General features: G+C 39.8%; 108 protein-coding genes, 4 tRNA genes, 3 pseudogenes and 1 riboswitch (2 of these 116 cut by a window edge). Of the genes and pseudogenes, 54 read left to right on the top strand and 61 right to left on the bottom strand.

What is annotated here, in order from left to right; translation table 11 throughout:
- Together F927_RS03545 and F927_RS03540 are read left to right on the top strand one after the other, a co-directional pair.
- Positions 1-174, top strand: partial view of an outer membrane protein assembly factor BamD gene (locus tag F927_RS03545; protein WP_004638161.1) — the 3' end only. The gene continues 816 nt to the left of window position 1, outside the view; the window shows 174 of its 990 coding nt (coding positions 817-990); its start codon lies off the left edge, out of view; it ends in the stop codon at positions 172-174.
- A gap of 187 nt (positions 175-361) precedes the next feature.
- Positions 362-2,236 carry a DNA primase gene (locus F927_RS03540; RefSeq protein ID WP_005081514.1) on the top strand — a complete coding sequence of 625 codons (1,875 nt, stop codon included), beginning with the start codon at positions 362-364 and terminating at the stop codon, positions 2,234-2,236.
- An 8-nt stretch (positions 2,237-2,244) separates the two neighbouring features.
- Here F927_RS03540 and hemA read toward each other — a convergent pair whose 3' ends face one another.
- Complete coding sequence (gene hemA / locus F927_RS03535) at positions 2,245-3,528, bottom strand: glutamyl-tRNA reductase (RefSeq protein WP_005081513.1); 1,284 nt, start codon at positions 3,526-3,528, stop codon at positions 2,245-2,247.
- 79 nt (positions 3,529-3,607) lie between these two features.
- Between hemA and F927_RS03530 the strand changes: the two genes are divergently transcribed.
- From F927_RS03530 to F927_RS03475, 12 genes are all read left to right on the top strand, one after another.
- The gene (locus F927_RS03530; RefSeq protein WP_005081511.1) at positions 3,608-5,326 is read left to right on the top strand and encodes a tetratricopeptide repeat protein; all 1,719 of its coding nucleotides are present in this window, start codon (positions 3,608-3,610) and stop codon (positions 5,324-5,326) included.
- Between the two features lie 4 nt (positions 5,327-5,330).
- The gene (gene lolB, locus F927_RS03525; RefSeq protein ID WP_005081509.1) at positions 5,331-5,912 is read left to right on the top strand and encodes a lipoprotein insertase outer membrane protein LolB; all 582 of its coding nucleotides are present in this window, start codon (positions 5,331-5,333) and stop codon (positions 5,910-5,912) included.
- A gap of 13 nt (positions 5,913-5,925) precedes the next feature.
- A complete protein-coding gene (ispE, locus tag F927_RS03520; RefSeq protein WP_005081506.1) occupies positions 5,926-6,759 on the top strand; it encodes a 4-(cytidine 5'-diphospho)-2-C-methyl-D-erythritol kinase in 834 nt (277 codons plus the stop codon).
- Positions 6,758-6,832 (top strand) — tRNA-Gln (locus F927_RS03515). Before ispE ends, F927_RS03515 begins: the two co-directional genes overlap by 2 nt.
- Before the next feature lie 28 nt (positions 6,833-6,860).
- A tRNA-Gln gene (locus F927_RS03510) sits at positions 6,861-6,935 on the top strand.
- Between the two features lie 18 nt (positions 6,936-6,953).
- Positions 6,954-7,028, top strand: a tRNA-Gln gene (locus tag F927_RS03505).
- Positions 7,029-7,113: 85 nt separating this feature from the next.
- Positions 7,114-7,188 (top strand) — tRNA-Gln (locus tag F927_RS03500).
- 160 nt (positions 7,189-7,348) lie between these two features.
- The gene (locus F927_RS03495) at positions 7,349-8,302 is read left to right on the top strand and encodes a ribose-phosphate pyrophosphokinase (protein WP_004638154.1); all 954 of its coding nucleotides are present in this window, start codon (positions 7,349-7,351) and stop codon (positions 8,300-8,302) included.
- 96 nt (positions 8,303-8,398) lie between these two features.
- Positions 8,399-8,695, top strand: a complete 297-nt coding sequence (rplY, locus tag F927_RS03490) for a 50S ribosomal protein L25 (protein WP_005081504.1) — start codon at positions 8,399-8,401, stop codon at positions 8,693-8,695.
- A 19-nt stretch (positions 8,696-8,714) separates the two neighbouring features.
- Positions 8,715-9,296: an aminoacyl-tRNA hydrolase gene (pth, locus tag F927_RS03485; protein ID WP_005081501.1), complete on the top strand. Its 582-nt coding sequence runs from the start codon at positions 8,715-8,717 to the stop codon at positions 9,294-9,296.
- A 145-nt stretch (positions 9,297-9,441) separates the two neighbouring features.
- Positions 9,442-9,822 carry an aspartate 1-decarboxylase gene (gene panD / locus F927_RS03480; RefSeq protein ID WP_004638150.1) on the top strand — a complete coding sequence of 127 codons (381 nt, stop codon included), beginning with the start codon at positions 9,442-9,444 and terminating at the stop codon, positions 9,820-9,822.
- 179 nt (positions 9,823-10,001) lie between these two features.
- Positions 10,002-11,792 (top strand): patatin-like phospholipase family protein, encoded by a 1,791-nt coding sequence (locus F927_RS03475; protein ID WP_005081499.1) that lies wholly within the window; start codon positions 10,002-10,004, stop codon positions 11,790-11,792.
- On the opposite strand, the gene F927_RS03470 is transcribed toward F927_RS03475, so the two are convergent.
- Positions 11,789-12,976 (bottom strand): hypothetical protein, encoded by a 1,188-nt coding sequence (locus F927_RS03470; RefSeq protein WP_020846296.1) that lies wholly within the window; start codon positions 12,974-12,976, stop codon positions 11,789-11,791. The genes F927_RS03475 and F927_RS03470 overlap by 4 nt on opposite strands.
- Positions 12,977-12,981: 5 nt before the next feature.
- Positions 12,982-13,220: pseudogene (locus F927_RS17345) on the bottom strand (hypothetical protein).
- Positions 13,221-13,397: 177 nt separating this feature from the next.
- Positions 13,398-13,555, top strand: a riboswitch (FMN riboswitch).
- Between the two features lie 96 nt (positions 13,556-13,651).
- Between F927_RS17345 and ribB the strand changes: the two are divergent.
- On the top strand, positions 13,652-14,311 hold the full coding sequence (gene ribB, locus F927_RS03455; RefSeq protein WP_005081497.1) for a 3,4-dihydroxy-2-butanone-4-phosphate synthase: 660 nt from the start codon (positions 13,652-13,654) through the stop codon (positions 14,309-14,311).
- 43 nt (positions 14,312-14,354) lie between these two features.
- Here ribB and F927_RS03450 read toward each other — a convergent pair whose 3' ends face one another.
- Positions 14,355-15,029 (bottom strand): HAD-IA family hydrolase, encoded by a 675-nt coding sequence (locus F927_RS03450; RefSeq protein WP_005081494.1) that lies wholly within the window; start codon positions 15,027-15,029, stop codon positions 14,355-14,357.
- Positions 15,030-15,122: 93 nt separating this feature from the next.
- Between F927_RS03450 and F927_RS03445 the strand changes: the two genes are divergently transcribed.
- Together F927_RS03445 and F927_RS03440 are read left to right on the top strand one after the other, a co-directional pair.
- A complete protein-coding gene (locus tag F927_RS03445) occupies positions 15,123-15,890 on the top strand; it encodes a hydroxymethylpyrimidine/phosphomethylpyrimidine kinase (protein WP_005081491.1) in 768 nt (255 codons plus the stop codon).
- Between the two features lie 229 nt (positions 15,891-16,119).
- Positions 16,120-18,168: a TonB-dependent siderophore receptor gene (locus tag F927_RS03440; RefSeq protein ID WP_005081489.1), complete on the top strand. Its 2,049-nt coding sequence runs from the start codon at positions 16,120-16,122 to the stop codon at positions 18,166-18,168.
- A 74-nt stretch (positions 18,169-18,242) separates the two neighbouring features.
- Here F927_RS03440 and lysM read toward each other — a convergent pair whose 3' ends face one another.
- The 7 genes from lysM to F927_RS03405 form a co-directional block, all read right to left on the bottom strand.
- Entirely contained in the window at positions 18,243-18,716 is a 474-nt protein-coding gene (gene lysM, locus F927_RS03435; RefSeq protein WP_005081486.1) for a peptidoglycan-binding protein LysM, read from the bottom strand.
- Between the two features lie 215 nt (positions 18,717-18,931).
- Positions 18,932-19,174, bottom strand: a complete 243-nt coding sequence (acpP, locus tag F927_RS03430) for an acyl carrier protein (RefSeq protein WP_004638139.1) — start codon at positions 19,172-19,174, stop codon at positions 18,932-18,934.
- A 188-nt stretch (positions 19,175-19,362) separates the two neighbouring features.
- Positions 19,363-19,599 carry an acyl carrier protein gene (acpP, locus tag F927_RS03425; RefSeq protein WP_004655272.1) on the bottom strand — a complete coding sequence of 79 codons (237 nt, stop codon included), beginning with the start codon at positions 19,597-19,599 and terminating at the stop codon, positions 19,363-19,365.
- Between the two features lie 86 nt (positions 19,600-19,685).
- Positions 19,686-20,420, bottom strand: coding sequence for a 3-oxoacyl-ACP reductase FabG (gene fabG, locus F927_RS03420; protein ID WP_004638137.1), 735 nt, complete (start codon positions 20,418-20,420; stop codon positions 19,686-19,688).
- Positions 20,417-21,403: an ACP S-malonyltransferase gene (gene fabD / locus F927_RS03415; protein ID WP_005081482.1), complete on the bottom strand. Its 987-nt coding sequence runs from the start codon at positions 21,401-21,403 to the stop codon at positions 20,417-20,419. Before fabD ends, fabG begins: the two co-directional genes overlap by 4 nt.
- 197 nt (positions 21,404-21,600) lie before the next feature.
- Complete coding sequence (gene rpmF, locus F927_RS03410) at positions 21,601-21,786, bottom strand: 50S ribosomal protein L32 (protein ID WP_004638135.1); 186 nt, start codon at positions 21,784-21,786, stop codon at positions 21,601-21,603.
- A 74-nt stretch (positions 21,787-21,860) separates the two neighbouring features.
- On the bottom strand, positions 21,861-22,421 hold the full coding sequence (locus F927_RS03405; RefSeq protein WP_005081479.1) for a YceD family protein: 561 nt from the start codon (positions 22,419-22,421) through the stop codon (positions 21,861-21,863).
- A gap of 96 nt (positions 22,422-22,517) precedes the next feature.
- Here F927_RS03405 and F927_RS03400 point away from each other — a divergent pair, with 96 nt between their 5' ends.
- From F927_RS03400 to F927_RS03390, 3 genes are all read left to right on the top strand, one after another.
- A complete protein-coding gene (locus F927_RS03400) occupies positions 22,518-23,180 on the top strand; it encodes an elongation factor P hydroxylase (protein ID WP_005081477.1) in 663 nt (220 codons plus the stop codon).
- Between the two features lie 88 nt (positions 23,181-23,268).
- Positions 23,269-23,886: an L-threonylcarbamoyladenylate synthase gene (locus F927_RS03395; RefSeq protein ID WP_005081475.1), complete on the top strand. Its 618-nt coding sequence runs from the start codon at positions 23,269-23,271 to the stop codon at positions 23,884-23,886.
- Positions 23,887-23,897: 11 nt separating this feature from the next.
- On the top strand, positions 23,898-24,167 hold the full coding sequence (locus F927_RS03390) for a hypothetical protein (RefSeq protein WP_005081473.1): 270 nt from the start codon (positions 23,898-23,900) through the stop codon (positions 24,165-24,167).
- A 12-nt stretch (positions 24,168-24,179) separates the two neighbouring features.
- Here F927_RS03390 and F927_RS03385 read toward each other — a convergent pair whose 3' ends face one another.
- Complete coding sequence (locus F927_RS03385) at positions 24,180-24,893, bottom strand: GNAT family N-acetyltransferase (RefSeq protein ID WP_005081471.1); 714 nt, start codon at positions 24,891-24,893, stop codon at positions 24,180-24,182.
- A 245-nt stretch (positions 24,894-25,138) separates the two neighbouring features.
- Here F927_RS03385 and F927_RS03380 point away from each other — a divergent pair, with 245 nt between their 5' ends.
- The 3 genes from F927_RS03380 to rluB are packed head-to-tail and all read left to right on the top strand — an operon-like array spanning position 25,139 to position 27,515.
- Positions 25,139-25,933, top strand: coding sequence for a segregation and condensation protein A (locus tag F927_RS03380; protein ID WP_004638127.1), 795 nt, complete (start codon positions 25,139-25,141; stop codon positions 25,931-25,933).
- The gene (gene scpB / locus F927_RS03375; RefSeq protein WP_004638126.1) at positions 25,930-26,529 is read left to right on the top strand and encodes an SMC-Scp complex subunit ScpB; all 600 of its coding nucleotides are present in this window, start codon (positions 25,930-25,932) and stop codon (positions 26,527-26,529) included. The genes F927_RS03380 and scpB overlap by 4 nt, the downstream gene beginning before the upstream one ends.
- A gap of 41 nt (positions 26,530-26,570) precedes the next feature.
- Positions 26,571-27,515 carry a 23S rRNA pseudouridine(2605) synthase RluB gene (gene rluB, locus F927_RS03370; protein WP_005081469.1) on the top strand — a complete coding sequence of 315 codons (945 nt, stop codon included), beginning with the start codon at positions 26,571-26,573 and terminating at the stop codon, positions 27,513-27,515.
- A gap of 65 nt (positions 27,516-27,580) precedes the next feature.
- Here the strand turns inward: rluB and F927_RS03365 are convergent, their stop codons facing one another.
- Genes F927_RS03365 through F927_RS03340 form a run of 6 tightly spaced genes read right to left on the bottom strand, consistent with a single transcriptional unit; the run spans position 27,581 to position 35,983 of the window.
- Positions 27,581-29,305 (bottom strand): ABC transporter ATP-binding protein, encoded by a 1,725-nt coding sequence (locus F927_RS03365; protein WP_005081466.1) that lies wholly within the window; start codon positions 29,303-29,305, stop codon positions 27,581-27,583.
- 11 nt (positions 29,306-29,316) lie between these two features.
- Positions 29,317-30,459 carry an ABC transporter permease gene (locus F927_RS03360; protein WP_005081464.1) on the bottom strand — a complete coding sequence of 381 codons (1,143 nt, stop codon included), beginning with the start codon at positions 30,457-30,459 and terminating at the stop codon, positions 29,317-29,319.
- 8 nt (positions 30,460-30,467) lie between these two features.
- On the bottom strand, positions 30,468-31,406 hold the full coding sequence (locus tag F927_RS03355) for an ABC transporter permease (protein WP_005081462.1): 939 nt from the start codon (positions 31,404-31,406) through the stop codon (positions 30,468-30,470).
- A gap of 12 nt (positions 31,407-31,418) precedes the next feature.
- A complete protein-coding gene (locus F927_RS03350) occupies positions 31,419-33,434 on the bottom strand; it encodes a M3 family metallopeptidase (RefSeq protein WP_005081460.1) in 2,016 nt (671 codons plus the stop codon).
- A 21-nt stretch (positions 33,435-33,455) separates the two neighbouring features.
- Positions 33,456-35,267: an ABC transporter substrate-binding protein gene (locus F927_RS03345; protein ID WP_005081459.1), complete on the bottom strand. Its 1,812-nt coding sequence runs from the start codon at positions 35,265-35,267 to the stop codon at positions 33,456-33,458.
- Between the two features lie 14 nt (positions 35,268-35,281).
- Complete coding sequence (locus F927_RS03340; RefSeq protein ID WP_005081456.1) at positions 35,282-35,983, bottom strand: hypothetical protein; 702 nt, start codon at positions 35,981-35,983, stop codon at positions 35,282-35,284.
- Between the two features lie 650 nt (positions 35,984-36,633).
- Here F927_RS03340 and F927_RS03335 point away from each other — a divergent pair.
- The 5 genes from F927_RS03335 (at position 36,634) to F927_RS03315 (ending at position 41,962) form a co-directional block, all read left to right on the top strand.
- Positions 36,634-39,315 (top strand): TonB-dependent receptor, encoded by a 2,682-nt coding sequence (locus F927_RS03335; protein ID WP_017394465.1) that lies wholly within the window; start codon positions 36,634-36,636, stop codon positions 39,313-39,315.
- Positions 39,316-39,461: 146 nt separating this feature from the next.
- Entirely contained in the window at positions 39,462-40,169 is a 708-nt protein-coding gene (locus tag F927_RS03330; RefSeq protein ID WP_005081453.1) for an energy transducer TonB, read from the top strand.
- Between the two features lie 39 nt (positions 40,170-40,208).
- The gene (locus tag F927_RS03325; protein WP_005081452.1) at positions 40,209-41,084 is read left to right on the top strand and encodes a MotA/TolQ/ExbB proton channel family protein; all 876 of its coding nucleotides are present in this window, start codon (positions 40,209-40,211) and stop codon (positions 41,082-41,084) included.
- 11 nt (positions 41,085-41,095) lie between these two features.
- Positions 41,096-41,521, top strand: coding sequence for an ExbD/TolR family protein (locus F927_RS03320; protein WP_005081449.1), 426 nt, complete (start codon positions 41,096-41,098; stop codon positions 41,519-41,521).
- Positions 41,522-41,542: 21 nt separating this feature from the next.
- Positions 41,543-41,962, top strand: a complete 420-nt coding sequence (locus F927_RS03315; protein ID WP_005081447.1) for an ExbD/TolR family protein — start codon at positions 41,543-41,545, stop codon at positions 41,960-41,962.
- A 75-nt stretch (positions 41,963-42,037) separates the two neighbouring features.
- On the opposite strand, the gene F927_RS03310 is transcribed toward F927_RS03315, so the two are convergent.
- Positions 42,038-42,703, bottom strand: a complete 666-nt coding sequence (locus F927_RS03310; protein WP_005081445.1) for a hypothetical protein — start codon at positions 42,701-42,703, stop codon at positions 42,038-42,040.
- Between the two features lie 187 nt (positions 42,704-42,890).
- Here F927_RS03310 and F927_RS03305 point away from each other — a divergent pair, with 187 nt between their 5' ends.
- On the top strand, positions 42,891-43,253 hold the full coding sequence (locus F927_RS03305) for a hypothetical protein (RefSeq protein WP_004952589.1): 363 nt from the start codon (positions 42,891-42,893) through the stop codon (positions 43,251-43,253).
- Positions 43,254-43,289: 36 nt separating this feature from the next.
- Here F927_RS03305 and bioD read toward each other — a convergent pair whose 3' ends face one another.
- From bioD to F927_RS03280, 5 genes are all read right to left on the bottom strand, one after another.
- Positions 43,290-43,931: a dethiobiotin synthase gene (bioD, locus tag F927_RS03300; RefSeq protein WP_005081441.1), complete on the bottom strand. Its 642-nt coding sequence runs from the start codon at positions 43,929-43,931 to the stop codon at positions 43,290-43,292.
- Entirely contained in the window at positions 43,928-44,686 is a 759-nt protein-coding gene (gene bioC, locus F927_RS03295) for a malonyl-ACP O-methyltransferase BioC (protein ID WP_005081439.1), read from the bottom strand. The genes bioD and bioC overlap by 4 nt, the downstream gene beginning before the upstream one ends.
- Positions 44,677-45,831, bottom strand: a complete 1,155-nt coding sequence (locus F927_RS03290; RefSeq protein ID WP_005081437.1) for an 8-amino-7-oxononanoate synthase — start codon at positions 45,829-45,831, stop codon at positions 44,677-44,679. The genes bioC and F927_RS03290 overlap by 10 nt, the downstream gene beginning before the upstream one ends.
- Positions 45,818-47,113, bottom strand: coding sequence for an adenosylmethionine--8-amino-7-oxononanoate transaminase (gene bioA, locus F927_RS03285; protein WP_005081434.1), 1,296 nt, complete (start codon positions 47,111-47,113; stop codon positions 45,818-45,820). Before bioA ends, F927_RS03290 begins: the two co-directional genes overlap by 14 nt.
- A gap of 311 nt (positions 47,114-47,424) precedes the next feature.
- Positions 47,425-48,159, bottom strand: a complete 735-nt coding sequence (locus F927_RS03280; RefSeq protein WP_005081433.1) for an alpha/beta hydrolase family protein — start codon at positions 48,157-48,159, stop codon at positions 47,425-47,427.
- Between the two features lie 161 nt (positions 48,160-48,320).
- Here F927_RS03280 and F927_RS03275 point away from each other — a divergent pair, with 161 nt between their 5' ends.
- Positions 48,321-48,902 (top strand): peroxiredoxin, encoded by a 582-nt coding sequence (locus F927_RS03275; protein ID WP_005081431.1) that lies wholly within the window; start codon positions 48,321-48,323, stop codon positions 48,900-48,902.
- Between the two features lie 42 nt (positions 48,903-48,944).
- On the opposite strand, the gene ftn is transcribed toward F927_RS03275, so the two are convergent.
- On the bottom strand, positions 48,945-49,409 hold the full coding sequence (gene ftn / locus F927_RS03270; protein ID WP_004638102.1) for a heteropolymeric bacterioferritin subunit Ftn: 465 nt from the start codon (positions 49,407-49,409) through the stop codon (positions 48,945-48,947).
- A 353-nt stretch (positions 49,410-49,762) separates the two neighbouring features.
- Between ftn and F927_RS03265 the strand changes: the two genes are divergently transcribed.
- The gene (locus tag F927_RS03265) at positions 49,763-50,818 is read left to right on the top strand and encodes an SDR family oxidoreductase (RefSeq protein WP_005081429.1); all 1,056 of its coding nucleotides are present in this window, start codon (positions 49,763-49,765) and stop codon (positions 50,816-50,818) included.
- A gap of 55 nt (positions 50,819-50,873) precedes the next feature.
- Here F927_RS03265 and ligA read toward each other — a convergent pair whose 3' ends face one another.
- The 5 genes from ligA to F927_RS03240 form a co-directional block, all read right to left on the bottom strand.
- Complete coding sequence (gene ligA / locus F927_RS03260) at positions 50,874-52,901, bottom strand: NAD-dependent DNA ligase LigA (RefSeq protein ID WP_005081425.1); 2,028 nt, start codon at positions 52,899-52,901, stop codon at positions 50,874-50,876.
- Between the two features lie 72 nt (positions 52,902-52,973).
- Complete coding sequence (locus F927_RS03255; protein ID WP_005081423.1) at positions 52,974-54,011, bottom strand: cell division protein ZipA C-terminal FtsZ-binding domain-containing protein; 1,038 nt, start codon at positions 54,009-54,011, stop codon at positions 52,974-52,976.
- A 1-nt stretch (position 54,012) separates the two neighbouring features.
- Positions 54,013-57,462 carry a chromosome segregation protein SMC gene (gene smc / locus F927_RS03250; RefSeq protein WP_005081421.1) on the bottom strand — a complete coding sequence of 1,150 codons (3,450 nt, stop codon included), beginning with the start codon at positions 57,460-57,462 and terminating at the stop codon, positions 54,013-54,015.
- A gap of 10 nt (positions 57,463-57,472) precedes the next feature.
- Positions 57,473-58,168: a GntR family transcriptional regulator gene (locus tag F927_RS03245; RefSeq protein WP_005081419.1), complete on the bottom strand. Its 696-nt coding sequence runs from the start codon at positions 58,166-58,168 to the stop codon at positions 57,473-57,475.
- A gap of 368 nt (positions 58,169-58,536) precedes the next feature.
- The gene (locus tag F927_RS03240) at positions 58,537-59,337 is read right to left on the bottom strand and encodes a sulfite exporter TauE/SafE family protein (RefSeq protein WP_005081417.1); all 801 of its coding nucleotides are present in this window, start codon (positions 59,335-59,337) and stop codon (positions 58,537-58,539) included.
- A gap of 25 nt (positions 59,338-59,362) precedes the next feature.
- On the opposite strand from F927_RS03240, the gene F927_RS03235 reads away from it, so the two are divergent.
- Positions 59,363-60,118, top strand: a complete 756-nt coding sequence (locus tag F927_RS03235) for a biotin--[acetyl-CoA-carboxylase] ligase (RefSeq protein WP_004638093.1) — start codon at positions 59,363-59,365, stop codon at positions 60,116-60,118.
- Positions 60,119-60,133: 15 nt separating this feature from the next.
- Positions 60,134-60,877, top strand: a complete 744-nt coding sequence (locus F927_RS03230; RefSeq protein ID WP_005081414.1) for a pantothenate kinase — start codon at positions 60,134-60,136, stop codon at positions 60,875-60,877.
- Here the strand turns inward: F927_RS03230 and F927_RS03225 are convergent.
- On the bottom strand, positions 60,847-61,434 hold the full coding sequence (locus F927_RS03225) for an RBBP9/YdeN family alpha/beta hydrolase (RefSeq protein WP_004638091.1): 588 nt from the start codon (positions 61,432-61,434) through the stop codon (positions 60,847-60,849). The two genes, F927_RS03230 and F927_RS03225, sit on opposite strands and share 31 nt — an antisense overlap.
- Before the next feature lie 160 nt (positions 61,435-61,594).
- Entirely contained in the window at positions 61,595-63,004 is a 1,410-nt protein-coding gene (gene ffh, locus F927_RS03220; protein ID WP_004638090.1) for a signal recognition particle protein, read from the bottom strand.
- A 147-nt stretch (positions 63,005-63,151) separates the two neighbouring features.
- Between ffh and F927_RS03215 the strand changes: the two genes are divergently transcribed.
- Positions 63,152-63,961: a cytochrome C assembly family protein gene (locus tag F927_RS03215; protein WP_005081410.1), complete on the top strand. Its 810-nt coding sequence runs from the start codon at positions 63,152-63,154 to the stop codon at positions 63,959-63,961.
- 80 nt (positions 63,962-64,041) lie between these two features.
- Positions 64,042-64,974, top strand: coding sequence for a tRNA dihydrouridine synthase (locus tag F927_RS03210; RefSeq protein WP_005081408.1), 933 nt, complete (start codon positions 64,042-64,044; stop codon positions 64,972-64,974).
- A gap of 68 nt (positions 64,975-65,042) precedes the next feature.
- Here the strand turns inward: F927_RS03210 and F927_RS03205 are convergent, their stop codons facing one another.
- The 8 genes from F927_RS03205 to F927_RS03170 all read right to left on the bottom strand — a co-directional run bounded on the left by F927_RS03205 (position 65,043) and on the right by F927_RS03170 (position 76,379).
- Positions 65,043-66,035, bottom strand: a complete 993-nt coding sequence (locus tag F927_RS03205; RefSeq protein ID WP_005081405.1) for a DUF6160 family protein — start codon at positions 66,033-66,035, stop codon at positions 65,043-65,045.
- Positions 66,036-66,127: 92 nt separating this feature from the next.
- Entirely contained in the window at positions 66,128-68,587 is a 2,460-nt protein-coding gene (locus F927_RS03200; protein WP_005081404.1) for a DUF6160 family protein, read from the bottom strand.
- Positions 68,588-68,616: 29 nt separating this feature from the next.
- Positions 68,617-69,324, bottom strand: a complete 708-nt coding sequence (locus tag F927_RS03195; protein ID WP_005081399.1) for a DUF6160 family protein — start codon at positions 69,322-69,324, stop codon at positions 68,617-68,619.
- 14 nt (positions 69,325-69,338) lie between these two features.
- Positions 69,339-71,417 carry a hypothetical protein gene (locus F927_RS03190; protein ID WP_005081398.1) on the bottom strand — a complete coding sequence of 693 codons (2,079 nt, stop codon included), beginning with the start codon at positions 71,415-71,417 and terminating at the stop codon, positions 69,339-69,341.
- A 243-nt stretch (positions 71,418-71,660) separates the two neighbouring features.
- A complete protein-coding gene (locus tag F927_RS03185) occupies positions 71,661-73,049 on the bottom strand; it encodes a hypothetical protein (RefSeq protein ID WP_005081397.1) in 1,389 nt (462 codons plus the stop codon).
- Between the two features lie 410 nt (positions 73,050-73,459).
- On the bottom strand, positions 73,460-74,851 hold the full coding sequence (locus tag F927_RS03180) for a hypothetical protein (protein ID WP_005081396.1): 1,392 nt from the start codon (positions 74,849-74,851) through the stop codon (positions 73,460-73,462).
- A 264-nt stretch (positions 74,852-75,115) separates the two neighbouring features.
- Positions 75,116-75,685: a dCTP deaminase gene (gene dcd / locus F927_RS03175; RefSeq protein ID WP_003653416.1), complete on the bottom strand. Its 570-nt coding sequence runs from the start codon at positions 75,683-75,685 to the stop codon at positions 75,116-75,118.
- Between the two features lie 100 nt (positions 75,686-75,785).
- Positions 75,786-76,379 (bottom strand): LysE family translocator, encoded by a 594-nt coding sequence (locus F927_RS03170; protein WP_004638083.1) that lies wholly within the window; start codon positions 76,377-76,379, stop codon positions 75,786-75,788.
- Positions 76,380-76,681: 302 nt separating this feature from the next.
- Between F927_RS03170 and F927_RS03165 the strand changes: the two genes are divergently transcribed.
- The 4 genes from F927_RS03165 (at position 76,682) to F927_RS03150 (ending at position 80,862) form a co-directional block, all read left to right on the top strand.
- Entirely contained in the window at positions 76,682-77,224 is a 543-nt protein-coding gene (locus F927_RS03165) for a DUF2062 domain-containing protein (RefSeq protein ID WP_005081394.1), read from the top strand.
- A 151-nt stretch (positions 77,225-77,375) separates the two neighbouring features.
- The gene (locus tag F927_RS03160) at positions 77,376-78,380 is read left to right on the top strand and encodes a TAXI family TRAP transporter solute-binding subunit (protein WP_005081392.1); all 1,005 of its coding nucleotides are present in this window, start codon (positions 77,376-77,378) and stop codon (positions 78,378-78,380) included.
- Positions 78,377-78,853: a DUF1850 domain-containing protein gene (locus tag F927_RS03155; RefSeq protein ID WP_005081391.1), complete on the top strand. Its 477-nt coding sequence runs from the start codon at positions 78,377-78,379 to the stop codon at positions 78,851-78,853. The genes F927_RS03160 and F927_RS03155 overlap by 4 nt, the downstream gene beginning before the upstream one ends.
- On the top strand, positions 78,850-80,862 hold the full coding sequence (locus F927_RS03150) for a TRAP transporter permease (protein WP_005081389.1): 2,013 nt from the start codon (positions 78,850-78,852) through the stop codon (positions 80,860-80,862). The genes F927_RS03155 and F927_RS03150 overlap by 4 nt, the downstream gene beginning before the upstream one ends.
- Positions 80,863-80,936: 74 nt before the next feature.
- Here the strand turns inward: F927_RS03150 and F927_RS03145 are convergent, their stop codons facing one another.
- The 4 genes from F927_RS03145 to F927_RS03130 form a co-directional block, all read right to left on the bottom strand.
- Entirely contained in the window at positions 80,937-81,812 is an 876-nt protein-coding gene (locus F927_RS03145) for a 5'-methylthioadenosine/S-adenosylhomocysteine nucleosidase (RefSeq protein WP_005081388.1), read from the bottom strand.
- A 117-nt stretch (positions 81,813-81,929) separates the two neighbouring features.
- Positions 81,930-83,162, bottom strand: a complete 1,233-nt coding sequence (apbC, locus tag F927_RS03140) for an iron-sulfur cluster carrier protein ApbC (protein WP_004638077.1) — start codon at positions 83,160-83,162, stop codon at positions 81,930-81,932.
- A 227-nt stretch (positions 83,163-83,389) separates the two neighbouring features.
- The gene (locus F927_RS03135) at positions 83,390-83,839 is read right to left on the bottom strand and encodes a hypothetical protein (protein ID WP_004638076.1); all 450 of its coding nucleotides are present in this window, start codon (positions 83,837-83,839) and stop codon (positions 83,390-83,392) included.
- Positions 83,840-84,026: 187 nt separating this feature from the next.
- Positions 84,027-84,569 carry a GNAT family N-acetyltransferase gene (locus F927_RS03130; protein ID WP_005081385.1) on the bottom strand — a complete coding sequence of 181 codons (543 nt, stop codon included), beginning with the start codon at positions 84,567-84,569 and terminating at the stop codon, positions 84,027-84,029.
- A 101-nt stretch (positions 84,570-84,670) separates the two neighbouring features.
- Here F927_RS03130 and F927_RS03125 point away from each other — a divergent pair, with 101 nt between their 5' ends.
- Positions 84,671-85,168: a hypothetical protein gene (locus F927_RS03125; protein WP_005081383.1), complete on the top strand. Its 498-nt coding sequence runs from the start codon at positions 84,671-84,673 to the stop codon at positions 85,166-85,168.
- A gap of 92 nt (positions 85,169-85,260) precedes the next feature.
- On the top strand, positions 85,261-87,318 hold the full coding sequence (gene metG / locus F927_RS03120) for a methionine--tRNA ligase (protein WP_005081382.1): 2,058 nt from the start codon (positions 85,261-85,263) through the stop codon (positions 87,316-87,318).
- Between the two features lie 50 nt (positions 87,319-87,368).
- Here the strand turns inward: metG and F927_RS03115 are convergent, their stop codons facing one another.
- Positions 87,369-88,052, bottom strand: coding sequence for a hypothetical protein (locus F927_RS03115; protein ID WP_228127577.1), 684 nt, complete (start codon positions 88,050-88,052; stop codon positions 87,369-87,371).
- A gap of 179 nt (positions 88,053-88,231) precedes the next feature.
- On the opposite strand from F927_RS03115, the gene F927_RS03110 reads away from it, so the two are divergent.
- Positions 88,232-89,257, top strand: a complete 1,026-nt coding sequence (locus tag F927_RS03110) for an IS30-like element ISAba125 family transposase (RefSeq protein ID WP_080631714.1) — start codon at positions 88,232-88,234, stop codon at positions 89,255-89,257.
- Here F927_RS03110 and F927_RS03105 read toward each other — a convergent pair.
- Positions 89,248-89,493 (bottom strand): hypothetical protein, encoded by a 246-nt coding sequence (locus tag F927_RS03105; protein WP_005081374.1) that lies wholly within the window; start codon positions 89,491-89,493, stop codon positions 89,248-89,250. The genes F927_RS03110 and F927_RS03105 overlap by 10 nt on opposite strands.
- Positions 89,494-89,682: 189 nt before the next feature.
- On the opposite strand from F927_RS03105, the gene F927_RS03100 reads away from it, so the two are divergent.
- From F927_RS03100 to F927_RS03075, 6 genes are all read left to right on the top strand, one after another.
- Complete coding sequence (locus F927_RS03100; protein ID WP_005081373.1) at positions 89,683-90,660, top strand: MBL fold metallo-hydrolase; 978 nt, start codon at positions 89,683-89,685, stop codon at positions 90,658-90,660.
- A gap of 128 nt (positions 90,661-90,788) precedes the next feature.
- A complete protein-coding gene (locus tag F927_RS03095; protein ID WP_005081372.1) occupies positions 90,789-91,337 on the top strand; it encodes a TetR/AcrR family transcriptional regulator in 549 nt (182 codons plus the stop codon).
- A gap of 12 nt (positions 91,338-91,349) precedes the next feature.
- A complete protein-coding gene (locus F927_RS03090) occupies positions 91,350-93,005 on the top strand; it encodes an MFS transporter (RefSeq protein WP_005081371.1) in 1,656 nt (551 codons plus the stop codon).
- Positions 93,006-93,130: 125 nt separating this feature from the next.
- Positions 93,131-94,195 (top strand): HlyD family secretion protein, encoded by a 1,065-nt coding sequence (locus tag F927_RS03085; RefSeq protein WP_228127569.1) that lies wholly within the window; start codon positions 93,131-93,133, stop codon positions 94,193-94,195.
- A gap of 65 nt (positions 94,196-94,260) precedes the next feature.
- Positions 94,261-95,133 (top strand): 1-aminocyclopropane-1-carboxylate deaminase/D-cysteine desulfhydrase, encoded by an 873-nt coding sequence (locus tag F927_RS03080; protein ID WP_005081369.1) that lies wholly within the window; start codon positions 94,261-94,263, stop codon positions 95,131-95,133.
- A gap of 47 nt (positions 95,134-95,180) precedes the next feature.
- Positions 95,181-96,383 carry a BaiN/RdsA family NAD(P)/FAD-dependent oxidoreductase gene (locus F927_RS03075; RefSeq protein ID WP_026057255.1) on the top strand — a complete coding sequence of 401 codons (1,203 nt, stop codon included), beginning with the start codon at positions 95,181-95,183 and terminating at the stop codon, positions 96,381-96,383.
- A gap of 64 nt (positions 96,384-96,447) precedes the next feature.
- Here F927_RS03075 and F927_RS17165 read toward each other — a convergent pair whose 3' ends face one another.
- The 3 genes from F927_RS17165 to F927_RS03065 form a co-directional block, all read right to left on the bottom strand.
- Entirely contained in the window at positions 96,448-96,621 is a 174-nt protein-coding gene (locus F927_RS17165) for a hypothetical protein (protein WP_004638069.1), read from the bottom strand.
- Between the two features lie 285 nt (positions 96,622-96,906).
- The gene (locus F927_RS03070) at positions 96,907-98,469 is read right to left on the bottom strand and encodes a mechanosensitive ion channel (protein ID WP_005081355.1); all 1,563 of its coding nucleotides are present in this window, start codon (positions 98,467-98,469) and stop codon (positions 96,907-96,909) included.
- A 225-nt stretch (positions 98,470-98,694) separates the two neighbouring features.
- Positions 98,695-98,895, bottom strand: coding sequence for a hypothetical protein (locus F927_RS03065; RefSeq protein ID WP_005081354.1), 201 nt, complete (start codon positions 98,893-98,895; stop codon positions 98,695-98,697).
- A gap of 205 nt (positions 98,896-99,100) precedes the next feature.
- On the opposite strand from F927_RS03065, the pseudogene F927_RS17050 reads away from it, so the two are divergent.
- From F927_RS17050 to F927_RS03045, 5 genes and pseudogenes are all read left to right on the top strand, one after another.
- A pseudogene (locus F927_RS17050) lies at positions 99,101-99,265 on the top strand (hypothetical protein); the annotation flags it as partial.
- Between the two features lie 85 nt (positions 99,266-99,350).
- Complete coding sequence (locus F927_RS03060) at positions 99,351-99,734, top strand: transposase (protein WP_001055585.1); 384 nt, start codon at positions 99,351-99,353, stop codon at positions 99,732-99,734.
- Complete coding sequence (tnpB, locus tag F927_RS03055) at positions 99,731-100,066, top strand: IS66 family insertion sequence element accessory protein TnpB (RefSeq protein ID WP_000618091.1); 336 nt, start codon at positions 99,731-99,733, stop codon at positions 100,064-100,066. The genes F927_RS03060 and tnpB overlap by 4 nt, the downstream gene beginning before the upstream one ends.
- 74 nt (positions 100,067-100,140) lie before the next feature.
- Entirely contained in the window at positions 100,141-101,724 is a 1,584-nt protein-coding gene (locus tag F927_RS03050) for an IS66-like element ISAba25 family transposase (RefSeq protein WP_005080579.1), read from the top strand.
- A gap of 31 nt (positions 101,725-101,755) precedes the next feature.
- Positions 101,756-102,022: pseudogene (locus tag F927_RS03045) on the top strand (hypothetical protein); the annotation flags it as partial.
- A gap of 34 nt (positions 102,023-102,056) precedes the next feature.
- Here the strand turns inward: F927_RS03045 and F927_RS03040 are convergent.
- Positions 102,057-102,818 (bottom strand): ferredoxin--NADP reductase, encoded by a 762-nt coding sequence (locus F927_RS03040; protein ID WP_005081347.1) that lies wholly within the window; start codon positions 102,816-102,818, stop codon positions 102,057-102,059.
- A gap of 108 nt (positions 102,819-102,926) precedes the next feature.
- On the opposite strand from F927_RS03040, the gene gigC reads away from it, so the two are divergent.
- On the top strand, positions 102,927-103,811 hold the full coding sequence (gene gigC, locus F927_RS03035) for a LysR family transcriptional regulator GigC (RefSeq protein WP_005081346.1): 885 nt from the start codon (positions 102,927-102,929) through the stop codon (positions 103,809-103,811).
- 11 nt (positions 103,812-103,822) lie between these two features.
- Here the strand turns inward: gigC and F927_RS03030 are convergent, their stop codons facing one another.
- From F927_RS03030 to nuoG, 11 genes are all read right to left on the bottom strand, one after another.
- Positions 103,823-104,521, bottom strand: coding sequence for a cold shock domain-containing protein (locus F927_RS03030; RefSeq protein ID WP_005081345.1), 699 nt, complete (start codon positions 104,519-104,521; stop codon positions 103,823-103,825).
- An 81-nt stretch (positions 104,522-104,602) separates the two neighbouring features.
- Entirely contained in the window at positions 104,603-104,896 is a 294-nt protein-coding gene (locus tag F927_RS03025; protein ID WP_004638062.1) for a cold shock domain-containing protein, read from the bottom strand.
- Between the two features lie 119 nt (positions 104,897-105,015).
- Complete coding sequence (gene upp / locus F927_RS03020) at positions 105,016-105,651, bottom strand: uracil phosphoribosyltransferase (protein WP_005081344.1); 636 nt, start codon at positions 105,649-105,651, stop codon at positions 105,016-105,018.
- A gap of 106 nt (positions 105,652-105,757) precedes the next feature.
- Positions 105,758-107,254, bottom strand: a complete 1,497-nt coding sequence (nuoN, locus tag F927_RS03015) for an NADH-quinone oxidoreductase subunit NuoN (RefSeq protein ID WP_004638060.1) — start codon at positions 107,252-107,254, stop codon at positions 105,758-105,760.
- A 3-nt stretch (positions 107,255-107,257) separates the two neighbouring features.
- Positions 107,258-108,856 carry an NADH-quinone oxidoreductase subunit M gene (nuoM, locus tag F927_RS03010; RefSeq protein ID WP_004638059.1) on the bottom strand — a complete coding sequence of 533 codons (1,599 nt, stop codon included), beginning with the start codon at positions 108,854-108,856 and terminating at the stop codon, positions 107,258-107,260.
- 1 nt (position 108,857) lies between these two features.
- Positions 108,858-110,753 (bottom strand): NADH-quinone oxidoreductase subunit L, encoded by a 1,896-nt coding sequence (gene nuoL, locus F927_RS03005; RefSeq protein ID WP_005081342.1) that lies wholly within the window; start codon positions 110,751-110,753, stop codon positions 108,858-108,860.
- On the bottom strand, positions 110,750-111,058 hold the full coding sequence (gene nuoK / locus F927_RS03000) for an NADH-quinone oxidoreductase subunit NuoK (RefSeq protein ID WP_004638057.1): 309 nt from the start codon (positions 111,056-111,058) through the stop codon (positions 110,750-110,752). The genes nuoL and nuoK overlap by 4 nt, the downstream gene beginning before the upstream one ends.
- Positions 111,058-111,576, bottom strand: coding sequence for an NADH-quinone oxidoreductase subunit J (gene nuoJ / locus F927_RS02995; protein WP_171055772.1), 519 nt, complete (start codon positions 111,574-111,576; stop codon positions 111,058-111,060). The genes nuoK and nuoJ overlap by 1 nt, the downstream gene beginning before the upstream one ends.
- Positions 111,576-112,118 carry an NADH-quinone oxidoreductase subunit NuoI gene (nuoI, locus tag F927_RS02990; RefSeq protein ID WP_004638055.1) on the bottom strand — a complete coding sequence of 181 codons (543 nt, stop codon included), beginning with the start codon at positions 112,116-112,118 and terminating at the stop codon, positions 111,576-111,578. Before nuoI ends, nuoJ begins: the two co-directional genes overlap by 1 nt.
- 18 nt (positions 112,119-112,136) lie before the next feature.
- Positions 112,137-113,153, bottom strand: coding sequence for an NADH-quinone oxidoreductase subunit NuoH (gene nuoH / locus F927_RS02985; RefSeq protein ID WP_004638054.1), 1,017 nt, complete (start codon positions 113,151-113,153; stop codon positions 112,137-112,139).
- 3 nt (positions 113,154-113,156) lie between these two features.
- Positions 113,157-115,343, bottom strand: the 3' portion of a protein-coding gene (gene nuoG / locus F927_RS02980) for an NADH-quinone oxidoreductase subunit NuoG (protein WP_005081339.1). It continues 498 nt past the right edge of the window; the window shows 2,187 of its 2,685 coding nt (coding positions 499-2,685); the start codon falls outside the window, past its right edge; the stop codon is at positions 113,157-113,159.

Here is a 115,343-nt window from a genome sequence, read left to right as displayed (position 1 = left end):
TGGGTTAACCGTGCAACCTTAGGTTTATTGGGGCGTGAATCTCAACACATTGAAGTTGAAAATAACGAGACTCAAATCGAACCACCTCGTCGTAGCTTAACCAACCGTTTAAGTTTCGGATTATTTGATAAACCAGAAACTGAACAAAGCAGCGAAGAAGATGCAGCAAATTAATTTCTAAGTATTCGGGTGTGTGGTTTTAGTCTATAACGTAATGCATGGTTAAAATGTCAACGCCACCTGATCTCATTATGCGAACAGGCAAGTTAATCCTTGCCTGTTTTTCATTTTATGCAACAATGATAAAGAACATTTTTGCATTCTTCCAAATGCTCTACCCAGTTTTAAATGGTAACCTCTCATGGCAATTCCACAGCATACAATTGATCAAATCCTAGATCGAACCGACATCGTCGATTTGATTGGTCAACGTGTGAAATTGAAAAAAACTGGACGAACATATTCTGGCTGTTGCCCTTTTCACCAAGAAAAAACACCATCCTTCCATGTCTATCGTGATAAACAGTATTATCACTGCTTTGGCTGCCAAGCCAATGGAAATGCGATTCGTTTCTTGATGGACATTGACAGTCGTAACTTTATCGACGTGATGAAGGATCTGTCTAATCAGACTGGAATAGAATTACCCAAAGATAATCACGACAACAAAAAACTCTCTTATAAACGTAGCCCTCAGACGCCACCTTCTCCGCCTGAAAAGATATCTCCCCCATCAACAACAAATCACGCTATTCATGAACCCATGGATGAGCATTTTGTTGATATGGATCGGTTTATGGACGATCCCTTTGCACAATTCGATCCAGGCTTCGGCATGGATGAACAAGTAGAAGGCAACCTGTATGACCTCTTGGAAAATATGGCACAGTTCTATGAGCGTCAACTTCCCCATAGCCAAAAAGCGCAAAATTATTTCAAACACCGTGGCTTATCGGCTCAAACCATTCAATTCTGGCGTTTAGGTTATGCACCAGAGGATTGGCAACACTTAGAAAAAGCATTTCCTCAGGATATAGAAGGCTTAAAACAAATTGGATTGATTCGCTCTAGTGACAGTGGTCGAGATTTTGATTTATTACGGGATCGTGTAATTTTTCCGATTCGTGACCATAAAGGTCGTGTGGTCGGTTTTGGTGGACGTGCGTTGAATGATGACATTAAGCCTAAATACATTAACTCCCCTGATTCAGAAGTCTTCCATAAAAACCAACTGCTTTATGGTTTATATGAGGGGCGTAAACTCAAAGCCAATGATTGGTTGATGGTTGAAGGCTATATGGACGTAATTGCCCTACAGCAATACGGCATCAATGGCGCTGTCGCAACGCTTGGAACAGCAAGTAATGCAGACCATTTGAATACCTTGTTTAAACAAAACTCTCGTATTACCATCGCTTTTGATGGTGATGCGGCGGGACAAAAAGCAGCTCGACGAACTTTAGAAATTGCACTGCCCTTACTTAATGATGGGCGTGAGTTAAAATTCTTTGTACTCCCCAATGAACACGACCCGGACTCGCTGATTCGTCGAGAGGGTTTGGAAAATTTCCAAAAATTGCTACAACAAGCGCCATTATTATCTGATTTTGTATTTGCTCATTTAACGGGACAACACGATATTAGCACCCCTGAAGGTAAAAGCTTAGTCATGGGTGAACTCCGTGAGTTGACCGAGCTACTCCCTAAGCAAGGCTCATTTCGTTATTTGCTCACTCAATCGTTCCGCGAAAAACTGGGTCTAGGCAAACGCTTTACCCCACAAATTAGCCATGATGCATCTTTATCTTTTAATATCCATACTAAAGATGAAGATTTTGCAATAGCAATCTTGATGCACCACCCATTTCTTTATATCCACTTTGAAGAGCTGCGTGCAGTCATTGATCAAAATGAGCTATTGGCGAAGATCTTAGCTGTATTAAATATTGTATTTGACGATCTACCCGATGATCAGGAATTGGCAACTTATTATGTACTCGGTGCATGTAGTCATTATAGCCATGAGCTTGCAGATATTATGCAGCGTACCAACATTGAGTCTTTGACTGAAGCACCAGAAGTGGCCGACAAATTAGCGAGAGACTTCTCTTTAAATTTACAAGAAAAATATTTAAGGCTCAAACTTAAATCACCTATCTCTCTGATAGAATCACGCAATTTACGCCAACAATTAAATGAGTTAACGAAGCAAATTAGTTTGAAGTTGTTGTCTTAACGTTAGACTTAATTCTTAGGTTTTCGTTCATGCTCAAACACATCTTGTAGATGCTGCTGTAGCCATTCAAAATAATCAGGATTTTCTGCTTTAGCAGCTTCTCTTAATAAAATCGAAGTCGGGTGCATAAGTTTTTGGGTTAAACGATGCGCAAACTCTTGTAATACTTGCTCAGCTGCATGTCCATGTTGTAAAGCGTCCAAAGCATGAGTTAATTCTTTTTGACTAATCTCTTCGCTGTGTTGACGATAAGCCTGAATCGTACCACTCGCCTCTTTCACTTTTTGCTGGGTCATCAATTGGGTCGCCAATTGATTGACCATAAATTCAGCCTCAACAGCTGCTTGACGTCGTTGCGCTAAGTTTTCATCAATCACGCTCTGTAAATCATCAACACCATACAAATAAACGTTATCCAAAGATTCTACTTTAGGATCAATATCACGAGGAACTGCCAAATCTACCATTAACATTTGTTGATAGCGACGACTCTTTAGCGCACTTTTAACATGTTTATATTCAATCACTTGATGCAAACTGCCTGTACAACTCGAAATCACATCTGCCCTGTGCAAATTTTGCGCCAGCTCTACAAAAGGAATGATTTCGACTTCAACTTGATGCGCGATTTCTTGTGCCAGTTGATCTGCTCGTTCACGGCTACGATTACAAATGATGATCCTTGCAACCCCCATTTCAGCCAAATGTTTAGCAACAAGGCTATTCATCTCTCCAGCAGCAACCACCATAACCGTCAGCTTTTCTGGATGACTAAACACTTGTGTTGCTAACTGCGCCACTGCATAGCCCATAGATACGGCATGACTACCCACTGAAGTTTCAGAACGGACCCGTTTTGCTGCATAAAATGCGTATTCAAAAATCCCATTCAATTCAGGAGAAACGGTCTCTGCATCTTTAGATAAAGCCAAAGCGCTTTTGACCTGCCCTAAAATTTGCGGCTCTCCTAACATCAGTGAGTCTAAACCACTTGCAACACGCATTAAATGCGTAACGGCTTGAGCATTCTCGTAACGATAAACATGATGAATCAACTGTTTAACATCAATATTATTCACTTGGGCGAGCCAATTTAGGATGCTATCTGCATCCTCCGTCATGGCATAAACTTCTGTACGATTGCATGTCGAGACCACCACCATATCCTTCAATGCAGGATGTTGGTTTTGCTCAAGCAATAACGCTTCCAATCGCTCTGCATTGAAAGCGATTTGCTCACGGAGTTCGACAGAAGCTGTTTGATGGTTGACACCCAATGCAAAGAAAGACATATCAGATCATCATTTCGCTAAATTTATGTTATTGTGCAACATCGGTGTCATAAAAAGCATTACTTTGGATCAATAAAAATTGCGTCAGCTATATCGCCGTATCCAGTTTAGCGGCAAGACGATTAGACGGTATTCTACCACAATCTTATTGTTAGGTAGTATGAGCGCGTACGTCTCTGCACAGGCAATACACGACATGTATGCCGATCAGAGCTTTGAATATGCCCTCAAACAGAGCATGGTTGCTGAGTTTTCGCTCGCCTATGATGATATTCCAACAGCACTACATAACTACACTGTACTTGCGATTCGCAGCAATTCAACCACGATCAAACAGCGTGCGCTAGATATCGCACTTGAATATGATGATTTGCAAGCAGCTTTAGACATTGCAACGCATTGGGTTGAACAAGAACCTAAAGACGTTCCCGCTTTATTTTACTTGTCACACATCGCTTTAAAAACCCATGAATACGAACTCGCGGCAAAAACCCTTGATAAAATTTTAAATATTGACCCTACGGCTGATTTAGAACAAATACTTGCAGGGATTGCACCAGAGCAAGCAGAAGATCGTGAAATTCTGCTTAATGCATTACGCGCAAGTAAAGAAAAAAATAATCCTTCTATTTTGGCACTGATTGCAGGTCTGGAAGCTCAAGATGGCTTGTACGAACAAGCACTGAAAAATATCAACCGTGCCCTACGCAAACGTTCTAAATCAACAAGTTTTATTTTAATGAAAGCCAATTTGTTAATGGCTTTAAAAGACCAAGAAGCCACACAAAAGTGGTTAGCACGCGCTAGCCGTAAAAATAAAAATAATTTGGATGTTCGCTTAGCAGAAGCACGTTATTACATTCAAATCAATCAACAGCAGCAAGCCTTTGATAAGCTTCAAGCAATAATTAAAGACCATCCTCATGCTGAAGAAGCTTTATTTATTGCAGGTTTAACCAGTATCGATTTAAAGCAATACGAACTTGCTGAGCAATATTTGGTTGAGTTACGCACGTCTGAAAAGTATCAAAACGAAGCCTATTACTATCTCGCCATCAACGCGCAGCGTAAACAGCATTATGAAACAGCCGAAGCTTATTATCGCTTGGTCGATGGCAACTTATATATCGTCTCCAGACGCAATATGATTGCGATTTTTGAACAGCAGCAGCAACTCAATGACGCTTTAAGATTTTTGACCCAAGAGCGCGTTAACTATCCGCAACATGCCAGTTTCTTATATCAAGCACAGGCTGATATCTTAAAGAAAATGAACAATAAAGCGGCTGCTCTAGCCTTACTTGATGAGGCGATTAAAAATATTCCTGATGACCCGGAACTCATTTACGCAGAGGTTTTACTGCTCGATCCTTATACCGATCGTGATAAACTAGATAAAGCACTCAAACAGCTTTTACGTATAGAACCCAATAGCCCTACTTACCTAAATGCTTATGCTTATACTTTGGCACTGCAAAATCGTCGTCTCAAAGAAGCACGAAAATATGCCGAACTCGCACTAGAGTACGCCCCTGAACAAGCTTCTATTTTAGATACACTGGGCTATATTGCATTTCTACAAAATGATTTTGATACGGCAGTTAATGTACTCGAACAAGCATATTCACTCAGTCAAAACATCAATATCGGTGTTCGTTATGCTAAAGCACTCTATATGCAAGGCTCACTCACCGAATTTAGCGATGTGTTACAGCAACTGAAACAAAAACATGCGAATGCCCCACAATTACAACAACTTGATAGCTTAATCTTACCTGTCACTGTAAAAAAGAGTTAAATCCATGCGTTTTTTTCCAAAATTATGCGTCGCATTATGTAGCAGTAGTGTGTTGCTATTAACAGGTTGTCAACACCTGAGCCAACCCAAAAAAACGATCATTTCTCCACAAGTTCAAGATGAAAATAATTTTAGCTTACAGGGAAAAATAGGGGTTCGCACACCGCAACAATCAGGTAGCGCATTCTTCACATGGATACAACAACAAGATCAATTTGATATCGAACTGACAGGAATTCTAGGTGTCGGCAAAACCCAAATTCAAGGAAAATCAGGTGAAGTCACGTTAAATAGTTCTAAAACAGGCTTAATCACAGCAAGTTCACCTGAAGAACTTTTGGAAAAAGCAACAGGTTGGCAAGCACCAATTATGCACCTCACACATTGGATACAGGCCAAACCCGCTACTCTACATGCTCAAATGACACGAGATGAAAGCAATCGCTTAAAACAACTCATTGAAGATGGTTGGACTGTAGATTTTAGCTACAATGATGGTCAAACATTACCAAACAAGCTACTACTCAAACAAGCGCTTGAGGAAAATAAAGAAAACCGTATTACAATGGTGATTCAAAATCGATAACCTAGATGTTTATATGATTAAAGTACCGTCTCCTGCCAAGCTGAATTTGTTTCTGCACATCACAGGTCGCCGTGAAAATGGCTACCATGAACTACAAACTATTTTCCAACTGATTGATTTATATGATTGGATGAGTTTTGAACCCTGTGTAAGTGAAACAATTCAAATTGAAGGCTTGGCAGACGTACAACTTGAGCAAAACTTAATCTATCGTGCAGCACAAATATTACGCCCACATGCCAAAAAACCTTGTGGCTTGAAGATTCATATCGAAAAAAATATTCCAATGGGTGCCGGTTTAGGCGGAGGATCTTCCAATGCTGCGACAACACTCATCGTACTGAATCAACTATGGCAATGTGACTTAAATGAGCAACAACTTGCCGACTATGGAGTGCAACTTGGTGCTGATGTACCGATCTTTGTTTTTGGACGTAATGCATGGGCTGAAGGTATCGGTGAACATTTATCATTCATAGACTTAGCTCAAAAAAAATTCATAATCCTAAAACCTGACTGTTTTATCAGCACTCAATTGTTATTTTCACAAAAAACATTGACAAGAGACTCTAAGATCACTAAATTTTGCGCCTATCAGTTAGAACCTTCCAGTTTTGGAAATAACTTTGAACCTCTGGCTCGATCGTTATATCCCGAAGTTGAAGAAGCAATGCAATATTTAGATCAGTTTGGTCTAGCAAAGCTTACAGGTACAGGTGCTTGTGTTTTTACTGAAGTAACTGATGAAATGAATATCGAGTTAATCTTGAAAAATGCACCTTGTAAATCTTACTTGGTAAGCAGTTTGACAGAATCACCGTTAAGACATTTCAAAGTTGCACGTTAGGGGCGTCGCCAAGTGGTAAGGCAGCGGGTTTTGATCTCGCCATCCGTTGGTTCGAATCCAGCCGCCCCTGCCAATTTTCACCTGTAAATGATGTATGTAATAGGGGCGTCGCCAAGTGGTAAGGCAGCGGGTTTTGATCTCGCCATCCGTTGGTTCGAATCCAGCCGCCCCTGCCATTACAGATCATCAAATTTAGGGGCGTCGCCAAGTGGTAAGGCAGCGGGTTTTGATCTCGCCATCCGTTGGTTCGAATCCAGCCGCCCCTGCCATATCTTTAGACAGACTTGTTTTATCTCGATGTTTGATCAAATATATTGACAATATCAAGTAAAACGATTAAAGTTCTGCCGCATTAGGGGCGTCGCCAAGTGGTAAGGCAGCGGGTTTTGATCTCGCCATCCGTTGGTTCGAATCCAGCCGCCCCTGCCATATAATAGATTGCTTTTTAAACTACCCGTTGGAAAATTTTTTAATTTTTCTTTAGCGCTTGGGTGAAGTATTCTTCATATAGCCCTCTTTGGAAAATCATCGATTTTTCTCTTGCGCTCGGGTGAAGCGTTGCTTCACGTAATCCTCGCTCAGGTGCTTCATGCCCAATCTTGTCGTTTTTAGTGGAAGTGCTCATCCACAATTTGCTCAAAAAGTCGTAAGTCATTTACATATCCCTTTAGGTGCTGCTTCAGTTAGCAAGTTCTCTGATGGCGAAATTTCAGTTGAAATCACTGAAAATGTACGTGGTAAAGACGTTTTTATCGTTCAATCTACTTGTGCGCCAACCAATGATAACCTGATGGAAATCTTGGTCATGGCTGATGCTTTGCGTCGTGCAAGTGCGGGTCGTATTACGGCGGTTATTCCTTACTTCGGATATGCACGCCAAGATCGTCGTCCACGTTCTGCTCGTGTACCAATCACAGCTAAAGTTGTAGCTGACATGCTAACAACTGTTGGGATTGACCGTGTGGTAATGATTGACTTACACGCAGACCAAATTCAAGGTTTCTTTGATATCCCTGTTGATAACATCTACGGTACACCAGCATTACTTGCTGACTTACGTCAACAACAACATGATAACTTGATGGTGGTTTCACCTGACGTTGGTGGTGTTGTTCGTGCACGTGCTGTTGCCAAACAATTAGGTGATATCGATTTAGCGATTATTGATAAGCGTCGCCAAAAAGCAAATGAGTCACAAGTGATGCATTTGATCGGTGATGTTAAAGATCGTGACTGTGTCATCGTTGATGATATGGTAGATACCGCAGGAACGCTTTGCAAAGCTGCTGATGCACTTAAACAATTTGGTGCACGCCGCGTTATTGCTTATGCAACTCATCCTGTTTTATCAGGTAAAGCGATTGAAAACCTACAAAATTCTGTCATTGATGAATTGGTTGTCACTGACACCATTCCTCTTTCAGATGAAGCAATGAACTTAGGTAAAATTCGCCAAGTTTCTGTTGCTAGCATGGTTGCTGAAACAATTCGTCGTATTAATAACGAAGAATCTATTAGCGCTATGTTCGATAGTTATCTATAATAGCCCAGCTTTTTTCAAGCCCTGCCCTTTGGCAGGGTTTTCTATCACTAAACTGGTCGCAAGTTTAGTTCATTAAACTCCAATGAGGATATGCCCATGGCAAACTTCGTATTAAATGCTCAAGCACGTGAAGCTGCACAACAAGGGAAAGGTTCGAGCCGCCGCCTTCGTCACGCAGCTCAAATCCCAGCAATCATCTATGGTGGTAGCGCTGAGCCTGTAGCAATTACTTTAGAACTTCGTGAAATCGTTAAAGCTTTAGAAAACAATGCGTTTTTTGAAGAAGTTATCGAAATCAAAATCGGTGACAAAGTTGAAAACGTTAAAATCCAAGCGTTACAACGTCACCCAGCTAAAAACACACCTATGCACGCTGACTTCAAACGCGCATAAGTGTTAAAGGCGTAAATTAGTGTCAAATATTTCGCTAATTGTTGGTTTGGGCAATCCTGGAAAGGAATATGCCCAGACCCGTCACAATGCAGGTTTTTGGTTCGTCGAACAACTTGCAGACCGTTATGGTATTTCCTTAAAAGCAGATCCAAAGTTTCACGGATTCAGCGGTCGTGGTCAGATTGAAGGTCATGACGTACGCTTATTATTACCAACAACGTTTATGAACCGTTCTGGTCAAAGTGTTGCCCCTTTCGCTAAATTTTATCAAATTTCTCCTGAATCAATTCTCGTTGCTCATGATGAACTCGATATGGATCCTGGCGTTATTCGTTTGAAATCAGGCGGTGGACACGGCGGACACAATGGTCTACGTGATATCGTTCCTCATATTGGTGCTAATTTTCATCGTTTACGAATTGGAATTGGACACCCTGGCTCCAAAGAGCGTGTTTCAGGCCATGTGCTGAATAAAGCACCTAGCAGCGAACAACACTTAATGGATGTAGCTATTGATCATGCACTTTCCAAGGTGAAACTACTTGTTGATGGACAAGTTTCACTCGCCATGAATCAAATTAATGCTTACAAACCCGCTTAACCTTGAACTGAATTGTTGAACAATCACGCTTGCCATATTGCTCATTTAGGCGCAAAATGCGCATCAAACCGCCTATAGCCTGCGGAAAACGTGACAAGTCAACCATAAGATATTCATCTTAGGTCTTACTCAGGAGACGCTAGCCATGCTATCTCGTTTATTAAAATGTAAAATTCACCGTGCAGTTGTGACACATGCTGAACTTCATTATGAAGGTTCTTGCGCAATTGATGGTGTGTTGATGGATTTAGCAGGGATTCGTGAATACGAAGAGATTCACGTATGGAACGTAACTAACGGCAAACGCTTTACTACGTATGCAATTCGTGGTGAAGATGATTCAGGTATCATTTCAGTCAACGGTGGCGCAGCACATCAAGCGGATGTAGGTGACTTAGTCATTATTGCAACTTTTGGTGACTTTACTGAAGTTGAAGCAAATGCACATAAACCACGTTTAGTTTATGCAAACCCAGACAATACTGTAAATCACACAGCAAACTGTATTCCTGTCCAAATCGCATAAGCTTTAAAGATCCCCAAAGAGCCAGTCAAAAATGAACTGGCTTTTTTATTGGATTTTATTCAATCACCCGACCAACATACAAAAACACCTACAAATGCCCTGCTAATTTACTCAACCAGACTTGCAATACGCGATCAGTATTTATTAAATAAATAGAAAATAACGATAATTTTAAATATATGGATATTATTAAAACACTCCGTAAGGTCACTATACTTGCAGAGCTTGATGATGCGGTACTGCAAGGCCTAGCAAGTGAATGTAGAATCAAATATTTACATACAGGTCAGCGACTTTATCAAGCGAATGATCCAGCACATCATGTGTATATTATTGTCTATGGACGTCTCAAACTCACGTCCACAACAGGATTGTCAACCTACTTAGGACATCACGAAATCATCGGAGAAATGGGTGTCATTTCCGAACATCCCCATCACGGTACAGTGCATGCAATACGAGATACCGCTCTACTGACTATACCTCAACAACAGTTTATTGATTTTATCTACAAGCATCCAAATGTGTTATTGGCGCTATCTCGATTAATCATTGCTCGCTCACAACCAGAGTTACAACATACCCATGCAATGAGTCATAGCCGCACATTATCAATTGTTCCCGCAGCACCTCAGATACCCGCAATTCATCTTGCCGAAAAACTAACTGAACATCTGCAACGTTGGCCACATGTTCGTCTTATTACAGCAGCGCATGTAGATGCATTATTTGGCAGTGGCTTTAGCCAAACACCCTTGGATTACAGTGCTGATGATTTAAAATTACGTTTATGGTTAGCCAATTTAGAAGAAAAGCATTGTTATGTGTTATACGCAGCCCACAGTCATTCTGATGAATGGGCAAAGCGTTGTTTACATCAAGCAGACCGTATTTTAATTCTCGCCGAAGCAAATTTAACGCCAATACACACTCCCTTAGTGGATGTATTAAATCAACATCAATGGCAAAGTCCAATTGAATTGGTTTTATTACGTTCGGAGGGTGATCCCTCTCCACATACACTAGAGTGGAAACGGCTCTATCGAGCCCGTGCTCATTATTTTATCCATCCATGGGCACGGGCTGATATCAGTGCTGTGGCTCGACAGATTTCAAGCCAAGGACTCGGACTGGTTCTGGGTGGTGGTGGTGCACGCGGCTTTGCACATATTGGTCTCATACGCGCATTGGAACAACTGCATATTCCGATTGATATCGTCGGTGGAACAAGTATGGGCGCATTTGTAGCAGCCTTAGTGGCATGCGGTTTTGATAGTGTCGAAATGACCCATATTGCCTATGAGACTTTTGTAGCCCGAAATTATTTAAATGACTATACCATGCCTAGAGTGTCGCTAATCCGTGGTCAAAGGTTCCATAGTCGGCTCCAAGCTATTTTTGGGCAACGTCGGATCGAAGAACTCAGGCAAAGTTATTATTGTATTTCTACTAACTTATCTACTGGCCAAGCCGTTATCCATGATCAAGGGGAGCTTGCAACATGGGTTGGCACCAGTATGAGTGTTCCTGGTGTCGCTCCACCTGTCGCATGGCATGAAAATTTATTATGTGATGGTGGTGTGATCAACAATCTGCCTACCGATGTAATGCAAAACCTCGAGAGAGGTACAATTATTGCAAGCAATGTCAGTTTAATTGATGATATTCGAGTCCCAGGAATTGGTTTAGATGAACCTGATCAAAGTGCCTTACTCAACTGGAATAAACGAATTAAAGATAAACTATTACCAGCACCTAAACTCGCTGAAATTTTGATGCGTACTGCAACTCTTGCAAGTGACACCATGATTCAAACAGCCGCAATTGAACGCGCTCATTTACATATTCGTATGCCCATCGAAGGCATTGGCATGTTTGACTGGAATAAACTCGATGAACTGGTCGAACGAGGATATCAACATGCAATAGAAACACTACTCCCGATTCGAGACACACTCCCTCATATCTAAATGTTATTTATTCTTGGTGCTTGTATCTGATAATGGTCCATCAATTGATCTAAATATTGATAAGTTTCTAGATCCAACTCTTGCATATATGCATCTAAAATCCTTTGACACTGCTGTTGTTTTTCCAGTGGCATCCGTCGTACAACATCAAAAGTGACATTCCATTGAGAACGAACCAAAGAAGCATATGCAATGTGTTGTAACACCTCCTCATCAATCTGTGCAATTGCTTTTGCAACTGCTTCTCTTGCCTCATCTTGCATATAATTTACAACAACCAACATATCTGGCCATAAGTCACAATGATCCGCTGCAGCCACAATACTTTGAATAATATCAACCTGTCTTAGTGCGGGTAGATTCGCAACATAACGTTGAGCGTGATCAGATAAACATGCCACCACTGGTAACATATCCTCCCACAACTGATCTTCTTGCGCTGCCTGAATAATAGCATTGATGACTTTTTCCCCTTGTTTTACAGCTAAATCACCTAGATCACGCTTTAACTCATAACCAATATGACTCATCAACGCCAATAACTTGGGCCAAACCAACCGTTGTGCAGGATCACAAATAATCAAAAGTGCTTTCTCAATTCGTACTTTGGGTAATACATGAACAAGATGATCTATGCGCTCTCTAGATTCAATATAAAATGCAATCTCAAGCAGATCACTTTCTTGCTCAATCATCTGAGCAACATCTTGAACAACATCATCTGATAACATCCCAACAAAACGCCCCATGGTGACAAAATCACGCTGTTGCAACAGAATATTGGCAATGTCCTTAATTTGATGTGTCGTAAAATAGACCAACAACTCTCTCGCCAATCTCGGATCTAAATACACTGAAATAGCAGCAAGCGTATCTGCAGGTAGATGCTTCGCAATCTGATATAAATTTTCCGTCGATAAATGTACTGCGATTTGTGCCACAATCAGAGGATCTAAAAATCTTTTTACCAAGAAAACACTAAATCGATTGGGTAACCAACTCACCCACGATGCCAAATAACGAAAACGTGTTTTTTGTTGATCTTGCAGCAACTCAATAATTGCAAAACGAAATTGTCTTAAACTCTCTGGTGCAAGTGACTGTAAAAAATCCAATTGTTGCTCTGATACTTTCATGATATGAGCAAGCTTTATAATTTCTGCATGTACAGCTAATCGAGTCATATACATCACCGATTGTCATTTCTGGATCGAAACAAGGCTCGAAGAAAAAAAGCATTTGAAACAAGTGCTGATTGATTTTTCGATTTTCATCTTCAATGGTTTGCTGTAATTGCTGATTGAGCCAAGCAAGATGCTGCTCAGATAATTGTGAAAAATCTTGAAAGCTCATCACAGGACGCCTAAGTTGCTGTGCAAGCTGCTCTAAGGCTACTGTTTGTTCTTTTGTTGGTTCTTTGCTCATCATCCATTCTTCCGTGTTATTGTTGTTTTATCTATTCAGTGTAAGCTGAATTAAAAAATATTGGTAACTTTGCAAAAAATAAAAACATTGAGCCCATCATCATATTTTTTCATTTTTATAGAACGATTCATTCTATAAAAAGTTCTCTTTTTCAGAGCAACTTTAGCTATAATCAAATTACATCGCTTCAGGGCGGGGTGAAATTCCCCACCGGTGGTAAGTTGGGCATTAAACATGAATGACCTAACCAGCCCACGAGCTGGTATATATGTTTATATACTTGCAGATTTGGTGAGATGCCAAAGCCGACGGTATAGTCCGGATGAAAGAAGACGAAACCACCGAAACAATCTTTTGGTTTGTTTTGGTATGCGCTTATTTTTACATCAGTCCTGAAATGTTCAAACGTAGCTTATTTACGAGAGCGTTTCATTATGTCGAGTTTAATTCAACCCGAACTTTTCTTTTCAGCCCTTTCCCCAGCTGAACAACGTATTCAACAAGCTTTAGAAGACATTCGCCAAGGCAAACCCGTGTTGGTGATGGATGATTTTGACCGTGAAAATGAGGCCGATTTAATTATTGCTGCTGAAACTTTAACAGTCGAAGTTATGGCGCAAATGATTCGTGATGGTTCAGGTATTGTCTGTTTATGCCTAACAGAAGCATTGGCTGATCATTTAGCTCTTCCGCCTATGGTCGTGGATAACTCAAGTCAATTCAAAACTGCATTTACGGTAACAATTGAAGCCGCTCAAGGTGTAACCACAGGTGTCTCGGCCAAAGATCGCGTGACGACTGTTTTCGCCGCGACTCAAGACGGTGCTGTAGCAAGTGACCTCAGTCGCCCAGGACATGTATTTCCATTACGCGCACGTGATGGTGGTGTACTCACTCGTCGAGGTCATACTGAGGGAACGATTGACCTCGCCCGTTTAGCAGGCTTAAAACCTTCAGGTGTGTTGTGCGAATTAACCAATCCAGACGGCTCAATGGCCTCTGGTATTCAAGTTCTTGCTTATGCACAAACCCATGGTCTGACGGTGATCAGTATTGAAGAATTAGTCCAATACCGCTTAAAACATAATGTTTAATTAATAAAAGCCTCGATCATTCGAGGCTTTTTGATCAATATAGTTATGAAACCTTTCGCTCAATATTTAATTGATCAACCACCTCAATCAATTGGCCAAATTCAGAAATATATGCAACAGGTTGTACCTGAGCTAACTCTTGCGTTGTTCCATAACCATAATTCACAGCAATAGTTTCGATCCCGTTTGCGCGTGCACCAATGACATCATATTGACGATCTCCCACCATAATGCAGTGCTGAGCATTCAACTGCTCTTGCTCAAGAATATAAGCAATTAAATCTGCTTTATTGGTACGTTCCCCTGTTAACTCACTACCATACATTTCAGTAAAATACTGATCTAACTGGAAATGAGCCAAAATTTGCTTTGCATAAACTGTGGGCTTCGCTGTTGCAAGAAATAATTGATACTCCTGTGTTTGTAGCTGCCGTAAAGTCCCTTCCACTGTTGGATAGACTTCATTTTCAAATAAGCCTGTCACTGAAAAACGCTCGCGGTAAGCAGCTAAAGCTTGTTCGGCCAAATCATCATCTTGAGTATCTAATAATTTTGCTAATGAGGCTTTCAGAGGTGGACCAATCGTCCAATCTAAATCAACTTCATCCGCCAAAGGTTGATTGAGCTTTTCTAACGCATAACGAATCGAACCATGAATTCCTGTTTTAGGATCGGTTAATGTCCCATCTAAATCAATCAGTATATTTTTGATCGTCATTCGTTCAATCTCTTAAAGCCTTACACAACATAGTCGAGAGTTTCTCGAAACTTCCCTATACTAACGTAAATGAAAACATAAAAGGAAATTGCAGTGCGTCCGACCGTACTTTGTTTTTCAGGTTTAGATCCATCAGGCGGTGCAGGTCTACAGGCAGATATTGAAGCGATTGGACAAAGTGGTGCACATGCTGCAATTGCTTGTACTGCTTTAACCATTCAAAACTCACAGCAAGTATTTGGTTTTGAAGCAACCTCAAAAGAACTATTATTGGCTCAAGCAGATGCTGTGGTCGGTGATTTACCGATTAAGTGCGTAAAATCAGGTATGTTAGGCACAACCGATAATATTGCTGCATTAGCTGAGTTTTTACGTGCACACCCAGAGTATTTATATGTACTAGATCCTGTTCTCGTTGCCAATAGCGGTGGTTCACTGGGCGATCAAGCGACTTTGGTAAAAGCATTTGTTGAGTTAATTCCCCTAGCAACAGTCATTACCCCCAATACAGTTGAACTCAGAGCATTGACAGGAGTTGATGACATCGAGCAAGCCACACAAACATTATTTGAAATGGGTGCAAAAGCAGTCCTTGTTAAAGGTGGGCATGAAGATACCCCTGATCATATCCGTAATGTACTCTATGCTGATGGGAAAATGATTGCTGAAAGTCAATGCCCTCGCCTAGATGGTGAATATCATGGCTCGGGTTGCTCTTTGGCAAGTTTTATTGCAGGGCGCTTAGCCCTCGGTGATTCACTAAAAATCGCCGTACAACATGCAGAAACATGGCTATTCGGCGTATTAAAACACGCTGAAACACCAGTACCCCATGGGCAAAAAATTCCAAAGCGGTTTTAAACCGCTTTGCTTAAAGCTCATTAAATACTTTTTGATCTTAGTTTCACCGAAGGCTTTGAATCAATTTAAATTTTATATGAAAATATGTCATTCATTGATGAGCACTTATGCAAAATATTCATCAATTCAAACACACGAATAAAATATAATAATTATCATTTTAATTTTCATCATAATCCTCATGCTGAAGCGCCGCATCTTACCTAGTTTGTTACCCCTGAGTTGTGCTATGACTGTATTTGGGAACGACCAAATCAGTACCCTACCCACCCTTACTTTTCAGGCATCCTCTGAGAATGCAGAGTATGAATATAAAGTGACCTCTGCAAGTGCGGCAATGCGTACTCACACCTTACTGAAGGACACTCCTCAAGCCGTTACTGTAATTAATAAAGCGATACTTGAAGATATTCAAGCAACTCGCTTATCTGAAGCACTCGATGTAGCAGGACTGGGACGAGCAAATAACTTTGGTGGACAAGGTCTCACCACCTTCACCTCTCGTGGTTTTACCAGTGGTGAATATTATCGAAATGGCTTCCCGATCAATCGCGGTTATCCTAATGCACCTGATAGCTCAACTATCGAGCGTGTAGAAGTTTTAAGAGGTGCATCATCGAGTTTATATGGCCGTGGTGATCCAGGAGGGACATTTAATGTCGTTAGTAAGACACCTCAACCCGATCGGAAAACAACATTTGGGGTCAGTATTGATAACGAAGGACTTTATCGCAGTAACATCGATACCACTGGTTCTTTCACGGGAGACGATCGTATCACTTACCGTTTGAACTTAATGGGTGAAAATGGGGATACTTATCGCGAGCATGTGGACTCAAAACGATGGAACATCGCACCCGTAATTCAATGGACACCATCAGATCAAACAAAAGTTATCTTAGAGGCGGACTTTTTAAGAAATCAACATGCACTTGATCGAGGCTTTACCCGCTATGATGGTCAACAAAAACAATCCTTTAATCCAAAAGACTATTGGTGGGAATCAGGGAAAAATCGAAACCGTTTATATAACGATAATGATATGTTCCAACTACGGGTCGAACATCATCTCAATGACACATGGACGTTGAATGTAGGCACTCAATATTTAGATGGAAATTTACATGGCTATGCCGTTGAAGCGAATGGGATAAAAGCTGATAGTCATGGTGAGATCATTACTCGAAATTATAATTGGCGAAATTTGGACTGGAATGATAAAAATATCCAAGCAAGTTTAGTTGGCGAGTTTGATTTATTTAATCTAAAACATACGTTAATCACTGGACTAGAGTTTGAAGATTATGATTATCGCTCGTACATCATCCGTTCTACTGCCCCATTTGACTTAAATATCCATCATCCCTACCGTACACAACCATTACCCGCATTAGAGAACGTCACGACACATGATCATGAGCAGCTCACCAGCAAAGCGTTCTATATCCAAGATCAAATTCGTTTTACAGACCGACTTAATACCGTGATTGGCCTACGTTTTGAACAATACCAACATGATTATACGAATTTTATGAATAACACTTCATGGTCAACCAAACACAATACGCTAATTCCTCGTGTTGGCTTAACATATGATTTAAATGAACAACTTACTGTCTATAGTAATATTAGCAAATCATTTAAACCCAACTCTGGTGCCGATCGAAACAATCAAGGCTTTGATCCAGAAGAAGGTATTTCATATGAAATCGGATCTAAACTCGCATTGTTTGATGACAAGCTTTCCTTTGAAAATGCTCTATATTATGTAAAAAAAGACAATGTTCTCACCTTAGATCCACTCGATAGCACTAAAAGCGTTGCTGCAGGTGAGGTCACCAGCAAAGGTTTTGAGCTCAGTCTCGTTGGTAACCTTACCCCTGAATGGAAAATCATTGGTAATTATGCCTATACAGATGCGGCAGTGAGCAAGGACAATAGCTTAGCGAAAGGAACCCGCCTCGCGAATATTCCTAAAGATTCATTCAATTTCTTGACAATGTATGAGTTCCACTCAGAACCGCTGGAAGGTTTAGCAATAGGACTAAATCAGCGCTATATAGGAAATCGAAAAGGACAAACAGCAAGTAACACCTATACTATGGGTGCCTATGCCACTACAGACTTTATTTCTTATTACAATCTCTCATCTGATATACGTTTAAGTTTCGATATCAAAAACATCTTTAATAAGAGATATGATGATAGCGCATTCAACCGTTATGTTTATCCTGGCCAGCCTCGTACTGCCAAACTTGGCGTCACCTATTCATTTTAAATCGCATTTCAGCAAATATTTCTAGAATCAGAATAAACAAAAGGCGCATTCAGCGCCTTTTTCACATTCACAGATTATTGTGGGATACGTAATACTTGACCTGGGAAAATATCATCTGCATTTTTCAATAAAGGTCGATTTGCTTCAAAAATTTTATTGTATTGGTTTGGATCACCGTAATACTCTTTAGAAATCTTTGACAGATTGTCTCCTGATTTCACTGTATAGAATTTACTTTCTGGCTCAGCGGTTTCAACTGTCATTTGATCATCAACCTGTGCCACATGATCGATATTCCCCACAGCAAGAATGATTTTTTCTTTATCCGCCTGACTTTTTACCTGCCCTTTAATCACAGCAGTATCAGTTGTACCGTTATATGTCACGGACAGACCTTCCACCCCTAATCCTAAACTCTTAATTAAACCTAATAATTTATTTGCAATCTCTTGAGCTGATGGCTCAGCTGGTGTTGCTGGCGCAGCTTGTGGTTCCGCTGGTGCTGTATTTTTCTTACCAATACCTTTTACAAAATCAAAAAGACCCATTGTTATTTCCTCTGTAATTATTTATGAAGATTGGCCTCAATCGACCTAATTTCTAGTTATACCTAAAAAATAAATGCTACAGGTTTCAATTTAAAGCGGTCTTGTAAATAAATGTACAGTGATCTGCTGCAACATTTTTTACTTTTTTGATTCTTAGATTCAAAAATGAAAAGCCACCTTACGGTAGCCTTTGATCGCTAAAATGGATGATACGATTACATGTCGCCTTCCACATTAGTCCTTATATAGTCAATTGCAGCTTGGACTGTCGTAATTTTCTCTGCATCTTCATCTGGGATTTCAAAGCCAAACTCTTCTTCAAAAGCCATAACCAATTCAACGATATCCAAAGAATCAGCGCCTAAATCATCGACAAAAATTGCGCTAGGTACCACCTCTTCCTCATCTACGCCGAGTTGTTCAACGATAATTTGTTTAACTCGCATTTCGATACTCATAATATTTCCTTTTGTTGTTATGATTTAATAATTTATTTTAAATAGCATAGATTTTATACACTTAAATAAACTCATTTCATATTCAGTGTTTATTTTTTTCTTGTAAAAAAATGTATAAATCCTCTCAAGTAAAAAATTGAGCACATAAAAAAGCCACCTTTCGGTGGCTTTTCAATCATGCAATATGATTAACCAAGTTTTTTGGTTACATAATCAATTGCTGATTGAACCGTAGTGATTTCATTTGAATCTTCATCAGGAATCGTGATGTCGAAATCATTTTCAAAAGACATTACAAGTTCAACCAAATCTAAAGAGTCAGCACCCAAATCATCCATGAAAGATGCTTCGTTCTTAATCTCTTCAGCACGCATACCTAATTGTTCAGCTACTGCTTGTTTGATGCGTTGTTCGATATCGCTCACAGGAATTCTCCTCATTGCTTGTGGCGTTTTAATTTGCCACTAGTTTAATTGAATATAAAAACTTTTAAAAGTTTATACATCGCCAGTTAGGCCATGTATAAACCACCATTTACGTGTAAAACTGTACCAGTAATGTAACTCGCCTTGTCGCTGGCAAGGAAACTCACTGCATTTGCAATATCTTGAGGCTCACCTAAACGATTTAAAGCGACTTGATCAGTCATTTTTTTGCGAATTTCTTCGCTTAACTGATCCGTCATTTCAGTCGCAATGAAGCCTGGCGCAACACTGTTCACTGTAATCTGACGGCTGCCCATCTCTTTCGCTAAGCTACGACTAAATGCTTCAATCCCTGCTTTTGCTGCTGAGTAGTTTGCTTGTCCTGGATTGGCAAAATGCGCTACAACAGAACTGATGTTAATAATGCGCCCAAAGCGAGCTTTGGTCATGCCTTTCAATACGCGCTTAGATAAGCGGTAAACGGCTTTCAGATGGATATTGAGAATATCATCCCAATCATCTTCAGACATACGCAATAACAAGTTATCTTTGGTAATACCCGCATTGTTTACCAATACAAGAACTGAACCATATTTCTGTTCAATATCTGAAACAAGTGCATCTATTGCTTCGCCGTTACGAACATCGAGTACAGCACCTGCTCCATGTTCAGCAAAGCTTTCTGTCAGTTTTTGCGCGCCTGATTCAGAGGTCGCGGTTCCAACTACAAAAAAACCGTCTTGAATGAGTTGCTGTGCAATAGCTGCGCCAATACCACGGCTTGCTCCTGTCACTAACGCAACTTTTCGTTGTTGTGTCATGCAATTTTTCCTTCTGCCACTAACACTGCGTTTAGGGCATCTTCCATACGTGCTTTGCTATCAATGGCAAATGCTTTTTCTATGTTCGGTAATCGCTTTGCAAGATTGCTAAGTACAGTACCAGGTCCACATTCGACCACGTACTGAATACCTTGATCCTGTAGATATTGCATGGTGCGTGTCCATTGTACCGATTGGTACAATTGAGCCGTTAAAGCCTGACGCAATTGAGCAACATCTGTCGCGATTTCCGCGTTGACATTTTGTATTACAGGAAGGCATGGTAGCTCAATGGCAGTTTGTTCCAAAGCTTCAGCAAACTTTTCTGCGGCTGGCTTCATTAATGAACAATGAGACGGCACAGATACTGGTAGGGCAATCGCTTTACCAGATTGCTCTTTCGCTTCAGCCATTACTTGTTGAACCAATGTAGCACTACCGGCAATTACGACTTGACCTTGTGCATTATAATTTGCAGCTTCCACTGAGCCTTGACCTGCCGCAGATACTTGCTGACAAAGCTCAACAACTTTTTCATCCGCTAAGCCAAGAATAGCAGCCATTGCCCCCTCACCTTGAGGTACAGCACTCTGCATCAGTTTGCCACGTAAATGAACCAGTTTTACAGCATCAGCCAATGTCATCGCTTCCGCAGCAACCAGCGCGCTATATTCCCCTAAAGAGTGTCCAGCCAAGTATTTCGGTGTAATACCACCTAACTCTAACCATACACGCCATAAGGCAATACTGGCAGTCAATAACACTGGCTGTGTATTTTCAGTTTGGTCTAAGCCTTCACCACTTTGAGCAATATGCCAAAGATCAAAACCGAGTGCTTCAGACGCCTCAGCAAAAGTCTCTCTAACAACACTGAATTGCTCTGCAAGTTCAGCAAGCATACCTACTTTTTGTGAACCTTGACCTGGAAAAACAAATGCAGTTTTTGTTGCTTGAGCTGCCTGCTCAAGTCGTTTAGTCGACATATAAAAATCCTTAAATTAGTCTATCGCCAATTTGATCAACACCCATAATTCTACATGAGAATAGCAATAGACTCTTTAGCGATGCGGCAATTTAACATTGATTTAATCTTTTTATAATTGCGAAAAACAACAAAAAAGGGAGCTTTCGCTCCCATTTTTTCTATACTTTAAGCTAACGCTTAATGCATATGATTCAATTATTCAGCATCAGCTGCTTTAGCGAATAATTGACGACCACGGTAAATACCATCTTTAGTCACGTGGTGACGACGGTGAGTTTCACCAGTAGTTTGGTCTACAGATAATGCATTCTCGGTTAAAGCGTCATGTGAACGGCGCATGTCACGGCGAGAGCGACTTTTACGGTTTTGCTGAACGGCCATGATGGCTCCTTACAAAGATCGAAAAAATGGATCAGAACAAATTCAGTTGTCTTAACTCAACATTATAACATAAATTATGAGTTAAGTTTACCCTTCAAACCTGCCAAAACATCAAACGGATTATCCCGTTTTTCTTCGACAACGTCCTGAATGGTAGGTCGATGTTTATGCTCACAAGCATCATGCTTAGGAGATAAAGGCACCAACAATAACAGTTCATCTTCTAGCAATGCGAGTAAATCAATCGAAGCAGGCGTATCAAAATCACCTTTTTTCGAAAATTCACTTTCACCTAAAACGATGAAATCAGCATCCTCATCCAAGCGCTCTATCAGTGACTCATCATCGATTAAAGCCAAATGGAAATCTGAAACAAGTTCAGTTTCAACAGTATCCAAACAACGTTGGCATTCCATTGGAACTCTTGTATCAATATGTCCATCTAACCATACAATGCGATGATAGGCATCCATTGATAGCTTACAGTCTATGTTGATCAATTGATCATTAATTGATCCAACAGCTTCACGGGCGATACGAGCAAAGCGAGACAATGGCAGTGTTCCTGACCATGTAAAGCCCTGTTCAGCCCATTTAAACGGCTCAATCTGTGCCGGAAAGGTATTTGCTGACATAATTAAGGCGGCAATTCTACAAATTCATCGGTACTCTGTCAAAGATTAAGATACAATTTTGCACTTCTTTAGACAGAACTCGGGGTAAATTAAGCAATGCACCTGTTGCAGCTGCAACTTGAAGTAACAACTTCATTACTTGTTAGCACCCATTCAACCACTGCTCCTGTTTTAACACCAGATCAAGTGCAACGTTCATCTTGGCAAAAGTTAACAACAGAACCAGAACAGGTTGATTGGCTTATTTTACACTTTAATCACTGGTTTTCCCACCATAATGTGACACTTGTTAAAGGTGAATTTGAACCAGAATATTTCCCTGCGGAAAATGGACAACCTGCAAGAATCCAATTTGCACATGGTTTTTTTAATAGTGCCCTGCATGAAATTAGTCATTGGACGATTTCTGGCGCACAACGTCGTCTATTACCCGATTTGGGTTATTGGTATGCACCAGATGGTCGAACAGCTGAACAACAGGCGCTTTTTGAACAGGTTGAAATCAAGCCACAAGCGATTGAATGGTTATTTGCGACTGCCTTTGGTCGAAAGTTCCGAGTGTCTTTAGATAATTTGACGGGTGACAGTGGTAACGGACAACAATTTAAAGACAATGTGTTCTCTCAGGTCCAACGTTACTTTTCTGGCGAAGCAAAATTACCAGATGATGCAGCTCATTTTATTTATTACATCTGTCTATGTACACGTAATGGCTTAGCGTTACAACGCGATGAATTTAAACGCGAACAGCTTGATTGAATGACAAAATTATCACATCTGAGACTTGCATCCTCCCCTATACACGTTTCATACTAAATTCAGCCATAAAGATCAGGGAGTTATAATAATGTTGCATTTACATATTCATCCTGAAAATCCTCAGGCTCGCTTAATCACTCAAGCTGTAGATCGCATTCGCGCTGGTGATGTCGTAGTTTATCCAACTGATGCAGCCTATGCGATTGGTTGTCAGATTGGTAATAAAAGTGCGATGGAACGAATTGCTCAAATTCGTGGTTTAGGTCCAAAACATCAATATGCGATTATGTGCTGTGATTTATCCGATATTGCAACTTATGCCAAAGTTGATAATGCGATGTATCGATTACTTAAGAATAATACACCTGCTGTCACTACTTTTATTTTGCCCGCGACCAGTGAAGTACCAAAACGCTTGATGCATCCAAAGAAAAAAACCATTGGTTTGCGTATTCCAAGTAATCCGGTTGCTCAGGCTCTGTTGAAAGAATTAGGTGAGCCTTTGCTGACCAGTACTTTGATTCTTCCCGATCAAAAAGATCCACTTGATGATCCTTATGATATTGAAAATCAGCTCGGTAAACGTATTGATGTATTTATCGATAGTGGTTTCGGTACTTTATCCACGACTAGTATTGTCGATTTGTCAGGTGAAAACCCAGAGATTATTCGTCGCGGGGTTGGTGACGTCAGCGCGTTTGAATAACGTTATATAAAATGGATTTATTTCAAGTTTTACTCAACATAAATGATTTTCAAGATGATGAAACCATTTATGTTGTTGAACCTTGGACATTAGAATCTGAAACAAAAGTTCTAAAAGAACCAGATATAGGACTTATCCAAATCGAAAGTAATCACTTAATTTTTGAATATTTTTTAGAGGTTTCCATTGTGAAAGAAATATGGAAAAATCTCGAACACCGAAATCTTTGTATGCGTGATCAATGTCAAAACATTATCGAATATGCAATCCACGATGCCTAATATCTTAAGCCATTACGTAAAATCAGTTAACCGACGTTTCTGAAAACCTTGCTCATCAAAATTATCTGGACTGAGCCATTGTTGATAGATTTTTTCTAAATCAGGCCATTCTTCATCAATAATTGAAAACCAAGCGGTGTTGCGATTACGTCCTTTTACGATCCGATCCTGACGGAACAAGCCTTCAAATTGAAATCCAAAACGTAAGGCTGCAGCTTTAGAGGGGGCATTACAATCATCACATTTCCACTCAACGCGTCTAAAACCGTGTTTAAAACATTGTTGTAACAGTAGAAATATGGTTTCTGTTGAAGCTTTGGATTTTTTCATTTTATGCGAAAAATAAACATTACCAATCTCTATCGCACCGTGTTCAAGCCGAGGATTAAGTAATGCAATCCAGCCTTGAACTTCTCCATCTACCTCAATAAGAAAATGTGTTGATCCATAAAAACCAAATAAGTTATGCAAAGCATCCCTTAATACTATCGCACTGGTTGGTGCCGAATAAGGTAAATAAGTCCAGCATGCTGCATTGGGTTCAGAACTTACACATGCCCAAATTTGTGCTAAGGCTGAATCAGCTATTGTTCCAACGATAGAGATCAATTGAATATTCTGTCCAAAGATACTTTCTTTAATCGGCTGACTAGTTTTGAAATTTTCAATAGCTAGGCCAACGGTCTGACCAAGATCATTGTGTTGTGTTTTTAAATAGTTTTTCATCGTAATTTGTTATGCTGTAAAAATATGACTCTAATCACATATTTAATCATAAAGTTTTTCTATGTCGAATATGCTTTGATATAAAAACTCAAAATACCCTGAGAAGATTAAGGTTTTTGTAAGCAAGTAATTTATTAAATCGAGTATTTCGATTAGAATAGCCAAGCTCCTTGTGGCGTGTGTCATCCCTTGAACACAAAAATGATCTTTCATGCTTTTGAAAATTCGCGTGGCTTATAACGGTAATGAACCAAATTCTTCCTACTTCGTTGGAGTTAACTCCTTCCATTCGTGTGCTTGACGAGTGGCAAGAAGCCATACCTGAAGATTTGTATATCCCGCCAGCCGCATTTGAAATTTTATTGGAACAATTTGAAGGTCCTTTGGACTTCTTGATTTACCTGATTCAAAAGAATGGCTTCGATCTTTTACAGTTAGATATTTCTCCAATTGCAACGCAATATCTATCATATATGGATAGTATGAAATCGTTGAATATCGAACTGACTGCGGATTATATGGTGATGGCTGCATTACTGGCTGATCTAAAGTCACGTTTACTACTTCCCAAACCTGTTGCTGTCGATCCTTTTGAAAAGGATCCTAAACAAGAACTCATCGATCGTTTAGAAACTTACCTCCGCATTAAGCAAGCTGCTGAAAAACTTGGTCAAATGCCCATCTTTGAACGAGATACCTTTAGTACAAATGTGAGTATCGGACATATTGCCCCAATCTATGAGGGGTATGATGCTGATGCTTTAAGGGATGCGTTATTTTGCGTATTCAATCGCCCTGAACCGATTACACACGTTATTGCTCAAGAGCCTGTTTTACTTGAAGAGCGAATTGCTTATATTGAAAGCCAACTGGCTTCTGGTGAAAGTTTAAGTTTTATAACTTTACTCAATCCTAAGCAAGGTCGTATGGGCATGGTCGTAACATTTATGGCAGTACTTGAATTGACTCGTCAACAAAAGATTCAAATTATTCATACAGGGATCGAAGCACCTCTGACAATTCAAGGAATTTCAGCATGAGTTTAGATCAGTTTGATTCCAATGAAGGCATGTCATTGGAAGATATTCATCATGATGTTCTACTGCAAATTGAAGCGATATTATTCGCCAGTGACTCACCAGTTTCACTTGCACGACTAAAAGAAGCCTTTCAAAACCAATATAATAAGCAACAATTACGTCAGTTTTTGCAACAACTCGCAATGTTACAACATGGCCGTTCTATTGAATTAATCGAAACAGCTCAAGGTTTCCGTTTTCAGGTCCGTGCCAAGTATCGTAATATCATTGCGCAAGTTTGGCCTGAACGCCCAACTAAATTATCGCCGTCTTTACTCGAAACCGTCGCTGTTATTGCGTATCATCAACCTGTAACACGTGCAGATATTGAGCAAATTCGTGGTGTATCAAATAACAGTCAAATTTTAAGAACACTGTTTGACTGGAACTGGATCAAAGAGTCTGGTTTCAGAAACTTACCTGGAAGACCTGCGTTGTTAGTGACAACGCCCCAATTTTTAAATGCATTTGGTCTAGCTTCGCTAGGTCAACTGCCTCCCCTGCAGAACGCCAAGGAAGCTTTCATGACACTCGATGCGCAAGCACCGAAGTCTTGAGAAGGTGAACTGTTGATCATTATGTCTAAGGTTGTGCTGTCATGAGTGAAAAATTACAAAAGGTTTTAGCGAGAGTTGGGCTTGGCTCACGTCGCTATATGGAGGAAGTCATTGCTGCTGGTCGTGTCAGCATCAATGGTCGTATTGCCCAAGTGGGTGAACGCATTGAGCCAGGTGATGAACTTCGTATTGATGGTCGTAAAGTACAATTCCAAGTAGAAGATGAAATTCGTCGTCGTGTTTTAATTTACTATAAGCCAGAGGGTGAAATTTGCTCACGCAATGATCCTGAAAAACGTCCAACCGTATTTGATCATTTGCCTCAAATCGCCAATGATCGTTGGGTCATGGTCGGTCGCCTCGATATCAACAGTACAGGCTTATTGTTGTTTACCAATGATGGTGAGCTTGCAAACCGTTTAATGCACCCATCAAACGAAGTAGAACGTGAATATGCAGTACGCGTTATGGGTGAAGTGACACCTCAAATCCGTAATAACATGCTCAAGGGCGTTGAACTTGAAGATGGCCCTGCTAAATTTGAGTCTTTCTCTGAAATTGGTGGCGATGGAATCAACCGTTGGTATCAAGTAGTCGTGAAAGAAGGTCGTAATCGCGAAGTTCGTCGTATCTTTGAATCGCAGAATTTAAAAGTCAGCCGCTTATTACGTACTCGCTACGGAACCGTGATTTTACCGCGTGAGTTACGTACAGGTCGCTGGATGGAACTCGACAAGATGGATATCGATAACTTAGCAAAATCTGTTGAATTAAAACCACGCCAAGGTACAGGTTTATTCGGTATGGCTAAACGTCGTACTGAACGTATGACAGATAAACCAATGGCAGCACGTCGTGGGGGTTATTTACGTCAACAACGTCGTGATGATGAACAACCTGAACAACGTCCAAACAGCAATGGTGGCAACCATAATAACAATGGTCGTAAAACGATTGGCTTTAATAAAGGCTTTAAGAAGTTTTAATTGATTGTTATTTAGAAATAAAAAAACGCTCAATTTGAGCGTTTTTTAATGTCCACAATTTGCGATCAAGCGATACCTTGTGGAATGGCACTCAATAATTTTCGCGTATATTCGTGCTGAGGGTGCAGATACAGATCGTCAGAATTAGCTATTTCAACAATTTCACCATGATTCATTACCATGACCTGATCTGAAATATATTTCACCACCGATAAATCATGAGAAATAAAGATATAGCTTAAACCAAACTCATCTTGTAGATCTTGAAGTAAGTTCAATACCTGCGCCTGTACAGAAACATCTAACGCTGAAACTGATTCGTCACAAATCAAAATCTCAGGCTTTAAAGTTAAGCAACGTGCGATAGCAATACGCTGACGTTGTCCTCCTGAAAATTCATGTGGGTAACGATCATAAGCTTGGGCGGGTAAACTTACGCGTTCTAACAACTCTAAAGCTATTTTTTTACGTTCTGTATCATCCTGACCAATCCCATGAATACGCATTGGTTCAAGTAGAATTTGTCCAATCGTAAACCTCGGATTCAACGAAGCATAAGGATTTTGGAAAATGATCTGTATTTTACGTTGATACTTTGCAAACTCTTTTTCAGACATGGCAAAAATATCTTTACCATCAATAAGCGCTTGTCCACCTGTTGCTTCATGTAACCGCATTAACAACAAACCAATGGTTGTTTTTCCTGAACCAGACTCACCAACCAGACCTAATGTTTTTCCTTTTGCCAGTTTAAAAGAGACTCCTTTTACAGCTTGAAATTCATCACGTCCCCATAATCCTTTACGACTATAAAATGATTTTTTCAGATCTTTGACATCCAAAATAATTTTTTCATCACCTTTCAATCCACGTGCACGTTGCTGTAAATGAAGCGTTGATAAGTTTATCTCTTCCACAAGTTGTCCATTTTCTAGCTTCATAAAATCGCTGGTAATCGGTAACCGATATGGACGTGAAGACAATTGGGGACGACAATGTAATAACGCTCGTGTATAGACATCATTCGGTTGCTCTAAAACCTGTTTAGTCTTACCACTTTCTCGAATTTCACCATGCCGCATCACAATCACTTCATCAGCGATTTCACCGACCAACGCCAAATCATGAGTAATAAACAACATCGACATTTCGTGACGTTGACGCAAAGATTCCAATAGTTCAATAATTTGTTTTTGAATGGTTACATCCAGAGCGGTGGTCGGTTCATCTGCAATCAAAAGTTTAGGCTCACAGGCAATCGCCATCGCAATCATAACGCGTTGTTGTTGCCCACCTGACAACTGACTTGGATAGGCATCAATCTTGGTTTCAGGGGAAGGAATTCCAACCTCTTTTAACAACTCCAAAACACGTGTACGAGCTTGTTTACGCCCCATGCCTAAGTGAATACGCAAAACCTCTGCAATTTGATCCCCAACTGTAAAAACAGGATTTAATGATGACATCGGTTCTTGGAAAATCATCGCTATATCCCTTCCACAAATGTCACGAAGTTCTCGAACGGATAGCGTCAGTAAGTCTTTATCTTCAAAATAAATTCTACTCTGCTCTGAGATTCGACTCTGTTCTTTTGGCAGTAATCCCATCACGGCCAAAGAAGTTACTGATTTACCACTACCCGATTCACCAACTAAAGCAACCGTTTTGTTCTTTGGAATGCTAAATGAAATCCCTTTGACGGTCTCAACCCATTGCTTATTCTCTGATTTAAAACTGACATGCAGATTTTCAACCGTTAATAACGGCGTTTCATTTGTATTTGGCCTCATATTTCACTCCGTTATTTCAGCTTAGGATCTAATGCATCACGCAAAGCATCAGTAAACATTGAAAATGCTGTCACCAAGACAGCCATCGCAATCGATGCAGCAGCCAATTGCCACCATTTACCTAGAATCAACTCAGTTTGTGCTTCATTCAACATACTGCCCCATGAGACCACGCCAACAGGAACACCAAAGCCAAGGAAACTCAAAATCACTTCAGCTTTGATAAAAGCGACGACAAGGATAGAAATTTGAACCAAAGCAATATGGCTGACGTTTGGAAAAATATGTATAAACATACGGCGAAAATGACTCACGCCAATCGCTTTGGCAGCGAGAACATATTCACGGGATTTATGTTTCATGTACTCGGCACGAATCAGTCGGAAAACACCAGTCCAACCAGTTAAGCCCAAAATTAATACAATCGAAAGAATACCTTTCTGCTGTAAAACAGCGGCAACGGCCAAAACTAGTAATAGATAAGGAATCGAAGTAAAAATGTTATAAAACCAATTGAGAACATCATCTACCCATCCTCCAAAATAGCCAGAGATCGCCCCCAGAAAAGTCCCGATTACAACCGCCAATAATGCTGAGAGTAACCCGACAAGAATAGAAGTTTCTGCGCCTTTAATCGTTTTAAGTAGAACATCTTGTCCCCATTTATCTGCACCAAATGCTAAGGTTGATTTCAGTGCTTGGTCTTGATCAACCAACTGCCCATCAAGTTGCTGATTGATCACCAACATATCTTCAGCTAATGGATCGGTTACGCCGTAATAATCAATCAACGTATTGTTATCCTGTTGCTCTGCAATATCCGTATTTGACTCACGAAAACTATCTTTTAAAGAATCAGCCGGATTTTCAGGAAAATCTTCCGCTGGCTTCGCTAGTGGAGTTGACGGAGCACCTTCTTTACTTGTCCCAATAAACGTTGGTGGTGCGTAACTTACAGCCACTTGTTTGTTCCAATCTGATGCAATAACACCTGTAATCGATAGCAATAACACGATGAAATAACCGAGCACCACAAGTAACGATGCTACTGCGATACGATCTGCTTTTAGTCGCTGTACAGCCAAACGCCATAACCCAAAGGATGCAGTGTTAGGCTGTACATGTGCTTTTCGTTTTAATAATACACTCAGCATAAGCTCACCTATTTCAACTCTACACGTGGATCGATTAACTTATAAATCAGATCCGCAATTAGGTTAAAAAACATGGTTGCGACGGCAACATAAACTGTTATCGCTTTAATCACGGGGAAATCACTACGTTCAACCGCAATGATGACTTCTCGACCAATACCAGGGATACCAAAAAAGCGTTCTATCAAAAATGCGCCAATTAACAAGGCAGGTAATGTCGCCATAACATCCGTCACAATCGGAATCGAAGCATTGCGTAAAACATGTATGCCATAAACACGTCGCTCACTCACACCTTTGGCACGTGCAGTACGAACATAATCCTGATTGACCTCATCCAAAATGAAACTGCGATAGAGTCTTAATGTCGGTGCAATACTCACGACAAGCATAATCAGAACAGGTAATAGTGCATATTTGAACAGATTTTCGTTTAAGTTATCGCTCCAACCTTGAACTGGAAACCATCCCAATTGATAGGCAAAGAAGTACTGAAAAACAATGATATAAACCAAGATACTGATCGACATGCCGATCGTACAAAGCATCATCACCATACGATCAGTTAAACTTCCTCGCACAGATGCAACAGCCAACGCCAAGATGATCGAAATTACGGTTTGTAGCAGAGTTAATGGAATCAGAATCGTCAGTGATGGTCCCAAACGAGTGCTTATAATTTGCGAGACCGACTCCCCAGTACTCCAACTCACGCCATAATCAAAAGTCAAAATTTGCTTGATGAAAATCCAAAGTTGAATGTAATAAGGCTGATCAACACCTAACTGTTGTCGAATATTTTCAATTTGCTCTGGATTCGACATTTTTCCTGCCAAGATATAAGCAGGATCCCCCCCCACCCAATTGAACAAGAAAAAAATCAGCAGCACGACACCCAGCATTGTGGGGATCATCTGCCATATGCGACGTATGATATATGCCAGCATAAAAGATGCCCCTTATTTAATCCGTTGACCTGAAATTTCATTGAAAAAAGCAGTGTTACTAGGCTTACGTCCTAGAAACTCCTCAACTAAAGCTTGTGCTGGTTTTTGGCTACCTTGAGCTAAAATAGTTTCACGATAACGTTGTCCTACCTCGGCATTGTTCAAATTATTACCAAAGGCTGACAGCATATCTAAGGCCATAACTTCAGACCACATATAGCCGTAGTAACCGACTTGGTAGCCTCCCATAATATGACCAAATTGACCTGGAAACTCTGTAGTCGGCACATAGCCAAGTGCTGTTGCAGCCTCCATCTTTTTCCAGACATCTAATGGTTGTATTTTCAAAGCATCCTTACCATGCAATGCCATGTCATACTGTGCATATAAAGTTTGGCGGGCATAATGTAGACCTCGCCCATAACCATGAACCGCATTTAATTTTTCGATTAAGGCATCATCCACACGTGGGCAAGCAGGACTACAAAAATCTGCGAGTTTTGAAAGAGTTTCTTTACGTCTCGCCCACTCTTCATACATCTGGGATGGTGCTTCAACAAAATCTCGCTCTACTGAAGTGCCAGATTGTGATGCATAACGAGTATTCGATAAGATGCCATGAAGCGCATGCCCAAATTCATGCACAAAGGTTTCCAGCTCATCACTGTTCAGTCCCTTTCGATTAAAATTGGTGACCAGAGCTGAAATTGGTTTCCGCTCAGTTAAACGGCTCCGCCCGAAAACACTCCAAACAGCAGCATGCCCATACTTCCCTTCACGGGGAAATTTATCCATGTACAACCCACCAATTAATTGCTTTGTTTTCGCATCGACAACATCGTAATACTCGACTTCATCTTGCCAAGCCACTATATTTACTTGTTTAAATTCAATACCATACAAATCAGATGAAATAGCAAATAACCAATCTTGAGTTGCTTGTGTAGGAAAATATTCACGCAATTTTTCTTGATCAATTTGGTATTTAGCTTGACGGAGTTTTTCACTCCAATATTCATCGCTCCAGCGCTCAATCGAGGCTTGCTGTAATGGAATATTTAAGGTTTTAGCTTTAAATTCACGTAAGGTCTGAACTTCTTTTCGCTCTAAAGGTGCTACTGTTGTATGAACTTCTGCTAAGAATTTATTCACCGCCTCGGGTGTTTTTGCCATTCGGTTTTGCAAAACCCATTCTGCATAACTCGATTTGCCAAAGAGTTGTGCTAATTCATAACGTAAATCAATCGCTTGTTTAAGCAATGCTAAATTCTTTTCTCCACCACGCCGACTAAATGCAATTTGATAGCGCTTACGTGCCTCATCACTTTCAGCAAGCTGCATAAATGGACGGTATTCAGGATATTCAAAACCCAATAGATAATTACCCTTATCATTTTTGTTTAAAGCATCAATATAGCTTTGCGGTAAGCCTTTTAACTCAGCTGGACTAAACTCTATTTTTTGAGGATTCTCACGTACATTTCTCGCATACACCTGCTCAATTGTAGCGAGTTCGTCCAAAATCTCTTTCAAACGTTTTTGTTTATTGGTGGTCAGCAAAATGCCTTTTTCCTCAAAATTATTCAAAATGTCTTGCTGAAATTTGCTATCTATTGCATCCGATGGCTTTAGTTTTTTAAACTGCTGATAGAGCTTGGGATTTTGAAAAATATCTGTTTGGAACTGCGTAATTTTAACCTCGCAATCTTCTGCAGCATTGCGAACAGCCTCATCTGGATAAACGTTGCCATATAAACCAATTGGACCATAAAAATCTTCAAACTCAGCAAAAATACGATCCCATTCTGCTAGCACAGGCGCTGCTGGTGCATTTAGTTTTAATGGTCGCATTTCTACAGACTTTAACTGTTTTTTTACTTCATTGATTTTGGTATCACACATTACTGCGATATCTTGGGCTTGAAATGTTGGCAGGGTCTGACGTTTTGTAGTTTCAGCCGTCACGGTCTGGTTAATACCCATCGTCAGTAAACACAATGTGGCTAATTTAAAAGTATTAGATTTCATAATTACTCCAGTTCTTTATTTCTATTTCTTCATATCAATGTCGATATACATCCATTCCGCAGGAAGAATCGGATGCTTTTTAAAACCAATCACGCGGGGTTGAGCCAAGATATTTCGATAACGAGCGCCTATCACTTGTGCAGGCATATAGACTTCCAAAATTCGAGACATTTTTCGGTATAAAGCATCACGTTCTGGACTGGGTGACATTTTTTGAGTTTGTTCGTATAAACGGTCAAATTCAGGAATCTGAACACAACTGTTATTACTCACATGAACGTTTTTGCCGTAAAAAAGCTGCATAAAATTATCAGCATCAGGATAGTCAGCAATCCAAGCAGAGGTTTTGAACATGGTTTTACATTGTTTCTCCAACTTCAGTGCTTCAGAAAATGGCAATGATTTAGTGGTCATCTGAATTTTGAGACTATCTAAAATTCTTTTCCAAAATTCTGCTTGTTGTTGACTTCTTAGACTGCTTCCTGAAATCGTCATATCAATCACCAGTGGCTTCCCATCTGGCTGCATTCGCCAACCATTTGCACCAACTCGATACTGATAACGATCAAGCAATAGATTTGCGGCTTTAACTGAATAAGGGATACTGCTTTTATAGTCAGGATCGTAACCAACAACACCATTTGGAATCAGTGCTTGTAATTTTTGGGCATCCCCTTTTTGTAAGATATTGATATAACTGTCGGCAGAAAAAGCCATCGCCATGGCACGGCGAAGTGCAATTTTTTCTTTACTCAACCCACCCACAACTGGGTTTTTCATATTCCAATAGTGATAGTCAATGGATGGATCAACGATACGAGATAGTTGCACACCTTTTTTCACCAACTCAGGTTTCAACTCACCATTCTGCAAAGCTTGAACGGTCAGTTCACCATCGAGTTGAAATAAATCCACCTCATCTTTGCTAAAGGACAGCCAACGTGATTGACCTTCTTCCATCACTTGTATATCAATGACACCAATTTGTGGCATCAGTTTGCCCTGCATGGCTTGAACAATTTTCTGATCTTCAGCAGAGCTCGCTTTAAAATTCCAAACAAAACTTCGGAAATCAGGATTAGCTTTTAAAACAATTCTTGATCCCGGTGTCCATCGCGCCAACATATAAGGACCAGTGCCCACTGGATGACCCATCGCAAAACCAGACTTATTTCTATACTTTTCAATAACTTCCCTAGACACAGCACCAGCAGGTTGATGGGCCAAAATCATCGGGAAATTTTGATCAGGGCTTGTCAGGCGAATTACCAAGGTATGTCGATCTGGCGTTTGTAAGCCAACAACTGGTTGGTCGTAATCAAATTTTCCAGTTTTTTGTGCTTGTTTCAGCACTGTATCCATTCCCGCAATACGTCCATCGAGTAACCAGCTATTGGGGGAATGTAAGTTCGGATCGAGCAAACGCTTAAAGGAATAAACATAATCCGCAGAGGTTAGTTCACGCTTTTTTCCTTTAAATATAGGATCATCAACAAAATAAATACCTTTCTGAATTCGAATGGTGTAGGTCAAACCATCTTCACTCACTTCAGGCAAAGCTACAGCTGTCCGAGGAACTAACTTTGCAGGTGAAGCTAAATAGTCATAGGTATATAAAGTCTCAAAAATCGAAGCATTCACGTGCGCAGAATACAAATCGTGCACACCAGCAGGATCAAAACCTGTTTCTGCAACAGGAAAAACATAACGTAATATTTTATTTGGATCGGCTGGGCTTTTAGCAATAACAACAGTAGTTGCAAGCGTCGTTGTTAATCCCACACAAAGTGCTAAGCCGTGATATTTCAATGAACGTATAAAGCTCTGTTTCATGTTGAACTCATCACTTATTTTTGACGTGGTGAAGCAATATCAAAATATTGCCAGTTGATATTGATGCTTGAATGGACTGCGAAGTCTTGTAAGAAAGGTAAAAAAACACCTTTTGTTATACAGTTGCATTGAAGGATCGGAGGAAATTCAAAAACAAAGCATGTTTGTTTAAATTGAATCTCATAATGATTTAGTGCCTTACCCTTAATTGGTGTGGCATAATTCAATTGACTTAAAAAAATCATCATTGAATTAAATAAACCCTTATCTCCCATATTTTTGAGATCAAAAAATGTAAATAAAAAATGTTTTTTATGCTCTAAAAGATGCTGCATTGAATACACGATTTTTTTTGAGATTAATGTGCTAGCCCCACCCTTAAATACAAAGTAATTAGTGAAATAAACTCTTGGTTTTATTTTAAAAATATGTACTTTCGCTTTTTCATAAATAGTTAAAATGCTTTCTGCTGTTGATAGGATGAACTTTTCTAGACCCACTAACGCTTCACATTGAAGTGAATTTTCAAAATCAGCATCAACAAAACTTTCATTATAAAATTTAAATTTTTTAACCTCATCTTGCTCATCCTCAAGGGCACCACAAAACATTTGAAGTGTTTGATCCACTTGTGCTGGTGTTCTGGCATATCCAATTGAGGTAAATGCGGTAACCGGTAAAAATAAAGCGACGTTTGAGAATTTAGACTTCAACATTGTGCTCACATCATCGTTTTTCAGTAAATGCTAGTCTTTTCGAGTAGCAACCATTCACACAACGATTTATCTCTCTTTATCGAATCAAAGAATATTTTTACAAAGCTAAAAGCTATTTTTTACCATTCATATAAATAACAAAGATAAGAGAAACCATTCCATGATGGAAAAAACATTGCTAAATTCATGCCACTTTTCAAACAAATTACCAACCTAAAATAAATGTTTTTTAATAAGTATTCTAAAAATATGGATTTAAGCATGTTAGTTAGAAGTAATATTTTGCTAAAGCCAATGCTTTTATATTAATTTACATCTCAATTAGTAAAAAACTACAAATGTATAATTTTAAATAAATAAATCAGGATTCGCACCAAATGAAAGCAGCATAAAAAACTCTTGATGCATTTTAATGCGATACAAAAAATCTTGATTGTTGTAAAAAAATGACAATTTAAGTATTTTTTGTATATTCATTGTTTTTTAATAATTAGTAAAAATATGAAGCGCTTACCAAATAAAACTACAACGCTTTTACACAATTATTCTCAAAGTAATTGATCCCTAAAAATAAGGTTTGGCACATGTCTTGCTAAACCGATTTTGTTCATTCTTTTAGAGTGACCATCAATTTAGGGGTTATAAATTCAATGAAAAATACCAATTTCGTTCAATCTAGTGCTCTGCCAAAAGCGAGCAAAAACATACTGAAACTCAGTACCCTGAGTCTAAGTATGTTGTGTTTATCAATGACCCATGCGGCCGAAACAGAATCACCCACAGATGAGAAACCAACCAAAGTTGTAAAAGTTGCAGTTACGGGCTCATCGATCAAAGGTGTTGCAGCGCAGAGCGCCTCTCCAATTACGATCGTAAAAGTCGATGAAATTTTAAAACAGGGTATTACTACGACAGAGGAAGCCTTATCTAAAATCACAGCCAATCAATCCAACTTTGTTACAGCCTCTAATGTAGGCGCAAGTAGAACAGAAGGGTCCGCAGCAAACATGCGGGGCTTAGGTGCGAACAAAACTTTAGTGCTATTGAATGGGCGACGCCTTGCAGCAAATGCCTACGATAGTGGCATCACAAATTTAAATATCATTCCCCTTGCGATGCTAGATCGAATTGAGGTTTTAAAAGATGGTGCCTCTGCCGTTTATGGTACTGATGCGATCGGCGGGGTGATTAACTTCATCACTAAAAAGCAGTTCAATGGATTGAATTTTAGTACTGACTACCAAAAGCCAGAACAAAAAGGTGGAGAGAAACAAAGCTATTCAATTTTTGGTGGTTTTGGTGATCTAGACGAAAATGGATTTAATGCGTTTGGTGTGATTGATTATCGCCGTGGTGAAGATGTCATGGCAAAAGACCGTAAGGTCAGTCGTCGTGGTGGTGTTTTGCCAGAACTCGGTGTGGACAGAACCAGCAGTGGCTCATTCCCAGCAAACTTATATGATCCTGAATCAAAAGTTTTTGGTAACCCTTATGCCAACATGGGTTGTGGCGATAACCCACTGGTAACAGCCAAAGGTGAAACCTGTCGTTATAACAGTCAAGCAGTCATTGGCATCGTTCCTAAAACAGAAGATATCTCTGTCATGGGACGAGTCACCGCAAAGTTAAATGATAATTTTAATGCCATTGGTGAGTATGTATACGCACGGAGTGAAGTCACCACTTCTGTGGCACCAGATGTATTTTTTGATTTACCTCTAGATCCTTCAAGCAAATATTATCCAGGCAAAGGCATAACTCCAGCAATGGATGGCGTGAATGGTCCATTAGAACTTTATCTTCGCTCTCAAGCGGGTAATCGTGTCAGTAATAGCGTCAATGATTCACATCGTATCTTTGCAGGTATCGAAGGTGAGGCTTATGGTTGGGATATCAATACAGGCGTAACCTATGCGCGTAGTAACGCAGCAGATAATGTTGTAAGTGGATATCTAAATTATGATAAAACAGCGGAAGCTTTACTCAATGGCACGCTGAACCCATTTGGACCACAAGCCGCTGAAGATGGAGATGTATGGAGTGGCTTAGGAGTAAAAGGTAAATATTTAGACGCGAAATTAGATTCAACAACCATCGATTTTACTGCAAGTCGCCCCATTTACACTTTGCCAGCAGGTGATGTAGGACTTGCGATTGGGGCAAGTTATCGTAAAGATGATTGGCAATCAAAAACCATTTCTGAGATTGCGAGTGTTGCACCGAGTACGGGTGTAGATCCAAATGAACCAGTAAATGAAGGTTCTCGAAATATTAAAGCCGTCTTTACAGAACTACACGTCCCATTGCACAAAACTCTAGAAGCACAACTTGCTGCTCGTTATGACGACTATAGTGATTTTGGAAGTACCTTTAATCCTAAGTTCTCCCTACGCTGGGAACCAATTCAACAATTAATGTTCAGAACAAGCTATACCAAAGGCTTTAGGGCACCAACACTCGCAGAAATGCACGCACCGAACTCGTTAACCAATACCCAAGCAACTTACAATGATCCTGTTCTATGCCCAAATGGGGTTCCCGGCGCTGGCGCTCTCCCTGCCCGCGATTGTGGTATGCAGTTTGATCGTCAAGATGGTGGTAACAAAGATTTAGAGCCAGAAAAATCAGATTCAATTACGGCAGGTCTGGTCTTTCAGCCAACCAAAAATCTAGTCTTCACATTAGACTATTTTGATATCAAGGTTAAAAATCAGATTACAGCGATTTCCGAGACAGCCATTTTTGGCGACCCAGAAAAATATGCAGATAAATTTGTCCGCAATGCAGATGGCTCAATTCACCATATCATTACAACTAAGCAAAACTTAGGTGGTATCAAAACTTCAGGATTTGATGTCGGTATAGCATGGCGCTCCCCTATGACCGGCACAGGTCAGCTCGGTTTTAATATTGATGGTACCTATATAACCGATTACCAATATCAAGAAGATAAAGGAATGCCTTGGGTCGGTGTTGCGGGTAGTTATGCTGGTCTCGATTATCAAGCCATTGTTTTACGTTGGAAGCACACCGCGAATCTAGATTGGCGCTATGAAAATTGGGCACTGAACTTACAGCAAAGTTTCTCTAAAGGTTACAAAGATCAAAATTCCGGTGGTCAAAACCATAAAGTCAGTGACTACACCACCTATAACTTATCAGGAACATATAAAGGCTTTAAAAATTTAGAGCTTACGCTAGGTGTCAAAAATATGTTTGATGAAGCTCCCCCTGCATCAAATGTATTGGATAACTTCCAAATGGGTTATGACCCTCGATACGCAGATGTACTGGGCCGAACTTACTTCGTTCGTAGCACTTTCAAATTTTAATATGCACATCACTACAGCCCGATTTCCAGATGCTGTAGTGATCTACTGTGATCTATAGATCCAAAAAACTTATTTTCACAGCATAAATCAAGGGCTTCCCTTTCAGATTTATGTATGGATCAACGATTACAATTTCAGGAGCAATTATGGGCATACCCTTTGCTGAGAATGAAAATCAATCGGCCAAACGTCTGATCGGTCTTGGTGTGGTTTTATTTCTTCATCTTGTGATCGCCTACATTTTAGTAACAAGTTTAACGACCGAGATGACCAAGCCTGTCGAGAAACCTGTCGAACTACTCATTATTCAAGATATTGAACCGCCCCCTCCACCACCTCCACCCAAGCCAGAGGAAAAACCACCTGAACCACCCAAAATGGTAGAGAAAGTGGCAAAAATGCCTGATCCACCGAAACAAGTGGAAAAAGTAACACCTGTTGCCAAACCAACACCAACGCCACCTGTACAAAATACAGTTGCAACTCCTACAGCTGCACCTGCTGTCGCAGCACCTAGTCCAAGTCCTGTTGCAGCACCGGTCGCCGCGCCTGCTCCCGCACCAAAACCTGCTGGGATCTCACGAGGAGTATCGGAAGGTAGTGCAGGATGTAAAAAGCCTGATTATCCACGTGAACAGGAAATGGCAGGTGAAGAAGGTACGGTACGGATGCGTTTACTGGTCGATAGCTCAGGAAAAGTCATCGATGCCAAAGTGAACAAATCGAGTGGTGTTAGAGCGCTAGATAGAGCAGCCACTAAAGCATACAGCTTGTGTTCTTTTACACCTGCCATGAAAGATGGTGTTCCTCAACAAGACTGGTATGAAATCGAATACACATTCACGATTTCCTAATTAAGCAAATGAATTAAACAATTTTTTGGAGAATTTAAGATGAATAAAACAGCAAAATATATCGCTCGATTCGCGGCTATTGGTTTAATTTCAACCAGCACTTTACTCCCATTAAGCACAGTCTGGGCAGATGAAACCACCCAAACAACTGCTATAACCACAGTTGCGGCGAATGAAACTACACAAACGACAGTAACTCCTCCTCCACTTCCAGCAACTGAACAAGAATCTTATAACCCTTATGGATTAGAAGCACTTTGGCGTGAAGGTGATGTTATTGCTAAAACGACACTATTTATTTTGGTATTGATGTCGATTGGTACGTGGTACATCATTTTTTCTAAAGTATTCCAACAAAGTAAAGTTAAACGTCATGGTATAGAAGCTGAACGTAATTTTTGGGAAGCAGATACTTTAAATAGTGCAAAAGACAGCTTAGCCCCTAATAGTTCTTATCGTTATATTGCCGAAAAAGGCATTCATTCAACCAAACATCATGATGGCACATTATTAGAACGTATTGATTTTAATACTTGGGTCACCATTTCGATTCAACGTGCAATTGAGAAAGTACAAAGTCATTTAGGTAACGGCTTAGCATTTCTAGCAACAGTTGGTTCAACAGCACCCTTTGTTGGCTTATTTGGAACTGTTTGGGGAATTTATCATGCACTTACCGCCATTGGAATTTCAGGCCAAGCATCAATTGATAAAGTTGCTGGGCCTGTAGGTGAAGCATTAATTATGACTGCAATTGGTTTAGCTGTGGCCGTACCTGCCGTACTTGGCTATAACTGGTTGACTCGTCGTAATAAAGCAGTCATGGATAATGTCCGTTCATTTGGCTCTGACTTACATGCAGTTTTACTCAGTGGCGAATTACGCAGTAATCCTGTCAATCGTGATTCTAAATAAGGAATACCATTATGGGCATGATGATAAATTCAGATCAAAGTGATGATGATGTGATCGGCACGATCAACACTACTCCGCTTGTGGACATCATGCTGGTACTTTTGATTATCTTTTTAATCACTGTTCCAGTGGTCACACACACCGTCCCTGTAAATCTTCCTGAAGAAAAAAATGCACCGTATGCCACCACCCCCCTAAATATTCAACTTTCAGTGAATAAGACAGGTGATATTTTCTGGGATGAACAGCATGTTGCAGATAAAGAAACGTTACTCGCACGATTACAAGTTGAGGCGCAAAAGCGCCCTCAACCAGAGGTTCATATTCGTGGTGATCAACTCACACACTACGCAGCAATCGATGAAGTGATTAGTACCACCCAACAAGCGGGTATTGGCAAAATTGCATTTGTCACAACTCCACCTAGTTCACCTTAATCAAATGATAAGGAGTTAGTCATGGGCATGAATGTCGGACCAAAAAGTAGTGAAGATGATGTGATGCTCGACGTTAACATGACACCTTTAATTGATGTCATGCTAGTGTTGTTGATCATGTTCATTATCACGATTCCAATCCCAAACAACGCCATTAATATTAATTTACCTAATGGCGTACCACCGCCACCAACCAATGAGAAACCACCCGAAACCATCAACCTGAGAGTCGATGCACAAGGTCTGATTTTTTGGAATGATCAAACGGTTGCTGATCGTCAGGCATTAAAGGCTTTGTTTGACGCTGTTGCGCAAAAAACAGATCAGGATCAAATTAAATTTAAACCCGATCCTCAAGCAGAATATAAAAACATTGCCATGGTGATGGCATTAGCTCAGCAAAGCAAAGTCACTAAGATTGGGATCGTGAGTAATAACTAGAAAAATAAACACTTACTATTAAGCTTCACAATTCTAAGTTCCTCCTATGCTAACAAGTCCGCTTGTTAGCTTTTTTTATTTCATTTCACTTATGACGATTGGGAGAACCAAACTATTTACTTTGTATCCTTTAGGCTTGTCATTACAAGCATTTCCTGTCACCGTCGTTTTCACAACGTAAGGCGAATACGGCATTATATTTAAATAACCCGTATTATCTGATCCTGAACGACAATCTTCTGCATCAAGTTTTTCGTCATAACGACCAGCATTCGAAGACTCCTGAACTTCAGTAATCAACTTGGCATTCCATTGACTCAAATAAACTAAACTTTTAGTAGCTTCAACAGTTCCTTGTCCCGACCCAGCACTTTCGATTTCAACCAGTTCTATCGATTTACCTTTATACATCGTTGGATGAACTTTAAATGTATTCGATTGACCACCAAACTCTTTTAAAATTTTTGCTTGTTTTAGCTTTGGACGGCTTAACACATAACCTGCCCAAAAGTTACGCCCAGCATTTTCAAAACTAACACCAGACAAATAAGCTTCTTCGCCTGAAATTAATTTTATTTTTTCCGTATGATCAATCTGAATAGCTTGCTGAGGATTCGCATTTGAATCTTGTAAGTTTGTGATCCAACTAATGATGGTTTTATCTGACGGCACTTCTGCATGAGTCGTCGAGATCAAACCTAATAGGCATAGAGCCATACACATAAAATTATTTTTGTTCATGATTATCAACCCTTTTAATTAAATACTTTACCAGAACCCATTAATATCAAATTTTCCTCAGTAAAACTTTCACATGTATTAGAAATACATGTTTTTTTATTATTTTAACTTGCAAGAATTCTTATAGTCTCACAAAAAATAAAGTAAGCTATTACAAGCATTATTGACCAAACAGAATGACCATTCCATGTGGCTAGAAAACGTTCAAAACTACTATTTTGTAAATGGATATCACGATCTTTACCATATTCTAAAAGAAACAATTTCTACAAATAAAATGAATTATTTAAATATCTTATTTCATATTAGTAACGGATATGGAATCACTTCAAGTGAAGGATGTGGTTTCGGCTTAGAACAAGACTATGATCACCCAGAAGAATTTATAAATATTCAATTCTTCATGGGGGACATGCAAAGCTCAACTATGGAGCTTTGCAATTTTTTTGAGACTTTGGTAAAAACAAGCGAGTGCTACCTAGACACGTATCCAACCGATAAGAAAAAAATACATGAGTATATCGATAAAATTCGTCAAAAATATACTTAACTATTAATCAATACATACTAATAAAACTTTAATCATTTAAAACTTCTCCAACTCTATCCATTCTGCGTCAGGAAAATGCTTTGCCAAATAAGCTTTTAAATAATCCGCTGTATCTTTAGAAATAAGTGGATCTTTCGATTCATCTTTTAAGTTATATACCAAAGCATGCAAACTCAAACCACGATTTTTTAAAGCTTCTAAACTCAACAATGTGTGGTTAATGCTTCCCAAACGTCCAGAAGTCACCAAAATCACAGGAAATTGATGTTGAACGATATAATCAATGGTCAATAACTCTGTGGTTAAAGGCACCATTAAACCACCAGCACCTTCTAACAACACTACATCAAAACGCTGGGCAAGTTCTTTAGTTGCAGCTTCAATCTTGGCAAAATCTAACTCACGCCCATCTAAACGCGTTGCCAAATGCGGTGAAGCGGGATAAGTGAAAATTTCAGGCATGGTCAATTTTTCATGATCTTCCTGAAACCAGCCACTACCCATAATTTCACGGTGTTTTTCGATGTCTTCAGACACATCGACATTCCCAGTTTGCACCAACTTTTGGGTAATAACACGCTGCCCTTGTTCGGTCCAAATTTTGGCGAGATAACCAGTGGCATAAGTTTTCCCAATTTCTGTATCAATACCGCTGACAAAATAAATTGCTGCACTCATGCTTTCCTCCGCGCAATCACGTAAATCGGATGATAAGTTAGGCGAAAACCATGCTCATCATGAAACTGTTGATAATCAGAATAAAACTGCAGTAAAGATTGCTTGGTCCAACGATGTGACTTTGCTGTTGCAGTCACCCCTGTCGCTTTTAGATGGTGCAGAACTAATTTAGGATCATCAAAATATAGATGTTTTTGTTCTTCTTGTATAAACACAATCTCAAAGCCATTTTCTTCAAGTTTCTGTTTCAATACTTCACTGGAATAATAATTTAAACCCTGCCCAGTCAGTTTTTTGATTTCAATTAAATTGTTTTCACCAAATGTAGAGAAACCCAAATAAGCTTTCGGTTTTAAAGCATCATGAATTCGTTGTAATAATGCAGGTAGATCAGTCATCCATTGTAAAGCTGAACTCGAAATCATCGCATCCAATTCTGATGGTAATTCAAGCTGCTCAATATCTCCGATCAACCAAGCTATATTTTGAATCGTTGAAAAATGCTGATCAACATCCTTATAAAGATCATTTAAAAATAATTGATCAAACTGAAAATGAGTCTGAAATAAATGCGTTAAATTACCCGACCCACAACCGATCTCAAGTACAGAATCAAAAGTCTTTGGACAATACGCTTTCAGATATTCAAATAACTGTGCACTGATCTGCTTTTGCACTACAGCATGCTCAATGTAACTTTGCCCTGCTTTGGCAAAACGTTGAGCGACTAAAGCTTTATCGACACTCACAAACATTCCACCAATTTTTCTAATTCTGCTTTTTGAACCATAGACGTTAATGAAATACGCAAACGTGAACTATTTTGCGGTACTGTTGGGGGTCGCACAGGCATGGCATAAAAACCTTGTTGCTGAACATAACGTGCTTTTTCAATCGCTGCATTACTTTCGCCGACAATAATTGGAATAATATGGCTACTCGATGGACTTGAAAAACCTTTTGCAATCACCGCCTGCTGTAAAAAATGACTGATCTCAGCCAAGTGCTGACGCTGCTGCTGCATATTTAAAACTTTATTAAAGATAAAGTCAGACCATGCCATCGAGATTGGTGGTAACGCTGTGCTGAAAATCAAGGGACGCATTTTATTAATAAGATAATCACGAATGATAGGATCACAAATAATATAACCGCCAATTGAAGCAATCGCTTTGCCAAAAGTCCCAACAAGGAAATCAATCTGATGCAATACGCCATATTGCTCAGCACAACCTAATCCTTGCTCACCTCTCACGCCGATGGCATGAGCTTCATCAACATACAACATGGTTTTGACAAAACGTTGCTTTAACTGAACCAAAGCAGCTAAATCCGTTTCATCACCATCCATACTAAAAATACTTTCAGTCACCACAATAATACGTTCAACTTGCTCATCTTGTTGATACTTTTGCAATAACTGTTCCAAATGCTGCAAATCATTATGACGATAACGCACATATTGAGCATTCGATAGACGAATACCATCAATCATACTGGCATGAACCAGTTTATCCGCCAAAATTACGGTTTTACTATCAGCTAATGCGGGCAAAATACCGATATTCATGTGATAGCCACTATTGAAAAGCAAGGCAGCACGACCAAAAGCTTTGCTTAGGCTATTTTCAAATTGCTCGTACTCTGCATAATTTCCAGTCAGTAAACGTGAAGAAGATGAGCTAAACAGTGCATGGTCGATTTGCAAAGTATCAAGAAATTCTTCTCTTAAACTTAAATCAGCGGCTAAACCTAAATAATCATTGGATGCCAAATTCAACATGGTTCGATCTTGAATAGTAATCCATCGTCCCTGCTGTTGATTTGAAGTAAATTGGCGAAAATTACCTTGCTGTTTGAGCTGGTCAAGCTGCTCAGCATAATGATCAAGCAAGGACATTAGCTTGTACTCCTTGCATATTTTTCACCACTTCACTCATCTGCACTAATAAGTAATTTAGCTCATCATCGGTGATCACATACGGCGGCATCACGTAGACCAATTTTCCAAATGGTCGCACCCAAATACCACGTTCAACAAACTGCTGCTGTAAGCTTTTCATGTCAACACTAGAGGTTAATTCAACCACTCCAATCGCACCTAATACACGTACATCTGCAACATGATCAAGTTCTGCTAAATCACTTAATTGCTGAACAAGGATCTTTTCAATACGTTGAATATTGCTCTGCCAATCTTGTTCAACTAATAATTGAGTACTTCTTAGAGCAACAGCACAAGCCAGAGGATTCGCCATAAAGGTTGGACCATGCATAAACACGCCCGCTTCGCCACGACTAATGGTTTCAGCCACTTGTTTAGTCGTTAATGTTGCAGATAATGTCATATAGCCTCCAGTCAAACCTTTACCGATACACATGATATCGGGTTCAACTTGTGCATGCTCCCAAGCAAACATTTTGCCTGTACGCCCAAAACCTGTTGCGATCTCATCAAAGATCAACAACAAATTGTATTGCTGACATAATTCTTTGGCTTGGCACAAATACTTAGGATGATAAAAACGCATCCCTCCCGCACCTTGCACAATTGGCTCAATAATCAGTGCAGCAATACTGTGATGATGCTCTTCGATCTGTTGTTTGAGTTCTTGAATATCTTGTGGATTCCACTCACCATCAAAGCGACTTTGAGGCGCGGGTACAAAGATTCGATTCGGTAAACTTGAGCCAAAAATCTGATGCATTCCCGTGACAGGATCACACACAGACATCGCATTCCAAGTATCACCATGATAGCCAGAACGAGTAGTAATAAAATTGGTTTTCTCAGGTTGATTCAACGCAGCCCAATATTGCACTGCCATTTTTAAAGCCACTTCAACTGAAACTGAACCAGAGTCAGCATAGAAAATTTTATCTAAACTCGGAGGCGTAATTTTTAATAAGAGTTTACCCAATTCAATTGCGGGTTCATGCGTCAAACCACCAAACATGATATGCGCCATGTTTTGCAATTGATCAGTAATGGCTTTGTTAAGTTCAGGATGATTATAACCGTGAATCGCACACCACCATGACGACATACCATCAACCAAAGTTCGACCATCTTCTAATTCAATCGTTGCACCATAAGCACGTTTGACTTTAAAGGATGGTAATGGATTTAACATCGAAGTATAGGGATGCCATATATGTTCTAAATCAAATAGGTCAGTCATCCTACACCTCTATAAATCCAATATTTAACAATGTACTGCATGGTGTTATTCCAAGTACTCACCCAATTTCAGGATAAGCCTTCAGCTGGACTTACTTTTCAAAGATGAAAAGTAAGCAAAAATCTTTTGTTAGGCTGATGGCACGTCCTTAATGCCACAGCCTAACGGCGACATCCATGTCGCCTCCACGATAGCGAATACTCAAAGTAAATTTCAACAATGATAAAAACGTTCAATAAGTTTCAATCGCTCTTAATCTTAAACTTGTCAAAATCTAAAATATATTGCGAGAACTTTCAATTCAAGCAAGATTAAACCGTCATTTGAATAAAATCTTCAATTATTTGCACAGTTTCATTCACCATAAAACATGGAAAACCATGTGATGCACCACCAACCGAAACAATAGATTGATTCTTTGCAGCTAAATTCTGGATATTTTGAGCAACTTGGTAAGGAACTAAAGCATCATGCTCTGCGAAGACATGTAACTGTCTACCTTGGTAGTTTTCATAGACTTTAACTAAATTTAATTGTTCCAACAACTGCAACCCATCCCGAAGCAATGCAATTGGTTGAGGAAGAATCAATTTCTGCATAGCCAAAAAGTCTTTTTTTGCTGAATTTGAACCTTGGCACACCAATAAACCAAACCGTTTTAGCGTAGTAATTGCATCCTGTTCAAATGATTGCTTAAACTGCATAAAAGTTTCGACTGGCATTGCTGTAAGCCAATCAGCTTGAATGACAAAACATGGATTCGATGCCAAAGTGATTAACATCTTCTGTTCTGCATATTGTTGCTGGATATGATCGACTAATATTGTTGCTAATTGCCCCCCCAGAGACCATCCCACAATGACATCAAATTTTACTGCAAGCTCAACATGCTGTTGCAGGATTTCATGATCTAACGCATTAAAGATATTAATTCGTTCAACGATATGTCCTTTTTGCTCCAATCCGTCATGTAAAGGTTTTAATAATTCAGATCCACCACCCCATCCAGTGATGAGTAAAATTTTATACTTCAACTTATAACCCAATCATTCAAACTTAAAAAAATTATATCTTCTTTTCACATCACTATTTTCTAGATCTATCAATAGTTTTGTTAGATAAAACGTAAAATAACTATAAAAAATTTACTAACACATCAAATTTCTAAATTTGCTAAAGTAGATTTCTATCATACGTTGAGATCATGATGATGAATACAATAAAGTCCAAAGTTCTTATAGTGTGTAGTTCACTGTTTTTATTGACTACACCCAGTTTAAGCTCCGCACAAAATACTTTGTTTTCTAAACAGAATACAGCACAAAAAGAATGGGTTGGACACTCAGCACCAGATTTCAAATTACAAGATCAAAATGGCAAATGGCATACCCTAGATCAATATAAAGGTAAGTGGATCGTACTTTATTTTTATCCCAAAGATGACACAGCTGGGTGTACTCAAGAAGCCAATCAATTCAAAGCACTCTACCCTGAGTTTTTACAATCAAATGCTGTTGTACTAGGCGCCAGTTTAGACGATGTTGCTTCACATCAAAAATTTTCAGAAAAGCTAGGCTTACCCTTTCCAATTCTGGCAGATGAAAAAGGAACGCTTGCTGGAAAATTTGGCATCGTGAGAAATCTAGGTATTACTAAAATCGCTAAACGAGAAAGCTTTCTAATTGATCCAAAAGGTGCGGTGATATATCACTATACGAGTGTTAATACACAAACTCATGCTGATCAGGTTCTAAAAGACCTAAAAACCTTGCAAAAAAATAAATCATGATTGTACAAAAAACTCAGCCAAGGCTGAGTTTTTTAAAATATCTTACATTTGAGATTGAATATAATTTTGTAAACCAATTAACTCAATTAATCGCAACTGTTTTTCTAACCAATAGGTGTGATCTTCTTCCGTATCTGAAAGTTGCTGACGCAACATATCTCGGCTAATAAAATCACCTTTCTCTTCACACAACTTAATACCTATCGCTAGTTTCTCACGAACATGATATTCAAGTGCTAAATCTGCTTTTAAACAACTTACAACATCCGTACCAACATTGATGTCTTCGCGGTTCATATTTGGTTTTGCTTCTAAAAAAAGAACACGGCGAATAATCGCATCAGCATGAGATGCTTCTTCTTGCATTTCATGGTCAATACGCTCATAAATCTTGGTTAAACCCCAATCTTCATACATTCTTGAATGAATTAAATATTGATCACGAGCAGCCAATTCACCGCCAATGAGCATATTTAAATAGTCGACGACTTCTGGATTGCCACGCATAATATTTACTCCTATCGATTAACGTTATTATGCGTAAGTTTGAATAAAATTGCAAAAATCAAAAACACGTAAACCCATGATTTTTATAAAATTAAAATGAGAAACATACGCATTTACAGTTCTAATTAATCCAATTTATTGAAATAAAATAAGCGCTTGCAATCAACTCATGTATTCAAATAGCCATGAAAGATCAAAAACCGCTTTATTTTAATTTTTGTAACGGTTAGCAATGCTTCTTATTTAACTCATTTTTCAAGTAAAAAAGGTAAGAAATTCTTTCAACCATTGTGTATTTAGGTAAAATTCGCTAAATAGAATCATTTACAAAAAGCATTATGCGGATATACAAAATGGATAAAAGCAAACCGATTTTAGTTACTGGGGCGACCGGCTATATTGCAGGTTGGATTATTGAACGACTCTTAAATCAGGGATACATCGTTCATGCAACGGTTCGTGATCCATCAAAAAAGGATAAAATCCAACATCTGTACGACATCGCAGAAAAATCTTCAGGGCAAATTCATTTTTTTAAAGCAGACTTACTACAAGCTGGCGCTTTTGATGAGTCCATGAAAGGATGTGAAATCGTTATTCATACCGCCTCACCTTTCGTTGTGACCAACTATAAAGATGCGGTCAAAGATATTATTGAACCAGCTGTAATCGGTACTGAGAATGTACTAAACAGCGTCAATCGAACCGAATCAGTCAAACGTGTGGTACTGACATCAAGTATTGCATCAACTTATGGCGATGCGATTGAGATTCTTGATACTAAAAACAATGAATTTGATGAAAGCCACTGGAACAATACCAGCAGTGAAACTCATCAACCTTATCCATTTTCAAAAGTTGCAGCAGAACGTAAAGCCTGGGAAATGGCTGAACAACAAAATCGTTGGGATTTAGTCTGCATTAATCCAGCATTGGTGATGGGACCATCATTAACTGCGAATACACAATCAGGTAGTGTTGAAGTTTTACAGCAATTTGCCAATGGTATGACTTTACTCGGTGTACCGCCCATGTGGAATGGCATCGTTGATGTCCGTGATGTAGCTGATGCACATATTCAAGCTGCAAGTAACACCAATGCAAAAGGACGCTATATTATCAGTGGTGGAACTTTAAGTTTATTGGAAATGGGGAAAATCTTACGTCAGAATTTTGGCAATCGTTTTCCTTTTCCTCGTAATCAATTACCAAAATCAGCATTTAAATTATTTGGACCATTCGCTGGATTTTCGAGATCATTCGTTGAACTCAATATGGGTTATCCAATTTATTTTAATGCGCAAAAGAGTCAACAAGAGCTAGGAATACAATACCGAGATATTGAATCTAGCGTCGTTGAACACTTTCAACAATTACTCGATGATGGTGTCGTTAAAAAATATCTTTAACTCATCAAAAAGCCGCTTTAAAAGCGGCTTTTATTTGTTCAAATTTTCAAATCAATTAGGTTTGATATTGAGCCAAAAAGTCTAAAAATTCTTGCTCATTCATTACTCGAATTTCTAATTTTTGCGCTTTTTCTAATTTACTGCCCGCTTTCTCACCCGCAACTACACATTTGGTTTTACTGGAAACACTGCCACTTACTCGAGCACCCAGCGCTTGAAGACGTTGTGTTGCCTCATCACGCCCCATACTTTCCAATGTTCCTGTGACGACCCAACTCTCACCATTGAGTGGCTGACGAGTCGGTGCTGTCGGTGCATCCCAATGAATGCCAGCTGCCATTAAACGATCTAACACTTCGATGTTATGCGGTGCTTGGAAAAAGTCAGCGATCCATTCAGCGGTAATATCACCGACATCAGGGGTTTTCTTAAGTGCTTCAACATCAGCTGCTTTCAAGGCATCCAAGGTTTGAAACGTATTTGCAAGCATACGTGCTGTCGTTTCACCAACACCACGAATACCTAAGCCATAAATAAAACGCGCTAATGTGGTTTTCTTACTGGCTTCAATGGCATCAATCAAGTTCTGAACCGATTTCTCACCCATTTTCTCAATGGTCAGTAAAGTTTCACGATGCTCATGCAAATGATAAATATCAGCCACATCTTTCAGTAAATCGAGATGTAACAATGACTCCACCCAACGATCACCCAAACCCTCGATATCTAAGGCCTTACGTGAAACAAAGTGTCGAATGGCTTCAATACGTTGCGCAGCACAATACAAACCACCTGAACAACGTGCTAAAGCTTCGCCTTCTGGCATGACCACTGGTGAATCACATACTGGACAATTCGTAGGGAGATGAACAATCTCCGCATCGGTAGGTCGGAACTCAGCCCAAACTTTCTCAACCTTTGGAATCACATCACCAGTACGATATACACTCACCGTGTCACCAACACGCACATCTAAACGATGAATTTCCCCGATATTGTGTAAAGTCACATTCGAAACAGTTACACCACCGACAAATACAGGTGCAAGACGTGCAACCGGTGTCAGTGTTCCGGTACGTCCGACTTGCCAATCTATATTTTCGACTTTGGTTAAAGCTGCTTGTGCTGGAAATTTATAAGCAGTTGCCCAGCGTGGTTCACGACTTAAGAAGCCCAATTGTTGTTGCTGTTTCAGGTCATCGACCTTTACCACCATGCCATCAATTTCAACATTTAAATCTGGGCGTTCTTGTTGAATCTGCTCATAACGTTGTTGAACTTCTTCAATCGACTCGCAAAGATATTGTCTTTCGGCGATTTCAAAACCAAATTTGGTAAGCCAATGCAAACTGTCATGCATCGTTGCTAAACCATGATGTGGTTGACACTGTGCGATCCCATAAGCATAGAATGCTAAAGGACGTGATGCTGCGATATTAGGATCAAGTTGTCTTAAACTACCAGCTGCAGCGTTTCGAGGGTTCGCAAAAGTTTTTTCACCTTTGGCTGCTTGATCAGTATTAAGCTTTTCAAACCCTTGTTTTGGCATTAATACTTCACCACGCACTTCTAAAAGCTGTGGTATAGCTTGAGATTGACCTGATAGAACCTTCGGCAAATTGCGAATGGTCTTCACGTTCTGAGTAATATCTTCACCAGTTTCACCATCGCCACGCGTCACGCCACGCACCAACACACCATTTTCATACCAAAGTGAGATCGCTAAACCATCTAGTTTCAGCTCGACTTCATATTGCACTTTCTGATTGGGTAAACGTTCATCTATGCGACGGGCAAAAGCAAATAACTCTTCTTGATTAAAGACATTGCCCAATGACAACATCGGCACTACATGGGTCACACTTTCAAATTTCGACAGTGCTTGACCACCCACTTTATTGGTTGGGGTATCCGCTTGGATGCATTCAGGGTATTGTTGTTCTAATGCTTTAAGCTGATGAAATAAATGGTCATATTCACTATCTGAAATTGAAGGTTGATCCATCACATAGTAAGCATGATTGTGTTTTGCAATGAGCTGAATCAATTGACGCATTTGCTCAATCACTGAATTATGTTCCATTTACTTTTCACCATATAAAAGGGCGGAAAAACCGCCCTATAACTTTTTACTCAATTCATTATAAAAGATTAATTAGGTCGCTGCTTGATTTGAACGATAGTCAATCACATGATGACGCCAATGTTCTTTCAATTGCGGTGTAAATTCTAAGTTATTTTCATCATAGACTTTACCATCAACTTCACGCGCAATTAAACCTGCAATACTAGTCATCATGTCATAACCCGTAACAGCTTTGCTATTCGGTAAAGCCAAGAAAAATGCTAAGCCCTGAACTTGTTCACCTGACAATGTTTCCAAATCAAAACCTGCAGGCCCATGGTCGGTAATACGTAAGACAGAGAACATTAAAGCACTTGGCTCATCGGTATTTTCATAACGATGGAAGCAAGACATTTCACCATAGCGCAAACCATATTTGAGTAAAACTTTTAACGCTTTATCACCAGACAAGGCACGGCGAGGATTTGGATAAACATTTAATGCAATAATCTGTTCAGCTGTTGCCAATGCACTTTCATCATCATAACGCTGTTGTTCATGCAAATGTACATCCAGAATATTGCTTTCTCCATCAAATTCAGCGATTTCAACCGTTTCAATATTAGGATTTAAACTCAGCTCTGGTTCACTTTTAACTTGCTCTGACTGAGTTTCTTCTGTGGTTTTATCCGACTCTTCAACCTTCACAACTTGTTCGGTAAGTGATGGGGCAGTTTCTGTCGTTTCCTGTGTCAATTTCTCTTCTTCAGTACCTGTTTCCGAGGTAACTGTAACCTCACTGATGGTGTCTTCGGCTTTCTCATCTAGCTGTTGTTCGACTTTTTCTTCAACAATCACCTCTTGTTTTGGTGATTCAACTTGTGGTTCGACCTCAACCACTTCATCATTTAAACGAGGTTCAACACGTGCGCTTGGACTCGCCACGTCATTTTGTAGCAGTTGGTCTCGTACATGACGAGGAATTACAGGCTGATTACTTTCAGGATTAATATGTAATTCTGCTTCTAATGAAGGTTCAACTGGTTTTGGTTTTCTTAAAATCATGGTCAAACCAACAAGCATAATCACAACGGCGACAACAATGCCTATTATTGTATTCACTTCCATACTAGGACTCCGCAACTAACCCGTATTCTTTTGCCTGTTCTAAATCAACAGTCACTAATTTTGATGTACCTGGCTCTGGCATGGTTACACCCAACAAATCTGTCGCCATTGTCATTGCCAATTTATTATGTGTAATGTAAATGAATTGCACTTGTTCAGAAAGCTCTTTTACCAAATTACAATACCGCTGCACATTTGCATCATCCAATGGCGCATCGACCTCATCCAAAACACAAAATGGTGCTGGATTTAATCTAAAGATCGCAAAAACCAAAGCCAAAGCAGTTAAAGTCTTTTCTCCACCTGAAAGTAGGGCCAAAGAACTATTCCGTTTACCAGGTGGGCGCGCCATCAACTTTACGCCTGATTGCCAATCATCTTCGAGGCTTAGTGTCGCTTCACCACCACCAAACACTTTCGGAAACAACATTTGTAACTCTTGATTGACCTGATCAAATGTTGTCATAAACAACTTACGTGTTTCTTGATCAATACTCTTCATCGCAGCTTTGAGCTGATCTACAGTATTTTGCAAATCCTGCATTTGATGATTGAGTTCATCAAAACGCTGAGAAACTTCCTCATATTCTTGTGAAGCTGCCAAATTCACCGCACCAATTTTTTCAAATTGTTGTTGTGCTTTTTCAAGTTTCTGCTGATGTTCTTTAATTTCAATCGATACATCTTGGAGAACCTCAGCGTTTAATTCTTTTAGCTGATCGAGATAGTGCTCCCGATCTGATTTAGCTGCCTGCCAAGCCAGACGCTTTTGCTCTAACTGCTCACGCACTTGTTCATCTTTTTGTTGGGCTTGATGACGTTGCTCAGTCAAATGTTGCTGTTTTTCTTGAACCTGATTCAGCTCAAGCTGCCATTCATTCCAGTTTTTTTGCAATTTTTCTGTTTGTTGAAACTGTTCTTGAAACTGCGACTCTAAATTTGGAAGCTCCAATTGAATCGGATCAACGAATTTCTTTGCCTGCTCTATTTGCTCGATGATTTGGCGATACTGTGTTTTTAAGAAAGATATATCTTTCTCTAATAATTCAATTTGCTGATTCGCCTGCGAGGTCTGACGGCGTAGTGTCTCTCGTTGTTGCTGTTGTTGTGTGAGTTGCTGTTGCTGCTCATCTAACTGTTCATTCAGACTTTCTACCTGAAACTGCAAGGTTTTATAGTTCGGTAATACCGCTTCTAATTTGAGTGCAAGTGCATGTAGATCAATCTCTAAATCATCACGCTGCATTGCATCTTCTTCGAGTTGCACATCCAATTGTTTAAGTTGATCTGCTAACTGTTGTTGCTGTACCACAAATGCCTGTGCCGTACTTTGTAGCTTGGCAATTTGCACATCGAGTTGTTGTAACTCTTTTTGCTTTTGCTTCAGACTTTGCTGTTGTTGCTGTAAGGTCTGCTGTTGCCGCTGCAAGCTTTGCTGTTGTTGCGAAAATTGATTTTCCCAATCAAGTAACTGTGGCTGCTTTTCTGCAAGTTGTTGTTCGATTTCCTCTAAACGCACTTGATGGCTTAGCACGCCCTGTGCACTTTGACTATCTTCATCATAATGCAGGCCAATCATCCAATCCGCACCAATATGATAACCATCAAGCGTCAGAATTGATTGTGCATGATTAAGATCAGACTGATAACCCAATGCTGTCGTTAAATCATCTGCAACGGCAACATTTGCCCAGAGCGAAGATTGGGGAGCTTCAATAAAATCACTTAAACACCGCAGTTGTTGTATTTGAATCTTTTGCTGCGTAGATGATTTTAACTGACGCGCCACATCTTCTTGGAATGTTTGTCCACTCTCAATCAGCTGTGCTTGCAACCATTTAGCTAAAAATTTTTCAATGATCACAGCATGAGCTTTGCCTTGAGCAGTTAAACGCAAGCTTTGCATCAACCGTACTGCATTCTGATCATGCTTTGGACTTTGTTTTACAACGAATTGATTTAAGTTTTTTTGCTCAGCCAATAAAACCTGAATCTCTGTTTTTAGGCTTTGTAGATCCGTCTTGTTTGACTGTTGCTGATCTTGCTGTGTCTGTACCTCGTACTGTAACTGGTCAATTGCAGCTTCTAACAGAACAATTTCCTGCTGCAATTGTTGCTGTAATTGTTCGAGCTGAGCTTGTTCATCATTCTGAACTTGTGCACGAATCTGACTGGTTTGTGCTTGTAAGGTCTGCTTTTGTTGTTCAAGCCTTAAAACATTTTTCGTCAATTGCTCAATTTGCGCTGCCATTTGCAACTTTTTTTGCTGTTGCTGCTCAACTTGAGTCTTGAGTTGCTCAAATTGCTGCTGGGCTTGTTTTTGCTGGGCTTGAACATCCGTAAAGTTTTGCTCAGATGATTGCGTTTGCTGTTCCAATGCCAGCAATGTTTCATTTTGCTCATCAAACTGAGTGCTAAGGGTTTCTACCTGTAACTCTGATAATTGTAAGCGCTCTTTGGTTTGAAGTTTTTGCTGCTCAAGTTGAGCCAAACTACTACTATTTTGCTGAAATAGACTTTGTTTCTGCTCCAGTGTCATTTTCAGTTCAGCAAGTTTTTTCTCTGCCTGCTGCCATTCCTGCTGCAAAGGCGATGATTGTTGAATTAGACGCTGGAATAATGCACTGGTCGCTTCAAGGTCATGCTCAATGGTATTTGACTCAGAACGAACCAGTTTGAAACGCTCACCAAGTTCTGTCATTTCAACTGTATATTCTTGTTGTAACTTGTGACTTTGATTGGCTTGAAAAGAAAGGATTTCAATTTTTAAATGACGAATTTGGCTTTCTAACGTTTTATATTGAATTGCAGCTTCAGACTGACGTTTTAGCGTTCTTAGCTGTGATTTTAACTCGACAGCGATATCTTCTAAACGCGCTAGATTCTGTTCGGTATGTTCTAAATGCTGTAGCGTCTCACGACGACGTGCCTGATAGCGGGAAACGCCTGCCGCTTCCTCAATAAACACACGCATTTCTTCAGGTTTGGCTTCGACTAGACGGCTAATCATACCCTGCTCAATCACCGCATAAGAACGCGGTCCTAAGCCTGTACCCAAGAAAATATCGGTAATATCACGACGACGGCACCGTGTACCATTTAAGAAGTATTCTGACTTACCTTCACGCGTGACTTGGCGACGAACAGCAAGCTCATTGTAAGCATTATAAGCGCCGCCTAATTTGCCATAGGTATTATCAAAACGAAGTTCTACACTGGCCACACCGACAGGCTTTCGCTTGGATGTCCCTGTGAAAATAACATCCTGCATACTGCCGCCACGCAATTGACGTGCGTTGGACTCGCCCATAACCCAACGAATCGCATCAATGACATTCGACTTTCCACAACCGTTCGGCCCAACAACCGCAGTACGGTTGGCCTTAAAATGTAAAGTGGTACTATCGGCAAAAGATTTAAAGCCTGAAAGTTTTAAACTGCTTAAACGCATACTGCCCTAACTAACGGCGTGAGCGTCTCGCCCAAGCCAATTCAATCTGTTTCATACGTGTCAGAGATTCCAACACAAGGTTACGCAAGTGTCGACAAAAATCTTCCATAAATAAAGCAGCTTGTTGTGATTTTCGGATCAAAATAGCATCAATCACGAGCTTAAATAGCGTAAATGATTCTTGCAGCTCACGACGTGAGGTATTTAAGGTCAAAAAATAACTACGACGTAGAGATGGTAACAGTTCTTTATAGAATTGCATTAAATAAGGATTTGCCACCATGTCATGTTGTTCTGCTAAATAATTAAAAATCGCATCATAAAATTTCTCAATATCCCCAGCTCTAACAAACTCAACCAACTGATCCAACATAACTTGCAATTGTTCAGCTTCGTTGACACGCCATGTCTCACTAATCCGCTGCACAATATGCCCAAGTACCATGACGTTGGTATCAAACAAGGCTTTAACCTGTTGAGCGGACATTTCAGAAACAATCGCACCACGACGTGGGAAAATTTCGATCAGATAAGTACGTTCTAGTAATAATAATGCTTCACGGACAGAACCCCGACTGACATCCAATTCTTTAGCGATACGTAATTCTTGGATGCGTTCACCCTCAACCAACTCACCGCTAATGATTTGTTCACTAATATATTTTGCAATCTGTTCAGAAAGACTATCAGCCTCTTCAAGATTCATGGGCCCCTCGCTATCTTTGTTATACGCATTGTCCAATGCTATTTGCGCTTTTTTGTTTTAACTGATCTCGCGCTATAAATTCTATATCATTGTCTGACAATTTTATTGCTTTTTAAGCCAATCATATGGAAAAAAACCACGCAGCCCCCTGTTTTCAATAAAAACCTTAACTTTTCTACTTTTAATATCAAATATTTATGTATAAATTTTAGCGATCAACCATATATCTGAAACATAAAACCAATAAAGAAATTATTGATGTAAATCACATTAAATAAAATTTAATCCAAACAAGTCGCACAAAACCCATATTCATCTTGGTAATTTCCAATAAGTTCACAAAAGCTGCGTTTTTTTAACCAAAGGGCTTAAAAAAGCCCTTTATATACAAAATAACAGCCTACTGTGACTAGCAGCCCTGCAAAACATTTTTTTAACATCGCTGGAGACAAACGATGAGCCACTCGCGCACCGACTTTCGCAGTAATAAAACTCATTATGCTAATGCCTATAAAAGCATAAATATGAACATAACCAATGGTGTTTGGTACCTCAACCTGTTGCTTTGTGCCAAACCACATAAACCCCACTGCACCAGCAACCGCGATCGGTAAACCACATGCTGCAGAAGTTGCGACTGCTTTTTGCATTACCACGCCATATCGATTTAAGAAAGGAACCGTTAAGCTCCCCCCACCGATACCAAAAATTGCAGATGCGACCCCAATTCCGCCTCCAGCAGCCAATTGAATCGGAGCAGATGGTAAATGGCGATTTGGGTCTACTACACCATGCGCACCTCTAAACATCTTAAATGCCATCCAAATTGCAAATATACCAATCACCAGCTGCAAATGCTGACCAGACATAAGATCTGCAATACCAGCCCCTAAAAATGAACCTAGAACCAAACCTGGTGCCAAATTACGAAAAACCGACCACAAGACTGCCCCTTTTTTATGATGAGCCATCACTGAACTGATCGAAGTCACAATAATCGTCGCCAAAGATGTTCCTACGGCAATATGCATGATGACGTTAGGGTCATAATTTAGTTGAGTGAAAACAATATATAAAATTGGAACAATAATTAATCCACCGCCCACGCCAAATAGCCCTGCGGTAAATCCAGCAATTGCACCAATCAGCAAATATATGATTAACTCCATAAATACATGACCACTCTACTTAAAAATGATGGATGATTTCGTAACACGTCAACTACAGCAATTGCTTAGTGCCAAAGGCCAATTTCCCGAAGTGGTTTTACTCAAAACTACGACCACATCAACCAACGATGATATGCGTGAAATTGCTCAAAAAGGTATAAGCACAGGATTGGTGTGCAGTGAACAACAAACACAAGGTCGCGGTCAACACCAAAGAGCCTGGTCATCACCAGAAGGCAATATTTATTTAAGCACATTGATTCAAAGTCAAACGGCCTTGGATGGTCGCCTCGCGCTTGAAGTTGCATTAAATATTTTACAAATGCCAAGTCTGCACAGTTTAAATCTACAAGTAAAATGGCCCAATGATTTATATAGTCCTCAAGGTAAATGGGGCGGAATCTTGGTTGAACCTTTATCAAGCAATCAAGCAATTGTCGGTGTAGGCATTAACCTCAACACACCGCCCGTCGAAAATGCAGATCAAGCGATCACGTCACTGCATATGCTTGGCTTACATCAAATTGATCGACTTACATTGATTGCAGAATTGTATACAGCGATTCAACAAGCAGCTCAATGGTTTGAACATGGCTCTTATAACTTAGCTGAACGCTTCAATCATCATGCGATTTGGATCAACCAACCCGTTGAATTTGAACATACTCAAGGCAAAGTTCAAGGGATTTTTCAAGGGATTTCAAATGATGGTGCTGTCCTTATCCGTACAGATCACACGCAAACTTTTTATCAAGGTCGGTTAAGACTTACATCGCATTAAGGAATAAAACCACTTATGAAAAGTTTATGGCTAGATATCGGCAATACACGTCTTAAATATTGGATAACTGAAGGTGAGCATGTCATTGAGCATGCCGCTGAACTACATTTACAATCCCCAGCAGATCTACTCTTAGGTTTGATCCAACATTTTCGCTACCAAAACCTCAGTCGTGTCGGAATTTCTTCGGTATTGGACAGTGAGAATAATCAACGTATTCAAAGTATTCTTGATATCCTTGATATACCCGTCATTTTTGCAAAAGTGCATGCAAATTATGCAGGTTTGCAATGTGGTTATGATGTACCAAACCAACTCGGGATTGATCGTTGGTTACAAGTTTTGGCAGTTGCGCATGTAAATGAAAACTATTGTGTAATTGGTTGTGGAACTGCTCTAACAATCGACCTAGTAGAAGGTATGCAGCATCTGGGTGGATATATCTTACCGAACTTATATTTACAACGAGATGCACTCATCCAAAATACCAAAGGCATTAAAATTCCTGATTCTGCTTTTGATAATTTAAAACCCGGACACAACACTGTCGATGCTGTCCATCATGGCATTTTATTGGGACTGATCAGTAGCATTGATCAAATTATGCAGCAATCTCCAAAGAAACTTATTTTAACGGGTGGAGATGCAAATTTATTTGCAAAGTTCCTGAATCATTATCAACCACAAGTTGAACCAGATTTACTTCTAAAAGGCTTACGACAATATGTTCAACTTAGTTCAACTTTGAGTAAGGCTTGAATAATGGGTAAAAGTTGAGGAAATTCTGAATAACCATCTTCTGCACGAAAATGTCCAGCTTGTGCCACTTCGATCAACTGCGCATTGAGTAAATGTGAAAACTTAAAACTAAATGGAACAGGTACTATTGGATTGTTACTCGAAAAAATAACGACTCTACGCTGGATATTTAACCGCAATATTCCAGCATCGATTTTACAGTGATTTATAAATGAATCTAATGCTGGATAATTTGGAATTGACTCATTAAAACCGGCAATAAATATGCCTGCCTTTATCGTTTTTTGTTGCAGTTTTTTCGTCAGATATCGAGCAACCGCTACACAAGAAAGCCCATGCGCCACAACTATACTTTGTTCATCCATTTTTTTTAACTGTGCTTCCAAACAGGTCTGCCAAATCTCAGGATCCGGATGACTCGCATCAGCTAAAAAAATCCGCTCAACAGTAACATTTAGCAGTTTGAGCTGTTGTTCCAACCAAACATACCAGTGCTGATCTGGATCAGCGTTCATACAATGTGCAATATACACCGTATTCATTATATTTTGAGACATATTTAACATTATTATTCAATATAAAACATAGACTTAAAATTAATTTTGCTCCTTTAAAACCAGATTGAATATCGATTTTTTGTATTAATTTTATACAAATCCACTCGTTATAGATTAATAAAAAAGGCGCATAACGCGCCTTTTAGAAATGATGGTTCAATTATTTTTTGGAATCATTATTTCCAAATAACGGTCCCATACCACCGCCACCACCAAATTGTTTTTGCATATTGCCCAGTGATTTAAGCATCTTGCTCATACCAGATGGATTGGCGAACTTCTTCATCATTTTCGCCATCTGCGCTTGTTGCTTAATGAGTTTATTCACTTCAGCGACATCCATACCACAACCCGCAGCAATACGCTTTTTACGACTCGGGTTCATCAAGTCAGGATTACGACGTTCTTTAATCGTCATCGACTGGATGATTGCTTCCATACGTTTCACTTGTTTTTCAGGATTTGCTTTTTCAATCGCATCCTGAATGCCAGAGTTACTCATACCTGGGAGCTTATCCAAGAAGCCCATCATGCCGCCCATTTTACTCATTTGCTCAAATTGCATCAGCATATCTTCAAAGTTGAAGGTACCGCCCTTTTGCAATTTCTTCGCCATTTTTTCGGCTTTTTCTTTGTCGATTTTACGTTCAACTTCTTCGACCAAAGAAAGGACGTCACCCATCCCCAAGATACGTTGTGCAACACGGTCTGGATGGAATGGTTCAAGCGCATCTAGTTTCTCACCAATCCCCAAGAACTTGATTGGCTTGCCTGTGATAGCACGAACAGAAAGTGCCGCACCACCACGCGCGTCACCATCAGTTTTGGTCAAGATCACACCTGTTAAAGCCAAAGCATCGTTAAACGCTTTTGCTGTATTGGCAGCATCCTGACCTGTCATCGCATCAACAACAAACAAAGTTTCTGTTGGCTTAACCGCAGCATGTAATTCTTTGATCTCATCCATCATGTCATCATCGACATGGAGACGACCCGCCGTATCGACAATCAAGACATCCGCAAATTGAATCTTCGCTTGTTCAATCGCGCGATTTACAATATCAATTGGTCTTTCAGATGCTTGCGATGGAATAAAACCAACACCGACTTCGTTCGATACGGTTTCTAACTGCTTGATCGCTGCTGGACGATATACGTCAGCAGAAACCGTCATTACTTTTTTCTTTTGGCGTTCTTTTAAGAAGCGTGCCAATTTTGCTGCGGTTGTGGTTTTACCCGCACCTTGCAAACCTGCAAGGAGAACAACGACAGGTGGCTTAGCACTTAAATCTAAAGTTTCATTTGCTTCACCCATCATCTTGGTGAGTTCATCATAGACAATTTTTACAAATGCCTGACCAGGAGAAAGCTGTGTCATGACCTCTTGACCGAGTGCTTCTTCCTTCACCTTCGCGATAAATTCACGAGTTACAGGTAACGCCACATCGGCTTCAAGAAGTGCCATACGTACTTCACGTAGGGTATCTTTAATATTGTCTTCGGTCAGCTGCCCTGAGCCAGTAACATTTCTTAAACTCTGTGTGAGTCGTTCTGTTAAGGTATCAAACATTGCGAAATCCGCTTAAAATGGCTAGTTGCAAAAAAATCTTTCTTAAAATAGAAAATTTATGCATAAGATGCTATAGGATACTGTAGTTCGCAGCGAATTTATATCTTATATGGTGAATATTATTCATCCCCCTAAAAAAGGTTTGACATGATCAGTCTCCCCTTGGTTTACACAATTTTGGCACTTGTGGCTTATACCAGTTCTTTTTGGTATTTGTTTATTCGTCTAATGTCAAAACGTACACCAAATCTTTGGTGTTACGGTCTTCTCGTTGGTTTAGGACTGTTATTACACGGTGTAGTTCTCTATCAAGACATGATGACACCAATGGGCATCAACTATGATGTATTTAACCTTATCTCGTTCACCTCGGGGCTTATGCTCACCTTGAGTTTAATCCTTAGCCTGATTCGCCCCGTTTTACCTTTAAATCTGATCGGTACGCCCGTTGCTGCATTTGGTTTAATTCTAGGATTTGTATATAGCAAGCCAAATCAATTTATTGAGATGCATAGTCTTGGATTAGATTTACATATTATTTTATCCCTTTCAGCCTATGCTGTACTTTTAATGGCAACCATTCATGCCGTTCTCTTGTGGTTCCAAGACAGAGAACTGAAAAAGAAGCAAAAAAAACGGATTTGGGTCAACTTACTCCCTCCCTTCCAAGTGATGGAATCATTACTCTTTGATTTAATTATTACAGGATTTGCTCTACTCACTGCCGCCTTATTATTTGGCTTCTTTACCATTGATAATTTCTTTGCCCAACACCTTGCGCATAAAACTGCGTTTAGCATTATTTCGTGGTTTTTATATGGTGCTTTGTTGATTGGACATTACAAATTTGGTTGGCGTGGACGCAAAGCGATTCGTTTTACAATTACAGGTTTTATCTTGCTCGCGATTGGTTTTATTGGCAGTAAATTTGTACTCGAAATGATCTTAGGACGTTAAGTATTCCATATGTGAATAAACACTAGACAGCGTTTCTTAAAATGCGTATAACGCTGTTTTCGCTTAACTAGGTAACTACCGTGAAACTTGTACTTGCCCCAATGGAAGGTCTAACTGATCCAATCATGCGTGATGTTCTCACTCATGTGGGCAGCTTTGATTGGTGCGTGACCGAGTTTATTCGTATTACTGACAGTATTCTACCAGACCATATTTATTATAATTTTTGTCCTGAATTACAAACGGATGGCAAAACTGCTGCGGGTACACCTGTCCACGTTCAGTTTCTAGGAAATAATCCCGATATGCTGGCAGCGAATGCAGCTAAAGTTGTTGAACTTGGCGCGCCAGCAATTGATCTCAATTTTGGTTGTCCAGCCAAAACGGTCAACCGCCATCGTGGTGGTTCAGTGCTACTCGATGAACCTGAAACTGTTCATTTATTAGTAAAAGCAGTACGTGACGCTGTACCTTCTCACATCCCTGTTTCAGCCAAAATGCGTTTAGGTTATCTGGATGAAAATCATACGATGGAAAATGCTCATGCCATTGAAGATGCTGGTGCTAGTTGGTTAACTGTACATGCGAGGACCAAAGCCGATGGTTATACTCCGCCCGCATATTGGGAAAAAATCCAACCGATCACTGAAGCATTAAAAATCAATGTGATTGCCAATGGTGAAATTTGGAACAATACTGATGCTAAGGCATGTCTGACCCAATCTCACTGTACAGATCTTATGATTGGTCGTGGTGCTGTGACCACCCCAGATTTAACCCAGTGTATCCGCCAAAATGTTGATTATGCTTTATTAAGTTGGCAAGATTTGGTTGAATTACAACATCGTTTTTTAAGTGGTCAATTTAAAACTGAAATTGGCATGATTGGTCGTTATAAACAATGGTTAGGTATGATGACCAAGGCATACCCTGAGGCACAAGAACTTTGGGGACAAGTAAAGCGAATGAAACAATTGGAACAGATTTTGGTCTGCCTAAATCATACCAATTAAACCTCTGCCTATAAAAAAGAGCGGATCCATACCGCTCTTTTTTTACAGGTAAACTTTATGCAATTGAACTACATTCCACCAACATTAACTCTTAGATTGGTCACTGAAGCGCCTGTTATACCAACATTTCCAATGGATGCATTCGGTAATGCATGGAATGTTCCCGTCGCACTCTGCCCCGCAGTACCTAAAGTTACATTATTCAACTTCAAATCAAATTTGCTGCTTTCACCAGTATTGCCAAAAACTAAACCCGTATTTTCAATACCGGCATAAAAACCATTTAATGCAAAAGGATTACCCTCATGGCCTGTTAACTGCAAATCAAAACTGGCACCGACTGGCGCTGTTGACGCATCTCCTGCAGTTGCATAGTCTGATACGAGTATCATATTACAACCCGTTCCAGCGCCACAAATAGAATTAATTCCGCCACCAAATAATACCATCCGATTTTGGGGAGCTGCTCCTAATTGGATGTTAAAGTTTGGCTTATTATTTGGATCAAAAGCGATATCGATATTACTATTTGAGCGTAAAATTTCTTTAACATTTGTTTTCGGAATATTACCTGCCCCAAACATTGAGTTAGTTGTATAAACATCTGCAATTAATGTTGAAAGCGCTGTACTTGGCGCTGCATAAATTGAAAATGGGGAAATACGAATTCCATCTACACCATCAAAAGATAAAGCAATATTAGCAAATGCACCATTTAAACCAGTACCACGATCCGTATCAATCACAGCCTTTAATCCTAGTTGTGTTGAAGATCCAGCAGATAAACCAGATACCTTAACACTCTGCGCAGCTGTTCCCGCAACACCTGCAACAACTAGGCCTGCTTTATTAGTGTAATTATCTGGATCGGTATGCCCTGTATAAGACAAACCATCCTTATCAATCATAGCAATCTGTTTAAATTCAAGATCTGTATTTATCGTAATACTTAACCCATCTTGTCCTGTTGCTAATGACAAGCTTTGGTCATCCATTGGTTGCATTGCCATTGTAAATGGGCTTAATAACAACACTGACACATATCCTAGTTTCTTATTCATTGCCCTAATCCGTAGACAAGTGTTTAAAAAATACTCACACCAAAGTAACACAATTTTTATATTCCTCAATCCTTTTCAGATGAGATGAGCCTTTAATTACGAGGCATAATACTAAATTGGCTACTCAAACGACCGCCCGTGATTGCCATTTCACCCAAACGTGCTCCTTTTCCAGTTTCTGGTGGATATAAATTTATATCACGAATTCTTAAAACGCCTTCAGTAGTACGTTGAGGGTTAAAAGTAAGATCTGTATTAAAACTAACCACCCCTTCAGCACCATTCTGACCAGCTTTAGGTTCGATCACAATTGCATTATCAAATGCAACTTTACCAGTAATGTTATCCAAGCCAACAGTTGACTTATCAATTGGGTCACTAATTTGTATGGTATTTTTATCACCTGTTAGCTGAAAATCTCCCACAATATTAAGACGGTTTCCTGTGCCATCAGCTTTATATTCACTGTTTGGAATCAGTGAAAGATTCATATTTCCACCTAAACGCAGGTTCAAACCAAATAGAACATCATCTTCATTTGCAAAATTATTATTAGGAGCAAAACTTTTATTACTACAAGCCGATATAGGATTAGTGATACAACTTTGATAAGTTGCGCCAGGTAAATATCCTGCAGCAACTTCGGCAGCCATCACAATTAACATATCTTCAAGACTAACATTCATGCTTCCTTTTTCAACACCAATACTACCCGTTCCTTTTAGGAGCATATCAATGTTACGTAGTCCCATGTAATAATCTGTAGCACCATCGATAACTAAAATAGAGGTTGTTTTATTCCCCAGTTTCGTATTATTCACTGGATCTCGATCAATACCATATGTGTTCATTGCCAGTGAGAAGCCCAAACGTGGAGTCTGTCCTGTACCAACTGCAATACCTTGAGTATTACCCTGCTGATAATAATAAACTTTACTCACATCAACAGTCGTTCCAAACATTGCCATATTTGCGTTTAAACCATAAAAAGGCAATGCCAGCCCCCATTGATTATTATTATGCTCAGCAATATTAGGAACGCTTTGTCCAAAAGCATCATTGGTTCTTGCACTATTGGTAAAACGTCCACGTTTTGATAATGCTTGGAATTCAGCTCCGCGAACAGCGACAAGTAAACTATAAGGGTTTGCTGTACTTGCTCCCGTATGGATATTCTGAATATAATCAGCATCTGTTGTCAGTGTACTGTTGTCACCAAACCGGCTCGTTTGGAAAGCATAGTTTGCTGGTAAAAAAACTGACTTGGTGTCTGCAAGATTTATATAAACATCACCGCTATTAAAAGAACCACGTGTTCCCTGTTGTAATCCAGTTAAATTACCAAACTCAAAGCCATAAGTATTTAGTCCAGCTCCACCAATTTCTAGAGTGGTTGCTTTACCGTCACTGCCTAACATTGAATCATCATCTACGGTAAAGTCAGCTGCCATTTTAAAGCCGATACCCGTATTTCCGACAACATTACTGCCACTTTTTGCTTGACCTAGAATATTAGTTCCGTCTGGACGACCATAATTGGTTCCATATAAAGGATTGCTTTTTCCATCACTACTAATGCCACGTAGTTGCAAGAAACCATTTACCATACGGCCACTCGCACCCACACGAATTAAACCATTTGCACCTTGAGGACTTTTCGTTAACTGATTAATTGCATACGGATCTGTTTTACTTACATTCTCATTAAGCATAAACTCCAAATTTAACCCAGCATTTGTTAGATCCGAATAGCTACCAGCAATTAAACTATTACTGGCTGCATCGGATGCACGGATAAAATCAACATATCCATGCGTTAAACTTGGTGTTGTTGTCATCCCTGCTTTAGCAGCACCCTCAGCATTTGTTTGTAACTTAAAACCTTCTATAGCATCAATAAACATGACGCCCTTACCAAGAAAATTAAAGTTAAGATTTTTTAGAATTAACTGGTTTAACTCATCATTAACATCAGTTTGCCCTAAATATACATTGGCATTATTGATTCCTAGTTTAAGCGTAGACTGTCCTGTTTTACTAAATAATCCATCGCGAGTTTTGAAATCGATATCAATCACTGAACTCGTTTGAATAGCCATATTCCCAATTGGAGCACTACAATTTTGACTTGCTTCAGTATCACACACCTTAAAATTATCAATTGTGATTAATGAGGGATTCGTGGAAATGCTCAAATCTAAACCGACTTTACCATCAGCATGACTTCCACCATTAATCTTATAACTTGTACCTGGTGTTAGTGAACTAGAGTTACTTTGAGTAATCTTGAAGCCCTCAGCAACTGCTCTCAATTGATCGTTGGTTGCCCCTGCACTTCCACGTCCTGCATTATCTTCCCAATATAATTGCTTGACATTTACCTCATCAAAACTGGTATTAATAGAAATACCATCTTGTCCATTAATTTGCCGCAAAGCACTATCATCTAAACTTTGCATAGCATATGCAGAATGACTAGCGATTAATAAGCTAGCTGCAAGTGTATTAAGCGTAAAATATACGAGTTTGTGATTTTGATTGTTTTTTTTCATCACTTCAGTCCTTTGAAATCTACACTTAATTAACAACGCGGATGGCTACCATCACAGCCAAATACCTTAATTGTTCCTTGTAATGCAAGATTACCGTTCATTCGTAAACCCATAAATCCTGTTTCTTTACCATGATCATAAGCAGAGTTTGGTGCATTTGAAGCATTATAAAAAGAGTTTTTCAGATAACCATAACCATTCGTAGGTGGATTATTTGGATCTGTTCCTTCTACCACTTTTCCAGTCGTAGTATCAATATAACTCGTAAAGTCATCTTGCTCGATTGATAGTGCATTAAAACCAAAATTACGAATTAAGATTGGTGATGTAGCTTGATAGCTTAATTGAATAGCAGGTTTAATCGTATCACCATAAACTAAATCAACCCCGTCTAAACCTAATTTTTGAATATCAACCGTACCTTGTATACCCTTAAAAACCGACCACAACCTATAGGCAGGATTGTCAATGGTTGGATTACTAACTGCATTATTATTGGCATCGACAAAACGTCTATTCACAGAAAGCGCAAGTCGACAATAAGCTAAGTTTATACAAGCACTCTCATCAAATACATACTTTCCATTTTCTAATCTATGATTTAACGACAATTTAAGTGATAAATCAGCCCCTGCCTGTGCTTCTACAGCTTGCAGCTCACTGTTATCTAATGCTTGCAATCCTGCATGCGCAATACTGGCGCTACATAATAGGAGAAAAGTTGATAACTTTTTCATCTCTTATACTCCTCTTATAGTCCAGTGGTAGTGATTTTAAGATGTTGAATCAATACACCATCAATCACAGCAGATCCCATATTATTGATCGGTGAAGCCGTATTTAATCGATATGTATTAATGTCTGCATTTGGAGTTGTCGTATACCATCGTCCATCTTCATAGCGAGCTCCAGGTAACGCACCTGTACTCGGTACTACAAATTTTAAGTTTGTATTTCCATTATCTTGACGGGTATAGCCTGTATTATTAACTGTAGGGTTATAAAGTGAAGTACTATCAATATTAACCCAGTTCACACCATTGGTTGAATCAAAACGTAAACCATAATCACCGTTACTTCCTGTAGCTGTACCTGTACTGGTGCGGTATTGCCAACGATAACCGCTACAAAATAGCCCTGTACAGCTTACACTTGTACGTTGTTGATTTTGTAGTTGATAGAAATAATGATCTTTTGAAACAGTTCCACTACTTAAAGAACCAAAAGAAATCCCAACAGCATCTTGTGTGCTATTTCCTTTAAATGCTTGAAGTGTTTTACCACCATCATCGCTATATACAGTACCGATACTAATACTACTGTGTGTAGCATTAGAGCCTTGATAGGTTTTTCCGCCCAAAGTAACGTTATTACCACATTGGTAAACGTTACAAGTTGATCCCTTATAGCTACTGTCTAAACCGGTATAATCAGTATATATTTGTTTATAAATACTTTCTTTATTGGGAATACGAGCAACTTCCAAACTAAAATTTTTACCGTCAGAACCTAAAATGACAGGTTGATATAAATTACCCAATACTAAGTTAGTATTTAAATTATAGATAAATAACCCTTCATTACCATTAAAAGCTGGCGCATTTCCACCATTAATAGCTGGAGTTGTTAAGTTATTTGTATCAGAAGTTTCTCTTGTACTTAGGCGCAATACACGATCATTTAGCCCCGTAGGTGTCGTCCACTGCCCTGTAGCTGTAATTTTTGTTGTTTGACTACGAATACGATATTGTACAACACCCGTACCACCTGGATTACTCGTTTGAGCAGGACTATAGCGAGGCGTCCAAACATTCCCAGCCGAGCCGCAAGAAGGGCAGCTTTCGCTACCACCAAGCGTAGGCAAGGTATCTGTTTTTGTAGACGTCGGTGTATTAGTTGACATGCTTGCTTTTAAATCAGCTCCATCACCACTGTTAAAACGAAATACACCCGACATCCCTAAAGTATTATTATAAAATGGACTTAGTCCACCTGTACTCCCTGCACCATCTAAAGTCTGAAATATTTTGAGATGACTGCCATTCAAACTAAATCCATTCCAAATACCCTGCAAACGTAACCTATTTGCACGGTTTGCATCTACACTTGTTCCAATTAAACCCTGATTATTTCCATAATGGAATTGATCTGCGGCACCATCGGCCTTATTAGGATTTCTAACAAATGCATCTGCCCATAAACCTAACTTTAAGTTATACGCATCACTACCAACACTGTCTCGTGTACCGACTTCATACAAAGGAGCTTCTAACGCCAAATAAGTTATTTCACCAGTATCTGTATTAAGCGACCCACCATCTGGTGTAAATGTAGGAACGTTCGGTTCTGTTTGAACTTTCAAAATCCAAGGATTACTGGCTGTACCCCAGCTGCGAATTGCATTTATTGAATTCCCATCATTACTTAAACCAACCCGTTCATTATGATTATTTGCACGATTTGGATTTGAAGCAGATATAGCTAAACCATATAAGAATAGGTCAGCCTTACCTACAGCGCGATCTCCTGAATCAATACTTCCATTATTGTTGGTATCTGCTGCTGTAAGTGATAAAGGACCAATTGGTAAATAGTTAATATACCCAGTATCCAATTGTCGATTAAACAAATCTGCTTGTGTAGTCGTCGCTTTTTCACCTTGAAATATCATATAGGTGTTTTCAGGAAGTAATGCTATGCCCTCGCCTGTAGTTTGGCTTAGCCCCTCATCAGAGATTTCTTGTAATGCAAAAACTGACTGGTTAACACATAGTCCAACCAAACTCGCTAAAACAGTTCTTTGAAATAAATCCTTATGAAGTATAGCCATTTTGACCTTCCTGTTACACGATGCTCCGCACCTACGTTATATTTTTTCTTTTATCCCTCTGAGTGATTTATTCAAAACTGCTTCCTAGCATCACTCAAAATATAGATAAATCGAGTCCATCTAATATCAAAATTTATTATGCCGAATAATTACACAAATGCAAAACAAACTGGTCAAATGTTACATTTTTCCGATGAGTGCATCACAAAAAAAGCAGCCGAAGCTGCTAAATACTGAAAAAGATCAGCAGAATTTTAAAGTTCCATAGCAGTTAGGCGTAAACTTTTGAGTAGCCAATTCCAAATCAACCAATGCCATTTGAGGACGTGCAGCATTAATTAAGTTAACCGTACCAACAGGGATAGCACTTCCTAGTAAGCAGTTTTCCGCTATAACCCCACCACACTGGACTGGATTTGCGTATAGAAACTCACTCACTTGCCTAAAAGCCTCATTGAGTGTTGCTTTTGGAATATCAACAGCAAGAGCAGGCTCAATAAACCCAATATCAATAGGATCTGAAAATTCTAACCACCAACCATTTTGCGAAACTGAGTTATTATTGGTCCACTGAATATCTTTAGACTGCAATGACAAAGAAGCTGCAGTGCCATTTAAATTTGCCTTATGAAAAAAACCTAAATCTTCACTAATCGCCACATCAACCATAAGATTTCGAATTAAACCCGTTGTATCTTTATTGTCTAGGTTAATGATTCCCGCAGCTCTTGCACTCAACTTACCACTTAAATCAATATCTCGAACTGTTGCCGTTGCAACAAGGTTTGCAACATTGATTCTTTTCCCTGTGATTTCTTGCTGTGGTAGATACAAATCACCCTTTAAGATATTACTTCCTGTTGCTTTATCCCGAAGATTAAGCGCATACGATGTTGTTGTAAAACCAATTGGAAACCCTAGGACGCAACACGCTCTTCCTGTAATAGCATCATAACCATCAGACTGATTAAGCGTTCCTTTTGCTGCCTCACCTGCCACAAGACTCGTTCCAAAACCATTTACATTCGCAATACCAGTTGTCGCAGCAATCTCCATATATCCACTAAGTGAATTAATACCACTTTTGTTAGGGCCATTCTCCATACCAAAGGTAATTAATCCAATCGCCTTTTCAGAACTTAAATTAATCCCAACGATCTCACGGGTCGATGCTTTATCTGGGTTTCGAATTGCAAACTCAATAAAGGGATTGGTCAACACCGCAGATGAACCCGCACGTGCTGCACGATCTGCTGCACTGTCTGTGTTAGACGTCTCAGAATTACCTAAACCACTTAAGCTCAGATAATCAATATCGATATCACACCCACCGGCGCCATTAACACCACCACAACCTAACTGAAGCTTTTTAATATTAACATTCAGTTCCATCTGAGTTTCTAAACCCAACTTATAAAAACCAACACTAGTATCGCCGCCAACTCGTTGTGCTTCTTTGTTAGCTAGATCTGTAGGGGAAACAAATGATAGACTCATCAATGCCTGCCCAGTCGTAGCAGACATTTCATTATCGCTTAAACTTTGAAGTGTAGTTGGTGCTGCATGCGCAGATGTTATATACAATCCACTTACTGCAAGTATTGCGAAATAAAGAGATTTAAACTGTCGCATACCGACCTCCATGTTTAAAATTTCCATTTATCGTTATTGTTATTTCTGGCTATCACACTTACAGACAATTATCAAAACCCAAACAATTACCTGCAATCCACACACAAAAAGAAACAATCAATTATGATTGTAGCTTATTTTTTTTAAAATAATAGTTCATTCGTCAGATGCCATTCTAATATCAAAAAGCGAGTTAGCATTTTATCTCATGAATTCCACAGTAAGTGCCTTTGAAATAATTAGATAATTTATCTGTATTTGAGAAGAATAATATTAGAAAGAGGCCACCCCAAATGTTTAAGAGGTTATAGCTGTTCGAACAAAGAAAATTTATAAAAGAAAAGAATTTAATCGTAAAAAAACCTCTGTTCATAAAAATAGAGTAGAGGTTTTTTCAACAATTTGGTGAATTAGCAAAACTTCAGAGAACCATAACAATTCGGTGTAAAGTTTTGAGTTGCTAGCTCTAAGTCCACTAACGCCATTTGTGGACGTGCAGCATTAATTAAGTTAACGGTACCTGTTGGAATAGTATCTCCGAACAAGCAATTCAACACCCCAAATGTACCACAATTAATAGGATTATCATTCAAATACTTAGATACTTGTGCAAATGCTTCATTCAAGGTGGCCTTAGGAATATCAACATTCAGAGCAGGCTCAATAAATCCAATATCAATTGGATCCGAAAATTCTAACCACCAACCATTTTGCGAAACTGAGTTATTATTGGTCCACTGAATATCTTTAGACTGCAATGACAAAGAAGCTGCAGTACCGTTTAAGTTGGCTTTATGGAAATAACCTAGATCTTCACTAATTGCCACATCAACCATAAGATTTCGAATCGTACCTGTCACCTGCCTATCTAAGTTAAGTCCTATTGCATTAGCAACAATATTCCCACTCAAATCAATATCGCGAACTGTCGCCGTTGCAGTTAGATTCGCACTTGTAATGCGTTTCCCCGTAATAGCCTGTTGCGGCAAAACTAAATCACCTTTTAAAATATTACTTCCTGTTGCTTTATCTCGAAGATTGAGAGCATAAGAATTTGTTTCAAAATTAATAGTTGGTACACAAAGTAATGGAAGGCTACATACCTTACCTGTAATAGGATTATAGCCATCAGATTGATTAAGCGTTCCTTTTGCTGCCTCACCTGCCACAAGACTCGTTCCAAAACCATTTACATTCGCAATACCTGTTGTTGCAGCAATCTCCATATATCCACTAAGGGAATTAATACCACTTTTGTTAGCACCATTCTCCAAACCAAAGGTAATTAATCCAATCGCCTTTTCAGAACTTAAATTAATCCCAACGATCTCACGGGTCGATGCTTTATCTGGGTTTCGAATTGCAAACTCAATAAAGGGATTGGTCAACACCGCAGATGAACCCGCACGTGCTGCACGATCTGCTGCACTGTCTGTATTAGAAGTCTCTGAGTTACCTAAACCACTTAAGCTCAGATAATCAATATCGATATCACACCCACCGGCGCCATTAACACCACCACAACCTAACTGAAGCTTTTTAATATTAACATTCAGTTCCATCTGAGCTTCTAAACCCAACTTATAAAAACCAACACTAGTATCGCCGCCAACTCGTTGTGCTTCTTTGTTAGCTAGATCTGTAGGGGAAATAAATGATAGGCTCATCAATGCCTGCCCAGTCGTGGCAGACATTTCACTATCGCTTAGACTTTGGAGAGTAGTTGGTGCTGCATATGCTGATGTTAAATACAAACTACTTGTCACAAATATTGCAAGATGAAGAGTTTTAAACTGTCGCATAATACCCTCCATGTGTTAGACATCCATTCATCATTATTTTTATTCCTAATTTTCGTATTAACTTCAGTAATTCATCACAAAACAATATTTAGATGAATAGTCTGTACATAAAAAGATCAAATCGGTTGAATTTTAGCTTACTTTTTTTAGATTATTAGTTTATTAATTTTGTAGATTTGTAATTTTTTAATTATTATTTTAATAATTCTTTTCTTAGAAATACATATTCACCATACCAATTGTATGGTGAATATGTCTGATTCATTAAGTCTTCGGCAGTGTCACGCCTGTTTGACCTTGATATTTCCCGCCACGATCTTTATATGAAGTTTCACATACTTCATCACTTTCAAAAAACAGCATCTGAGCAACACCCTCACCCGCATAAATACGTGCAGGTAAATTTGTGGTATTTGAAAACTCAAGGGTAACGTGACCTTCCCACTCAGGCTCTAACGGCGTAACGTTTACAATGATACCGCAGCGCGCATAGGTTGATTTCCCTAAACATACAGTAAGTACATTACGTGGAATACGGAAATATTCAATCGTACGTGCTAGAGCAAACGAGTTTGGTGGAATAATACAAACATCAGACTCGATATCAATAAAGCTTTTATCATCAAAGTTTTTTGGATCGACAATTGCAGAGTGTACATTGGTAAATACTTTGAATTCACGTGCACAACGGACATCATAACCATAGCTTGATACCCCATAGGAAATCAACTTTTCTCCGTTTTCATCGAAACGAACTTGATTTTCTGCATAAGGTTCAATCATGCCGTGTTTTTCGCTCATTTCACGAATCCAACGATCAGATTTTATTGCCATGTCTTTATATCCAAAAACGAAGTTGATGATTGGTGGCTACTTTAACGTAAAATGCTGCCAATGAAAACAATGCTGTTTTATCAGCAATCTGATATGACGACTAGAGTTTAGAAAGTGCAGAATAACTGATCGGGATCGCAAAACTCACGAGCACAATAGATGCGGTCCTTTGTAATTTGGCTTGAGATAACCATCCAACTTTATTCGTTGCTAAAGCTGCCCCAACGGCAATCCAAAACATAGCAATCGGAACAATTAGCCCAACGAAAGTACTCATATGAGTCAAATATATTTCTTGGCTCGTCCAAGCACTTGCAGGGAAAATTGCTGACGCAAACAATAATGCTTTAGGGTTCAGCAATGTCGCACATAAAAGCTCTCGTGGTCTGATCGTTGGCTGATTCAATGCAACTTGTTGGTCTGCTGTACGCCATAATTTTATAGCTAGAAAAAGAATATAGCTTGCACTCAATAATTTTAAGAATGTTGGAAGCAATGGCAAGGTAGCAGAGACAGTACCAATCAACACACCCCATGCACTAATCGCTATGATATAACCCATCGCTTCTGCAGGTATGAGCAATAAAGATTTGCGTACGCCGACTTGGATACCTGAAGATGCTAGCAAAGTATTGGTTGGACCTGGTGTGAACAAGATCGTGGCAACCAAACCAATAAAAAACCATGAAATCATTGAATGACCTCACTAAGAGAGGTTTTTAGATTAATCTAAACAATACTATGATAGCAAAAAATATCTGTAAGGAGTCATGTCTACCTTTCAGCTAAGCTTTTATATTTACTATCTTTTTAAAGAGTCAATGTTTAGTAACTTGTAAGTCACCATCTCATTATCGTAGATTTATTCACCGTCCCACGCTGCACTTTAGCTTTTACAACATGAAAAATCAAACATTTATTGTACATAATTTAAGTTTGAGCTAAGAAACGACTGTTAAGATAAAGATGATATTTTCTCATCACTTTACCCATTTTATGCCTAAGCTATTCTTCCAAAAGTGGCTTCCTTCCTCAGAAAAAATTGCCGATTTAAAACTTATGAAAATATTCGGCACTCGCACCTTGAATCCATTGCTTTGGTATGTGAATCGACACTCGATTGCAAAAGCGATAGGTCTTGGGGCATTTTGGGGAATTTTACCAGTTCCTTTCCACAGCCTTTTCATTATTCTCACGGTTTTATATTTTGAAGTAAATTTGCCGCTTGGACTATGTATGGCTTGGCTAACCAATCCGTTGACCATTGTCCCAATTTTATATTTAGGTTTTTGGTTTGGTGCAAAAATCTTCCACGTCAATATGATTAATAAAGACATGCTACTTGGCGTCTTACATCAGATCCTCAACTGGTTACAAAATTTCGGTCATGGACATATTGATTTGCATTTAGCCAAAATCTTAATTATAGGGCTAATCATCGAAGCCGTTCTGTTCGCACTATTATTTTATATTGCTACACATTTAATTTGGCGTTGGATGGTGATCCGCAAATGGAAATCACGCCATTCAGCAAGATAAATTCTTTAGTCTAAAAACCTGTAAAATAAGTTGCCATCCCCCTGAGAATACGGTAAGAGTAGAACATATTTAATTGCGTAAAAATGTACTGAATATTAAATAAAGCAGCCAAATGATGGATTTATGGTGTGCATATAAACAGGAGATAGTAATGAAAAAATGGCCCCAACTCATTTTACTCGGTTTAGCAATAACAGGTTTATCTGCTTGTTCTGACAATACTGGCAATAAAAATGCAAGCCAAGAAGGCAGTACCGCAACGACAAGCGCCAATAAACTGGAAACACGATTTGTTAATATTGCAACTGGTGGAGCTTCAGGTCCATATAATGTCATCGCAACAAATTTGGCTGAAATTTACCATAAAACGTATGGTGTTAACTCTAAGACACAGACCACAGGTGCTTCTGTAGAAAATCTAAATTTGTTAAAGCAAAACAAAGTAGAAATGGCTTTTGTGATGAGCGACAGTCTCACCGAAGCAATCAATGGACAAGGCAGCTTTAAAGATAAAATCACCAATGTTCAGCAAATCGCAGCGCTCTATCCGAACTATGTGCAAATCGTAACCTCAAAGAAATCTGGAATTAAAAACATTGAGGATTTGAAAGGTAAACGTATCGCAGTTGGTGCTCAGAACTCAGGTGTTGAAGTCAATGCTCGTACTTTGTTGAATGGTTTCGGTATTACCTACAAGGATGTAAAAGTAGATTATTTAGGTTATGCCGAAGCAGCGGATGCATTGAAAGGCGGAAAACTAGATGCAGCCTTCCTTACCAGTGGTATTCCAAACTCGTCACTGATGGAATTGCAACGTGGTTATGATCTACAGTTGGTCAGTATCAATCCTGATAAGATTAAAGAAATTGCCAAAGATCAGGCCTATTTCTTACCAATGATCATTCCAAAAGGAACCTATGACAATGCTGAGGATATTCCAACTGCAGCAATCATGAATGCTTTAGTCGTTCGCTCTGATTTATCTGAAGATGATGTTTATAAATTGACTAAAACCTTCTTCGAAAGCCTTGATGCTTTAGCCAATACTCACCAAGCAGCAAAAGACATCACTTTGCAAGGTGCTCAAAATGGTTTAGTCGCACCACTCCATCCAGGTGCTAAAAAATACTACGACGAGGTCGCGGCAGCTCAATGAAAATTATAAGTGCAGCTTCGGCTGCACTTTTCTGTTTAGCCTTCGGTATTGTTTTATTGGTTAGTTATCCGATTGCAAATACACATGTGATGAGTGAAAAACATAATTGCATCATTCGTGAAGCTGACTTTAACTTGCAATGGCGACATTCTGTCGAAAAAACAATATGGCGGGAAAGTTATCATCGTGAAAAAAATGCATTCCGTTTGGTCTATACTGATCTAATTTCTTTTGGCGCTGGTACACCAAGCGATTACCCTATTATTTCTCAAAAAGATGGCGTGGTCAGAATGGCTGTAAACCAAAAACTGAAAGAGATTAATTGGACTGTTTCACGAAATATGCAAGGTCAACTGTCCTGGAACAATACGACATGGGCGATTGCAAATGAACTGCCTAATTATAGCCTTGTGCAGTTTAAGAGTACGTACACACCATTATGGAAGATCTGGTGGTTAGGAGAATGTAGATGAATAAACCCGATAACAGTGCAACACCAGAACAGAGTGATCAAGCCAAACAAAGAGAATTATTAGAAAAGTTTGATAAGGAATCGGTTACTCGCACACCCAAACAGAAATCTGTTGCCCTCTTTATTACCGTTTTAGCAATTTGTTATTCACTCTTTCATTTATTTATTACCTATAACCCGTTACCTGAACTGATCCAACGTTCAGCACATGTGTCTATCGGTTTAGCACTAATTTTCTTGCTCTATCCAGCACGACAAAGTAGTGATCGACAGCATATTGCATGGTATGACTGGATTTTAATGTTAGCCTCCTTTGCCTCACTGGGCTATTTATGGATTGAATATCAAAACATCATGACCTCTCGTGGTGGTATTCCCAATACGTTAGATATCGTATTTGCAATCATGACGGTTGTGTTAGTCATTGAAGCGGCACGACGAATCATGGGCTGGATGCTCCCGATTTTAGGTTTGGTTTTTCTCGCCTATCCATTTATTAGTCATTTTAATTGGATGCCTGACCGTTTACTCACTCGACCATATAGTGTGAGCGATATTTTTGGTCAAATGTATTTAAAAACTGAGGGCTTGTATTCATCAGCCATCGGTGCATCGGTCACGTTCATTTTCTTATTTATCCTATTTGGATCATTTCTTGCCAAATCTGGTATGGGCAAACTGTTCAATGATCTCGCAATGGCTTTAGCAGGTCATAAACAAGGTGGCCCTGCAAAGGTTGCTGTGATTTCAAGTGGCTTTATGGGCAGTATTAACGGTACAGCGGTCGCAAATGTGGTAGGAACAGGCTCCTTCACCATTCCTTTGATGAAGAAAATTGGCTATCAAAAGAATTTTGCGGGTGCGGTGGAAGCCAGTGCCTCAGTTGGTGGACAAATTCTCCCGCCAATTATGGGCGCGAGTGCGTTCATTATGGCTGAAACAACAGGAGTCAGTTATGGCACTATTGCCCTTGCTGCTGTACTTCCTGCATTGCTCTATTATCTTGGGGTAATCTCCCAAGTGCACTTCCGTGCAGGTCGAGATAATTTAAAAGGCTTGCCTAAAGCTGACCTTCCTCGCGTTAAAGAAGTATTAAAAGAACGCGGACATTTACTGATTCCAATCGTGGCGTTAGTTTTTTTCTTATTTCAGTCTATGCCTGTCAGTTATGCTGCCGTCTACACGATTCTTTTAACAATCGTAGTTGCCAATCTCCGCAAAACCACGTGTATGGGATTCAAACAGATCTTAGAGGCGCTTGCGGATGGTGCTAAACAATCCTTGTCGGTGATGTCTGCCTGTGCGGTGGTTGGTTTAATTATTGGTGTGGTGAGCTTAACCAGTTTCGGATCGGTGATGACCTCTTATATCATGAGTGTTGGCGCAGGAAATCTGTTTCTGACCTTATTATTTACTATGGTCGCTTCCATGATTTTAGGTATGGGGCTACCTTCTATTCCAGCTTATATTATCACTGCAACAATGGCTGCTCCTGCTTTGGCCCATTTTGATGTGCCTATCCTCGTTGCTCATATGTTCGTTTTCTATTTTGGATTATTTGCCAATATTACCCCACCTGTTGCTTTGGCTGCTTTTGCTGGGGCTGGTATTTCAGGGGGCGACCCGATGAAAACTGGTTTTCAAGCACTCAAATTGTCTCTAGCAGGCTTTATCGTACCTTTCTTGTTTGTCTATAACCCTGCAATGCTAATGATTGATACGACTAATATTGCATTGAATGCACGCGAATTTGCGCTTCCACCAATCTGGAGTATTGTCAGTATTACCGTTACATCAATTGTTGGTATTTTGGCTTTAGGCGCTGCGGTAGAGGGCTATTTTAGAACCTCAATGAATCTAGTTTGGCGTTTAGTTTTAGGGATCGGTGCATTACTGATGATTATGCCTGAGGGCAGAACTGATCTGATCGGAATAGTGATGGTCGGTCTTTCAATTGCAATGAATATTTTACAAGCCAAGAAAGAAAGTCCATCATCTTCGAACATTTAAACTCGAAGTTTAAGCAAATTTCAGAAAGGCGGTCGTCAAGACCGCCTTTCTTTCCATATGAAATATACAAAGCTTTATTTCGACTCGCTTTTTGCTTTCATGTATTGTTCTGCAACATCTAATACATAGTCCTGACATGCTTCACCTGTCGCAGGATCATAAGCACCGTTATTGGTGATATTATTTGATAAGATCCGAATCCCAAGAAATGGTACTTTGAATTGATGAGCAATTTGCGCGACTGATGCAGCTTCCATTTCTTCAACTGAAGTTCCATACGTACGATGGAAAAATTTAATTCGATCCAATTCATTATTCCAAACATCTGCTGAACCAATCGTTCCTTCAACAACTTGTCCTTTGCTATAGTTTGCTTTTGCCGCATAAGCTGCAATTAAAAGCTCTGGATCACTCTCAAACTTACGAATGGCAATTGGCTCTGGATCAGATTCATCTTCAGGCAGTACATCAAATGCTTCATGCCATGTTAAGGCATCTGAGCCACCACCAATTGGTTGTTGCGGTGTTCTAAATGCACCAATATTGGTCGTATATTTTCCGAGAACAATATCAAAAACATTTAATTCAGGGTCATGTCCACCTGATGTCCCTTGGTTAATAATGGCTATCGGCTGATACTTTTGAATCGCGATCGCAGTCGCTGCTGCTGAGTTACTCATCCCCATACGTGTTTTAGAAATAATCATCGGGTAACCTTTGTAAGTACCTTTCCAAAATTTCCAACCACCAATGGTTTCAACAGTTACATGATCTAACTTTGCAGCCATGCGTTCAGATTCTACGGGTAATGCACCTTGGATCACGATAGGTTGTAATTTCATTTGCTGCTGGGGTTCATTGTCTTTTTTAGATTCATCACTATTGCATGCACTGAATAAAAAGGCAGCACAAACACCTACAATACCGACAGCATATTTCAACCGCTTCATAAAACTCATCTCAAATTAAAATTGAAATGAAGCAATCGACATGCCAATTTTTACTAAACGTTATATTTTTACAACCACACAATTAAAAGCCCAACAGTTTTGTTGGGCTAGGCGTTGTTAGAAAATACGCTTATCGTCCCGCTGACGCTGAGGTAATTTATTCATTTGTTCCAGCACTACTGCTGCAATATTCATATAACTTTCTGCTGCATCATCTTCAACTACGACACTCGGTTGCCCATTATCAGCATGTTCACGGATTTTTGCGTCTAAGGGTAAACGCCCCAACAATGGAATATCATATTGTTCAGAAAGCTGATCGCCACCACCGATACCAAAAATCTGTTCTTCATGTCCACAGTTCGAACAAATATGCGTTGACATATTTTCAATCACACCCAGTACAGGAATATTCACTTTATTAAATAATTCAATCCCTTTCACGGCATCCATGAGCGCGACATTTTGTGGTGTGGTGACAATCACAGCCCCAGTTACAGGGATACGCTGCGCTAAAGTAAGTTGAATATCACCTGTGCCCGGTGGCATGTCGATGACTAATACATCCAAATCTGGCCACAATGTTTGATTGAATAATTGCATTAGTGCACCCGTTGCCTTAGGCCCACGCCAAGCCACAGGCGTATTGTTCGCCCCAATAAGATGACCAATCGAAATCACCGCCATGCCATAGGCATCTAAAGGAACAAAATGTTCATTTTCAATTTGTGGTGTGCGGCCTGCATTTCCTAACATGGTTGGAATACTTGGGCCATAGATATCCGCATCAAGGACACCAACTTTCAAACCAAGTTTTTGTAGTGCCAAAGCTAAATTTACAGTGGTTGTTGATTTACCTACACCACCTTTCCCCGAAGACACCAAAATCACATTTTGAATACGTGGATGTGGCGCCACATCTCGTTGCTGTGGTGCGGCTTTCTGGATTGGAGGATTATTCGGATCTTCCTCAGCTTTTGGAGAAGCATCCATCACAGGCGGTAACTTATTACTATTTTCAGCTTTAGGTTGAGATGAACAGCTATGCCCCGCCTCTCCATGTGCGGCATGTTTTTGTTGAATAATATGAAGATTCAGTTCTTGGATTCCACATTTTTCCAAAGCATCAGCCAACTCGTCATGAATTTGTTGCAAATGATCTTTTTCTTGCGGGTATGTATTGATGGTCAGTTGTAAGATACGACCTTGTACATTGACTTGGCTAATTCGATCTTTTAAAGCATTTTCAGAGTTTGGCAAAACATAATTCTGTAGCACTGCTTGAATTTCGTCTTCCTTCACCTCTTGAGCTGGTGAAAAAACAGATTTTAAGGAAGAAAGCCACGACATTTTGTTTACTCCAAAAACAGGTCAACATATCACTGAGTTTGGTTAGTTTAGCAGTATTAATAGCGGTTGCCACTTTATAAATGAATCACGTTGCAGACTAAAATTCATTACTTAAGCTACAAATATAAAAAATAGACGCTCATATCTTAGAAGATTGTCGCGCATTTTTTAAATGCACTTTCTTCAGTCAATATCAGCGTCTAGATTTATTCAAAAAGTGCTAAGCATCAACCTTTGAACTTATTAATGGTATCAGTTGCAGCTTTCTTCAAATCATCTAATTTGTGACTCGCTTGAGCTTTCAAATCATCAAACTTAGCAGCAGCATCATCTTTTAACTCAGCCGCTTTTGCTTTCGCATCGTCCAATTTATGACTTGCTTCTTCTTTTAAATGATCAAACTTTTCCTGAAGACTATGTTGTGTGTCTTCTAGTTTTGCTTTCGCCTCATCCACTTTGCTTGAAAAAGCATCTTTAGTTTCAGAGCCTTGCTCCGATACATCTCTCTTTAAATCATCGAGTGCTTTTTCACCCTTTAATTTCAACTCTTCAGCAGAGTGTTTTAAGTCATCAACCGCTTTTTCACCTTGTAGCTGAGCTTCTTTTGCTTTGTGTTTAAGATCATCACCCAATTCAGCTGCTTGAGTTTTTAATTCATCAATTTTGTCATTTGTCATGGTATTTCCTCACTAACGAATAAGCAAAGTACATATTGTTGGAGCTAGATTTATTTATAGCGCATTTAGATGATTTTTTTAGTGATTGCTGCAAATTGAAACAATTGGGATACAGGAAGATTCATTTCATATCCGACTGATAACCTTTTGAATTTTTTAGATATAAAAATCATATAAATGAACAACATCAACCTTGATTATGAAACTCTTTCCTAGAGATTTCATATAAAACATGCCTGCTCAATGGATGATCGGATGCCAATGCAGGATGTTGGAATTCTGTTATTTTTCTCATTTTTAACTTTTTCATTACTGCTTGTGATTTTTCATTTTCCAAAGTTGTAAAAGATACAACTTTATTCAGTTGCAACTGTTCAAACGCAAAATCCAAAGCGGCATTCGCAGCTTCTGATGCGTAGCCTTGCCCCCAATATGCCTGATCAAGTCGCCAACCAATTTCAACACAAGGCGAAAATGAAAATTGTATGGGTTGATCATGCAATCCAACAAATCCTATGAATTGTTGGTTTTGTTTTAACTCTACCGCCCAAAAACCCCAGCCTTTCGTCTCGATAATTAACTTCATACGATCAATCAAGGCATCACTTTCTGCTCGTGACAGCAGATTCGGAAAGTACTGCATCACCTGTGGATCAGCGCTCATCTCTGCAAAACATGGATAATCACTATCTCGCCATTGGCGCAAAATCAGTCTTGGTGTTTCGATCATTTTTACAACCATCAAATTTCAATTAAAAACTATTCACAATATAGCGAAATAGATCAGATATACTTTCGCATTAACGATATCTTAAACTTATTTATAAAGTTATGAATGAAAATGAACTTTTAGAAATTCAACATGAACTTCAAGCTCAAGAAAAACGTCTGAATTATATTCTTTCAAGTAAAAGAAGAATCCAGCATATGATTCTTTCTTTTGAACAGGATCTGGCTGAACAATTAATTCCTGTTATTGATCAAATCAGTGATGATAAAGCGCCAGTTGAAAGCAGTTTAGCGCTGACGATTTGCTGGAAATTTTCTAAAGCCGAGTTTCCGAAAACGGAACATTGGTGTAGCGAACTCAGCATTACTGACCTTGAAATTAGGGATCAATTTACTGTGACGTTAAAAGCACAGGCATGGTTAGGGACTCTAGGCAGTGATGAGCTTTGGCAAACTCCAATGTACGCTGAAATTACGCTTGATCCCAAAACAGATGGTCTCAAGAGCTACTACATCCATTTCTTGTCTAAAGGCAAAATTATTTCGCTGAGAAAGAACTCAAAGCACAACGTAACCGTTAAGCAGATGCAAAGTATGTGATCTTTGAATATTTCACTGAATCCCTTGTGCAAGTCGGGGTCAAGTCATGTAAAATCATCTGCCTTGCAAATACGAATGAGAGAACAATATCCGTGCGTAAAATTTTAGTCACCAATGCCCTCCCTTATGCCAATGGTCCTATCCATATGGGTCACTTACTCGGTTATATCCAAGCAGATATTTGGGTTCGTGCGATGCGTGCAATGGGTCATGAGGTGACTTACGTATGTGCGGATGATGCTCATGGTACAGCGATCATGCTGCGTGCCGAAGCCAATGGCATTAGCCCTGAAGCGCAAATTGCCAACGTTCAAAAAGAACATATCCGTGACTTTGATGGCTTTGGCGTACATTTCGATCACTATGATTCAACCAATAGTGACGAAAACAAAGCGCGTTCAGAAGAAATTTATATTAAGAACCGTGAAGCAGGCAATATCGCAATTCGTCCTGTAAATCAGCTATTTGATCCTGAAAAAGGCATGTTCTTGTCTGACCGTTTCATTAAAGGCACGTGTCCAAAATGTAAATCGGAAGATCAATACGGCGATGCATGTGAAGTGTGTGGCACAACTTACAATGCAACTGAATTATTGAACCCACGCTCAACTTTGAGCGGTGCGACACCTGTTGAGAAATCATCAGACCATTACTTCTTTAAACTTCCAAATTTCTCAGAATACTTACAAAAATGGACGCGTGACCAAGGTCGCCTACCTGTTTCGATTGCCAACAAACTAGATGAGTGGTTTGAAGCAGGTTTATCAGATTGGGATATTTCGCGTGATGCACCTTATTTCGGTTTTGAAATCCCAGATGCGCCAAACAAATATTTCTATGTTTGGGTCGATGCACCGATTGGTTATATGTCGAGTTTTGAAAACTACATCAAAACCAAACGCCCAGATCTAAGTTTTGATGATTTCTGGAAAAAAGACAGCGATAAAGAAGTCTATCACTTCATCGGTAAAGATATTGTTTACTTCCATGCACTGTTCTGGCCTGCAATGCTTGAAGGTGCGAACTACCGCACGCCATCTGGTTTATTCGTCAATGGTTTCTTGACCGTGAATGGTCAAAAGATGTCAAAATCTCGTGGCACATTCATTAAAGCTGAAACTTATTTACAGCATTTGAACCCAGAATATTTACGTTATTACTTTGCTTCTAAGCTTTCTGACAAAGTTGAAGATTCGGATTTGAATTTGGATGACTTCGTACAAAAAGTGAATTCTGACCTTGTCGGTAAAGTAGTGAATATTGCCAGCCGTTGTGCAAAATTCATTAACAGCAATTTCAATAATACGCTTTCAAGCACATGCGCTGAACCTGAACTGGTTCAAAGCTTTATTGATGCGGGCGACTCAATTGCTCAAGCCTATGAAGCACGTGAATTCTCTGCTGCTATTCGTGAAATCATGGCGCTTGCGGACAAAGCGAATCAATATATTGATGAGAAAAAACCGTGGGCGCTTGCGAAGCAAGAAGGTCAAGAACAACAAGTTCATGATGTTTGCTCAGTTGGTATCAACTTATTCCGTCAGCTTGCAATTTACTTAGCTCCTGTTCTTCCAACACTTGCGGCTCAAGTTCAGTCTTTCTTACAACTTGAAAGCTTTGACTTTGCTGCACGTCAGCAGATCCTCGTTGCACACGAAATTGCTCAATTCCAACCGCTTATACAGCGTGTTGATCCTAAAGCAGTTGCTGCGATGGTAGATGCATCTAAAGACTCATTAGCTGCTGCGGCAGAAGCGCCAAAAGTGGAAAAGAAAAAAGAGAAGAAAGCCGAGAAGAAGCCTGAACCTAAAGTGGGTGAAGCTGAAATCATTGGTATCGAAGACTTTATGAAAGTTGACCTCCGTGTAGCTGAAGTTTTAGAAGCTTCAACTGTCGAAGGTTCGGATAAGTTGCTTCAACTCACTTTAAATGTAGGTGAAGCTGAACCACGTAATGTGTTTAGTGGCATTCGTGAGTTCTATCAGCCAGAAGACTTAAAAGGCAAATTAGTAGTGATGGTCGCTAACCTTGCACCTCGTAAAATGCGTTTTGGTATTTCTAACGGTATGGTACTTGCAGCGGGTAATGGTGAAGGTGTTTGGGTGATCTCACCTGAATCTGGTGCTAAAGCTGGTGATAAAGTGTCTTAAGATTTAAGTTGAAAGATAAGAAAGAGCCTCTACAATGTAGGGGCTTTGTGCTACTTAAATTGAGGAATATCCAGTACTTCAGTGTTAATTTTTAAATATTCATATATAACTCTACTTTTATCAAAAAGTCTTTCATCATTAGTTATAAAAAAATCACAATAACTTGCAAATGCTACATGTGAAATATCAGATTGAGCGCTTACAAATTTTTTTTCATTTTTCACTTTCTTCTCAGGCCTAAATCCACTGAGATTTAAAATAGTATAGATTGCATGTATTTTTTCAAAATAAAAATTACAATGCCTAATTTGTAAAAAATCATCTAACTCTACTTCTTGTAGAGAAGTGTTTTCTGCTTTTAACATGTTCCAAATTTTAATTAGTACATTTGGATATTCAACTTTATTTATTTGATCAACATTTATCTTAAGAGAACTTCTATATGCTAAATGAGCATCAGTCTCACTATTCGCTTGCCTTAAGTTTTCTATATTCTGTCGAACTGTTGCCTCAAAATCAGGCATCTGAGCTTTCATAGTATAAAGTTCTTTTTCCTTTTGACTAATAAATAACTCTAAAATGGGATGATTAATCTTCTCCTTTTTTAGAATTCTTATTTGCTCGCCTAGAAACTCTAAAATTTTATATTGTGCTCCAATTTGTTCATTGGCCATTGCATCATAATCTTGAACACCACCATACAAAGCAAAAATATTCCTTTGCAATGGATTCATAATGTAATCATATTTCATACTTTCACTTATATATTCATTATAATAATTAAAGATTGAACCTGAATAAACTCTCATTCTCCCTGTCAATTTAAAATTTTCATCAAGCATAGGTTTTAAGTATAAAGGGCAGAGTAAAACTTGAAGTGCGACATAAACCACCTAATTAATTTAAAGGGTTTATGGAGTATATAAAATTGTCATACCATCATCTTAACTTTGAAGATCGTACTGCATTAATGCTTGAGTCAAGAAAAGAAGGCTTTTCAGCCAGAAAATTTGCTGAACTCATTAAAAGACATCCTAGTACGATCTATCGTGAGCTTAAAAGAAATAGCATCAATGACGTTTATCAAGCTCAATATGCTTCTGATAACACCTTCGCTAGACGTAGACGTGGTCACAGAAAACTCAAAATCGTTTCAATCCTCTGGAAATTTATTGTTGAAGCGATCCGTTGTTTATGGTCTCCTCAGCAAATAGCAAAGCGTTTAAAGACATTTCCTGATTTGGATCAAACAATGAATGTAAGCCATACAACGATTTATTCAACGATACGAGCATTACCCAAGGGTGAGTTGAAAAAAGACTTATTATCCTGTCTACGTCATGAAAATAAAAAGCGAAAAGCTAACGGTGAACCTAAAAAAGATTCTATATTACAGGATATTAAAACTATTCATGAGCGCCCAGCCGAAGTTCAAGAAAGAAAAATACCGGGTCATTGGGAAGCTGATTTAATTAAAGGTAAAGACAATAAAAGTTCGATAGCAACACTTATTGAACGAAATACACGGCTCTGTATCTTGGCAACATTACCTGATGCAAAGGCAGAATCAGTGCGCAAGGCTTTAACTGAAGCTCTGAAATATTTACCTGCAGAACTGCGTAAAACGTTGACCTATGACCGTGGACGCGAGATGGCAGAACATAAAATACTTGAAGAAGATTTAGGCATAGATGTATATTTCTGTGACCCACATTCACCCTGGCAAAAAGGCACATGCGAAAATATGAATGGTTTAATTAGGCAATATTTACCTAAAGGGATTGATTTAAATCAGGCAGATCAGCATTATTTAAATCAAGTTGCCATGTCACTGAATACTCGTCCTAGAAAAGCGTTAGATTGGCTTACACCATTAGAGAAATTTGCTCAGCTTGTTGATTATCATAAGGCTTTTGAAACTGTCGCACCTCATGTTTGAATTCGCCAAGCTTTAAAATGTTCTAACAATTTTAAAAAATTATCAGAATATCTCTTATCAGTTAATCCTGATATATATATTTCTTGAAATGTACTATCGGAATATACAACTTGAACTCTATCTTTAAATCCATTAAAAAAATCAAAATCATTAGTTTGACAATCAATAAATCCATCTAAAATATTTTGATCAAGATATGCTAAAGGTTTACCTGAATAATTATGCTCTTCTTTCATATGTGTGGGTTTTTCTTAAATTAATTTTTCAGTCTTCATATTACTCTTTTTATATTAAAAATACATAGACTATCTCCTCCCTATTTCCCTTAGTACACCATATTATTTGACCTAATAAAAAACAGATGAAAGAATCCATCTCATATGCTAAAAAGTAGACAATTCAACTAAACTTGAGAATATTTGTAAATGAAAAAAACAGCCCTAATCCTTTCTATCTCAATCTTGAGCAGTTTCCCTTTACTGAGCTATGCAGAAACAAGCAAAACCCTGCCAGTCATTGAACAACAAAAACAAGTCGCAGGCTTTTACCAGCACCAAGTGAGTGATGTGCAAATCACTGCCCTGCTAGATGGTACAAACTTTATGTCACCAAGCTTGTTTAAAGATATTTCACCACAACAAGTCCAAGAAATTTTAAAGAAATACTATGCTGATCAAGAGAAAGGTGTCCAGACTTCCATCAATGCATTCCTCGTCAATACAGGCAAATCACTGGTTTTAGTCGATAGCGGTGCAGAAAGTTGTTTCGGTGCGCATCTTGGTTCTATTTTGAAAAACCTAGTTGCTTCAGGATATAAACCTGAACAGGTCGATACTATTTTACTCACTCATTTACACCCAGATCATGTGTGCGGCATCAGTCAAAAAGGCACTGCCAATTTTCCTAATGCGACAGTCTATGTATCAGATGATGAAGCTAAATATTGGTTAGATCCGAAACAAATAGCAAAACTACCAAAAGACAAACAAGCCAACTACTTAGGTACAGTCGAAAAGATCAAAGAAGCTATTGCACCCTATCAAGCCAAGCAACGTTTCAAGACCTTCAAGCTCGGTGATGAAATTCAAGGTTTTAAAGTGATCAACACGGCAGGACATACACCGGGGCACTACAGTTATGAGTTAAAAACTAAAGACCAAAGTGTGGTATTCATCGGTGATATTGTTCATTCTCATACCGTGCAATTTGATAAACCAGAAACTGCGATTGAATATGATATTGATCCGAAAAAAGCAGTACAAACCCGTTTAAAACAATTTGCGAATTTTGCAAAAAATGGCCAAACCATTGCTGCACCACATTTACCATTTCCGGGTATTGGGCATATTTACTCAGCAGATCAGAAAAGCTATCAATGGATTCCCGTCCATTTTAAAGATTAATGACCATCAGCATGTGTTGCCCGTCAATGCATGCTTTTACCGAACTAAAACAAAAATTAAAATGACTTAAATTTACAACGGACAATAATGTCCGTTAAATTTAGCTAAATTTTCTATGAATCCCCAAAATGATAAAACGTCAGCAACGTGCGATTCAAAATCGTGATGAATTGCTCCATGCCGCAGAAGAGATTTTTCGAATCCATGGCGTGCATGTTCCTTTACAAACCATCATTGACCACGCAGGTGTGGGACGTGCAACGTTTTATCGTAATTTTGCTGACCGTAAAGCATTGATTGTGGCTTTACTCGAACAAGCCATGACCAGACTCGAAGATCATGTGCAAGCTTTACAGGCTTTTGATGATGGCTTTCTTCGCTTAATCGAAAGCTATGTTGAACAAGTTCCCCATCTCATTGTCCTTATTGATTACTGGCGTATTGTTGATCGTCATGACCCAATCATGTTAAACATTTATGCACGGCGTGATAAAGCATTACAACCACTAATTAACCAAGCCATACAACATAAACTGTGCCGTCCTGATCTTACACCACAAGATTTTTCTATGATTGTGGGAATCTTAGGTTCCTCATTTCAAGGACATACTGCTTCAGATCAAGTTCAGTTAGCCAAACGAGCAATAGAATTATTATTAAACGGCATTAAAATTTAGTTCGAGGATCATATGGATAAAAGCCCTCGCTACCTTGAAACTCCACCAGATTGGTCTGCTGAAGAGCGTCCCACACTACCGGGTTCGCCTGCAGCAATTGCTCATGCCACACCGAAACGTTTCGCTTATTTTTTTATTGGCTTATTTATCTGTATTGCTGCCAGCTTAAGTAACGGCTTTGTGATTGCGAACTTACCTATTTTCCAAGGTGAGTATGGTTTAACCCCTTCTCAAGCGGCATGGCTCCCTGCAGCGTATGTGATGGCAAATGTCAGCGCCAACTTAATTTTATTTAAAGCACGTCAACAATACGGCCTACGTCTATTTTCTGAGATCGGTCTGCTGGTTTTTATTGGTGTATTGATTCTCCATCTCATCGTACAGACTTATGAAATGGCATTGATTGTCCGTTTTATTGCAGGTCTTGCAGCTGCTCCATTAAGTTCGCTTGGGATGTATTACACCATGCAGGCATTTGGTAAAGCTGATTTAGCGAAAGGGATTTATCTGGCTTTTGGTTTTCAGCAACTCGGTCTACCACTGGCATGGATGATTTCACCCTTTCTCTTAAGTGCTAATCAATGGGATGTGATTTATACCTTTGAACTGGGATTGGCCATTTGCTGCTTTGCCATGGTGGTTGCACTCAAATTACCTCGAAGTCTGCGTCTTGCTGTTTTTGAAAAGCAAGATTTCTTTACCTTTGCCTTACTGGCGCCAGGTTTTGCTTGCTTATGTATTGTTCTCACGCAAGGCCCTATTCTTTGGTGGTTTGATAGTCCTTGGCTGGCTTATGTGTTAATTGTCGGCTTTTGCCTGATTGTCTTAGGCTTAACTTATGAGCATTATCGTGCCAATCCACTGATTATGACGCGCTGGCTGGCAACAAGCGACCTGCTTACGTTTATCTTTAGTGCATTTGCCTTACGTCTGTTGATGTCAGAACAAAGCTATGCGGCTGTTAATTTTCTAAAAACTATGGGGATGGGACCTGACCAATTCGTCCCGCTTTATAGCGTCATATTTTGTGGAACCATTGCAGGCTCAGTCTTTAGTGCATTGACCTTTCATAAAGATCGCCTAATTTTGAATTTGTTTTTGGCAGAGTTTCTAATCTTAGTCGCATGTATCTTGGATTATCACCTAACCAGTGATGTACGTCCTGCAAACTTCTATCGAAGTCAGTTTCTTGTTAGTTTTGCTGGTGGCGTGTTTATTGGTCCTTTGTTGTTGATGGGCTTTGTACGTACTTTACAACGTGGCCCACAATACGTCGTTACCTTTGTTGTGCTATTCACAGCCACCCAGAATTTTGGAGGTTTAGTCGGTTCATCCTTTTTCAACACTTACCAACAACAGCATACCTATGATTATAAAATTGAAATTAATAGCCATTTAAACCCAACCGACCCAACTGTTGCCCAACGCATAAAAAGTTATGAACAGAGTGCCATGTTAAATACAACCGATCCTGTTTTGCAAAATAAACAAGCGATGCAAAACTTGAATCAAGTTGTGACCCGCGAAGCACAAGTTCGTGCATATAACGATGTGATTGTGCTCAATGGTATTTTCGCGATTATTCTCTTGATATGGGGCTTATTTAAATATGCCCGTGAGAAATATAAAACGATAAAAAATAGATCCTTAACCAGCATTTCGAGTTAACATTTGATTGAGAAAATATTATGGCAGAAGAAACCAAAGATAATACCGAAAAGCAGACTCAGGAAAGTCCGGCTATAAATGCTGAAACATCCCCTCAGTCTAGCAATACAATTCAAGCTGCAGAGATGCCACCGCCTCCTCCGCCAGCAAGTAAGTTGATCAAAACTAAACGTTCAACCCTATGGTGGATGCTGTTGGTTTTATTGGTAGGTATTACCATCATCTTATGGGCATGGAAAATTGGTCCCTTTCATACAGCGATTGAGCAGACAGACAACAGTTATATCAAAGGGAAAACCACGATATTGTCCTCACAAATCAATGGTTATATCAAAGATGTATTGGTCAAAGATTTTGATCATGTGAAACGAGGTCAAGTGTTGATGCACATCGATGCAACAACCTATGATCAAAAAGTTACACAAGCGGTTTCAGGTGTAGAACAAGCTCAAAATAGCCTTGCCAATCAAACTCAAGCCATTGCACAGCGCCAAGCCGATGTCGTAGCGGCACAAGCCAAGCTAGATCAGGTCAAAGCGCAATATGATTTATCACTGGCACAACTGAAACGTTATCAACAATTGGGCAATAGTGGCGCAGCATCCAAATCTGAGCAAGATAAGGCCGCAGCCGATGCACAAAACAATCTTGCGTTACTCAAACAAGCCCAAGCCAATATTCTAGTGGCACAAGAGGCTTTAAAAACAGCACAAGTGGCAGAAGCAGGTTTAAAAGCACAGGTCAACAGCGCGCAAGCACAACTGGATCAAGCCAATACCACCAAAGATTACAGCACCATAGTCGCGCCACTGGACGGTCAACTCGGTGAAGTGAATCCTCGTGTCGGTCAATATGTTGCCGCAGGTTCACAATTACTTTATTTGATTCCACAACAAACATGGGTGATTGCCAACTTTAAAGAGACGCAGATTGCCAACATGAAAATAGGTCAGAAAGCTTCTTTCACTGTTGATGCCATGAAACATCAAAAATTTACAGGCCGTGTTGAACAAATCTCCCCTGCAGCTGGATCAGAATTCAGTGTATTGAAACCTGATAATGCAACAGGTAATTTCACTAAAGTGGTTCAACGAATTGCCGTTCGTATTGCGATTGATCCTGATCAAGAAGGTATCGAAAATTTACGTCCAGGTATGTCCGTGGCGACATCAGTGGATACCGATTCTTAAGCCATACTGACATTCTCAATCAAATCCATTTACAATGTGATCAAATCCATTTTTAACTCACCAAAATGTTTGATCACATTGCTTTTCCCACACCTTATCAAACATTGGATCTGCCTTATCCAGTTCAACTGACGATCAAGCGTCTTGACCTGATTCATCCTCAGATTTCAGGCAATAAATTTTTTAAACTGAAATACAACTTACGTGCAGCCCATCAACAAGGCTATAAGCAAGTGCTCACTTTTGGTGGAGCTTATTCCAATCATATCGCAGCAACGGCGTATGCGGCCCAATGTTTTGGCTTTCAAAGTATAGGCATCATTCGAGGTGAAGAACTCGCGTCTCAAACATTAAACTCAACACTACAAACAGCACAAAATTTTGGTATGCAACTGCATTTTGTTAGTCGATCTGAATATCGCCTACGCCATGAAGCTGAGTATTTACAACAATTAAAACAGCTTTATCCAAATACGTTAATTATTCCAGAAGGCGGAACAAATGAACTTGCAATACAAGGGACAAAAGAAATATTGTCTGCGGAGGATCGAGAAAATTATGATGTGATTTGTTGTGCTGTGGGTACAGGTGGAACTATTGCAGGGATAATCGAAAGTAGTTCAGCTCAGCAACAGGTTTTAGGATTTTCTGCACTCAAAGGTGATTTCCTCAAATCAGAAATTCAACAATGGACGGATAAGCAAAATTGGTCTTTAACCGACGCTCATTGTTGCGGTGGCTATGCCAAAACCACACCTGAATTGCTGCAATTTATGCAGGACTTTGAGCAGAAATATGCAATCCCTTTAGAGCAGGTCTATACCGCTAAAATGATGATGGGATTGTTTGATTTAATACGGCAATATCATTTTCCTACTGATACCCGTATTTTGGCGATTCATACTGGCGGACTACAAGGAAAACTGAAAACATATTAAATACTGCATAAATCTTTTATAATTGCCCGCTTTTCGTCGATCGAGTAATGTCCATGGTTCATCAAGTTGATGTTGTTGTTTTAGGTGCTGGCGCATCTGGCTTGATGTTGGCTGCTGAAGCAGGTAAACGCGGACGTTCAGTTGTAGTTCTCGAAAAAGCCAATAAGGTAGGCAAAAAGATTTTAATGTCTGGTGGCGGTAAATGTAACTTTACCAATCTCGATGTAGAGCCATCCAATTATCTTTCAGAAAATCCGCATTTCGTGATTTCAGCACTCACCCGCTACACCAACTGGGACTTTATTGGTTTGGTCTGTGAATATGGCATTGAATACGAAGAACGTAAACACGGTCAACTCTTTACTTTGAAAGGATCTAAAGAAATTCTTGAGTTGTTACTTTCAGAATGTGATAAAGCAAAGCGTGTTCATATCCAAACCCATTGTGAAGTTGAGCACGTTCAATCAAAAGCAGATACAGGTTTTATCATTGAGACCAATCAAGGCACATATCACTGTGAATCTTTGGTGGTTGCCACAGGCGGCTTATCGATTCCAACCTTAGGTGGTTCAGGTTTTGGTTATGAACTGGCAAAGCAGTTCGGACATCATGTATTTCCAACCCGTGCTGGCCTCGTTCCATTTACCTTTTCTGATCATTTCAAAGAAGTCACAACCCGTCTTAGTGGCAATGCTTTAGATGCCACACTCATAAATGATCGTCATCAATTTACTGAGGCTTTGTTATTTACCCATCGTGGCTTAAGTGGACCAAGTTCATTACAACTTTCTAACTATTGGCATGTCGGTGAAAGTTTTAAAATTGATTTCTTTCCAAGCCAAGATTTTAGTCAATTTTTCAAAGATAAGAAAAAAGCACAACCCAAAGTTCTACTCAGAACGTTGCTCAGCAAGTTCACAGCCAAAAGCATTGTTCTCGAATTACAGCAACTCATTTGGGCCGAACATAGTGAAATTGCAATTGGAAATATCAGCGACGCTCAACTCGAACACATCGCCACCCAACTACATGCATTTACAGTCAAACCCTCAGGCACTGAAGGTTATCGCACCGCAGAAGTCACGCTCGGTGGTGTAGACACAACCGAAATCTCCTCTAAAACCATGGAGAGTAAAAAGCAAAAAGGCTTATATTTTATTGGTGAAGTCTTGGATGTTACAGGACATCTAGGAGGATATAACTTTCAATGGGCATGGTCGTCAGCACAAGCCGCAGCGCAATTTGTATAATCCTCATTTGTGCAAAGCATGGATGAGCCAAATACCAATACTTTAGCTCAAAGCAACGGCTTTATCAGCGTTCATCCCGTTTGGCATCATCTAAATTTGATTTTTTATGAGTATTTGACTGTGACTGTTGCTTTTCATTATTTGCTTTTGCAAATACAAATTTATAAGCACTCGCTAAGAACCCAACAGTAATCCCAGCAATGATAATAGGTGCGAATACACGATTTGGCCTCTTCACTTCATTCTCCTGTCGATTTTTTATTTAGAGACGATTGATATTAGGGGTTTGTTGCTATTTTCATCCTATATTTCAATTAGAGCTATCGCTCGTAAGGTGAAATATAAACAGACCTTATATATAAATGAATTGCTTTTTAGGTCATTTTTTTGATTGAAAGCATTCATCATAGTGTAGAAATGTTCTGTTTCCTCTCTATGATAAAGATCAATAGCACAGATATAAACAAAACGACCACCCTGTTAGAGTGGTCGAATTGACTGAAAAAATCAAAGATTATTTTTTCTATTCATCAGAATTTGGTGAAGTTGGCGGTGTTGGATTCACCGGATTCACGGGCTTTTGTTGCTCCTGATGTAAAGGATTTGGTTGTTTTGCTTCATTTTTTGCCTTATCAAGCAAATCCGTCAGCAAACGCTCAGCAGGTTGACGACCGCCTAGACCAAACGCCAAAGCAAATGCAACTGCAACTGAACCTAAAGTTAAACCAAATGCCAAGTTTACAATCGAGTCAGCAATACCCATTGCTTTTAACCCCATTGCGATCACTAAGCCCATAATGAGGATACGAACTAAATTACCTAACCAACGAGAGCTGTTGTATTCACCACGTTGTACAACGTTAGCAACCACATTCGCAAGCCAGAAACCGATCACAAGGATCACAGCACCTAGCAAAATACTTGCACCGAATTGGATAAACATCGCAATCAGAACGCTCACTTGCTCCAGACCAAGTCGATTTGCAGCTTCAGAAACTGCAAATAGCATTGTGAAAAATACGATCAGATATCCAATAATATCAGACACACGTGTTTGACCAAGGAAGCGCTGTAAATCCAGCTTCATTGGAACTTCATCAACACCAGCCCCAGAAATCAGTTCAGCGACTAATCGTCCAACAAAGCGAGAAACGACATAAGCTACGATTAAAATCAATGCTGCAGCAATGATTTGTGGTATAGCAAGCATAATGTCATTCAACATTGCAGTAGCAGGTTGTGAAATAGCTTCTATGCCCAATGCTTCAAAAGCAACAATCAAACTAGTAATGATAATGATGGCAAAAACAAATGAACCTAAGAATCTAGAAACATTTGAATTTTTAAACAATCCAACTTTTTGTGCTTGTGCTTGTAAGCCAAGACTATTGCTCAAACCTTCCACGATACCGCGTACAATTTTTGCCAGAATATAACCAACAAAGATGATTACACCCGCAATAAATAGATTAGGTAAATACGAAATCGCATCATTTACCATATTCTGTACAGGGATCAACAAGCCAGTTAAGCCCAGAATCGAAAGCACAATCGGTAAGAATAGTAATAATACAAGCCAGTAAAAGATCTCACCTATATTACTACTCAGTGAGCTCACACCCACCTCACTGCTCAGCTTTTCATCCCATTCTGTTTTCGCAAGTACTTTGGTTAAACCTGCTTGCACTAAACGAGCAACGATCCAGCCGATGAAACCTACAGCAACCGCAGCCAATAGATTTGGTAAATAAGCGAGTACACGCCCCACCATATTACTAAATGGATCACTCACACCACTAATGTTGAGGATATTCAAGGCCCCGACAACCGCAAGGATCATCACAAACCAGAAAACAAGCTTGGATATTAGACTTTCAATATTTGAGTTCTGTCCTGTCGCGGAAGAGAGTCGATTATTGGTATCCAGCTTTTGTAGTAACTTCTTTACGCCAGCAGCAATGACCAACGCCACAATCCAACCGACTAGTAAAATGACGATTGCAGCTAAAATAGGCTGAAACTGATCCCAGTAGTACATGGCATCGAATCCTCCTCGTTGGGAGGGGTCTCTAAAAAAATCATTCATGTTGTTATCCTTATGTCATGTTTTTACATGTTGTACGATCCACTCATGATCACTCAGTGAGCAAGCAAATAATTTATGGATGCTTTCACCTTAGTTTTTGTCTATTTTCCAATCAATGAATCGCATCACTAATACAACAAAAAATCCGCAAAATATTGCAAAAAAGCCTATTGATTCACATCAACAGGCTTTTCCCATTATCAAACTTGGTCTATAAGAAACTGCTTATGCATTTAAAATTACCGACTGCAAATGTGACATAATCACTTGGGCAGTGGGTTTCGCCGAATGATCAGCAACCATAAATACAAGCAGTGCGATTAAAAAGATTCCCACAATAATCAAAATATAAACGGGTAATCTTCTCTTCTTGGTAATTTCTTCTTTACTCGCCACATGAGGCTGTGGCTTACTAAAATCATGCATGATAGCAGCCCTCATCCTTTTTACTGTTCAGCTTTATATTAACAATACGCAATGTTGCATTGTGTGAAGAAGATTCGGACTATCGTTGCCCTAGTTGCATAACTCTACTTTATATTTCAATATACTTTGTATAAAATATAGGCGCTTTAGCAATACTATAAAATAAGCTATAATACTTGCCCTCATTTCCACACTGTTCTGCTTTATGTCCTACAGTCAACAAAGCGTTTCTCTTGAATTGGACACTGATGTTAGCCATCAATGTTTTTTGCATCACACTCGTGATGAACATTTGATTGGTATTATTGAATTTAATAAGCCGAGCTACATTTTAAAATGGGGTGATCTTGAATATTTCCGTCGTCGTACGTAAGCATCCGGCTAACACAGCCTTACCAAGCGATCCTATAAGCCTTAATTTAGTTCCCACCTAAAAACAAGTGGGGACTTAATCCATGAACATGGATATATATTCAGCAACACCTCCTGTTGCTAAAAAACGCCGAAAATACAGCAAAGAATTCAAACTCAGTATTGTCAATGCCTGCAAAAATCCTAATACCTCGATCGCTTCGGTCGCACTGCAACATAGTATTAATGCCAACCTTGTCAGTCGTTGGATCAGGATCTTCAGCCATCATGAGGGTGCCGTGCAGGATCCTACTCATGTGAATCCAGCATTTATTGCTTTGCCTTACACTGCTGCAATCAGCCAACCTATTGATGAGAGGATCACGTTGTGTATCACCGTGCCTCATACGAATAATGATATTCAGCTAAAATGGCAGACATCAGAAATACCTGCCTTGGCAGAATTACTCAAGGCACTTGCAACATGATCCGCATTGATGAAATCTGGTTGTCTACTCAGCCCATGGACATGCGTGCAGGTATGGATACGACCATGGCTCAGGTGGTGAGAGCCTTTGGCTACATCAAACCGCATTGTGCTTACCTGTTCTGTAATAAACGTGGCCATCGCATGAAAGTGCTGGTACATGATGGATTGGGCATCTGGCTGTGTGCCCGGCGGCTGGAACAGGGCAAATTTCACTGGGCTCAAGTTCACCAAGGTGAAACCGTGGCCCTCAGCCCGGAACAGTTACAGGCACTGATCCAAGGTTTGCCCTGGCAGCGCATTGGACGACAGCAGGTGGTGACGATGCTTTAAACCAGGCTCGACCATTCTGCTATTCTCCAAACGTTCTATTTCATTCTTCTCATGACCTCAGGCATACTGCGGTCATGAATACGCTGCCTGACTTAAGCCAACTGACCCATGAACAACTGCTGGAATTCACCAGGCAGTTGGCGCTGCAGCATCAGTCTCTAGCACAATCAAACCAACAATTGGATGCCAAAGTTCAACATCTTTCTATTCTCAATCAAAAATACGAGCATGAACTGGCGCTGTTTAAAAAGCACAAATTCGCCCAAAAGAATGAACACTTAACGGCAAAACAAATCCATCTGTGGGATGAAGCGGTTGAAGAAGATATTGCCGCGGTTGATCTAGAACTGGAACGGCTAAATGCAGATAAAACCAATGCAGCGACACAGAAAGCCAAAACCAATAAACCTAAACGTCGACCACTGCCAGATCATCTACACACCATCCGTATTGAGCATGAACCTGCATCAACCCAATGTGCTTGTGGCTGCCAACTCCGTCGTATCGGCGAAGATGTCAGTGAAAAACTGCATTTCAGACCGGCACAGTTCTATAAGGAACAGCATGTGCGTGGTAAATGGGTCTGTGATCAGTGTGACACTCTAACTCAGCAAGCGATGCCCGCCTATGTGATTGATAAAGGCATTGCTTCACCTGAATTGCTCAGCCATGTGCTGGTATCGAAGTATGCCGATCATTTGCCGCTGTACCGTCAGCGCCTGATCTATCAGCGGGCGGGAATCGAACTGTCCAGATCCACTTTATCTGACTGGATAGGTCGCTGCGGTGTAGAACTGGAACCTCTGGCCAATGCCTTAAAAGAGGTGGTGCTGCAACAGCGGGTGCTGCATGCAGATGAAACACCGGTCACCATCATGCGGATGGGTGAGAATAATAAAAAACCGAAGAAAGGTTATGTCTGGGCCTATGCCACCACACAGTATAATCCAGTTCAGGCGGTGATCTATGACTTTCAGGATAGTCGTTCAGGCCAGCATGCTGAAGAGTTCTTGAAAGGCTGGCAGGGCTATCTAGTCTGTGATGATTACAGTGGTTATAAAGCACGTTTTAAATCAGGCCAGGTGATTGAGGTGGGGTGCATGGCCCATGCACGTCGTAAATTCCATGAACTGCATGTAACTGGGAAAAGTCAGGTTGCTGAACAGGCCTTAGTGCTGATTCAGAAACTGTATGCGATAGAAGCAGAACTCAGGAAAAAGACCGATGGTACAGCGGAAGACCGCCGCGAATACCGACAACAGCATAGTCAACCAGTGATGCAACAACTATATGAATGGCTCAACCAACATCATCTGACAGTGCCATCGAGTTCTCCCACCGCCAAGGCTATCAATTACACTCTGAAGCGTTGGCCAGCCTTAAGCCGCTATCTGGATGATGGCAATCTACCGATATGCAACAATTGGGTAGAGAATCAGATGCGTCCCTGGGCGTTGGGACGCAAGAACTGGCTGTTTGCAGGTTCGCTGCGCAGTGGTCAGCGAGCGGCAAACATCATGACTTTAATCCAGTCAGCAAAGCTGAATGGCTTGGATCCGTATGCCTATTTAAGTGATGTGCTGAAAAGGTTACCGACACACAAAGTGACCCAAATTGAAGAATTGCTGCCGCACTGCTGGAAACCTAAATCGAATTAAAAAATAGGTATGGGATTCAGCGGACGCTTACCGTCGTACCGATGAATTTTCAGTCATGCCTTTACCTGACTGTATCAATGCCATGATTATTGATATTCGAAATGTGCAACCTTTTTTAGATAATGAAGTTCCAATTGTACCTTGGCGCTTACTTGAAGAAGACTGCCCAATCAGGCTTGTAGTACCGCAGGACCGTTTAGCCCATTATACAGGTGTGTTTGAACCGACATGGTTAAGCACTGACATCGATACCGCAATTCAAGAAATTCGTGAATTTATGGATATGCTTGTTCATTAACACATATCCTATTCAACTTATTTTTCTCGGTTGGTTACCAATAATTCTCAACCGCAATATTCCCCTCTCCACGACGATTCATGGTTAGCCCACGCTGTTTTAATGCTTCTTTGGTATCATCCACCATTTGCGGATTGCCACACAACATGACATGGCTAGTTTCTGGATTAAATTCCAATCCAACAACTTTTTCGAGCTGACCATTGGCAATTAAAATTGGTAATCGATCATGCAATTTGGCGTTTGGATCACGGGTAATAATAGGTACAAACTGAAACCCAGAATGACCTTCACCAAAGGTTGCTGCAATCTCCTGAATACGTTCAACATACGCCAATTCTGAAGCGGTACGAACACTATAAACGAGATTGATATGCTGATATCTATTCCACGTTTCAAAATCTTGCAACATCGATAAAAATGGTGCTAACCCAGTACCCGTAGCCAATAACCACAAATCTTTTGGTAATGGCTGCTGATAACGTGCAAGTGTTAAATAACCATAAGATATCTTTTCAAGATAGAGCTCATCACCTACTTTTAGATGCTGTAAGTTTGAGGTAAATGCGCCTTCAGGGACAACAATTGAAAAGAACTCCAAGGTTTCATCAAATGGCGATGACACAACTGAATAAGCACGAACCACCAATTCACCATCCACCATTAAACCAATACGCGCAAATTGACCTGCGGTAAATTTAAAATGGGCTGGACGGGTCATAGTAAAACTAAATAGAGTATTGGTCCAACGATGAACCGATAAAACTTTTTCTACGCTAAATTTTTCAATTGACATGATTTGAACGTGGCACGAAACAGTGTGCTCATGGTAGCATGATCTGATTATTTATAAATACTCTAGAGTCTGCTAAATATAGACTCTCAATACGTTAAGGCTTTTAACATGCGCATGACATTACGCCAATTGGCTGTTTTCGTGGCGGTCGCTCAAGAAGGAACTGTTACCAAAGCGAGCGATGCTGTCAGACTCACGCAAAGTGCGGCAAGTATGGCTTTAGCTGATTTAGAAGATGGTCTTGGAGCACCATTATTTGATCGCTTGGGTAAACGTCTACAACTCAATGATTTGGGTAGATTCTTACTTCCCCAAGCACTAGAAATTTTAGGTCGTTGTGAATCTTTTGAACAAGCGGCGAAAGGTGAATTGCAAAGTATTGATTTACGTTTAGGTGCAACCTTAACGATTAGTGACTATTTGATGCCTGATCTGATGGCTGATTTTTTACAGCTTCATCCTCAAGCTCATCTACAACTACAAGTTGGTAACACACGCCAGATGATCGAAGCCGTCAATCAATTTCAACTTGATTTAGCCTTAATTGAAGGTTCTTGTCACCTCCCACAGCTCCAATGTATCCATTGGCGCAATGATGAACTTGCTGTTTGTTGTGCACCCGATCACCCTCTTGCACAGTTAAATCGTCCTATCACAGCAACCGATTTTCTAGATGTTGAATGGATCTTACGTGAAGAGGGTTCTGGTACTCGTGAAGTATTCGACAATGCAATTTTACAAGACCTACCTGATGCAAATATTCGGTTAACATTGGGCCACAATGAAGCAATTTTAAAAATTGTTACAGGTGGTTTAGGTATGACCTGTGTTTCTCGATTGGCCATTGAGCCTTTGCAGGAAAAAGGACAATTAGTCATTCTAGACACACCTTACTGGGCGTTAACACGTCCTCTTTACATGCTCGTGCATCGTCAAAAGTATCAGGGACCAGGTTTAAAAGCCTTTTTACAATTCTGTGAAGATCAGGTTTAAGCCTGATCTTCTTAATGACGTGCAAATTGTCGTTCGCACGGAATTCCATCTCCATCCCCATCCATTTGGGTATTGGGACAATTTCTTAAAAAGAATACAGCCTCATCATAAGACCTCATTTGCGAGCAATGAATTCGCCCATCACAACTAAATTGATTTTCTGAAGCAACCTGCTGTTGAATTGATACTCCGGAGTTATGAGTAGATTTTAATGCATTCTCTGTTTTTTCAGAGAGCTTTACATCAGGCAGATCTCCTATAGCTTGACGTTGAGCATCTATAATCCTTTTTTGCTCTTCAATCAATTGCCCAACCTTGAGTTGTTGAGATTGCTGATAAGCTTGATATTTTTTAAACACCAGTCCTAGTAAAATTGCGATGATAATCATCGCAACTATTGTGTAAGTCAGTCCCTTTTTACCTTTTGTTTTTGAGTTACTTTGAGCAATATTTTTTATAGACATGTCAGGTTGAATCGCTTCATGAACTGGACTAACAGCTTTCAGGTCTAGCCGCACGATATTTGTTGCTTTAAATTTACCTTTATCCTCAACAATTAAAAACTTAACTAATTCCCCAGTTTTTGGCTCACCGCCTATTTTAGGAAAATCTGTTATATGAAAAAAAATATCTGATCGATCATGTTCTACTTCGATAAAACCAAAACCACGATCTGAATTATAATTTTTAATTTTCCCCGTAAGAAACATAAAAACTTCCTTTACTCTTATTCTTTTCTACAAAGAATAAGGGTTAAGCATAGCTTACCCTTACTCTATACCCCGAATTATTTAACGTCGAAAATTTGATAATAGTTCGCTTGTAATTGCTTTATTATGATTCGCTATTTTTGTTTTCTTGGTTTTTGCAGGGTTAGGATCAACACGCTCAATTTGTACAGCTTTAAATTTGCCTTGATTTTCGACCACAGCAAACTTCACTTTTTCATTTCGTTTCGGTTCGCCTTCTGCTGACGGGAAATCTGAAATATGAAAAAAGACATCACCCTCAGTTGTACCAATAAAACCGAATCCTTTATCAGGATTATATTGCTTCACTTTTCCTTGATAGAAATCTTGTTTCATCACATTTACCCCTACTGTACCAAGCCATAGCCCATAGTATATAGAAAATAAAAAGAGACTTTAGACCTCTCATAAAATTTATGATGTCATCCAGTCCCTTTTTATAATAATTTTAATGCTTAATCTTTTTGGACACTACCAAAAATCTTATCGCCAGCATCTCCTAAACCTGGGACGATATAGCCTTCCTCATTCAGCCCTTGATCAATTGAAGCGGTATAAAGACGTACATCAGGATGCGCTGCTTCAACTTTAGCAATACCCTCAGGTGCTGCAACCAAAACCATCACACGAATATCTTTACAGCCACTTGCTTTCAAAACATCAATCGCAGCAATCAATGAATTTCCAGTTGCAAGCATAGGATCGATAATCATGGCCAAACGATTCGCCACATCAGGTACGAGTTTTTTATAATAGGTACGCACCTCTAGCGTTGCCTCGTCACGTTCTAAACCCAAAACACTAACTTTAGCACTTGGAATCAGATTCAAAACACCTTCAAGCATACCAATGCCTGCACGCAAAATTGGAACAATGGTAATTTTCTTTCCAGCAATGCGCTGTGTAGCAACTTTCCCTGCCCACCCATCAATTTCATGATCAACAACGGGTAAATCCTTTGTCGCCTCATAGGTCAATAACATTGTGACCTCTTGTGCCAATTCACGAAAGTTCTTGGTACTGATGTCGCAACGACGTAATAAACCAAGTTTATGGCGAATAAGCGGATGACGAATTTCTTGGATCGACACGAGTAAGTACCTAGCTAATATAAATCTTCGGCTATTATAAAGTGTTTTTTTACTATTCAATAAAAAAGCCCCCAATTTTGGAGGCTTTTTTGTACAAATCAGACCATTAGTGTTGTTGTGACATCATAAAATGCAATGGAGACAGAATTTCTGCTTTCAATGCTAAGTTAATCATCGGATCTGGGTACACACCCAAGAACAAGACTAATAATGCAGCACCAAGTACCATGATACCACCGACTTTAGTTCCCCAATGTGCATCAGCATCAATACGAGGTACATCTGGTGGTGTCATATACATGACAACCATCACACGAAGGTAATAATATAAACCGATACCACTACCTACAACGATCATCGCTGCAAGGAACCAATGTTGAGTTGTAACTGCTGCCAACACCACCAAGAACTTACCGATAAAGCCAGCAGTTAATGGAATACCAGCAAGAGACAACATCATTACGGTTAATGTTGCAGTCAAAATTGGACGACGCCAGAACAAACCACGATAGTCGGCAAGACTTTGTGCTTCATCCACATTGTTATAAGGACTCGACATCAATGCAACTGCACCAAATGCACCGATTGTTGTCAATACATACGTAATCACATATACCGTTACGCTGCCTAAACTTGCATAAGTCATGCTAATTAAAGCAATCAACAAATAACCAAAGTGTGCAATGGATGAATAACCCAAGATACGCTTCAAGTTCACTTGACGTACAGCGAGTAAGTTACCTACCACAATCGACAATACTGCAAGAATCGTCAAAATCGTAACCAGTGATTGCTCTAAAATTGCGCCTGAAGTCAACAAGTAACGAACAAATAAACCAACCGTTGCCACCTTGGCAGCAGTTGCCAAGAAAGTTGCCATTGGTGCTGGCGCACCTGCATACACATCTGGCGTCCATTTATGGAAAGGTGCAAGAGAGAGTTTAAATGCCACAGCAAAGATAATTAACGCTAGACCCAATAACACCATTGGTTGATCAATCACAGCAAATAAATTCTGTACTGAATCATAGAATGATAAGGAGCCAGTATAAGCATAGATATATGCCATGCCCATCAACAACATTGCCGATGCTGTTGCTGAAAGCACAAGATATTTAATCCCTGCTTCCAACGAATGGCTACGTTGATAAGTATATGCCAACATGCCATAAATCGGAATTGACATGAGTTCAAGGCTGATAAAGAACGCTGCATAATGAGAGCTTGCAACCAACAACATTGCACCTGCTACGGAACACAGTAACAAGATATAAAGCTCTTCACGATTGTCTTTATAAGTCTCGATATAAGCATGAGACAACGTGCAACACGCTAAAGCAGCAATCAAAATCAAGAATTGATAGAGCATGGTAAATGGATCAACCATAAACATGCCCATCACGTTTACTGGAGCAAAACTTCCAGTAAACATGGTATATGCAATTAAAATTGCAGCAAGGTTTAAACCGACAACCGAAGTTGTCGCAATTAAATTGTGGTTACGCTTGATCGCAATCAACAACATCACAACGATTGCAGTCAACGCTACAATCATTACGGGTGCCAGTGGCATAAGCTCAGAAAAAGAAAGTGTGAAGTTCATGATTTATTGCATCTCCACATGTTCAAGTTGAGTTGCTGTCTGTTGAACGACTTCAACAACTTCTTGTACTGGCATATAACTATTTACAATCCACTGCATACTTGATTGTGAAACATCCAAGAATGTTTGTGGGTAAATACCTAACCAAACCAAACCAACTGCACATAGCATTAAAATACTAACTTCACGAGCAGATAGATCTTTGAGAGGGCTGGTATAGTGCTGCTGCTGTTCAGGATTCGGTACACCAAACAGTGCTTTATGAATCAGAATCAAACCGTATAGACCAGCAAATACCAAACTCACAGCGGCAATGATAGTGAAAGTCGGATAAGTATTGAAAGAACCCATAAGAATCAGGAATTCACCAATAAAGTTACCTAGACCCGGTACACCAACAAGGGCCGCAACAAAGAACATTAAGAAAAATGGTAAGTATTGCAGTTGACCACGTAGGCCACCCATCAAACGTAAATCACGGGTATGTAAACGCTCATAAACCTGACCAGACATAATGAACAATGCAGCAGATGATAAACCATGCGCTAACATCATGATCATGAGGCCTTGGAAAGTCAGAATATTACCTGCATAAATTGCAAGTAAAATGAAACCCATGTGCGAAATAGAGGTATACGCAAGTAGACGTTTCATATCTGTTTGTTGGTATGCGAGGAATGCCCCGTAGAAAATACCAATCAAACCGAGAATGATCGCAATATCTGCAAATTGTGCTGATGCTGCTGGGAAAAATGGAATGACAAAACGAAGCAAACCATAAGCCGCGGTTTTAATCAAAATACCCGCTAAATCCACAGAACCCGCTGTTGGTGCTTGCGCATGTGCATCAGGTAACCAACCGTGTAATGGGAATACTGGCAATTTCACAGCAAAACCGATGAAGAAACACAACATGAAGGCATATGCCACTTCAGGCGGTAAACGATGTGCTACAGCCATAAGATAGTTGTAATCAAAACCAATCATGCCTGTCATCATGTATCCATAAACCACAAGGCCTAGGATACCGATCAACATAATCAAACCAGCAATTTGGGTATATAAGAAGAACTTGGTTGCAGCATAAACACGTGAACGACCATTCGAACCTTTATGACCCCATAACGCAATCAAGAAATAGATTGGTACAAGCATCATCTCCCAGAAGAAGAAGAATAAGAATAAGTCAATCGCTAAGAATACACCGATCACCCCACCTAAACTCCAAAGGAGGTTTAAGTGGAAGAAACCAACATTCTTTTGAATCTCGCCCCAAGAACAACCCACAGCAAGCACACCAAGTAATGCTGTTAATAACACCATCAGTAGTGATAAACCATCTACTGCAAGGTGAATGCTAATACCTAAGGTTTGAATCCAAGGAAGATAAAACTCTGCAGCCCATGATGGCGTTTGACCACCCATACTGTAGCTGAAAGTACCATTTTGCCAGAGAGCTATGCCCAAACCAAAGGTGATGAGCATACCAATTAAGGCAATCCAACGCGGTAATTGTTGGTCGAATTTATCAACCAACCAACAAATGAAACCAGCAATGAAAGGAACTAAAATCAGTGCGGGTAAAATTAAATTGTTTTCCATTTTATTTCCCCACAACCTGAATCACGATCAAGATCATCAACAACACCACGATACCGAGTGACATGCTTGATGCGTATTCACGCAATGAACCTGTTTGACGTGCGCTTGTAAAGCTATTACCACCCTTCACAATCGCAGGCAATACCAGCCATAAACCATCAACAGGATCACGACCTAAGATTTTTGCAATAAACAAATATGGTTTTACAAACACGATGTCATACAAAGCATCAAAACCGAATGCTGTACGGCAAACATGCGCTAAGCCTGCACCCAAAGAACTTTGAGCAAACGACTTGACAGCACCATAAGCAAAAGCAAACAGGAAAATACCAACGGCCAAGCCAGCCAATGCAATACCAACTGCTTTTAATTCAACACCATGTTGTAAATGTGCTAAAGCATCAGTCATAACAAACGCAGGAATACCAGCTTGATTTAAAATACCGATAACTGGCGCTTGTAATAACGCACCCACACCTGTTGAAAGTACAGCAAGAATCGCAAGTGGAGCCCAATAAGTTGCACCTTTGATTGGATGGTATGCCGTCTTTTCTTCACCAAAGAATACGATCCAAATTAAACGGAAAGTATAGATAGAGGTTAAGAAAGCACCAGCAACACCAACCCAGAACAACGTACCGAAGGTTTCAATACCTGTAGTATGACCATGCGCCCAAACTTGCCACAAGATCGCATCTTTCGAGAAGAAGCCAACGGTCAAGAATGGAATCGCAGCTAAGGCACCGCCACCAATCGCGAAGCAAGCAAATAAGAATTTGTTATGCTTGAACAAGCCACCCATCTTGAAAATGTTTTGTTCATGATGGTACGCCAAAATGACAGCACCTGAAGATAAGAACAATAACGCTTTGAAGAATGCGTGAGTCAACATATGGAACAAACCAGCTTGGTACGCTTCAGCACCCACTGCCATAAACATATAACCGAGCTGACTCATGGTTGAGTAAGCCAAGATACGTTTGATATCGGTTTGAACTAATGCAGCAAAACCAGCAACCAATAAAGTCACAGCACCTGTAATTGAAATGAATTGCATTACTTCTGGTGCCATCTCCATTACAGAGAACATACGGCAACATAAGTACACACCCGCTGTAACCATCGTTGCAGCGTGGATCAATGCCGATACTGGTGTCGGACCAGCCATCGCATCTGCTAACCAAGTTTGTAATGGAATTTGTGCTGATTTACCTGCTGCCCCTAAAAACAACATTAATGCTGTCCAGATCGACAATGATGAGCTTTGTGTCATTACAGTTGCTGCATTTTCAACAATGTACTGAGTATTCAAAGTACCAAATTGTTGATAGAGCAAGAACAATGCGATGAGTAAAAATACATCACCTACACGTGTTACTGTAAATGCCTTGATTGCTGCCCAACCATTTGCAGGATTTGAGTAGTAGAAACCAATCAGTAAGTAAGAGCACAGACCTACGCCTTCCCAACCCAAGAACAATAACGCCAAGTTATCGCCCAATACCAACAACAACATGCTGGCAACAAATAGGTTAAAGTATGAGAAGAAACGTGCGTAATCTTCTTCACCACGCATATACCAAGATGCGAAGATATGAATCAGAAAGCCTACCCCAGTCACCATTCCCATCATAATGAGAGAAAGACCATCTAGCTGTAAGCTAATACCCGGTGCGAAACCACCGACATTAAACCATGTCCATAAATGCTGAACGAAAACGGTATCACCGCTATTGGTAAATGCCAATCCTGCAATTAAAGCAAATAAAGCAGATAAACCAACTGAACCAACACCAATAATTGCTGCAACATTTTCAGAAAGTTTGTTACGACCCGCTGCTAAAAGGATAAAACCAATGAGCGGAAATAAAATGGTTAAATATAAAGTACTCATCCGCGCATCTCACTAGCAGCATCTACATCCAAATGATGGAAGCGATGATAGAACTGAAGGACGATCGCTAGACCGATACATGCCTCTGCCGCAGCGAGAGTCAAAATCAAGATAAACATGACTTGACCATCTGGTTGCGCCCAGACACTACCTGCCAAAACAAATGCTAACGCAGCAGCATTCATCATGACTTCAAGACTCATTAACATAAATAATAGGTTGCGTCGCACCATTACACCGTAAAAACCCAGTGCAAAAAGAATGGTTGCGACAATCAAACCATGTTCTAAAGGGATGTGTCCCATTATTCTTTTTCCTCTTCTGCACTTGGTTCACGTTTACCCAAATGGAATGCTGCAACCAATGCTGCAAGCAATAACATCGCGGCAATTTCAACCAGTAATAGATAATGCGTAAATAATGCCTGACCTACAGCTTTTGGACCCACAACTTCACGCCCCATCACTGCGCCTGAAGTAGTGTAATCACTGCCAAGCATCCAGACGAGAATCAAGCCCATAAGAAAGCTCATGAGTGCTGGGAATGCCCATGCATCAGATGTCAGCCATTTACTTTCTTGCTCAACAGTATCCTGTCCGAGATTCAACATCATGACCACGAATACGAACAACACCATGATCGCACCGGCATAAACGATAATCTCTAGTGCGCCAGCAAATGGCGCACCTACGATCATAAAAATACCAGCGACAGCAAGTAATGACACAATTAAGCTCAACAGTGCATGCACAGGATTTGTATTCGTCACAACACGAATGGTTGAAACAATGGCCACTAGAGCCATCAAATAAAATGGCCACATCATGGTAGTAAGCTCCGTACATCAACTGGCGCACTTTCTTTTTGCGCTTGACCTTTGTCTTTACCTGTCACAGCCATACCAGTCACGCGGTAAAAGTTATAGTCTGGATATTTACCTGTACCAGAAATGAGCAAGTTTTCTTTCTCATACACCAAGTCCTGACGTACATATTCTGCAAGTTCAAAATCAGGTGTCATCTGGATCGCAGTCGTTGGACATGCTTCTTCGCACATACCGCAGAAAATGCAACGTGAGAAGTTAATACGGAAAAATTCTGGATACCAACGTCCATCTTCTTTTTCCGCTTTTTGTAATGAAATACAGCCAACTGGACATGCAACCGCACATAGGTTACACGCCACACAACGCTCTTCACCATCTGGATCACGCGTTAAGATGATACGACCACGAAAGCGTGGAGGCACAATTTGTTCAGCTGGTACTTCTGGATATAAAATCGTGTCACGTTTACGTGTGACATGGCTAAACACCATCCACAACGAACGTACAATCGATCCAAATCCAGCTAGAATTTTATACATTTTGTACTCCCTGCTGTCCTAGGCCTGATTCATCAGAATCACAGCACCAGTCACTAACAAGTTGACCAACGCCAATGGCAAACAAACTTTCCAACCAAAATTCATCACTTGGTCATAACGTGGACGCATTAATGAACCACGTGCCAAGACAAACATCATTACAAAGAATGCTGTTTTAATTACGAACCAAAAAACTGGTGGAACAAATGGAATTTCTAAGTTAAATGGTGCAAGCCATCCGCCGAAGAATAAAGTCACGATTAATGCTGAGATCAATACCACGTTGACATATTCTGCAACGAAGAACATCCCCCACTTCATACCACCATATTCAACATGGTAACCTTCTGCCAACTCTTGCTCAGCTTCAGGTTGGTCAAATGGATGACGGTGCGTTACCGCAACACCAGCAACCACAAAGATCAAGAAACCTAAGAATTGTGGGATGATGAACCACATATCACGTTGTGCTTCAACAATCTCACGTAGGTTGAATGAACCTGCAATCGCCACCACACCCATCAACGAAATACCCAAGAACACTTCGTAAGAAATGGTTTGTGCCGCTGAACGAAGACCACCAAGCAATGAGTATTTGTTATTCGATGCCCAACCACCAAATAGCACTGCGTAGACTGCAATACCCGCCATTGCCATAAAGAACAATAGACCGATACTCATATCTGCAACACCCAACATTGGGCTCACAGGAATGACCATAAAGGAAAGTACCGCAGTTGCCATCGCAACTGCTGGTGCTAAACGGAAAGTCAACTTATCAGCAAACTTTGGTGTCCAGTCCTCTTTGAACATGATCTTGAGCATGTCGGCAACGATCTGGAACATACCCCCAGGACCAACACGGTTTGGACCATAACGGTCTTGCCATAATGCCAACAGACGACGCTCAATAAACGACATCAACGCAGCAACCAATACCACCACAAGCAAGATCACAATGGCTTGAATCACTGAGTAGGCAATCGGCCAGTTCTCAGCCCAAAGTGGCGTTTGACGTATAATTTCTTGATTCATGAATTACACTCCTACCGCCACAGAAACAGGCTCTGCCAATGAAACTGTTGGTGCTAAGCCAATTGGATAACCAATATAACCTGTTGGTAAATATTCAATCACTTGTACAGGTAAGCTAATGCTGGTTTCGCCTGCTTTTACCGTAATACGTTGACCATCTTGAACATTTAAACGTGTCGCATCTTGCTCACCGACTGCAAACATTGCTTCAGGAATACGAGATTCCATTGCAGGTGTTTTAATGGTGAATTCACCAGAACCAAAGATATGGTGCATAGGTACAAGACGGAAGCTTTCAGGGTTCACCACAACAGCAGTTGGTGCAACATAGCTACGTGCAGGACGTTTTGCTAAACGATCAAAAAGACGAACACCAGAATCACCACCTTTTAAGTGACCACCCACTTCATCTTGGTATTTGTTCCAAGCTTGAGGTGAGTTCCAACCCGCTGACCATGCGAAAGGCACCAATGAAGACGCTGTTTGATTACCCACATAACCTTCCATCGAGAAAGTTAATGCTGAATCAGGATCAGTTGGCTGTTTAGGCTCATGAACAGATAATGGCGCACGCATTGCAGTACGACCAGAATAACGACGTGGTTCACGCGCAATTTTTAAACCATGGATACGATAGCCAGCATCTGGTGCAACATCTTGAATCGCTTCAAGCACAGGAACATTTTTCACGATGTCATCAATCACATCATCAAGAAGTGTCCAATCTACAGCTTTACCTTTGAGACCTGTCTCAACGGCATGTAACCAACGCCAAGATTCTTTGATTGCATATTCAGGCTTGTAGTAGCTTGGGTCATACACTTGATAGAAGCGTTGTGCACGTCCTTCTTGACTGACTACAGTTCCGTCACCTTCCGCAAAACTGGCAGCAGAAAGAACAATATCTGCAAGTTTCAAGGTTTCAGTTTCACTGTGATCCAATACAATCACAGTTTCAGCTTTATCCAATGCAGCTTTGACTTGAGCAACTGGGATACGACGAGTTAAGTCATTTTCAACTACAACAACTGCATCATAATCTTGTGCAAACGCTTGTTCTAAGCTTAAGCCACCGAATAATGCTAAGCCCATTGAGTTCACTTCAGGAACTGTCAATGATAAGCCAGCATTTTCACCTAGATTCTGCGCAACTTGGGCAGCAGCTTCCATGATTGCTGGATCTTGTAAGCTGGTACCAGAGATAATCAATGGTTTTTTCGCAGCTTTTAAGGTATCAGCAATGGTTTGTGCAAAAGCTTTTGCGTCATCGTCAAGACCAGATAATGTTTCACCATTTACAGCAGCAGCAACCGCAAAACCTAAACGTGCAATATCATTTGGAGATGCAACCACTTCACCTGTTGCCACATCCGCTAAACGCGTTTGTGTCGCAGCAAGGATATAAATCGGTGACTTCGCTTCTTGACCAATACGTTGTACAGGTTCTGCTAACCAGTCAGGTGTACGCGTTTTAGCAGCCATTTCTTTCGCTTTATTTTTCGCAGCTTGGCGAACCGATAAAGCCATACGTGGCGCAGTTTGCGTTAAGTCCTCACCCAAGATCAACACAGCATCATAGCTTTCAATTTCACGCATGTTCGGGTTATAGATACCCTGTGTTTGCATGATAGATGCAGCTAACTCAACCAAATTCTGCTCTTTTTGAGACATACCTGTTGAATAGTTATCTTGACCAACAAGTTGGCGAAGTGCGTAGTTTGATTCCAAGCTTGCGCGAGGAGAACCAATACCTAGAACTTTTTTTCCTTTAAGCTGCGCAATCACTTGATCAAGAGCTTGATCAACACTCACGGTTGCTACAGTTTCACCATTACGGAATTGAGGTTGACGTGGACGATCTTCACGATTGACATAACCCGTACCAAAACGACCTTTATCACAAAGGAAGTATTGATTGACTGAACCATTAAAACGGTTTTCAACACGACGGATTTCGCCATAACGCTCACCCGGAGAAATGTTACAGCCAGAAGAGCAACCAAAGCAGACACTTGGCGCATACTGCATGTCCCACTTACGGTTATAACGTGCTGAATGTGTCTTATCAGTAAACACACCTGTTGGACAGACTTCTGTCAAGTTACCAGAGAATTCTGATTCTAAAGTACCCGACTCTGGACGACCAAAGTAAACACGTGAAGCATTGGCATACACACCAAAGTCTGTACC

It is taken from the genome of Acinetobacter haemolyticus CIP 64.3 = MTCC 9819 (assembly GCF_000369065.1).
Classification (GTDB): domain Bacteria; phylum Pseudomonadota; class Gammaproteobacteria; order Pseudomonadales; family Moraxellaceae; genus Acinetobacter; species Acinetobacter haemolyticus.
Note: the sequence above shows the minus strand (reverse complement) of the source record. Positions and strands in the feature narration are given on the sequence as shown.

What these genes read in the sequence shown, in the direction of transcription:
- F927_RS03540 (WP_005081514.1), top strand. Translation starts at nt 362, where the DNA reads ATGGCAATTCCACAGCATACAATTGATCAAATCCTAGATCGAACCGAC.
- hemA (WP_005081513.1), bottom strand. Translation starts at nt 3,528, where the DNA reads ATGTCTTTCTTTGCATTGGGTGTCAACCATCAAACAGCTTCTGTCGAA.
- lolB (WP_005081509.1), top strand. Translation starts at nt 5,331, where the DNA reads ATGCGTTTTTTTCCAAAATTATGCGTCGCATTATGTAGCAGTAGTGTG.
- ispE (WP_005081506.1), top strand. Translation starts at nt 5,926, where the DNA reads ATGATTAAAGTACCGTCTCCTGCCAAGCTGAATTTGTTTCTGCACATC.
- F927_RS03495 (WP_004638154.1), top strand. Translation starts at nt 7,349, where the DNA reads ATGCCCAATCTTGTCGTTTTTAGTGGAAGTGCTCATCCACAATTTGCT.
- rplY (WP_005081504.1), top strand. Translation starts at nt 8,399, where the DNA reads ATGGCAAACTTCGTATTAAATGCTCAAGCACGTGAAGCTGCACAACAA.
- panD (WP_004638150.1), top strand. Translation starts at nt 9,442, where the DNA reads ATGCTATCTCGTTTATTAAAATGTAAAATTCACCGTGCAGTTGTGACA.
- F927_RS03475 (WP_005081499.1), top strand. Translation starts at nt 10,002, where the DNA reads ATGGATATTATTAAAACACTCCGTAAGGTCACTATACTTGCAGAGCTT.
- F927_RS03470 (WP_020846296.1), bottom strand. Translation starts at nt 12,976, where the DNA reads ATGACTCGATTAGCTGTACATGCAGAAATTATAAAGCTTGCTCATATC.
- ribB (WP_005081497.1), top strand. Translation starts at nt 13,652, where the DNA reads ATGTCGAGTTTAATTCAACCCGAACTTTTCTTTTCAGCCCTTTCCCCA.
- F927_RS03450 (WP_005081494.1), bottom strand. Translation starts at nt 15,029, where the DNA reads ATGACGATCAAAAATATACTGATTGATTTAGATGGGACATTAACCGAT.
- F927_RS03440 (WP_005081489.1), top strand. Translation starts at nt 16,120, where the DNA reads ATGACTGTATTTGGGAACGACCAAATCAGTACCCTACCCACCCTTACT.
- lysM (WP_005081486.1), bottom strand. Translation starts at nt 18,716, where the DNA reads ATGGGTCTTTTTGATTTTGTAAAAGGTATTGGTAAGAAAAATACAGCA.
- acpP (WP_004638139.1), bottom strand. Translation starts at nt 19,174, where the DNA reads ATGAGTATCGAAATGCGAGTTAAACAAATTATCGTTGAACAACTCGGC.
- fabG (WP_004638137.1), bottom strand. Translation starts at nt 20,420, where the DNA reads ATGACACAACAACGAAAAGTTGCGTTAGTGACAGGAGCAAGCCGTGGT.
- fabD (WP_005081482.1), bottom strand. Translation starts at nt 21,403, where the DNA reads ATGTCGACTAAACGACTTGAGCAGGCAGCTCAAGCAACAAAAACTGCA.
- rpmF (WP_004638135.1), bottom strand. Translation starts at nt 21,786, where the DNA reads ATGGCCGTTCAGCAAAACCGTAAAAGTCGCTCTCGCCGTGACATGCGC.
- F927_RS03405 (WP_005081479.1), bottom strand. Translation starts at nt 22,421, where the DNA reads ATGTCAGCAAATACCTTTCCGGCACAGATTGAGCCGTTTAAATGGGCT.
- F927_RS03400 (WP_005081477.1), top strand. Translation starts at nt 22,518, where the DNA reads ATGCACCTGTTGCAGCTGCAACTTGAAGTAACAACTTCATTACTTGTT.
- F927_RS03395 (WP_005081475.1), top strand. Translation starts at nt 23,269, where the DNA reads ATGTTGCATTTACATATTCATCCTGAAAATCCTCAGGCTCGCTTAATC.
- F927_RS03390 (WP_005081473.1), top strand. Translation starts at nt 23,898, where the DNA reads ATGGATTTATTTCAAGTTTTACTCAACATAAATGATTTTCAAGATGAT.
- F927_RS03385 (WP_005081471.1), bottom strand. Translation starts at nt 24,893, where the DNA reads ATGAAAAACTATTTAAAAACACAACACAATGATCTTGGTCAGACCGTT.
- F927_RS03380 (WP_004638127.1), top strand. Translation starts at nt 25,139, where the DNA reads ATGAACCAAATTCTTCCTACTTCGTTGGAGTTAACTCCTTCCATTCGT.
- scpB (WP_004638126.1), top strand. Translation starts at nt 25,930, where the DNA reads ATGAGTTTAGATCAGTTTGATTCCAATGAAGGCATGTCATTGGAAGAT.
- rluB (WP_005081469.1), top strand. Translation starts at nt 26,571, where the DNA reads ATGAGTGAAAAATTACAAAAGGTTTTAGCGAGAGTTGGGCTTGGCTCA.
- F927_RS03365 (WP_005081466.1), bottom strand. Translation starts at nt 29,305, where the DNA reads ATGAGGCCAAATACAAATGAAACGCCGTTATTAACGGTTGAAAATCTG.
- F927_RS03360 (WP_005081464.1), bottom strand. Translation starts at nt 30,459, where the DNA reads ATGCTGAGTGTATTATTAAAACGAAAAGCACATGTACAGCCTAACACT.
- F927_RS03355 (WP_005081462.1), bottom strand. Translation starts at nt 31,406, where the DNA reads ATGCTGGCATATATCATACGTCGCATATGGCAGATGATCCCCACAATG.
- F927_RS03350 (WP_005081460.1), bottom strand. Translation starts at nt 33,434, where the DNA reads ATGAAATCTAATACTTTTAAATTAGCCACATTGTGTTTACTGACGATG.
- F927_RS03345 (WP_005081459.1), bottom strand. Translation starts at nt 35,267, where the DNA reads ATGAAACAGAGCTTTATACGTTCATTGAAATATCACGGCTTAGCACTT.
- F927_RS03340 (WP_005081456.1), bottom strand. Translation starts at nt 35,983, where the DNA reads ATGTTGAAGTCTAAATTCTCAAACGTCGCTTTATTTTTACCGGTTACC.
- F927_RS03335 (WP_017394465.1), top strand. Translation starts at nt 36,634, where the DNA reads ATGAAAAATACCAATTTCGTTCAATCTAGTGCTCTGCCAAAAGCGAGC.
- F927_RS03330 (WP_005081453.1), top strand. Translation starts at nt 39,462, where the DNA reads ATGGGCATACCCTTTGCTGAGAATGAAAATCAATCGGCCAAACGTCTG.
- F927_RS03325 (WP_005081452.1), top strand. Translation starts at nt 40,209, where the DNA reads ATGAATAAAACAGCAAAATATATCGCTCGATTCGCGGCTATTGGTTTA.
- F927_RS03320 (WP_005081449.1), top strand. Translation starts at nt 41,096, where the DNA reads ATGGGCATGATGATAAATTCAGATCAAAGTGATGATGATGTGATCGGC.
- F927_RS03315 (WP_005081447.1), top strand. Translation starts at nt 41,543, where the DNA reads ATGGGCATGAATGTCGGACCAAAAAGTAGTGAAGATGATGTGATGCTC.
- F927_RS03310 (WP_005081445.1), bottom strand. Translation starts at nt 42,703, where the DNA reads ATGAACAAAAATAATTTTATGTGTATGGCTCTATGCCTATTAGGTTTG.
- F927_RS03305 (WP_004952589.1), top strand. Translation starts at nt 42,891, where the DNA reads ATGTGGCTAGAAAACGTTCAAAACTACTATTTTGTAAATGGATATCAC.
- bioD (WP_005081441.1), bottom strand. Translation starts at nt 43,931, where the DNA reads ATGAGTGCAGCAATTTATTTTGTCAGCGGTATTGATACAGAAATTGGG.
- bioC (WP_005081439.1), bottom strand. Translation starts at nt 44,686, where the DNA reads ATGTTTGTGAGTGTCGATAAAGCTTTAGTCGCTCAACGTTTTGCCAAA.
- F927_RS03290 (WP_005081437.1), bottom strand. Translation starts at nt 45,831, where the DNA reads ATGTCCTTGCTTGATCATTATGCTGAGCAGCTTGACCAGCTCAAACAG.
- bioA (WP_005081434.1), bottom strand. Translation starts at nt 47,113, where the DNA reads ATGACTGACCTATTTGATTTAGAACATATATGGCATCCCTATACTTCG.
- F927_RS03275 (WP_005081431.1), top strand. Translation starts at nt 48,321, where the DNA reads ATGATGAATACAATAAAGTCCAAAGTTCTTATAGTGTGTAGTTCACTG.
- ftn (WP_004638102.1), bottom strand. Translation starts at nt 49,409, where the DNA reads ATGCGTGGCAATCCAGAAGTCGTCGACTATTTAAATATGCTCATTGGC.
- F927_RS03265 (WP_005081429.1), top strand. Translation starts at nt 49,763, where the DNA reads ATGGATAAAAGCAAACCGATTTTAGTTACTGGGGCGACCGGCTATATT.
- ligA (WP_005081425.1), bottom strand. Translation starts at nt 52,901, where the DNA reads ATGGAACATAATTCAGTGATTGAGCAAATGCGTCAATTGATTCAGCTC.
- F927_RS03255 (WP_005081423.1), bottom strand. Translation starts at nt 54,011, where the DNA reads ATGGAAGTGAATACAATAATAGGCATTGTTGTCGCCGTTGTGATTATG.
- smc (WP_005081421.1), bottom strand. Translation starts at nt 57,462, where the DNA reads ATGCGTTTAAGCAGTTTAAAACTTTCAGGCTTTAAATCTTTTGCCGAT.
- F927_RS03245 (WP_005081419.1), bottom strand. Translation starts at nt 58,168, where the DNA reads ATGAATCTTGAAGAGGCTGATAGTCTTTCTGAACAGATTGCAAAATAT.
- F927_RS03240 (WP_005081417.1), bottom strand. Translation starts at nt 59,337, where the DNA reads ATGGAGTTAATCATATATTTGCTGATTGGTGCAATTGCTGGATTTACC.
- F927_RS03235 (WP_004638093.1), top strand. Translation starts at nt 59,363, where the DNA reads ATGATGGATGATTTCGTAACACGTCAACTACAGCAATTGCTTAGTGCC.
- F927_RS03230 (WP_005081414.1), top strand. Translation starts at nt 60,134, where the DNA reads ATGAAAAGTTTATGGCTAGATATCGGCAATACACGTCTTAAATATTGG.
- F927_RS03225 (WP_004638091.1), bottom strand. Translation starts at nt 61,434, where the DNA reads ATGTCTCAAAATATAATGAATACGGTGTATATTGCACATTGTATGAAC.
- ffh (WP_004638090.1), bottom strand. Translation starts at nt 63,004, where the DNA reads ATGTTTGATACCTTAACAGAACGACTCACACAGAGTTTAAGAAATGTT.
- F927_RS03215 (WP_005081410.1), top strand. Translation starts at nt 63,152, where the DNA reads ATGATCAGTCTCCCCTTGGTTTACACAATTTTGGCACTTGTGGCTTAT.
- F927_RS03205 (WP_005081405.1), bottom strand. Translation starts at nt 66,035, where the DNA reads ATGAATAAGAAACTAGGATATGTGTCAGTGTTGTTATTAAGCCCATTT.
- F927_RS03200 (WP_005081404.1), bottom strand. Translation starts at nt 68,587, where the DNA reads ATGAAAAAAAACAATCAAAATCACAAACTCGTATATTTTACGCTTAAT.
- F927_RS03195 (WP_005081399.1), bottom strand. Translation starts at nt 69,324, where the DNA reads ATGAAAAAGTTATCAACTTTTCTCCTATTATGTAGCGCCAGTATTGCG.
- F927_RS03190 (WP_005081398.1), bottom strand. Translation starts at nt 71,417, where the DNA reads ATGGCTATACTTCATAAGGATTTATTTCAAAGAACTGTTTTAGCGAGT.
- F927_RS03185 (WP_005081397.1), bottom strand. Translation starts at nt 73,049, where the DNA reads ATGCGACAGTTTAAATCTCTTTATTTCGCAATACTTGCAGTAAGTGGA.
- F927_RS03180 (WP_005081396.1), bottom strand. Translation starts at nt 74,851, where the DNA reads ATGCGACAGTTTAAAACTCTTCATCTTGCAATATTTGTGACAAGTAGT.
- dcd (WP_003653416.1), bottom strand. Translation starts at nt 75,685, where the DNA reads ATGGCAATAAAATCTGATCGTTGGATTCGTGAAATGAGCGAAAAACAC.
- F927_RS03170 (WP_004638083.1), bottom strand. Translation starts at nt 76,379, where the DNA reads ATGATTTCATGGTTTTTTATTGGTTTGGTTGCCACGATCTTGTTCACA.
- F927_RS03165 (WP_005081394.1), top strand. Translation starts at nt 76,682, where the DNA reads ATGCCTAAGCTATTCTTCCAAAAGTGGCTTCCTTCCTCAGAAAAAATT.
- F927_RS03160 (WP_005081392.1), top strand. Translation starts at nt 77,376, where the DNA reads ATGAAAAAATGGCCCCAACTCATTTTACTCGGTTTAGCAATAACAGGT.
- F927_RS03155 (WP_005081391.1), top strand. Translation starts at nt 78,377, where the DNA reads ATGAAAATTATAAGTGCAGCTTCGGCTGCACTTTTCTGTTTAGCCTTC.
- F927_RS03150 (WP_005081389.1), top strand. Translation starts at nt 78,850, where the DNA reads ATGAATAAACCCGATAACAGTGCAACACCAGAACAGAGTGATCAAGCC.
- F927_RS03145 (WP_005081388.1), bottom strand. Translation starts at nt 81,812, where the DNA reads ATGAAGCGGTTGAAATATGCTGTCGGTATTGTAGGTGTTTGTGCTGCC.
- apbC (WP_004638077.1), bottom strand. Translation starts at nt 83,162, where the DNA reads ATGTCGTGGCTTTCTTCCTTAAAATCTGTTTTTTCACCAGCTCAAGAG.
- F927_RS03135 (WP_004638076.1), bottom strand. Translation starts at nt 83,839, where the DNA reads ATGACAAATGACAAAATTGATGAATTAAAAACTCAAGCAGCTGAATTG.
- F927_RS03130 (WP_005081385.1), bottom strand. Translation starts at nt 84,569, where the DNA reads ATGATCGAAACACCAAGACTGATTTTGCGCCAATGGCGAGATAGTGAT.
- F927_RS03125 (WP_005081383.1), top strand. Translation starts at nt 84,671, where the DNA reads ATGAATGAAAATGAACTTTTAGAAATTCAACATGAACTTCAAGCTCAA.
- F927_RS03115 (WP_228127577.1), bottom strand. Translation starts at nt 88,052, where the DNA reads ATGAATCCATTGCAAAGGAATATTTTTGCTTTGTATGGTGGTGTTCAA.
- F927_RS03110 (WP_080631714.1), top strand. Translation starts at nt 88,232, where the DNA reads ATGGAGTATATAAAATTGTCATACCATCATCTTAACTTTGAAGATCGT.
- F927_RS03105 (WP_005081374.1), bottom strand. Translation starts at nt 89,493, where the DNA reads ATGAAAGAAGAGCATAATTATTCAGGTAAACCTTTAGCATATCTTGAT.
- F927_RS03100 (WP_005081373.1), top strand. Translation starts at nt 89,683, where the DNA reads ATGAAAAAAACAGCCCTAATCCTTTCTATCTCAATCTTGAGCAGTTTC.
- F927_RS03095 (WP_005081372.1), top strand. Translation starts at nt 90,789, where the DNA reads ATGATAAAACGTCAGCAACGTGCGATTCAAAATCGTGATGAATTGCTC.
- F927_RS03090 (WP_005081371.1), top strand. Translation starts at nt 91,350, where the DNA reads ATGGATAAAAGCCCTCGCTACCTTGAAACTCCACCAGATTGGTCTGCT.
- F927_RS03085 (WP_228127569.1), top strand. Translation starts at nt 93,131, where the DNA reads ATGCCACCGCCTCCTCCGCCAGCAAGTAAGTTGATCAAAACTAAACGT.
- F927_RS03080 (WP_005081369.1), top strand. Translation starts at nt 94,261, where the DNA reads ATGTTTGATCACATTGCTTTTCCCACACCTTATCAAACATTGGATCTG.
- F927_RS03075 (WP_026057255.1), top strand. Translation starts at nt 95,181, where the DNA reads ATGTCCATGGTTCATCAAGTTGATGTTGTTGTTTTAGGTGCTGGCGCA.
- F927_RS03070 (WP_005081355.1), bottom strand. Translation starts at nt 98,469, where the DNA reads ATGAATGATTTTTTTAGAGACCCCTCCCAACGAGGAGGATTCGATGCC.
- F927_RS03065 (WP_005081354.1), bottom strand. Translation starts at nt 98,895, where the DNA reads ATGCATGATTTTAGTAAGCCACAGCCTCATGTGGCGAGTAAAGAAGAA.
- F927_RS03060 (WP_001055585.1), top strand. Translation starts at nt 99,351, where the DNA reads ATGAACATGGATATATATTCAGCAACACCTCCTGTTGCTAAAAAACGC.
- tnpB (WP_000618091.1), top strand. Translation starts at nt 99,731, where the DNA reads ATGATCCGCATTGATGAAATCTGGTTGTCTACTCAGCCCATGGACATG.
- F927_RS03050 (WP_005080579.1), top strand. Translation starts at nt 100,141, where the DNA reads ATGAATACGCTGCCTGACTTAAGCCAACTGACCCATGAACAACTGCTG.
- F927_RS03040 (WP_005081347.1), bottom strand. Translation starts at nt 102,818, where the DNA reads ATGTCAATTGAAAAATTTAGCGTAGAAAAAGTTTTATCGGTTCATCGT.
- gigC (WP_005081346.1), top strand. Translation starts at nt 102,927, where the DNA reads ATGCGCATGACATTACGCCAATTGGCTGTTTTCGTGGCGGTCGCTCAA.
- F927_RS03030 (WP_005081345.1), bottom strand. Translation starts at nt 104,521, where the DNA reads ATGTTTCTTACGGGGAAAATTAAAAATTATAATTCAGATCGTGGTTTT.
- F927_RS03025 (WP_004638062.1), bottom strand. Translation starts at nt 104,896, where the DNA reads ATGAAACAAGATTTCTATCAAGGAAAAGTGAAGCAATATAATCCTGAT.
- nuoN (WP_004638060.1), bottom strand. Translation starts at nt 107,254, where the DNA reads ATGAACTTCACACTTTCTTTTTCTGAGCTTATGCCACTGGCACCCGTA.
- nuoM (WP_004638059.1), bottom strand. Translation starts at nt 108,856, where the DNA reads ATGGAAAACAATTTAATTTTACCCGCACTGATTTTAGTTCCTTTCATT.
- nuoL (WP_005081342.1), bottom strand. Translation starts at nt 110,753, where the DNA reads ATGAGTACTTTATATTTAACCATTTTATTTCCGCTCATTGGTTTTATC.
- nuoK (WP_004638057.1), bottom strand. Translation starts at nt 111,058, where the DNA reads ATGGGACACATCCCTTTAGAACATGGTTTGATTGTCGCAACCATTCTT.
- nuoJ (WP_171055772.1), bottom strand. Translation starts at nt 111,576, where the DNA reads ATGTGGCCATTTTATTTGATGGCTCTAGTGGCCATTGTTTCAACCATT.
- nuoI (WP_004638055.1), bottom strand. Translation starts at nt 112,118, where the DNA reads ATGTATAAAATTCTAGCTGGATTTGGATCGATTGTACGTTCGTTGTGG.
- nuoH (WP_004638054.1), bottom strand. Translation starts at nt 113,153, where the DNA reads ATGAATCAAGAAATTATACGTCAAACGCCACTTTGGGCTGAGAACTGG.